The 95,505-nt window shown below is 69.9% G+C and carries 103 protein-coding genes and 1 pseudogene; 73 read left to right on the top strand and 31 right to left on the bottom strand.

Features of this window, described 5'->3' with window-relative positions:
* Positions 1-618, bottom strand: a 618-nt coding sequence (locus tag ACK4HH_RS07750; protein ID WP_409650406.1) for a UbiA family prenyltransferase, incomplete at its 3' end; no start/stop codon positions are given.
* Positions 619-665: 47 nt separating this feature from the next.
* Between ACK4HH_RS07750 and ACK4HH_RS07745 the strand changes: the two genes are divergently transcribed.
* Entirely contained in the window at positions 666-1,922 is a 1,257-nt protein-coding gene (locus ACK4HH_RS07745; RefSeq protein WP_409650404.1) for a glycoside hydrolase family 3 N-terminal domain-containing protein, read from the top strand.
* Here the strand turns inward: ACK4HH_RS07745 and ACK4HH_RS07740 are convergent.
* On the bottom strand, positions 1,919-2,170 hold the full coding sequence (locus ACK4HH_RS07740) for a hypothetical protein (RefSeq protein WP_409650402.1): 252 nt from the start codon (positions 2,168-2,170) through the stop codon (positions 1,919-1,921). The two genes, ACK4HH_RS07745 and ACK4HH_RS07740, sit on opposite strands and share 4 nt — an antisense overlap.
* 257 nt (positions 2,171-2,427) lie before the next feature.
* On the opposite strand from ACK4HH_RS07740, the gene ACK4HH_RS07735 reads away from it, so the two are divergent.
* The 3 genes from ACK4HH_RS07735 to ACK4HH_RS07725 all read left to right on the top strand — a co-directional run bounded on the left by ACK4HH_RS07735 (position 2,428) and on the right by ACK4HH_RS07725 (position 4,677).
* Positions 2,428-3,660: a phosphotransferase family protein gene (locus tag ACK4HH_RS07735; RefSeq protein ID WP_409650400.1), complete on the top strand. Its 1,233-nt coding sequence runs from the start codon at positions 2,428-2,430 to the stop codon at positions 3,658-3,660.
* A gap of 67 nt (positions 3,661-3,727) precedes the next feature.
* A complete protein-coding gene (locus ACK4HH_RS07730) occupies positions 3,728-4,150 on the top strand; it encodes a hypothetical protein (protein ID WP_409650398.1) in 423 nt (140 codons plus the stop codon).
* 143 nt (positions 4,151-4,293) lie between these two features.
* Positions 4,294-4,677, top strand: coding sequence for a hypothetical protein (locus tag ACK4HH_RS07725; protein ID WP_409650396.1), 384 nt, complete (start codon positions 4,294-4,296; stop codon positions 4,675-4,677).
* Between the two features lie 15 nt (positions 4,678-4,692).
* Here ACK4HH_RS07725 and ACK4HH_RS07720 read toward each other — a convergent pair whose 3' ends face one another.
* The 4 genes from ACK4HH_RS07720 to ACK4HH_RS07705 form a co-directional block, all read right to left on the bottom strand.
* The gene (locus tag ACK4HH_RS07720) at positions 4,693-5,355 is read right to left on the bottom strand and encodes a response regulator transcription factor (RefSeq protein WP_409650394.1); all 663 of its coding nucleotides are present in this window, start codon (positions 5,353-5,355) and stop codon (positions 4,693-4,695) included.
* Positions 5,352-6,860 (bottom strand): sensor histidine kinase, encoded by a 1,509-nt coding sequence (locus ACK4HH_RS07715; protein ID WP_409650392.1) that lies wholly within the window; start codon positions 6,858-6,860, stop codon positions 5,352-5,354. The genes ACK4HH_RS07720 and ACK4HH_RS07715 overlap by 4 nt, the downstream gene beginning before the upstream one ends.
* Positions 6,861-6,911: 51 nt before the next feature.
* Positions 6,912-7,352, bottom strand: a complete 441-nt coding sequence (locus ACK4HH_RS07710; protein WP_409650390.1) for a hypothetical protein — start codon at positions 7,350-7,352, stop codon at positions 6,912-6,914.
* A 104-nt stretch (positions 7,353-7,456) separates the two neighbouring features.
* On the bottom strand, positions 7,457-8,536 hold the full coding sequence (locus ACK4HH_RS07705; RefSeq protein WP_409650388.1) for an App1 family protein: 1,080 nt from the start codon (positions 8,534-8,536) through the stop codon (positions 7,457-7,459).
* A gap of 197 nt (positions 8,537-8,733) precedes the next feature.
* On the opposite strand from ACK4HH_RS07705, the gene ACK4HH_RS07700 reads away from it, so the two are divergent.
* The 5 genes and pseudogenes from ACK4HH_RS07700 to ACK4HH_RS07680 all read left to right on the top strand — a co-directional run.
* Positions 8,734-9,375, top strand: a complete 642-nt coding sequence (locus ACK4HH_RS07700) for a TetR family transcriptional regulator (protein ID WP_409650386.1) — start codon at positions 8,734-8,736, stop codon at positions 9,373-9,375.
* Positions 9,376-9,509: 134 nt separating this feature from the next.
* Complete coding sequence (locus ACK4HH_RS07695) at positions 9,510-10,334, top strand: ABC transporter ATP-binding protein (protein WP_409650384.1); 825 nt, start codon at positions 9,510-9,512, stop codon at positions 10,332-10,334.
* Complete coding sequence (locus tag ACK4HH_RS07690) at positions 10,331-11,059, top strand: ABC transporter permease (RefSeq protein ID WP_409650382.1); 729 nt, start codon at positions 10,331-10,333, stop codon at positions 11,057-11,059. The genes ACK4HH_RS07695 and ACK4HH_RS07690 overlap by 4 nt, the downstream gene beginning before the upstream one ends.
* Entirely contained in the window at positions 11,056-11,793 is a 738-nt protein-coding gene (locus tag ACK4HH_RS07685; protein WP_409650380.1) for an ABC transporter permease, read from the top strand. Before ACK4HH_RS07690 ends, ACK4HH_RS07685 begins: the two co-directional genes overlap by 4 nt.
* Positions 11,794-11,810: 17 nt before the next feature.
* A pseudogene (locus tag ACK4HH_RS07680) lies at positions 11,811-12,608 on the top strand (ABC transporter substrate-binding protein); the annotation flags it as partial.
* A 192-nt stretch (positions 12,609-12,800) separates the two neighbouring features.
* On the opposite strand, the gene ACK4HH_RS07675 reads toward ACK4HH_RS07680, so the two are convergent.
* Positions 12,801-13,472 (bottom strand): DedA family protein, encoded by a 672-nt coding sequence (locus ACK4HH_RS07675; protein ID WP_409650416.1) that lies wholly within the window; start codon positions 13,470-13,472, stop codon positions 12,801-12,803.
* A gap of 144 nt (positions 13,473-13,616) precedes the next feature.
* Here ACK4HH_RS07675 and ACK4HH_RS07670 point away from each other — a divergent pair, with 144 nt between their 5' ends.
* The 5 genes from ACK4HH_RS07670 (at position 13,617) to ACK4HH_RS07650 (ending at position 21,000) form a co-directional block, all read left to right on the top strand.
* A complete protein-coding gene (locus ACK4HH_RS07670; protein ID WP_409650414.1) occupies positions 13,617-15,047 on the top strand; it encodes a cytochrome ubiquinol oxidase subunit I in 1,431 nt (476 codons plus the stop codon).
* A gap of 21 nt (positions 15,048-15,068) precedes the next feature.
* Positions 15,069-16,085 (top strand): cytochrome d ubiquinol oxidase subunit II, encoded by a 1,017-nt coding sequence (gene cydB / locus ACK4HH_RS07665; RefSeq protein WP_409650378.1) that lies wholly within the window; start codon positions 15,069-15,071, stop codon positions 16,083-16,085.
* Entirely contained in the window at positions 16,031-17,758 is a 1,728-nt protein-coding gene (gene cydD, locus ACK4HH_RS07660) for a thiol reductant ABC exporter subunit CydD (RefSeq protein ID WP_409650412.1), read from the top strand. The genes cydB and cydD overlap by 55 nt, the downstream gene beginning before the upstream one ends.
* Positions 17,755-19,413, top strand: coding sequence for a thiol reductant ABC exporter subunit CydC (gene cydC, locus ACK4HH_RS07655; RefSeq protein ID WP_409650376.1), 1,659 nt, complete (start codon positions 17,755-17,757; stop codon positions 19,411-19,413). Before cydD ends, cydC begins: the two co-directional genes overlap by 4 nt.
* A 156-nt stretch (positions 19,414-19,569) precedes the next feature.
* Positions 19,570-21,000 (top strand): aspartate ammonia-lyase, encoded by a 1,431-nt coding sequence (locus ACK4HH_RS07650; protein WP_409650410.1) that lies wholly within the window; start codon positions 19,570-19,572, stop codon positions 20,998-21,000.
* A 4-nt stretch (positions 21,001-21,004) separates the two neighbouring features.
* On the opposite strand, the gene ACK4HH_RS07645 is transcribed toward ACK4HH_RS07650, so the two are convergent.
* Positions 21,005-22,561 carry a DNA-3-methyladenine glycosylase 2 family protein gene (locus ACK4HH_RS07645; protein WP_409650374.1) on the bottom strand — a complete coding sequence of 519 codons (1,557 nt, stop codon included), beginning with the start codon at positions 22,559-22,561 and terminating at the stop codon, positions 21,005-21,007.
* A 97-nt stretch (positions 22,562-22,658) separates the two neighbouring features.
* Here ACK4HH_RS07645 and ACK4HH_RS07640 point away from each other — a divergent pair, with 97 nt between their 5' ends.
* Entirely contained in the window at positions 22,659-23,909 is a 1,251-nt protein-coding gene (locus tag ACK4HH_RS07640; protein WP_409650372.1) for a PrsW family intramembrane metalloprotease, read from the top strand.
* A gap of 25 nt (positions 23,910-23,934) precedes the next feature.
* Here ACK4HH_RS07640 and ACK4HH_RS07635 read toward each other — a convergent pair whose 3' ends face one another.
* On the bottom strand, positions 23,935-24,999 hold the full coding sequence (locus tag ACK4HH_RS07635) for a hypothetical protein (protein ID WP_409650370.1): 1,065 nt from the start codon (positions 24,997-24,999) through the stop codon (positions 23,935-23,937).
* A gap of 230 nt (positions 25,000-25,229) precedes the next feature.
* Between ACK4HH_RS07635 and ACK4HH_RS07630 the strand changes: the two genes are divergently transcribed.
* The 5 genes from ACK4HH_RS07630 (at position 25,230) to ACK4HH_RS07610 (ending at position 28,910) form a co-directional block, all read left to right on the top strand.
* Complete coding sequence (locus ACK4HH_RS07630) at positions 25,230-25,847, top strand: zinc-ribbon domain-containing protein (RefSeq protein WP_409650368.1); 618 nt, start codon at positions 25,230-25,232, stop codon at positions 25,845-25,847.
* A gap of 157 nt (positions 25,848-26,004) precedes the next feature.
* Complete coding sequence (locus tag ACK4HH_RS07625; RefSeq protein WP_409650366.1) at positions 26,005-26,847, top strand: DUF4397 domain-containing protein; 843 nt, start codon at positions 26,005-26,007, stop codon at positions 26,845-26,847.
* 26 nt (positions 26,848-26,873) lie between these two features.
* Positions 26,874-27,503, top strand: coding sequence for a class F sortase (locus tag ACK4HH_RS07620; protein ID WP_409650364.1), 630 nt, complete (start codon positions 26,874-26,876; stop codon positions 27,501-27,503).
* Positions 27,504-27,580: 77 nt separating this feature from the next.
* Positions 27,581-28,138, top strand: coding sequence for an RNA polymerase sigma factor (locus ACK4HH_RS07615; protein ID WP_409650362.1), 558 nt, complete (start codon positions 27,581-27,583; stop codon positions 28,136-28,138).
* Positions 28,125-28,910 carry an anti-sigma factor gene (locus ACK4HH_RS07610; protein WP_409650360.1) on the top strand — a complete coding sequence of 262 codons (786 nt, stop codon included), beginning with the start codon at positions 28,125-28,127 and terminating at the stop codon, positions 28,908-28,910. The genes ACK4HH_RS07615 and ACK4HH_RS07610 overlap by 14 nt, the downstream gene beginning before the upstream one ends.
* On the opposite strand, the gene ACK4HH_RS07605 is transcribed toward ACK4HH_RS07610, so the two are convergent.
* Together ACK4HH_RS07605 and ACK4HH_RS07600 are read right to left on the bottom strand one after the other, a co-directional pair.
* Positions 28,911-29,492: an HdeD family acid-resistance protein gene (locus ACK4HH_RS07605; protein WP_409650358.1), complete on the bottom strand. Its 582-nt coding sequence runs from the start codon at positions 29,490-29,492 to the stop codon at positions 28,911-28,913.
* A 60-nt stretch (positions 29,493-29,552) separates the two neighbouring features.
* Complete coding sequence (locus tag ACK4HH_RS07600; protein ID WP_409650356.1) at positions 29,553-29,978, bottom strand: pyridoxamine 5'-phosphate oxidase family protein; 426 nt, start codon at positions 29,976-29,978, stop codon at positions 29,553-29,555.
* Positions 29,979-30,123: 145 nt separating this feature from the next.
* Between ACK4HH_RS07600 and ACK4HH_RS07595 the strand changes: the two genes are divergently transcribed.
* A complete protein-coding gene (locus ACK4HH_RS07595) occupies positions 30,124-30,987 on the top strand; it encodes an NADP-dependent oxidoreductase (protein ID WP_409650353.1) in 864 nt (287 codons plus the stop codon).
* Here the strand turns inward: ACK4HH_RS07595 and ACK4HH_RS07590 are convergent, their stop codons facing one another.
* Positions 30,988-31,416, bottom strand: a complete 429-nt coding sequence (locus tag ACK4HH_RS07590) for an OsmC family protein (protein ID WP_409650351.1) — start codon at positions 31,414-31,416, stop codon at positions 30,988-30,990. It lies immediately after the preceding gene.
* Complete coding sequence (locus tag ACK4HH_RS07585; RefSeq protein ID WP_409650349.1) at positions 31,413-31,805, bottom strand: HsmA family protein; 393 nt, start codon at positions 31,803-31,805, stop codon at positions 31,413-31,415. The genes ACK4HH_RS07590 and ACK4HH_RS07585 overlap by 4 nt, the downstream gene beginning before the upstream one ends.
* Before the next feature lie 92 nt (positions 31,806-31,897).
* Here ACK4HH_RS07585 and ACK4HH_RS07580 point away from each other — a divergent pair, with 92 nt between their 5' ends.
* From ACK4HH_RS07580 to ACK4HH_RS07540, 9 genes are all read left to right on the top strand, one after another.
* Entirely contained in the window at positions 31,898-32,602 is a 705-nt protein-coding gene (locus ACK4HH_RS07580; RefSeq protein WP_409650347.1) for a lysoplasmalogenase, read from the top strand.
* 25 nt (positions 32,603-32,627) lie between these two features.
* On the top strand, positions 32,628-33,437 hold the full coding sequence (locus tag ACK4HH_RS07575) for a nuclease-related domain-containing protein (protein WP_409650345.1): 810 nt from the start codon (positions 32,628-32,630) through the stop codon (positions 33,435-33,437).
* A gap of 78 nt (positions 33,438-33,515) precedes the next feature.
* The gene (locus ACK4HH_RS07570) at positions 33,516-35,027 is read left to right on the top strand and encodes an N-6 DNA methylase (protein WP_409650343.1); all 1,512 of its coding nucleotides are present in this window, start codon (positions 33,516-33,518) and stop codon (positions 35,025-35,027) included.
* Positions 35,024-36,154 (top strand): restriction endonuclease subunit S, encoded by a 1,131-nt coding sequence (locus tag ACK4HH_RS07565; RefSeq protein ID WP_409650341.1) that lies wholly within the window; start codon positions 35,024-35,026, stop codon positions 36,152-36,154. Before ACK4HH_RS07570 ends, ACK4HH_RS07565 begins: the two co-directional genes overlap by 4 nt.
* Complete coding sequence (locus ACK4HH_RS07560; protein ID WP_409650339.1) at positions 36,151-37,083, top strand: restriction endonuclease; 933 nt, start codon at positions 36,151-36,153, stop codon at positions 37,081-37,083. The genes ACK4HH_RS07565 and ACK4HH_RS07560 overlap by 4 nt, the downstream gene beginning before the upstream one ends.
* Positions 37,084-37,289: 206 nt before the next feature.
* A complete protein-coding gene (locus ACK4HH_RS07555) occupies positions 37,290-38,282 on the top strand; it encodes a hypothetical protein (protein WP_409650336.1) in 993 nt (330 codons plus the stop codon).
* Positions 38,283-38,352: 70 nt separating this feature from the next.
* Positions 38,353-38,703: a hypothetical protein gene (locus tag ACK4HH_RS07550; protein WP_409650333.1), complete on the top strand. Its 351-nt coding sequence runs from the start codon at positions 38,353-38,355 to the stop codon at positions 38,701-38,703.
* Positions 38,700-39,194 carry a hypothetical protein gene (locus tag ACK4HH_RS07545; RefSeq protein WP_409650330.1) on the top strand — a complete coding sequence of 165 codons (495 nt, stop codon included), beginning with the start codon at positions 38,700-38,702 and terminating at the stop codon, positions 39,192-39,194. The genes ACK4HH_RS07550 and ACK4HH_RS07545 overlap by 4 nt, the downstream gene beginning before the upstream one ends.
* An 82-nt stretch (positions 39,195-39,276) precedes the next feature.
* Positions 39,277-42,672 (top strand): DEAD/DEAH box helicase family protein, encoded by a 3,396-nt coding sequence (locus tag ACK4HH_RS07540; protein ID WP_409650327.1) that lies wholly within the window; start codon positions 39,277-39,279, stop codon positions 42,670-42,672.
* Positions 42,673-42,729: 57 nt separating this feature from the next.
* On the opposite strand, the gene ACK4HH_RS07535 is transcribed toward ACK4HH_RS07540, so the two are convergent.
* Both ACK4HH_RS07535 and ACK4HH_RS07530 read right to left on the bottom strand, forming a co-directional pair.
* Entirely contained in the window at positions 42,730-43,887 is a 1,158-nt protein-coding gene (locus ACK4HH_RS07535) for an AAA family ATPase (protein ID WP_409650324.1), read from the bottom strand.
* A 47-nt stretch (positions 43,888-43,934) separates the two neighbouring features.
* The gene (locus tag ACK4HH_RS07530; RefSeq protein ID WP_409650321.1) at positions 43,935-44,369 is read right to left on the bottom strand and encodes a hypothetical protein; all 435 of its coding nucleotides are present in this window, start codon (positions 44,367-44,369) and stop codon (positions 43,935-43,937) included.
* Between the two features lie 195 nt (positions 44,370-44,564).
* On the opposite strand from ACK4HH_RS07530, the gene rpsO reads away from it, so the two are divergent.
* The 4 genes from rpsO to ACK4HH_RS07510 all read left to right on the top strand — a co-directional run bounded on the left by rpsO (position 44,565) and on the right by ACK4HH_RS07510 (position 47,180).
* Positions 44,565-44,834, top strand: coding sequence for a 30S ribosomal protein S15 (rpsO, locus tag ACK4HH_RS07525; protein ID WP_409650318.1), 270 nt, complete (start codon positions 44,565-44,567; stop codon positions 44,832-44,834).
* Positions 44,835-45,025: 191 nt separating this feature from the next.
* Entirely contained in the window at positions 45,026-45,490 is a 465-nt protein-coding gene (locus ACK4HH_RS07520) for an SRPBCC domain-containing protein (protein WP_409650315.1), read from the top strand.
* A gap of 27 nt (positions 45,491-45,517) precedes the next feature.
* Complete coding sequence (locus ACK4HH_RS07515; RefSeq protein WP_409650312.1) at positions 45,518-45,874, top strand: YciI family protein; 357 nt, start codon at positions 45,518-45,520, stop codon at positions 45,872-45,874.
* 10 nt (positions 45,875-45,884) lie between these two features.
* Positions 45,885-47,180, top strand: coding sequence for an RNA polymerase sigma factor (locus ACK4HH_RS07510; protein ID WP_409650309.1), 1,296 nt, complete (start codon positions 45,885-45,887; stop codon positions 47,178-47,180).
* Here ACK4HH_RS07510 and ACK4HH_RS07505 read toward each other — a convergent pair.
* The 3 genes from ACK4HH_RS07505 to ACK4HH_RS07495 are packed head-to-tail and all read right to left on the bottom strand — an operon-like array spanning position 47,167 to position 49,885.
* Positions 47,167-47,811, bottom strand: a complete 645-nt coding sequence (locus ACK4HH_RS07505; RefSeq protein WP_409650307.1) for a TetR/AcrR family transcriptional regulator — start codon at positions 47,809-47,811, stop codon at positions 47,167-47,169. The genes ACK4HH_RS07510 and ACK4HH_RS07505 overlap by 14 nt on opposite strands.
* A gap of 29 nt (positions 47,812-47,840) precedes the next feature.
* Positions 47,841-49,148, bottom strand: a complete 1,308-nt coding sequence (locus ACK4HH_RS07500; protein ID WP_409650304.1) for an ABC transporter permease — start codon at positions 49,146-49,148, stop codon at positions 47,841-47,843.
* Positions 49,145-49,885 carry an ABC transporter ATP-binding protein gene (locus ACK4HH_RS07495; protein WP_409650302.1) on the bottom strand — a complete coding sequence of 247 codons (741 nt, stop codon included), beginning with the start codon at positions 49,883-49,885 and terminating at the stop codon, positions 49,145-49,147. The genes ACK4HH_RS07500 and ACK4HH_RS07495 overlap by 4 nt, the downstream gene beginning before the upstream one ends.
* Before the next feature lie 125 nt (positions 49,886-50,010).
* Here ACK4HH_RS07495 and ACK4HH_RS07490 point away from each other — a divergent pair, with 125 nt between their 5' ends.
* The 6 genes from ACK4HH_RS07490 (at position 50,011) to ACK4HH_RS07465 (ending at position 55,831) form a co-directional block, all read left to right on the top strand.
* On the top strand, positions 50,011-50,697 hold the full coding sequence (locus ACK4HH_RS07490; RefSeq protein WP_409650299.1) for a hypothetical protein: 687 nt from the start codon (positions 50,011-50,013) through the stop codon (positions 50,695-50,697).
* On the top strand, positions 50,694-51,371 hold the full coding sequence (locus ACK4HH_RS07485) for a hypothetical protein (RefSeq protein WP_409650296.1): 678 nt from the start codon (positions 50,694-50,696) through the stop codon (positions 51,369-51,371). Before ACK4HH_RS07490 ends, ACK4HH_RS07485 begins: the two co-directional genes overlap by 4 nt.
* Positions 51,368-52,120: a hypothetical protein gene (locus tag ACK4HH_RS07480; RefSeq protein ID WP_409650293.1), complete on the top strand. Its 753-nt coding sequence runs from the start codon at positions 51,368-51,370 to the stop codon at positions 52,118-52,120. Before ACK4HH_RS07485 ends, ACK4HH_RS07480 begins: the two co-directional genes overlap by 4 nt.
* On the top strand, positions 52,117-52,797 hold the full coding sequence (locus ACK4HH_RS07475; protein WP_409650291.1) for a hypothetical protein: 681 nt from the start codon (positions 52,117-52,119) through the stop codon (positions 52,795-52,797). Before ACK4HH_RS07480 ends, ACK4HH_RS07475 begins: the two co-directional genes overlap by 4 nt.
* The gene (locus ACK4HH_RS07470) at positions 52,794-53,279 is read left to right on the top strand and encodes a hypothetical protein (protein WP_409650288.1); all 486 of its coding nucleotides are present in this window, start codon (positions 52,794-52,796) and stop codon (positions 53,277-53,279) included. Before ACK4HH_RS07475 ends, ACK4HH_RS07470 begins: the two co-directional genes overlap by 4 nt.
* 272 nt (positions 53,280-53,551) lie before the next feature.
* Positions 53,552-55,831, top strand: a complete 2,280-nt coding sequence (locus tag ACK4HH_RS07465) for a polyribonucleotide nucleotidyltransferase (protein WP_409650285.1) — start codon at positions 53,552-53,554, stop codon at positions 55,829-55,831.
* 75 nt (positions 55,832-55,906) lie between these two features.
* Here ACK4HH_RS07465 and ACK4HH_RS07460 read toward each other — a convergent pair whose 3' ends face one another.
* The 3 genes from ACK4HH_RS07460 to ACK4HH_RS07450 are packed head-to-tail and all read right to left on the bottom strand — an operon-like array spanning position 55,907 to position 58,413.
* Positions 55,907-56,719 carry an ABC transporter permease subunit gene (locus tag ACK4HH_RS07460; RefSeq protein WP_409650282.1) on the bottom strand — a complete coding sequence of 271 codons (813 nt, stop codon included), beginning with the start codon at positions 56,717-56,719 and terminating at the stop codon, positions 55,907-55,909.
* Complete coding sequence (locus ACK4HH_RS07455) at positions 56,716-57,642, bottom strand: ABC transporter ATP-binding protein (protein WP_409650279.1); 927 nt, start codon at positions 57,640-57,642, stop codon at positions 56,716-56,718. The genes ACK4HH_RS07460 and ACK4HH_RS07455 overlap by 4 nt, the downstream gene beginning before the upstream one ends.
* Before the next feature lie 42 nt (positions 57,643-57,684).
* Positions 57,685-58,413, bottom strand: a complete 729-nt coding sequence (locus tag ACK4HH_RS07450) for a TetR family transcriptional regulator (RefSeq protein WP_409650276.1) — start codon at positions 58,411-58,413, stop codon at positions 57,685-57,687.
* A gap of 275 nt (positions 58,414-58,688) precedes the next feature.
* On the opposite strand from ACK4HH_RS07450, the gene ACK4HH_RS07445 reads away from it, so the two are divergent.
* Together ACK4HH_RS07445 and ACK4HH_RS07440 are read left to right on the top strand one after the other, a co-directional pair.
* On the top strand, positions 58,689-59,396 hold the full coding sequence (locus tag ACK4HH_RS07445; protein WP_409650273.1) for a bacteriorhodopsin: 708 nt from the start codon (positions 58,689-58,691) through the stop codon (positions 59,394-59,396).
* 195 nt (positions 59,397-59,591) lie between these two features.
* Positions 59,592-60,587 (top strand): aldo/keto reductase, encoded by a 996-nt coding sequence (locus ACK4HH_RS07440; RefSeq protein WP_409650270.1) that lies wholly within the window; start codon positions 59,592-59,594, stop codon positions 60,585-60,587.
* 39 nt (positions 60,588-60,626) lie between these two features.
* Here ACK4HH_RS07440 and ACK4HH_RS07435 read toward each other — a convergent pair whose 3' ends face one another.
* Positions 60,627-61,190 (bottom strand): TetR/AcrR family transcriptional regulator, encoded by a 564-nt coding sequence (locus ACK4HH_RS07435; RefSeq protein ID WP_409650267.1) that lies wholly within the window; start codon positions 61,188-61,190, stop codon positions 60,627-60,629.
* 210 nt (positions 61,191-61,400) lie between these two features.
* Here ACK4HH_RS07435 and ACK4HH_RS07430 point away from each other — a divergent pair, with 210 nt between their 5' ends.
* Positions 61,401-62,003, top strand: a complete 603-nt coding sequence (locus tag ACK4HH_RS07430) for a histidine phosphatase family protein (RefSeq protein ID WP_409650264.1) — start codon at positions 61,401-61,403, stop codon at positions 62,001-62,003.
* On the opposite strand, the gene ACK4HH_RS07425 is transcribed toward ACK4HH_RS07430, so the two are convergent.
* Entirely contained in the window at positions 62,000-62,905 is a 906-nt protein-coding gene (locus ACK4HH_RS07425; protein ID WP_409650261.1) for an oxygenase MpaB family protein, read from the bottom strand. The two genes, ACK4HH_RS07430 and ACK4HH_RS07425, sit on opposite strands and share 4 nt — an antisense overlap.
* Before the next feature lie 90 nt (positions 62,906-62,995).
* On the opposite strand from ACK4HH_RS07425, the gene ACK4HH_RS07420 reads away from it, so the two are divergent.
* From ACK4HH_RS07420 to ACK4HH_RS07410, 3 genes are read left to right on the top strand one after another with little or no spacing between them, the layout of a single operon-like run.
* Positions 62,996-64,642: an FAD-dependent oxidoreductase gene (locus ACK4HH_RS07420; protein ID WP_409650258.1), complete on the top strand. Its 1,647-nt coding sequence runs from the start codon at positions 62,996-62,998 to the stop codon at positions 64,640-64,642.
* Positions 64,643-64,677: 35 nt separating this feature from the next.
* The gene (locus ACK4HH_RS07415) at positions 64,678-64,995 is read left to right on the top strand and encodes a rhodanese-like domain-containing protein (RefSeq protein ID WP_409650256.1); all 318 of its coding nucleotides are present in this window, start codon (positions 64,678-64,680) and stop codon (positions 64,993-64,995) included.
* Positions 64,992-65,261: a metal-sensitive transcriptional regulator gene (locus ACK4HH_RS07410; protein WP_409650253.1), complete on the top strand. Its 270-nt coding sequence runs from the start codon at positions 64,992-64,994 to the stop codon at positions 65,259-65,261. The genes ACK4HH_RS07415 and ACK4HH_RS07410 overlap by 4 nt, the downstream gene beginning before the upstream one ends.
* A gap of 12 nt (positions 65,262-65,273) precedes the next feature.
* Here ACK4HH_RS07410 and ACK4HH_RS07405 read toward each other — a convergent pair whose 3' ends face one another.
* Complete coding sequence (locus ACK4HH_RS07405) at positions 65,274-65,759, bottom strand: GNAT family N-acetyltransferase (protein WP_409650251.1); 486 nt, start codon at positions 65,757-65,759, stop codon at positions 65,274-65,276.
* Between the two features lie 43 nt (positions 65,760-65,802).
* Between ACK4HH_RS07405 and dapB the strand changes: the two genes are divergently transcribed.
* Entirely contained in the window at positions 65,803-66,573 is a 771-nt protein-coding gene (gene dapB / locus ACK4HH_RS07400; protein ID WP_409650248.1) for a 4-hydroxy-tetrahydrodipicolinate reductase, read from the top strand.
* Positions 66,570-67,025, top strand: a complete 456-nt coding sequence (locus ACK4HH_RS07395) for a hypothetical protein (RefSeq protein WP_409650245.1) — start codon at positions 66,570-66,572, stop codon at positions 67,023-67,025. The genes dapB and ACK4HH_RS07395 overlap by 4 nt, the downstream gene beginning before the upstream one ends.
* Here ACK4HH_RS07395 and ACK4HH_RS07390 read toward each other — a convergent pair.
* The 4 genes from ACK4HH_RS07390 to ACK4HH_RS07375 are packed head-to-tail and all read right to left on the bottom strand — an operon-like array spanning position 67,022 to position 69,338.
* On the bottom strand, positions 67,022-67,939 hold the full coding sequence (locus ACK4HH_RS07390) for a TIGR01777 family oxidoreductase (protein WP_409650243.1): 918 nt from the start codon (positions 67,937-67,939) through the stop codon (positions 67,022-67,024). The genes ACK4HH_RS07395 and ACK4HH_RS07390 overlap by 4 nt on opposite strands.
* A complete protein-coding gene (locus ACK4HH_RS07385; RefSeq protein ID WP_409650240.1) occupies positions 67,939-68,364 on the bottom strand; it encodes an OsmC family peroxiredoxin in 426 nt (141 codons plus the stop codon). Before ACK4HH_RS07385 ends, ACK4HH_RS07390 begins: the two co-directional genes overlap by 1 nt.
* A 42-nt stretch (positions 68,365-68,406) precedes the next feature.
* Positions 68,407-68,919, bottom strand: a complete 513-nt coding sequence (locus ACK4HH_RS07380) for a DUF4395 domain-containing protein (RefSeq protein ID WP_409650237.1) — start codon at positions 68,917-68,919, stop codon at positions 68,407-68,409.
* Positions 68,916-69,338: a thioredoxin family protein gene (locus tag ACK4HH_RS07375; protein WP_409650234.1), complete on the bottom strand. Its 423-nt coding sequence runs from the start codon at positions 69,336-69,338 to the stop codon at positions 68,916-68,918. Before ACK4HH_RS07375 ends, ACK4HH_RS07380 begins: the two co-directional genes overlap by 4 nt.
* 84 nt (positions 69,339-69,422) lie before the next feature.
* Here ACK4HH_RS07375 and thyX point away from each other — a divergent pair, with 84 nt between their 5' ends.
* From thyX to dapF, 17 genes are all read left to right on the top strand, one after another.
* Positions 69,423-70,157, top strand: coding sequence for an FAD-dependent thymidylate synthase (thyX, locus tag ACK4HH_RS07370; RefSeq protein WP_409650231.1), 735 nt, complete (start codon positions 69,423-69,425; stop codon positions 70,155-70,157).
* A gap of 66 nt (positions 70,158-70,223) precedes the next feature.
* Positions 70,224-70,601, top strand: a complete 378-nt coding sequence (locus ACK4HH_RS07365) for a hypothetical protein (protein ID WP_409650228.1) — start codon at positions 70,224-70,226, stop codon at positions 70,599-70,601.
* Positions 70,602-70,793: 192 nt separating this feature from the next.
* A complete protein-coding gene (locus ACK4HH_RS07360) occupies positions 70,794-71,684 on the top strand; it encodes a DUF559 domain-containing protein (protein ID WP_409650225.1) in 891 nt (296 codons plus the stop codon).
* A 130-nt stretch (positions 71,685-71,814) separates the two neighbouring features.
* Positions 71,815-72,789: a 4-hydroxy-tetrahydrodipicolinate synthase gene (gene dapA / locus ACK4HH_RS07355; RefSeq protein ID WP_409650222.1), complete on the top strand. Its 975-nt coding sequence runs from the start codon at positions 71,815-71,817 to the stop codon at positions 72,787-72,789.
* A gap of 55 nt (positions 72,790-72,844) precedes the next feature.
* Complete coding sequence (locus ACK4HH_RS07350; RefSeq protein ID WP_409650219.1) at positions 72,845-74,521, top strand: ribonuclease J; 1,677 nt, start codon at positions 72,845-72,847, stop codon at positions 74,519-74,521.
* Between the two features lie 155 nt (positions 74,522-74,676).
* Entirely contained in the window at positions 74,677-75,378 is a 702-nt protein-coding gene (locus tag ACK4HH_RS07345; RefSeq protein WP_409650216.1) for a hypothetical protein, read from the top strand.
* Positions 75,379-75,448: 70 nt separating this feature from the next.
* Positions 75,449-78,121, top strand: coding sequence for a DNA translocase FtsK (locus ACK4HH_RS07340; RefSeq protein WP_409650213.1), 2,673 nt, complete (start codon positions 75,449-75,451; stop codon positions 78,119-78,121).
* A gap of 43 nt (positions 78,122-78,164) precedes the next feature.
* On the top strand, positions 78,165-78,800 hold the full coding sequence (gene pgsA / locus ACK4HH_RS07335; protein WP_409650210.1) for a CDP-diacylglycerol--glycerol-3-phosphate 3-phosphatidyltransferase: 636 nt from the start codon (positions 78,165-78,167) through the stop codon (positions 78,798-78,800).
* On the top strand, positions 78,797-79,294 hold the full coding sequence (locus tag ACK4HH_RS07330) for a CinA family protein (protein WP_409650207.1): 498 nt from the start codon (positions 78,797-78,799) through the stop codon (positions 79,292-79,294). Before pgsA ends, ACK4HH_RS07330 begins: the two co-directional genes overlap by 4 nt.
* A gap of 157 nt (positions 79,295-79,451) precedes the next feature.
* Positions 79,452-79,760, top strand: a complete 309-nt coding sequence (locus ACK4HH_RS07325; RefSeq protein ID WP_255159204.1) for a helix-turn-helix domain-containing protein — start codon at positions 79,452-79,454, stop codon at positions 79,758-79,760.
* A gap of 31 nt (positions 79,761-79,791) precedes the next feature.
* On the top strand, positions 79,792-80,019 hold the full coding sequence (locus ACK4HH_RS07320; RefSeq protein WP_409650202.1) for a DUF3046 domain-containing protein: 228 nt from the start codon (positions 79,792-79,794) through the stop codon (positions 80,017-80,019).
* Between the two features lie 107 nt (positions 80,020-80,126).
* Positions 80,127-81,119 (top strand): IS481 family transposase, encoded by a 993-nt coding sequence (locus ACK4HH_RS07315; RefSeq protein ID WP_409650200.1) that lies wholly within the window; start codon positions 80,127-80,129, stop codon positions 81,117-81,119.
* Positions 81,120-81,400: 281 nt separating this feature from the next.
* On the top strand, positions 81,401-82,540 hold the full coding sequence (recA, locus tag ACK4HH_RS07310) for a recombinase RecA (protein WP_409650197.1): 1,140 nt from the start codon (positions 81,401-81,403) through the stop codon (positions 82,538-82,540).
* On the top strand, positions 82,540-83,229 hold the full coding sequence (locus ACK4HH_RS07305; RefSeq protein ID WP_409650194.1) for a regulatory protein RecX: 690 nt from the start codon (positions 82,540-82,542) through the stop codon (positions 83,227-83,229). The genes recA and ACK4HH_RS07305 overlap by 1 nt, the downstream gene beginning before the upstream one ends.
* A 72-nt stretch (positions 83,230-83,301) precedes the next feature.
* A complete protein-coding gene (miaB, locus tag ACK4HH_RS07300) occupies positions 83,302-84,846 on the top strand; it encodes a tRNA (N6-isopentenyl adenosine(37)-C2)-methylthiotransferase MiaB (RefSeq protein WP_409650191.1) in 1,545 nt (514 codons plus the stop codon).
* Positions 84,847-84,880: 34 nt separating this feature from the next.
* Positions 84,881-85,816, top strand: a complete 936-nt coding sequence (gene miaA / locus ACK4HH_RS07295) for a tRNA (adenosine(37)-N6)-dimethylallyltransferase MiaA (RefSeq protein WP_409650188.1) — start codon at positions 84,881-84,883, stop codon at positions 85,814-85,816.
* The gene (gene dapF / locus ACK4HH_RS07290) at positions 85,813-86,688 is read left to right on the top strand and encodes a diaminopimelate epimerase (RefSeq protein ID WP_409650185.1); all 876 of its coding nucleotides are present in this window, start codon (positions 85,813-85,815) and stop codon (positions 86,686-86,688) included. The genes miaA and dapF overlap by 4 nt, the downstream gene beginning before the upstream one ends.
* Here dapF and ACK4HH_RS07285 read toward each other — a convergent pair.
* Complete coding sequence (locus ACK4HH_RS07285) at positions 86,685-87,338, bottom strand: class I SAM-dependent methyltransferase (RefSeq protein WP_409650182.1); 654 nt, start codon at positions 87,336-87,338, stop codon at positions 86,685-86,687. The two genes, dapF and ACK4HH_RS07285, sit on opposite strands and share 4 nt — an antisense overlap.
* 43 nt (positions 87,339-87,381) lie before the next feature.
* Between ACK4HH_RS07285 and hflX the strand changes: the two genes are divergently transcribed.
* Positions 87,382-88,932, top strand: a complete 1,551-nt coding sequence (hflX, locus tag ACK4HH_RS07280) for a GTPase HflX (protein WP_409650179.1) — start codon at positions 87,382-87,384, stop codon at positions 88,930-88,932.
* Here hflX and lexA read toward each other — a convergent pair.
* Entirely contained in the window at positions 88,929-89,675 is a 747-nt protein-coding gene (gene lexA / locus ACK4HH_RS07275; protein ID WP_409650177.1) for a transcriptional repressor LexA, read from the bottom strand. The two genes, hflX and lexA, sit on opposite strands and share 4 nt — an antisense overlap.
* A gap of 295 nt (positions 89,676-89,970) precedes the next feature.
* Here lexA and ACK4HH_RS07270 point away from each other — a divergent pair, with 295 nt between their 5' ends.
* The 6 genes from ACK4HH_RS07270 to ACK4HH_RS07245 all read left to right on the top strand — a co-directional run bounded on the left by ACK4HH_RS07270 (position 89,971) and on the right by ACK4HH_RS07245 (position 94,305).
* Complete coding sequence (locus ACK4HH_RS07270) at positions 89,971-90,324, top strand: LysM peptidoglycan-binding domain-containing protein (protein WP_409650174.1); 354 nt, start codon at positions 89,971-89,973, stop codon at positions 90,322-90,324.
* Positions 90,325-90,365: 41 nt separating this feature from the next.
* Complete coding sequence (locus ACK4HH_RS07265; RefSeq protein ID WP_409650172.1) at positions 90,366-91,451, top strand: histidinol-phosphate transaminase; 1,086 nt, start codon at positions 90,366-90,368, stop codon at positions 91,449-91,451.
* On the top strand, positions 91,448-92,053 hold the full coding sequence (gene hisB / locus ACK4HH_RS07260) for an imidazoleglycerol-phosphate dehydratase HisB (RefSeq protein ID WP_409650169.1): 606 nt from the start codon (positions 91,448-91,450) through the stop codon (positions 92,051-92,053). Before ACK4HH_RS07265 ends, hisB begins: the two co-directional genes overlap by 4 nt.
* A 2-nt stretch (positions 92,054-92,055) precedes the next feature.
* Entirely contained in the window at positions 92,056-92,688 is a 633-nt protein-coding gene (gene hisH / locus ACK4HH_RS07255) for an imidazole glycerol phosphate synthase subunit HisH (RefSeq protein WP_409650165.1), read from the top strand.
* Between the two features lie 101 nt (positions 92,689-92,789).
* Complete coding sequence (gene priA, locus ACK4HH_RS07250; protein WP_255159218.1) at positions 92,790-93,539, top strand: bifunctional 1-(5-phosphoribosyl)-5-((5-phosphoribosylamino)methylideneamino)imidazole-4-carboxamide isomerase/phosphoribosylanthranilate isomerase PriA; 750 nt, start codon at positions 92,790-92,792, stop codon at positions 93,537-93,539.
* Positions 93,523-94,305 carry an SseB family protein gene (locus ACK4HH_RS07245; RefSeq protein ID WP_409650162.1) on the top strand — a complete coding sequence of 261 codons (783 nt, stop codon included), beginning with the start codon at positions 93,523-93,525 and terminating at the stop codon, positions 94,303-94,305. Before priA ends, ACK4HH_RS07245 begins: the two co-directional genes overlap by 17 nt.
* On the opposite strand, the gene ACK4HH_RS07240 is transcribed toward ACK4HH_RS07245, so the two are convergent.
* Positions 94,302-94,643, bottom strand: a complete 342-nt coding sequence (locus ACK4HH_RS07240) for a DUF1844 domain-containing protein (RefSeq protein WP_409650159.1) — start codon at positions 94,641-94,643, stop codon at positions 94,302-94,304. The two genes, ACK4HH_RS07245 and ACK4HH_RS07240, sit on opposite strands and share 4 nt — an antisense overlap.
* 237 nt (positions 94,644-94,880) lie before the next feature.
* On the opposite strand from ACK4HH_RS07240, the gene infC reads away from it, so the two are divergent.
* Positions 94,881-95,505, top strand: a 625-nt coding sequence (gene infC / locus ACK4HH_RS07235) for a translation initiation factor IF-3 (protein WP_409650408.1), incomplete at its 3' end; no start/stop codon positions are given.

Here is a 95,505-nt window from a genome sequence, read left to right as displayed (position 1 = left end):
GGCCACGAGCGCCACGGCGCCGGCGCGGCGGGCCCCGAGGCGATGCGGCAGCGCCCGAATGCCGTGCCGTCGGTCGGCGTCGAGGTCGGGCAGCACGTTCGCGAAGTGCGCCGCGAGCCCCAGCAGCGCGCCCATCGCGATCGCCCACCACGCCGCGGGGCGGGGCTCGGCGCGCGCGAGCGTGACGAGCAGAGGCAGCAGGCCGAAGGCCACGATGTAGCAGGCGCTCGCGAGCAGGGTGCGCTTGAGCCCCGCGTTGTACGCCCAGCCCGCGCCGATCGCCACAAGGTGGGCGAACGCGAGCCACGGTCCCAGCGCGAGCGAGACGAGCACGGCGATGGTCGCGGCGATGAGAGCGAGCGTCATGAGCGTGCGCGCGGCGACCTCGCCCCGCACCACGGGTTTGTCAGCGCGAGCCGCGTCGCGGTCGCGAGCCGCATCGATCGCGTCGTTCGACCATCCGATCGACAGCTGGTTGGCGAGCATCATCGCCCCGACCAGGGCGACGCGCGCCGCGTCGAGCCCGCTCAGCGCCGCGAGCAGCACGGTCACGAGCGTCACGACGACGGTGGGCCCGGCGTGCGCCGCGCTCACGATCGCCCGCAGCCCCCGCACCATGCGCCCATCGTAGGCGCGGGCGATGGGCGGGCGGCTACCATCGGCGTATGCGACGACGCGGTCCGACCCGATTCGGGCGCGTCACTGCTCTCGCTCTCGCCGCCACGATCATCATGACCGGCTGCGCGGCCGAGCCCGCCCCTCTCCAACCGCCGCCCGGCCGCCTCGTCGGCTTCCCCGACCCGCTCGATGTCACCGAGGTCTACCTGCAGCAGCGCATCGCTGCGATGACGCTGCGCGAGAAGCTCGCCGCTCTAGTCATGGTGCACGTTCCTGGTACCGATCCGGCGCGCATCCGGGCGGTGCTTGATCGTCACGACCTGGGCGGGGTCATCATCATGGGCGACAACGTCGGCGGACCAGCGCGCTCGGTCGCGGCCCTCACGGGCGCGCTCAGCACCGAGGCGGGCCTGCCCGTGCTCACGGCGATCGATCAAGAGGGCGGTGTCGTGCGCCGCTTGCGCGACGACGACGCGGCCGCGGCTCGTGAGCTGCGCGGCCTGCCCGCCTCGGCGACCGAGCAGGCGTTCCGCACCCGTTCGGCACTGGTCGCCGAGGCTGGGGTGCTCATCAACTTCGGCATCGTGGCCGACGTGACACCCGACAGCTCGTCGTTCATTCGCAGTCGCACGCTCGGCGAGTCGCCGTCGGCGGCCGCCGATCGGGTCGCTGCTGCCGTACGGGGCGAGCTCGGCACCGTGCTCTCGACGCTCAAGCACTTCCCCGGTCACGGCGCGAGCCCCGACGACTCGCACATCAGCATCCCGCGATCGTCGATCAGCATCGAGGCCTGGCGCGCAACGCACGCGGTGCCGTTCCGCGCGGGAATCGAGGCCGGCGCGCCCCTCGTCATGATGGGCCACCTGCAGTTCGACCGCATCAGCCCGATGCCCGCCTCGTTGTCGCCCACGTGGATCACGATCCTGCGTGACGAGCTGGGTTTCGAGGGCATCATCGTCACAGACGACCTGCTCATGCTGCAGCGGTCGGGCGTGGCCGAGTACGCGAATCCGCGACGGAACGCTATCCGTGCGCTCGCCGCCGGCAACGACATCGTGCTCTTCGTGCTCCCGGCCGACCCCGCAAGCGTCGGAGTCGACCTCAGTGATCTGCTCGATTCGCTCGAGCGCGCCGTCGGTGACGGACGGCTCGTCGAAGAGAACATCACGGCCTCGCTGCGCCGTGTGCTGGGCGTGCGGCGCGAAGCGAGCGGCGAGATCGGGCCCTACGTCGACTGCGGCCCCAAGTGCTGGGGCGAGTCGCCCCGCACGGCCCCGACCGGGGCTGTGCGACCCACGTTCTAGAGCGTCGGAAGCTCGACGTCGGTGACGCGCTCGGGCAGCTGGTTGATCGTGATGCCGCGCGGCACGACCTCGGCCGTCGCGGGGTCGATCGTCGCTACCGTGGCGGTGATGGTTCCGAGCACGATGGCGAGCGTGCCGAGCCCGGTGATGATGGCGGTCAGCGGGGTCAGTCGGCGGTGCCGCTCGAGGCTGATGACAATGGCGCCCACGAGCATCAGGGTTGCTGCAGTGATCACAAGCGCGATCATGGTTCTCACCGTTCCCGTCGGGTATCGAGGAACGCGGATCCGCGGGTGACGGACCGTATTCGGGTAGTGGCCGCTGGGGGAGCGGCGCCTTTCAGGGTACGCCTGCCGTCGCGCCTCTGGCAACCGTTCCTGAGCGTGTCTCGGCCCCCGATCGGGGGTCACGGCGGGGGTCGAAAGTCCTGAACCGGGGGCGGGTCGGCCCGGCGACGCGCCGACCGGCGGCGCCCGCATCCCACGAGAGCCACGAGAATAGAGCCGTGCCTGATTCGAGTGATCGTCTTCTCCACCGCGATGTGCTCGATGCCGTTGCCGCCTCGCTCGACTCGGCGCTCGTCGAGGCGCACGCGCTGCAGGTCGAGCCGACCGGCAACGGGTTCACGCACGGCTACCGCGTGACGCTGCGCGACTCGAGCGGTACGACCGGCGACCACACGGTCTTCGTCGAGACCTCGCCCCCCGAGGCGACGCGCCCCGGGGTGCTCGCGCTCAGCAACCCGACGACGGGCGAGCGCGTCGATGTGTGGGTGTACCCGGCCGACCCCGCGCTGCCCGCGCTGCGCACGGCGGTCTACGCCGAGGCCGCGGGCGTCGTGCTCGCGCGCCTCGGGCTGCCCGTCGACAGCCTGCGCGTGAGCCTGGCGGCCTACCGCCCGGGCAAGCGCGCCGTCGTGCGCGTCGACACGGCGAGCACCGCCTACTTCTTGAAAGTCGTGCGGCCTCCCGCCGCCGAGCCGCTGCAGGCCCGCCACACGCTGTGGCGCGAGGCGGGCATCCCCGTGCCGGCGGTTCTCGGCTGGAGCGAAGAGGGCCTCGTCGCTCTCGAGGCGCTCGACGGCTCAGAACTCATCGCCGTTCTCGATCGCATTTCGGCGCCGGATGCCCTGCTCGACGAGATCGAGGCCATCGTCAACACGATCGCCCGTGTGCCCTCGACCTCGACCGCGCGCGCCTCGCTCGTGCGCCGAGTCGATTGGTACGAGGAGCGCCTCATCGAGCAGCTGCCGGCCCACGACGGCCTCATCGAGCGCACGGCCCGCACGATCTCGCAGCGTTTTCGCGCGGGGGGCGCGCCGCCGCCCTCGCGCACCGTGCACGGCGACCTGCACCTCGCGCAACTGCTCGTCGATCCGTCCGCGCCCACGCGCGTCACCGGACTGCTTGATATCGACACCTCGGGCTGGGGCGACCCCGCCGACGACGCCGCTGCGCTCTACGCCCACCTCATCGCCACGGTCGTGCACGACGGCGGCACCCGGGCCACCGTGCGGGCCCGGCGCTCGTCGGTGCTCGCCGATGGCTGGCGCCGCCGCTGGTTCCACTCGGCCGAGACGGGCTTCGTCGACCGCGCCCACGCGATCGCGGCGACGCAGCTGCTCGGCCACGCCCTGTCGCGCTCGGCGGCCGGCTCGGCCGGCGCCACTGAGCTCATCGAGCGGGCCCACCGCGTCGTCAATGCGGATGAGAGGCCTCTCACCACCTCCTCCTGGTGATCTCATGGCCGCTCACGAGAGTGGTCACATCAACAGCGAGCCGACCGGCCCGCAAGGGAGGATCATCATGGACAGCAAGAACTGGATCGCCGTCGGCGCCGCCTCGGCCCTGAGCCTGGGCGTCATCGCGGGAGGCGCCGCGAGCGTCGCCAACGCGATTCCCCTCATCGAGAACGCCACTGGCCTCTCGGTGCCCGGCATCTCGACCACGACCGACGACAGCACGACCTCGGACGACCTCGACTTCCGCGTCGAGAGCGACAGCATCATGTCGCCCGCGTCGACCTCGTCGCCCACCTCGCCCGTCTCGGCGAACACCGCCGTCTCGCCGGTCTCGGTCGACAGCCCGGTCTCGCCCGCGAGCCCGGCGTCGCCCGCGAGCCCGGCCTCGGTCGACACCCCGCCGAGCCCCGCGTCGCCCGCCAGCCCGGCGTCGCCCGCGAGCCCGGCCTCGGTCGACTCGCCCGCGAGCGTCGACTCGGTCGACTGATCGGCTGAGGCCTCGGCCACAGCCCGCGCGGCGGCCCTCGATGAGAGTTCTCTCATCGAGGGCCGTCGCTTTTCTCATGCGCGCCCGCGAGAATCGATGTATCGCCCTCGCGCGCCACCCGACCCGACGAAGGAGGAACCGCCATGGCTGCTGCCCCGCACTGGGTCACCGTCTCGGCCGCGTCGGTTCTCGGCGTGGGCATGCTCGCGACGAGCGCGATCGGCGTCGCGAGCGCCATGCCGCTCGTCGATACGACCACGAGCGCCGAGGTTCCGCCGATCACGACGGCGGCACTCGACGGCAAGGGCACGATCGGCAGCGACGACGTGACCTTCCCGATCGCCACGAGCTCGCCGGCGCCGGCCTCGAGCTCGGCACCCGCTTCGGCCCCCGCGTCGTCGCCCACGGTCGAGCGGGCTCCCGCCCCGGCCCCGCAGCCCGTCGCCCCGCGCCCGGCGGCTCCCTCGGGCGACTCCGTCGACTCGCCGGATTCGCCCGATGTCGACGACGATGATGACGACGACTGACCGCTACGTCGGCGCTTAGACCAGTCGGTAGCCCATCCCGCGCACGGTCTCGATGCGCTCGGCGCCGATCTTGGCGCGCAGGTAGCGGACGTAAACGTCGACGACATTCGAGCCCGGGTCGAAGTCGAACCCCCACACACGGCTCAGCAACTGCTCGCGCGAGAGCACCTGGTCGGGGTGCCGCAAGAACTGCTCGGCGAGCGCGAACTCGCGCGCCGAGAGGTCCATCGACCGATCGCCCACCGAGACCCGACGGGTCTTGAGGTCGAGCGAGACCTCACCGTGCCGCAGCACCGTCTCGACCACCGTCTGCTGGCCCGATTCGCGCAATCGCAACCGGATGCGGGCCACGAGCTCGTCGAACTTGAAGGGCTTCGGCAGGTAGTCGTTGGCACCGCCGTCGAGGCCCGCGACCGTGTCGTCGAGGCTCGTGCGCGCGGTGAGCATGATGATCGGAACCGACTGGCCGCGCGCCCGCACTCGGGCGAGCACCTCGAATCCGTCGATGCCGGGCAGGCCCACGTCGAGCAGCACGAGGTCGAACGACCCCGTCGCCAGGTAGTCGAGCGCATCCAGGCCGTTCTCGACGACCGTCGGGGTGTACCCGGCGGCCGCGAGACCCTTCTCGACGAACGACGAGATGCGCTTCTCGTCCTCGACGATCAAGATGCTGCTCATGCGGGGCTCCTCGTCGGATCGGCGGTGTCGGGCTCGATGAAGCCGGCCGCGGGTGGGGGCGGAGCCGCACCGCGCTCGACCGTGGGAACGACGATGCCGAACCGCGAGCCTGCTGGCGAGCTGTCGAGGCTCACGTAGCCGCCATGAGCGCGTGCGATCGCGGCGACAATGGGCAGTCCGAGGCCCGAGCCCGCAATGCCGCGGCCCGTATCGGCGCGGCCGAAGCGCTCGAAGATGCGCTTCTCGGCCCCGGCCGGAATGCCCGGGCCGCTGTCGGCCACCCAGAACTCGACTGTGCCCGCGTACGAGGTGCTGCCGACGCGGATCGCGGTGCCCTCGGGCGAGTACTTCGCGGCGTTGTCGGCCAGCTGCACCCAGGCCTGGGTGATGCGCGAGGGCGAGAGCGGTGCCACCACATCGGCCGCCTCGACGAGCTGCCAGTCGTGCCCCGGGATCGCCTGCATCTTGCTGAAGACGAGGGCCGTGAAGTCGGCGACGTCGGTGGGCTCGGCCACCGCGTCGCTGCGCTCGACGCGCGCGAGCGCGTCGATGTCGTTGACGAGCTCGGCCATGCGATCGAGCTCGTCGATCGCGATATCGCGCACGGTGCGCACGTCATCGGGCTTGCTCTCGTCGAGCAGTTCGAGATGCCCGCGCACGATCGTGATGGGGGTCTTGAGCTCGTGCCGCACGTCGTCGAGCAGCTGCCGTTGACTCGTCAGGGCCTCGTCGATGCGGTCGAGCATGGCGTTCACGGTCTCGGTGAGCGCCGAGACGTCGTCGCGCCCGTTGACGGGAATGCGTTCGCTGACATCTGCCGCCGTGATGCGCGACGCGGTCTCGGCGAGCACGCGGATCGGGGCGAGCAGGCGACCGGCCACGAACCAGCCGATGACCCCGATCGCGGCGAGCGAGGCGAGGGCGAGCCCCGCGTAGGTGAGGAAGGCGCCACCGACCTCGTCGACCGCGCGTTGGGCATCCACCGCCGTCACGAACACGCCGATCTGCTCGTCGCCCTCGATGATGACGGGGGCGCTCACGTAGCGCAGCGTGCCGACGCTCGTGATGGCCGTTCCGAGCGTCACCTGTCCGCCCGAGGCCTCTTGCCACGCGCGCTCGATGAACGCCGGATCGTCGGTGAGGTCGAAGGCCGTCTCGACGAAGGGCAGCCAGCGCACCTCGCCGTCGATGATGCCCACGCTGCTCTCGTGGCGCCCGGGCACGAGCCGCTGCAAGATATCGCTCAGCGCGTCGACCGCCGTCGTCGGCACGGCCGCCGCCTCGGGAGTGGTCTCGTCGGCCGCCGCAGTCGAGGTTCCTGTGACGATGCCGCGCGCGGCTTCGACCGAGGCGAGCAGGTCGGTGTCGAGCCCCTCGAGCACGCGATCGCGCTGCACGAGGTAGGCCGTGAAGCCCGAGACCGACATGCCGAGCGCCGTCACGATGAGGATGACCGCGAGGATGCGCGATCGCACCGAGAACCGGGGGAGCGGCGTTCGCGACATTCCCCCATTATCGGCGGCGGATGCTGGCGGAAAGTGCAGATGAGAACACTCTCACGCCCTGCCGCGCCAGTCGCGGGCGAGCTCGCGCAGATCGGCGCACTCGACCGGTTCGATCACGAGAGCCCCCTCGACCGCCCGCACGGCGCCCGAGATGAGCACGAACCGCGCCGTGAGGGCCGAGCGCAGCCCGCGCGACGCCCGCGCGGGGATCACGATCGGCAGCACCGCGGTGCCGTCGTCAAGCAGCGCGTCGCCACCGAGCAGCGCCTCCGCCGCCCGCCGCTCGCCGCCGACGAGCACGGTGCTGCCGATGCGGCGGTCGTCGAGGTCGCTGAGGCGGGCGGTCTCCGCCGCCGCGAGCAGCGCGCGGAAGGGCGCGAGCGCTTCGGCGGCGCGCGGTCGGGGAGGGGTGCGCGGCATCGGGATGTCGTCGGCGTCGACGAAGAGCACGGGATGCTCGGGGCCGGCGCGGCGCGAGAGGCGGCGGGGCATGCTCGACCTCCTGCGCATCCGCTCGATGGAACGGTCGCAGTCTATCGAACAGGTGTTCGAATGTCGCACGCCGTTGCTTCGCGTGGGCCGGTGCGGTGAGGGGGTCAGCCCCGCGGCCCGGCCTCGCCGTCATCGACGGGGCTCAGCAGCCCGACGTCGATGAGCTGCTCGGCGAGCCCGGCGCCGTCCGGAGCCCAGACCCAGGGGATCCCGTCGCGCGGTCGGTCGTCGTCGTCGAGATGGCTGCGCCCTCCGGCGAGCACGGCCTCGGGCGTCGAGAGCTGGCGGATCGCGACCCCCGCGACGTTGTCGGGATGCTCGGCCGCGAACTCGCGATAGATGGCCTCGTCGTGCTGGCCGTCGTCGCCGATGAGCACCCAGCGGATCGCCGGGAACTCGCGCGCGAGCCGCGCGAGGCTCGCGCGCTTGTGCTCGCGCCCGCTGCGGAACAGCCGGTCATGGGTCGGCCCCCAGTCGGTGAGCAGCATCGTGCCGGCCGGATAGAGGTGGCGGCTCATGAAGCGGTCGAGCGTGGGAGCTACGTTCCACGCCCCCGTCGAGAGGTAGATGACCGGTGCTCCCTCGTGCTCGCGCGTCAGCCGCTCGAGCAGCACGGCCATACCGGGCACGGGCCGCCGTGCGTGCTCGTCGAGCACGAAGGTGTTCCACGCGGCGAGGAAGGGGCGGGGCAACGCCGTGACCATGACCGTGTCGTCGATGTCGCTGACGATGCCGAGCCGGGCATCCGGATCGACGACGAAGATGCGCGCGGTGACGGGCTCAGAGCCCTCGACCTGCAGGGTGATCGTGCGCACCCCGGGCTCGAGGTCGATCGTGGCATCGGCGTCGACCACGCCCCCGCGATCGGCCTGCATCGTGAACTCGCGGCCGTCGATCGTCACGGTCACGACGCTGTCGGCGACGGGAATGCTCACGAAGCTGCGCCAGCCCCGGATGCTCGCGGGGGTCGCCCGCCGCGCATCGGTGCGCGTGAGCACGACGCGGCAGAGCACCCGGATCCAGCCCGGGCCCCCGTAGCCGCTGTAGGGGATGACGACGGGCTGCAGTCCGCGCCGTCGACCGTTGCGCTCGCGCATGCGGTGAAAGCGGTCTTCGAGCGCCACCGCTCGCCGAACCCAGGGGGAGCGCGAGGCCGGAGGGGGAGCGTCACTCTCGGCCGGCACGGGCCCAGTCTGTCAGATGTGGGGCGCCGCGCCGGGGTCGAGCGGGCGCCGCAGGCCCTGATCGTGGAGCCAAGGTGTACAGAACGGTCCGCTCCTGCGGGGGTTCGCATCCCGAATGTCCAGCCATAATAAACATCGCGTCAAAGCGGGATTCGCTCACCTCGAGGAGTACGCTGGCGGCGTCGAAAGGGTCGATTGTGAACATCACCGAGTCCAGCACCTCATTGCTGAGCAGCGCCGCTCCCATCCGCAACGAGCCGGTTCAGGCGCGCAGCACGGCCCGTTTGGCCACGTTGCTCGACTCGGCCGCCGCCGTGATCGACGAGATCGGCTACGAGCGGCTCACGACCGCCATGGTCGCCGAGCGCGCCGGCGCGTCGATCGGCACCGTCTACCGCTACTTCCCCGACCGCATCGCCGTGCTGCAGAGCCTGGCCGCCCGCAACTCCGAGCGCCTGCTCGGGCGCATCGCGAGCGAATTGAGCCCCGGTCGCCACGCCTCGGCGACGGATGCCGTGCTCGCGGTGCTCTCGATCACCGCCGACCTGTTCCGCACCGAGCCGGGCTACCGCTCGGTGCGCGTCGGCGACGTGCTCGATCTGCTGCCGCCGATGACGGAGTCGACCGCCAACAGCGCGGTCGCCGACGTCGTGACCGACGCGCTCGTGGCGGGCTACGGCGTGACCGATAGCGCCGAGGTGCGCCGGGCCGTGGGCACCGCTGTCGAGATCGCCGACGCGCTCGTGGCGCGGGCCTTCGCGCGCAGCACGCCGGGCGACACGTCGCTGCTCGCCGAGGCCGAGCGCGCGGTGCGCGCCGTGCTCGCCGACCGGCTCTGACGAGCGGCCGACCGGCCCCTTCTGGAGAACTGCCCAGAATCTGGGCAAACCGCACGACTCTCGACGGCGAATGCTGTTTGACTGAGTGAGCGCTGGGCGCGCGCTCAGCACGACGGCGACGAGAAGAGAGCATCGTGATCGAATTCCGCTCCATCTCCAAGCGCTTCGACGACGGCACACTCGCCGTCGACGACTTCAGCCTCGTCATGCCGAGCCGGCAGACGACTGTGCTCGTGGGTTCGAGCGGCTCGGGCAAGACGACCCTGCTGCGCATGATCAACCGCATGGTCGACGCGACGAGTGGCGAGCTCGAGATCGACGGCGAGAACGTCACGGGTATCGAGCCCGTGCAGCTGCGACGCCGCATCGGCTACGTCATGCAGAACTCGGGGTTGCTGCCGCACCGCCGGGTCATCGACAACATCGCCACGGTGCCGCGCCTCAACGGCGTTCCCAAGAAGCAGGCGCACGCGCGCGCGCTCGAGCTCATGGACACCGTCGGGCTCGACCGCGACATGGCCGAGCGGTACCCCGCGCAGCTCTCGGGCGGCCAGCAGCAGCGCGTCGGGGTGGCGCGCGGACTCGCCGTCGACCCGAACATCTTGCTCATGGACGAGCCCTTCGGCGCCGTCGACCCCATCGTGCGCGCCGACCTGCAGCAAGAGCTGCTGCGCCTGCAGCGCGAGCTCGACAAGACCGTCGTCTTCGTCACGCACGACATCGACGAGGCCTTCCTGCTCGGCGATCAGGTCGTCATTCTCGAGAAGGGCGGCCGCATCGCGCAGAAGGGCACGCCCGCCGAGATTCTCGCCAACCCCGCGAGCGACTTCGTCGCGAGCTTCATCGGCGCTGATCGCGGCAAGCGCGCGCTCAGCATCCAGACCATCGACGGCGCCCGGGTGCTCGTCGACGGCGACGGCAATCTGGCCGGCCGGCTCGTGGAGGCGGGCCCGGCGTGACCTGGGTTCTCAACAACCTCGACCTGATCCTCGAGCTCACGCTCGAGCACATCAGGCTGAGCATCCTGCCGATCGTGCTGGGGTTCGTCATCGCGATCCCGCTCGGCTGGCTGGCGTACCGCTATCGACTGACGCGCGGGCTCATCCTCACGCTCGTCGGCCTGCTCTACACGATCCCTTCGCTCGCGCTCTTCGTCATCCTGCCGCCGCTACTCGGTATCGGGTTTCTCAGCGAGGCGAACGTGCTGATCGCGCTCACGATCTACGCCGTCGCGATCATGGCGCGGTCGGTGGCGGATGCGCTCGCGAGCGTCGACCCCGACATTCGTCAAGCGGCCACGGCCGTGGGCTACTCGTCGTGGAGCCGCTTCTGGACGGTCGACTTTCCGCTCGCGGGCCCCGTGCTGCTCGCCGGGCTGCGCGTCGTCGCGGTCAGCACGGTGAGCCTGCTGACGGTCGGCATCGTCGTCGGCGTGCAGAGCCTCGGCTACCTGTTCACGAACGGCTACCAGCGGGGCATTCTCGCCTCAGTTCTCACGGGCGTCGTCATGACCGTGCTCATCGCGCTGCTCTTCGACCGCCTCCTCGTGCTGCTCGGCCGCGTGCTCATGCCCTGGATGCGCAGCGACCGACCCTCGGCGCGTCGCGCCGCCGAGAACGCCCAGCAGATCGAGACGCCCGTGCTCGCTGTCGGTCGCGGAGTGCAGCAGGGGCGGGTGCCGTGAACCTCTTTCTCGACGCCTTCGCGTGGATCGCCGACCCCGTCAACTGGCAGGGTGCGGGATCGATCCCGCAACGCATCGCCGAGCACCTCGCCTACACGGCGGTCGCCGTGCTCGTCGCCGTGCTCGTCGCCGTGCCGCTCGGCTGGTGGATCGGGCACACCGGTCGGGGCAAGGAGCTCGTTGTGGGGCTGACGGGTGCGGCGCGCGCCCTGCCCTCGTTCGGTCTCATCTTCTTGTTCGTCATGGTCGCGGGCGTCACGCAGCGCGAGCCCGCCGCCGTCGTCGTGCTCATGCTGCTCGCGATCCCGCCGATCCTCGCGGGCGCCTATGCGGGCTTCGAGGTCATCGATCGCCGCGTCATCGACGCCGCCCGGGCGATGGGCATGACCGAGTGGCAGATCGTGTGGAAGGTCGAAGTGCCGCTCGGGCTGCCGCTGCTCTTCGGCGGCCTGCGCAGCGGCGTGCTGCAGGTCGTGGCGACCGCGGTGCTGATCTCGTACATCGGTCTCGGCGGGCTCGGTTTCGACATCGTGCAGGGCATCGCGCTGCGGCGGTTCGACCAGATGCTCGGCAGCGCGATCCTCATCATCGTGCTCGCCCTGCTGCTCGATGCGCTGTTCGCGGTGCTCGAGCGCTACGCGGTACCGCGCGGCGTGCGCGCGGGCCGCGCAACAGATGTTCGCACGACGCCAACCGGGCGTCGCGCGACGGCGGAAGCTTCCGCCACCACCTGAAGAAAAGAGAAGAACTGATGTTCACAGCAAGGAACAAGGGCCGGTTCGCCATGACGGCGGCCGTGGTCGGGGCATCATTGGCCCTGGCAGGGTGTGCATCGGGCGACCCGCTGGCGCCCGAGCCGGATACGGACGCCCCTGCCGAGACGATCGTCATCGGCTCGCAGGCCTACTACTCGAACGAGATCATCGCCGAGCTCTACGCGCAGGCCCTCGAAGAGGGCGGCTTCACCGTCGAGCGCAACTACCAGATCGGGCAGCGCGACGCCTACATTCCGGCCCTCGAGGCCGGCGAGGTCGACCTGTTCCCCGAGTACACGGGCAACCTGCTGCAGTTCTGGAACCCCGACACCACCGCGACGCAGGCCGACGAGGTCTACGCCGAGCTGCTCACCGTGGTGCCCGAGGGCCTGCAGGCTCTCGACCAGTCGCCCGCGACCGATCAAGACAGCTACAACGTGACGGCCGAGTTCGCCGAGGCGAACGGCCTCGCATCGATCGCCGACCTCGCGGGCGTCGAGGGCCTCGTGCTGGGCGGTGCGCCCGAGCTCGAAGAGCGCCCCTACGGCCCCTCCGGCCTCGAGTCGGTCTACGGCGTGACGGTCGCGTTCGAGGCCACGGGCGACACGACGGTCGAGTCGCTCATCGAGGGCCTCGTGAACGTCGCCAATGTGTACAGCGCCGACCCGCGCATCGGACAGAACGGCCTCGTGACGCTCGCCGACCCCGAGGGCCTGTTCCTGGCCTCGAACGTCGTGCCGATCGCCTCGGCCGATCTGCCCCAGGAGGCGGTCGACATCATCAACGAGGTCAGCGCCGCCCTCACGCCCGAGGGCCTCGTCGCCCTCAACGTGCAGAGCACTGTCGACCAGCTGGGCTTCGCCGAGATCGCGCCCCGGGGGCGGCCCGCGACGGGGGCCCGCGGCTACCACCCCGCCGCACCATTTGGCCTGGGGGGGGGGGCGCCGATCGGCGCCCGCCCCGTCCGCGTTCTCGAGGCGCGACGCTCAATCGTCGCGGGTCGCGGCGTCGCCGTCGCCCGGATGGTCGGCGAAGCGCCCCACGTATCGGTCGAGCAGCTTCTTGACGGCGAAGACGAGCAGCCAGAACCCCGCGATGACGCCGACGAAGATGAATGCCGCGTAGTCGAGCTGCTCGGCGATGCTGCGGTAGCCCTCGGCCGCGGCCGAGCCGACCGTGACGTAGGCGAAGGCCCACAGGATGCACGCGGGCGTGAGCCACAGCATGAACGTGCGGTAGCGCAGCGTGCTCATTCCCACGACGAGCGGCGTGAGCGAGTGCAGCACGGGCACGAAGCGCGAGATGAATACGGCGATGCCGCCGCGGTGGTCGAGAAAGTTCTCGGCGCGGCGCCAGTTCTTCTCGCCAATGCGCCGACCGAGGCGGGACGCCCGCAGACGCGGCCCGAAGAACCGCCCGATCGCGAAGCCGAGCGAGGCGCCCGCGAGCGCGCCGATGATGACCGTCATCGTGAGCGCCCAGTACTCGGCGGGCGAGTCGACGGCGGTGCTCGCGACGAGCACGACCGTGTCGCCCGGCACGATGAGACCGAGCAGGATGGTGGTCTCGAGCATGATGAACAGCCCCGCGAGCGCCGTGCGCAGCACCGGGTCGACGCCCTGCACCAGGTCGAGGATCGCGTCGAGCAGCTCGTTCACGCGTCGAGCGTATCGACCGGGGCTGGGGGCGCTCCGATTCAGGACCTTCGGCCCCTGTGCCGCGGGTGCGGGATTCCTAGGCTCGAACCGGCAGCGTCGCCGCGTCCCCCCTCCATCCCCTCTCGCAAGGCAGGTGACCCGCTCGTGGTCGAATGGCTCGATCCCCTTCTTCTGGCCCGGTGGCAGTTCGGTCTCACGACCCTGTACCACTTCCTCTTCGTGCCGCTCACGATCGGCATGGTCGTGCTCGTCGCGATGTTCCAGACCGCCTGGGTGCGCACCGCGAAGCTCAAGTACCTGCACCTCACGCGCCTGTTCGGCAAGATCTTTCTCATCAACTTCGCCATGGGCGTCGTCACGGGCATCGTGCAGGAGTTTCAGTTCGGCATGAACTGGAGCGACTACTCGCGCTTCGTCGGCGACGTCTTCGGCGCGCCGCTGGCCATGGAGGGCCTGCTCGCGTTCTTCCTCGAGGCGAGCATGATCGGCCTCTGGATCTTCGGCTGGGACAAGCTGCCGCAGAAGCTGCACCTGGCCGTCATCTGGATGCTCGCGCTCTCGACGACGCTCTCGGCCTACTTCATCCTCGCCGCGAACGCCTTCATGCAGAACCCCGTTGGATTCGAGATCAACGACGAGCTGGGCCGGGCTGAGCTCACCGACATCGGCGCGGTGCTCACCAACCCCGTCGCGCTCGCCCAGTTTCCGCACACGATCTTCGCCTCGCTCATGTTCGCGGCCGTCGTCGTGGTCGCGGTCGCGGCCTACCACCTCTCGAAGAACCAGTACCTCGACGAGATGCGCACGGCGCTGCGGTTCGGCCTCATCGTCAACATCGTCGCCTTTGTCGGCGTCGCCCTCTCGGGCGACCAGCTGGGCCTCGTCATGGTGGCCACCCAGCCCATGAAGATGGCCGCGGCTGAGGCACTCTACGAGACCACGGCGGGCGCTTCCTTCTCGATCTTCACGTGGGGCACGCCCGATGGCTCGAGCGAGCTGTTCTCGATCCGCATTCCGTACGTGCTCTCGTTCCTCTCGACGCACGACTTCGGCGGCACCGTCGAGGGCATCAACGACCTGCAGGCCCAGTACCAGAGCGAGTTCGGCCCCGGCGACTACACGCCGATCATCTGGATCACCTACTGGAGCTTCCGCTGGATGATCGGGCTCGGCGCGCTCGCCGCCCTCATCTCGGTGGTCGGTCTCTGGCTGACCCGCGGAGGTCGCCTGCCCGAGAAGACCTGGGTCTGGAAGGTAGCGATCTGGTCGGCCCCCGTTCCGCTCGTCGCGAGCCTCGTCGGCTGGATCTTCACCGAGATGGGCCGGCAGCCGTGGATCGTCTTCGGCCTCATGCGCACCGAAGACGGCGTCTCGCCCGGGGTCAGCGGCCTCGAGGTGCTCATCTCGCTCATCGCCTTCACGGTCGTCTACGGCGCGCTCGCCGTCGTCGAATTCGGCCTCATCAAGCGCGCCGCCATCGACGGCCCGAAGGACTGGGCGAAGTACAGCGACGGTGCCGACGGCGACGGCGGCACCGCCAGCGTCGACCCTGCCAAGCTCGCGACCGTCTACTAAGAATCCGGAGAGACACGCATCATGGACCTCGCATACCTCTGGTTCGGAATCGTCGGATTCCTGTTCATCGGCTACTTCGTGCTCGACGGCTTCGACTTCGGCGTTGGCATGGCCCTGCCCTTCCTCGGCAAGGACGACACCGACCGCCGCGTCATGATCAACACGATCGGCCCGGTCTGGGATCTCAATGAGACCTGGCTCATCGTGGCCGGCGCCTCGCTGTTCGCGGCCTTCCCCTACTGGTACGCCACGCTCTTCGACGGCTTCTACCTCGCCCTGCTGCTCATCCTCGTCGCCCTCATCGCGCGCGGCGTCTCGTTCGAGTACCGCCGCCTAGGACGGTCTGACCGCTGGAAGCGCTGGTTCGACGGGATGATCGTGGTCGGCTCGGCCGTGCCCGCCCTGCTGTGGGGCGTCGCCTTCGCGAACATTGTGCAGGGCGTCGCGATCGACGAGTCGGGCACCTACACGGGCACGCTCTTCGACCTGCTCAACCCCTACGGACTGCTCGGCGGGCTCACGACGCTCATGCTGTTCTTCACGCACGGCGTGCAGTTCCTCGCCCTCAAGAGCGACGGCGACCTGCGGCTGAGGGCGCGCGCGCTCGCCGTGCGCTCGGGCATCATCACCATCGTCGCCGCCGCGGCCTTCCTGGTCTGGACGGTGCTGCAGCACCTCGACATCGCTCACCTGCCGGTGCTCGTCGGGCTCGCCGCTGCGGCCGCCGTGGCGCTCATCGGCTCGTGGGTCGCCAACCGGGCGGGGGCCGAGAAGGCCGCCTTCGGCCTCATGGCCGCGACGATCGCGCTCGCCGTCGCGAGCATCCTGGCCGCCCTCTACCCGAACGTCATGCCCTCGACGACCCACCCGGCGTTCAGCCTGACGATCGAGAACGCGTCGAGCTCGGACTACACGCTGCAGGTCATGACGTGGGTCGCCGTCGTCATGATGCCGCTCGTGCTCGCGTACCAGGGGTTCACGTACTGGGTGTTCCGCAAGCGGGTCACGCGCGCGTCGATCCCCGTGGCCGCGCACTGAAACCGCTCGATCCGCGCCTGCTGCGCACCGCGTCGGCCGCCCGCATCCTGCTGGCGGCCGGCTCGGTCGTCGCGGTCGTGCACACCGCGAGCATCGTCGCGTTCTGCTGGTTCGCGGCGCAGTCGATCGCGAGCGTGATCGACGGCGTGCCGGTCGCGCAGCTGGGCGAGCCGATCATCGCGACGGCCGTGAGCATCGTGGCGCGCGCCCTCACGCAGGCGCTGCTCGACGCGCTCGCCGTGCAGGGCGCCGCACGCGTGAAGAGCCAGTTGCGCGCGCGGGTCATCGACGCTCTCGACGCCGGCGGCTCTGCGCTGCTCGGTGGCACCTCGTCGGCGCGCGTCGCGACCCTGCTGGGCCAGGGACTCGACGCTCTCGACGGCTACATCGGGCGGTACCTGCCGCAGCTCGTGCTCACCGCGGTCGCCACCCCGATCATCGTCGGCGTGCTGCTGCTCGCCGACGTCGCCACGGGCATCACGGTGATCCTGACGCTGCCGATCATCCCGCTGTTCATGGTGCTCATCGGGCTCTCGACACAGGCCGTGCAGCGCCGCCAGTGGCAGCAGCTCGGCGCGCTCGCGCAGGGGTTCCTCGAGGTCGTGCAGGGCCTCTCGACGCTCATGGTCTTCGGCCGCCAGCACCGGCAGGTCGACCGCATCGCCGCCGTCACGGAGGAGTACCGGCGGCGCACGATGCGGGTGCTGCGGCTCTCGTTCCTCTCGGGGTTCGCGCTCGAGCTCGCGGCGAGCCTCTCGGTCGCACTCGTCGCGGTGTCGATCGGCATCCGCCTCATCGACGGCGAGATCGCGCTCGCCCTGGGCCTCTTCGTGCTCGTGCTCGTGCCCGAGGCATACCTGCCGCTGCGGCAGGTCGGCGCACAATTCCACGCGGCGAGCGAGGGCATCGCGGCGGCTGATGACGTGCTCGCGCTGATCGAGGGTGCCCCCTCCGCCTCCGCACCTCGCACGCTCGCGGCGCCGCCCTCCATCCTGAGCCACCCCCCGCGCGATCCCGCACCCTCTCGGGCGCCCGCACTCGCGGTGCGCGAGCTGACGGTGCGGCGCGGCGATCGCGTCGTCGTCGACCGACTGACGGGCGAGTGGATGCCCGGCACCGTGCTCGCCGTCACCGGCCCGAGCGGCGCGGGCAAGAGCTCGTTGCTCGGTGCGCTGCTGGGCCTCGTCGAGCACGAGGGCGTGGTCGAGCTCGACGGATCGCCGGTGCCGCCCGCCGCCCGCATCGCGCGACTGGCGTGGGCCGGGCAGCGGCCCGAGCTGACGAGCGGCCCGCTCGACGAGGTCGTCGCGCTCGGCGCGCTCGCGATCGACCCCGAGCGGGTCACGGCGTCGCTGCGCTGGGCGGCGGCCGACGACGTGCCGCGCGGCACGGTGCTCGGCGCGGCGGGCGAGGGACTCTCGGGCGGCCAGGCCCAGCGCGTCGCCCTCGCGCGAGCGCACTACCGTGCCCTCGAGCGCGACTGCCGCGTGGTGCTCGTCGACGAGCCGACGTCGGCGCTCGACGCGGTGAGCGAGCAGCGCATCATCGCAGGGCTGCGCGCGCTCGCCGCGACGGGTCGACTCGTCATCGTCGTCACGCATCGCCGGGCCGTCATGGCCGCCGCCGACAGCGTGCTCGCCATCGCGCCGGCGCACGCGGGGGCTGCCTCGTGAGCGGCACCCGGCGCGCGGTGCTGCGCGCATCGCTGCCCCCGCTGCGGGCCTTCGCGCCCGCGCTCGCCCTCGGCGTGCTCGCGAGCGGCTCGGCCGTCGCGCTGCTCTCGACGAGCGCGTGGCTCATCGCGCGCTCTGCCGAGCAGCCCCCCATCCTGTTCCTCGGTTTTGCGATCGTGGGGGTGCGTGCGTTCGCGCTGGGGCGCGCCGCCTTCCGCTACCTCGAGCGCCTCGTCGCGCACGACGCCGCGTTCCGCGCCCTCAGCACGCTGCGGGTGAGCGTGTTCCGTCGCCTGCTGCCCCTCGCGCCCGACGGCCTGCACGGGGTGCGCCGGGGCGACCTGCTCACGGCGCTCGTGCGCGACGTCGACGCCCTGCAAGACCTGCCGCTGCGCGTGCTGCAGCCGATCGTCACCGCGCTCACCGTGGCGGGGCTCGCTGTCGTCGGCGTCGCGTGGGTCTCGCCGGCCGCGGCGCTCGTGCTGCTCGCCGGCGTCGTCGCCGCGACCGCGGCGGCAGTGCTCATCATGAGCGGCCTCAGCCGCGATGCCGACCAGCGCATCGCCCCCCTGCGTGCGGCTCTCGCCGATGCCGTGCTCGAGTACGTCACCCGGTGGGAGACGCTGCGGGCCTTCAGCGCCGATGCCGCGCTCCGATCCCGTGTGCTCGCGCTCGATGGGCAGTTGCGGCGCGCGCAGTCGCGGCAGTCGGCCGCAGCGGGCAGCGTCGCCGCCCTGTTCACGCTCGCGGGCGGCGTCACCGTGCTCGCGACCCTGCTGGCGACCGAGCCGGCACTCGTCGCGGGGCAGCTCACGGGCCCCCAGCTCGTCATGCTCGTGCTCGTGCCGCTCGCCGTGCTCGAGGTCGTGGCAGCCCTGCCCGCGGCCCTCTCGGCGTGGTGGCGCGTGCGCGCGAGCGCCGACCGCCTCGCCGCCGTCATCCCCGACGCCGTGCCGCTCGCGATTCCGACCCCGCCGACCCCGCCGGCGCCGCCGCTTGTCACAGCGCTGCCGCTGCGGATCCGCGGCCTCAGCGCACGCTGGCCCGGCGCCTCGCCGCCGGCGATCGCGGGCATCGACCTCGACCTCGCCCCGGGCGACCGACTCGTGCTCGAGGGCTCGAGCGGCTCCGGCAAGTCGACGCTCGCGCACGTGCTCGTGCGCTTTCTCGACCACGAGGGCTCGTACTCGCTCGGCGGGGTCGACGTGCGCACGCTGACCGCCGACGAGGTGCGCCGCCACGTCGTGCTGTGCGAGCAGAGCCCGCATCTCTTCGATGCGAGCATCCGCCAGAACCTGCTTTTCGCGCGCGATACGGCGACCGACGCCGAGCTGCTCGCCGTGCTCGATCGCGTCGGGCTGGGGGAGTGGGGCCGGCAGCGCGGGGGGCTGGATGCGCCCGTCGGCGAGCGCGGACGCCTCGTCAGCGGCGGCGAGGCCCAGCGCATCGCCCTCGCCCGCGGCCTGCTCACGGCGGCACCCGTGCTCGTGCTCGACGAGCCGACGGCGAACGTCGACCCCGAGCGGGCCGAGCAGCTGCTCGAGCACCTGCTCGGCGCCGCGGCGAGCCCCGATCGCGCCGTGCTCGTCATCTCGCACACGCCCGTTGCCGATCGGCTCGTGACGGCGCGCCTGCACCTGGGCGCCGGCCGCTAGGCTTGCTGCGCCACCGCAACGCTGTCCGACCCCTCAAGGAAGAGGCATCTGATCATGGTGCGCACCACCGGCCCTGCTCCCAGTTTCACCACGAGTGACGACGGAGTCCCCATCTACCGCCCGGGCCTCGACGAAGACCCGGATGCTCCGCGCGCGATGCGGCTCGAGCGCGACTCGCTCGGCGAGATGCCGATCCCCGCCGACGCCTACTGGGGCATCCACACGGCGCGCGCGCTCGAGAATTTTCCGATCACGCGCCGCGCGCTCTCGAACCACCCGAACCTCGTCATCGCGCTCGCGATGGTCAAGCAGGCCGCGGCGCGCGCGAACAAAGAGATCGGGGTGCTGCGTGCCGTGCGCGCCGACCTTATCGACCAGGTCTGCCAAGAGATCATCGACGGGCAGCTGCACGACGAGTTCGTGCTCGGCGTGCTGCAGGGCGGCGCGGGCACGAGCACGAACATGTGCGCGAACGAGATCATCGCCAACCGCTGCCTCGAGCTCATGGGCCACGAGAAGGGCGACTACGCCAACTTCCACCCCATCGACCACGTCAACCGCAGCCAGTCGACGAACGACGTCTACCCGACCGCCATCAAGCTCGCGATGGTGTTCAGCCTGAAGAGCCTGCTCGACGAGCACCGCTTGCTGATCGACTCGTTCGCGGCGAAGGGCCACGAGTTCGCGCAGATCCTCAAGGTGGGCCGCACGCAGATGCAAGACGCCGTGCCCATGACCCTCGGGCAGGAGTTCCGCGGCTTCGCCACGACGCTGGGGGAGGACCAGGAGCGGCTGAGCGAGATCATCCCGTGGCTCAACGAGATCAACATGGGCGCCACGGCGATCGGTACGGGCATCACCGCCGACCCGCGCTATGCCGAGGCCGTGCGCCGCCACTTGAGCGAGATTTCGGGCTACACGATGGTCACCTCCCCCGACCTCATCGAGGCCACGAGCGACACGGGCATCTTCATGACCGTCTCGGGCACGTTGAAGCGTGCCGCGGTCAAGCTCTCGAAGATCTGCAACGACCTGCGCCTGCTCTCGAGCGGCCCGCAGGCGGGCTTCGGCGAGATCAACCTGCCGCCGCGCCAGGCGGGCAGCTCGATCATGCCCGGCAAGGTCAACCCCGTTATTCCCGAGGTCGTCAACCAGGTGGCGTTCTCGATCATCGGGGCCGATGCCACGGTCACCGCCGCGGTCGAGGGCGGCCAGCTGCAGCTCAACGCCTTCGAGCCGGTCATCGCCACGAGCATCATGCAGTCGCTCGCCTGGATGTCGAACGCGTGCCGCACGCTGCGCCTCAACTGCATCGACGGCATCACCGCCAACGAAGAGCGCCTGCACGAGATGGTCGAGGCGAGCGTCGGCGTCGTCACGGCGCTCACGCCGTACATCGGCTATCAAGAGTCGGCGGCGCTCGCCTACGAGGCGCTCGCCTCGAAGGTGCCCATCCGCCAGCTCGTCATCGAGCGCGGGCTCATGACGGAGGCCGAGATCGCAAAGGTGCTCTCGCCCGAGCGGCTGAGCGGCGTCGTGCCCGCGACCGGCGCGATCCCGCTGCCGATGGTGGCGCCCGAGAACTGAGCGCTCAGGGCGCGCGGCGCTGCGCCGGCGGCGCCGCGCGCCATAGATGCAGGGTCGCGTACGAGCGCCACGGGGCCCAGCGCACGCCGAGCAGCGCGGCCTCACGCGGGGTCGACGCCGCACCGTGCGCGCGCAGGGTGCGCAGCAGCACGAGATCGGTGTCGAGCAGCAGGTCGGGTGACCCCAGCATGCGCAGCGCCACGTAGTCGGCGGTCCACGGGCCGATGCCGGGCATCCGCAGCAGTCGCTCGCGCAGCTCGCTCGTCGTCAGCCCGACGTCGAGAACGAGCTCGCCGCTCGCGAGCGCCTCGGCGGTGTCGATTATCGTGCGCACCCGCCGCGTGGGCCCGCGCAGCACGTTCGCACCGTGCTGAGCGATGAGCGCTGCCGAGGGGAACCGTCGCAGCGGACCCGGCACACTCTCGTCGTCGAGGTCGGCCGCGAGGCGCCCGAGCACCGTGCGCGCCGCGGGCAGCGAGATCTGCTGCCCGACGATCGTGCGCAGCAGGGTCTCGGCCGCGTCGACCGACCCGGGAATGCGCACCCCGGGGTTCGCGGCGACGAGCGGGCCGAGCAGCGGGTCGGCACCGAGGGCTGCGTCGATCGCGGCCGCGTCGGCGTCGAGGTCGAACCAGCGCCGGATGCGCGCGGTCAGCGGGGCCACATCGCCGAGCGCGGCGAGCGCCGCCGAGACGCGAACGCCCGCGCGCTCGTCGTCGAGCTCGACCCGCACGAGCGCGGGACCGCGCGGAAGGTCGATCCACCGCTCGACACCGACCAGGGCCCCTGCCTCATCGGCCAGTATGCGCTCGACGCCCGCGACGGCGTGATCGGCGATGTACCGCAGCACGCCCGCACCGTCGAAGGGCTCGCGCGCGGCGAGCCGCAGCGACACGGGGGTCGTCGCGGCGCCGTCGGCAACGGGCGGGCTCGCGAGCGACGCTGCGGCGGCCGGGGCGGGCGATGCGCCCGGGGCACCGTGACCGTGCCGACCCCGCCGCGCGAGCGCGCGCAACTCGAGAGGCGTCAGGCCGTACACCGCGCGCACGGTGTCGTTGAACTGGCGGATGCTCGCGAAGCCCGCCGCGAACGCCACGTGCGAGACGGGCAGCTCGGTGCCGGCGAGCAGTGCGCGGGCCGTCTCGGAACGGTGCGCCCGCGCGAGGGCGAGCGGCGGGGCTCCGAGCTCGGCGACGAGCACGCGGGCGAGGTGCCGCGCACTGTAGCCGAGCCGGTCGGCGAGGCCCGGCACGCCCTCGCGCTCGACGACGCCGTCGAGGATCAGCCGCATCGCGCGCCCCGCGAGGTCGTCGCGCAGGTTCCACTCGGGGTTGCCGGGCACCGCGTCGGGCTGGCATCGCTTGCAGGCGCGCAGCCCGGCCTCGTGCGCGGCGGCCGCGGTGGCGTAGAAGCGCACGTTCCGCGGTCGCGGGGTCGCGGCGGGGCAGCTCGGCCGGCAGTAGATGCCCGTGCTGTGCACGCCCGCGATGAACTGGCCGTCGAAGCGGGCGTCGCGCGAGGCGAGGGCCCGATAGCAGCGGTCGTGATCGAGGGCGGTCATGACCCCAGCGTTGCAGGTGCGGGATGCGGGCACCAGCGGGAATCGGACATCGCCGGCCACTGCCGCCGCCCCGCCCCGCGCCACTACAGTTGCCCTCATGACCGACCCGAGCGATTCCCGGCCCGAGCGCAGCACCCCCGACTACAGCGCCACGGCGACCGGCCTCGCCCCGGCCGCGGCCCCCGCCGCGGCGCCTGACGATGTGCGGCTCGAGACCACGCAGGTCGCGCAGCCCGGGCTCGCGCTGCCGCCCCGCCGCTCGCGCGCCGGCCTCGTGGTGGCGGCCGTCGTCGGCTTCATCGTGCTCGCCCTCGTCATGCTGTTCGTGCTCGCCTACCTGTTCGTGGGACTCGGCCCCGCGGGCGTCATCATCGGCGGCATCATGGCGCTCGTGCCGCTGACGATCGTGTTCTGGGGCATCCGGTGGATCGATCGGTGGGAGCCGGAACCGCGCGGTGCGCTCGTCTTCGCGTTCTTGTGGGGTGCCGGGGTGAGCGTGCTCATCGCCCTCATCGTCGACGCCGAGATTCAGAACGTCATCGCCGCGGCCGGGCTCGGCGAGTTCGGCGCCGAGTTCTTCGGGGCCGCGATTCAGGCGCCCATCGTCGAAGAGGTCGGCAAGGGGCTCGGCGTGCTGCTGTTGTTCTTCGCCGTGCGGCGCCACTTCGACGGGCCCGTCGACGGAATCGTCTACAGCGCGTGGGTTGCGGGCGGTTTCGCCTTCACCGAGAACATCCTCTACTTCGGCAGCGAGCTCGCGGCCGGAGGCGCCCCCGTCGAGGTGTTCTTCATCCGCGGCATCATGTCGCCGTTCGCGCACGTCATGTTCACGGCCTTCATCGGCGCGGCGATCGGATTCGCCGCGCAGCGCCCCGGCTGGTTCCGCGGCGTCGTCGCCTTCATCATCGGCCTCATCCCCGCCGTGCTGCTGCACGCGTTCTGGAACGGCGTGCTGTTCTTCATCAGCGACTTCTACGGCTACTACCTGCTCGTGCAGGTGCCCATGTTCCTCGTGGCCGTCTGGCTCGTCACGCTGCTGCGCCGCCAAGAGCGCCGCATCACGTTCGAGCGCTTGAGCGAGTACTCCGCTGTCGGCTGGCTGCACCCCGACGAGGTCGCGATGCTCGCGAGCCCGGGGGGTCGCCGAGCGGCCATGGGCTGGGCGCGGTCGCACGGGCTCGCCCCGCTCATGAAGGCCTTCATCCGCGACGCGACGCGGCTCGCCTACGCGCGTCAGCGTGTGCTCGCCGACCGCGACACGATCGGTGCGCAGGCCGACGAGGCCGAGCTGCTGCAGCGCGTGGCCGCCTCGCGGCACGCCCTGCGCGGGTCGGCGCCGACGGCCTGACCGCGATCGCCGACGATCGCGCGGCTCAGCGCAGCACGCTGCTGAGGATGCCCCCGAGCCAGACGGCGACGAAGATCGCGATCACGGCGGCGCTCGCCCACGAGAAGCCGCGGCGCAGCCGCTGGCCCGCGGGTGCGACGATGTTGGCCTCGAACTGCCCGATGCGCTCGTCGACATAGCGATCGGTCTGCGTGAGCGTCTTGGCGCCGACCGTCGTCACGATGCGCAGCAGGCGCTGGTAGGTGGCGGGGTCGCCGAGCGGGAACGGACGGGCGCTGTAGACGAGCATCCACCGGTCGATGATCTCGACGTCGAACGGCGCCGCTTCGTCGATCAGCAGCGCCATGAGGTCGGGGGTGAAGACGTAGAGCGCGTCGCGCTCGTACTCGGCGGGGCAGTAGAGGGTGAAGTGGCGGTCGAAGTCGCCCTCGAGCGAGAGCACCTGTTCGCGCGAGAACACGGCGGGCAGGTTCGTCGAGCCGAGCAGGCCGTTGTTGGCGCGCGAGTCGAGCAGCATGTGCGGCAGAGCGCGATCGAGGTGCAGCGCGAGGAAACCCCAGTGGTGGGTCGAGCGGTTCTTGCCGCTGCCGGTCACGTACCGGTAGTTGCCGAAGTCGATGAAGCGGTCGTCGGTCGTGCGAAAGTGGTCGGTCACCTGCCGCGAGGTTCCGATGCCGAAGATCGCGCCCGGGTACGACGGCCCCTCGCTCTGCGGCGAGTAGAGCAGCCCGTTCGCCTCGGCGAAGCGCGCCATGCGCAGGCGGTTCTGCCAGTCGTGCCGGCGGCCGTGCAGGGCGCGCACGATCAGCAGAATCGCGACGCCGACCAGCACGAGCGGGGGGAGGAGTCCGACGAGGTCGATGAGGTCGGCGTCGCCCGACACGATCGAGGCCGCGCTGACGACGAGGGGGAACAGCAGTGTGATGCCGATGAGCACCGCCATGCCGCCCCCGATCACCCAGCTCACGATGCGCACGATCTGCTGAGCCTGGGCCTCTGGTCGCGCGGCGAGCGTCGCGCGACGATACGCGGCGACCTCGTCGGGGTTCGGCGGCGAGAAGAGCGGCGAGTAGTCGATCGTGCGGTCCACAGCGTCATGGTGGCACGCGCACGGGCCGGGCGATAGCGGGCCCCGACGCAGACTCGCCGCCCAGTGGCGGGGCGAAGCCTCCGGCGCACCTGGGCGGCGAGTTGATCTGCCTCCAGTGTGCTCCGACGCCCGCCGCCCGTCAATGGGGGGAGGCCGTGCCGAGTCGGCCTTGCTAGCCTGGCGAGCACCGAGCCGCGCGCCGCGGACGAGGGTACGAGGAGTGACGCTCGATGCAGAACTGTGCCGTGTGCAGTGCGCCGCTGCGCGCCGGTGCCCGCTTCTGCACGCAGTGCGGAGCCCCGGTGCACGCCGCGCCGACTCCGCTTCTGCCCGTGCCGCCCGCCGCATCTGCGCCGGCGCCTCGTGAGGCCCCCGAGGCGCCGGTGCCTATTGCGGCCCCCGAGGCGCCGACGGCGGCCGCACCGGCCGAACCTGACGAGATCCCCGCGCGCATCCCGCCCCAGGGTCGCGTGACGCCCCCGGCGGCGCGCAGCCGCGCGGCGACCTGGGCGCTCGTCACAGGAGCCGCCCCGCTGCTGGTCTCGGTGCTGGGCAACCTCGTGGCGGCACAACTGAGCCGGGCCGCGGCCGAGCAGATCTCGAGCGGCGACGTGCAGGGGGCTTGGGCGCCCGTGCTCGTGACGCTCGCCCTCATCTTCGTCGCCAACGCCGGCCTGCTGACGATCTGCACGATCATGGGCGGTCGCGCGCTGCGCGAGACGAGCAACGGCATCACGCGCGGTCGGGGGCTCGCCGTCGCGGGTCTCGCCCTCGGCGGCGTCAACCTCGTGCTGTGGGTCGCCGGTCTCATCGTGAGCGTCAGCAGCCTCAACACCGTGCTCGTCTGAGCGGCGCCGCTCGACGTTCGCCGGGCGTTCTCTCAGCCGACTGCCAGGCTGGCGCGCATCCGAACGGGCCCCTGCGCGAGAAGTAGTAGGTGAAGGCACTTCCGCCTGACGCCCCGAGAGGGGATCACCCCCTCGGGGGACCTACCAAGGAGGAACCATGCGCAACCGTATTCTCGCGGGGCTGGGCGTCGCCGCCCTCGCCACCGTCGGCGTCGCCGCCCCGGCGAACGCCGTTTCTGACACCACGGCCGACGTCTGGGTCGTGCACGCTGTTCCCGGTCTGACCGTCGACGTCTACCTCAACGGCGCCCTCACCCTCGAAGATTTCGAGCCCGGAACCTTCGAAGCCATCGTCGACGCCGAGCCGGGCCAGTACATCGTCGACATCGTCGCCGCTGATGCAGCTGCCCCCGCGGCCGGAACGAGCGACATCACGTACACCGCGACGGTCGAGGCCGGTGTGTCGTACACGCTCGTCGCGCAGCCCAGCGAGAGCGCCGACGGCAACCCCGTCACCATCCAGCCCTTCGTCAACGACCTTGACGCTGTCGGCGACGGCGAGGCGAGCGTGACGGTGCGCCACACCGCCAACGCTCCCGAGGTCAACGTCGTCGCTGAGGGTGTGGGCGCCCTGTTCTCGGGCCTCCGCAACGCCCCCGACGCGAACGAGCAGTCGGGCGCAGTGCCGGCCGGAACCTACGACATCGCGGTGCAGGTCGCCGAGGGCGGCGCCACCGCGATCGACCTCTCGGGCACCACGCTCGCCGCGGGCACGCACTACTTCATCCACGCCTTCGGCCCCGCTGGCGGTCCCTACTCGCCGATCGTCTTCACGATCTCCGACACCCCGGCCAACGTGCCGGCGGGCTCGGCGGGTCTCGTGGCCGAGAACGGCACCGACACCACGGCCCTGATCGCCGGTGCCGCCGCGCTGCTGGCGCTGCTCGCTGCCGCGGGTGTCGTCGTGGCGCGTCGCCGCACCGCGTCGGTCGAGCGCTAACACCAGAAAGAACCGGGGGAATCATGATGAGCAGCAGGTCGGCGTCGGCGTTCGGGTTCGCTCTCGTCGGCCTGCTGCTCGTCTCCGGATGCTCCGCTCCCGCCGGCCTCGAGGCCGGTCGGGAGCGGGGCTCTGTCGCCTATGACCCCTACCGCTCGGCGCGCACCGACACCTTCGTATCGAGCTCTGACGTGCTGACGACCGTCAAGTCGCCGCCGGTTCGCGTGGTGATGCCCGATCTCGATCTCGACATGGGCGTCGATCCGGAAGGGATCGAGCCGAACGGCGACATGGGGCTGCCCGTCAGCCCGTTCCGGGCCGGCTGGTACAAGTTCGGTGCCGCGCCCAACAGTCCGACCGGCGCGACGGTGCTCGCCGCGCACGTCGACAACATCGTCGAAGGCGTCGGGCCGTTCTCACGCCTGCGCGAGGCGCGCGACGGCATGGCCGTGGTCGTGAGAGATGCCGACGGCACGCGGCACGAGTACCGCGTCGTCTCCGTGGAGCGCATCGAGAAGGCGGAGGTGCAGATCGATCGCTACTTCTCGAACATCGGCGAGCAGCGCATCGTCCTGATCACGTGCGGCGGCGAGTTCGATCGGCAAGCCGGTTCATACAAAGACAACTACATCGTGACCGCCGAGAAGGTGTCATGACAGGTGCACCGGTTACCATGACGCCGATGGATGCCCCGAGCATCCCGCCATCCACGCGTCGAAGGGGGTCTGCCGTCATGTCGACAGCCCTCGATGGCGCCCACGACGTCGCCCTGCGGTTCGCCCGCGGCGACGAACGGGCGCTCGCCGAGATCTACGGCCAGTGGTCGTCGCTCGTGTACTCGCTCGCGCTGCGCTCGCTGGGCGATGCCGCCGACGCCGAAGACGTGACGCAGAAGGTGTTCGTGGCCGCCTGGCAGGGCCGCGAGCGGTTCGACCCCGAGCGCGCGTCGCTCTCGGCCTGGCTCGTGGGCATCACCCGTCACACCGTGGCCGATACCCACCAGGCCCGCACCCGCGAGCGCTCGATCACCGAGCAGGTGGCCGCCATCACGGGCGACGACACCGCGCCAGCGCCCGAGGCCGACCTGGCCGACCGGCTGCTCATCGCCGACGAGATGGCGCGGCTCGAGCCGCTGCCCCGCGCCGTCGTGCGCCTCGCATTCTTCGACGACCTGACCCACTTGCAGATCGCCGAACGCCTCGGTATCCCGGTGGGAACCGTCAAATCGCACATCAGACGCAGCCTCACGAAGTTGCGCGGACGCCTGGAGGTGAGTCATGGAGCACGCTGATCCTGAAGCGCTGGCGCTTGTCGCGCTCGGCGAGCCCCTCACCGACGCCGCGGTGCTCGAGCACCTCGCCGACTGCGCGTCGTGCCGCCACGAGGTCGACGCGCTGCGATCGACCATCTCAGTCGCGCGTTCGACCGTGGGCGAGTCGGCGCTGCAGGCGCCTCCGGCCCGCGTGTGGCAGGGAGTGCGCGGGCAACTGGGTCTGCCCTCCGACCTCGAGCCCGTGATGCCGACCCTCGTGCCGGGCGCCGCGATCCTCGCGGCCGAGCCCGCCGCGCCGAGCACCGCGCCCGAGGTGGTGCGGCTCGACGCGGTGCGCGAGCGGCGTGCGAGCATCCGGCGCCTGCTCGTGCCCGTGGCGGCCTCGGCCGCCGCTGCCGCGCTCGTCGCGGGCGGCGTTCTCGCGTGGGGCGCGGCCGCGCCGCGCGATGCTGGCCTGCAGATCGCGACGGCGCAGCTGGATGCCCTGCCCGCCTGGTCGGGGGCCTCGGGTCAGGCGACCGTCGCCGAGCTCGCCGACGGTGAGCGGGTGGTGCGCGTGTCGCTCGACGCCGCCGTCGACGAGGGAGTCGCCCGCGAGGTCTGGCTGCTGACCGAGGGAATCGACGGGCTCATCAGCCTCGGCTACCTTACGGGCGCTTCGGGCGAGTTCATCGTGCCGGCCTCGGTAGACCTCGCCGAGTTCTCGGTCGTCGATATCAGCGCCGAGCCGCTCGACGGCGACCCCACGCACTCCGGAGACTCCATCGTGCGCGGGGCCCTCGACAGCTAGCTAGGCGGCGGCCGTCTCGACCGGGGCGGCGGCCTCGGCGCCCTTCTTGGGCGGCAGCGAGAAGAGCGTCGCGATGCCGACCGCGATCAAGATCCATCCGCCCGTGATCAGGAAGACAACGATGCCGAGCCCGGGAAGGAACAGCAGGACGATGCCGCCGATCACTGAAACCACGCCAGAAAGTACGGCGAGCCATCGCGGAAGCGCGGTACGTCCAGTAACTCCGCCTGCGATCGCGGCGACGCCGTCGAAGATCCAGCCGAACGCGATGACATAGGCCATCACGAGCAACGTGCCACCGAGGTTGTTGAGGGCGATGATGCCCGCGATGATGATGAAGACGCCGAGCACGCCGACGAGCCAGCGCACGCCCGTGCTGAGGCTGTCGCTCGTGAATGCGATCACGAGGCGGAAGATGCCGCTCACGACGAGGTAGGCACCGAACAGCAGCGCGACGGTGATGAGCGTGGCGCCGGGCCACACGAGGGCGGCGATGCCGAGCGCGATCGCCGAGATCGCCGAGGCGATGACGAAGCCGCGCTCGAGCACGACGGGGGAGGGGGCTGCAGTGGTCGCGGCCATGGAGGTTCCTGCTTTCGGGATGGCGGTCACGGCAGCGGATACCGCCGTGTCGGTGTCAGCCTAGAGCCGCGCGGGCTCGGGACCGAGAGAAAAAAGCCGCCCGGCGATCTCGCTCGGGCGAATCCGCACCCACCGGTACTTGAGGGTCGGAATCCACGGGCTCAGGCCCAGCTGCTCGGCGGCATCCATCTCGCTCTGCCGCTCGACGCGCTCGGCGCGCCCCTTGACGACGACGCTCCACGCCTCGATCTCGTCGTGGTCGTCGATCTCGAACGCGACGCGGTCGTTGATCGCCAGCTCGAGCAGCTTCGTTCCCGGGGCGGTGCGAAAGTAGATCGCCTCGGTGCTGTCGACCGCGTAGTTGATCGGAAAGATGTCGACCATGCCCGCCGCGCTCGCGGCGATGCGCCCCAGGTCGCGTGAGCGGAGCAGCTGCCAGCACTGGTCTGTTGTCAGCTCGGTGATTCCCCCGAATCCCATGACCATGGCAGCGCTCCTCTCGACCGACCCATTCCAGCGCGACGCGCGGTGCCGGCAGTAGGGCCGAAGGTCCTGATGCCTAGGCTGGGGGCATGACCGCGTCGTCGCTTTCATCCCGTGTCGTTCGCTACCACGAGTTCGGGGGCCGGAGGTGCTGCGCATCGACGAGCTCGACATCGCGCCGCCCGGCCCGGGCGAGGTGCGTGTGCGATTCGCGGCGGGCGGGCTGAATCCGGTCGACTGGAAGATCCGCTCGGGGCGTTCGCGCATCCAGCTGCCCCTGCCGGTCGCGGTCGGCCGGGAGTTCTCCGGCCGTATCGAGGCGGTCGGGTCGGGCGTCGACGATCTGGCGGTGGGGGATGCCGTGTTCGGCTCCATCCCGCAGGGCGCGTTCGCCGATCTGGTCGTCGCCCCCGCATCCGTCGTCGCCCGCGTGCCCGAGGGCGTTCCGCTCGACGTGGCAGCCGGGATCGCCCTGGCCGGCCAGACGGCGTGGGACGCCCTCGAGTCGCAGGGCCTGCACCGTGGCGACGTCATCGTCGTGAGTGCCGCCGCCGGTGGCGTGGGCGGCGTGCTGAGTCAACTGGCGGTCGCCCGCGGCGTGCACGTCATCGGCACGGCGGGCGCTGGCAACCACGCCTGGCTGCGGTCGCGCGGCGTCGAGCCCGTGCTCTACGGCGAGGGTCTGCGCGAGCGGCTCGCCGCCGCAGCCCCCGACGGCATCACGGCCGTCTTCGACCAGTCGGGCACGGAGACCATCGAGACCGCGCTCGCCCTGGGAGTGCCGCCCGAGCGCGTCAACACGATCGCCGCCGACGCGACCCTCTACGGCGTGCGCAACGTCGGGCGCGGGGCCGTGCACCCGCCGACGCTCGACGCCCTCGCGGCGCTCGTCGCCGACGGCACGATCGAGCTGCCCGTCGCCGCGCGCTACCCGCTCAGCGAGGTGCGCGCGGCCTTCGAGCGGCTCGAGACCGGCCACCTGCGCGGCAAGGTCGTGGTCGTCGCCGACTGATCAGCCAGCGGGCGGGGTGGTCGTGACCGTTCCCGAGACCTCGCACACGGCGGCGAGGGTGTTGTAGACCGTTCCGAACTTCTGCAGGTTGCGGTGCAGCAGCTCGATGCGGTGCGCGGGTTCGGTCGTGACGAGGTGCAGGGTGTACTCGATGGCGGTGAACCGCGGGGGAGCATCCTGCCGGTGCATCGTCACCTCGACCCGCACGCTCTCGTAGGCGAAAGGCAGCATGGCGCCCGACCGGGCGACGTTCTTGAGCAGGCAGGCCGCGAAGGCTCCGGCGAGCAGCTCGGCAGGGCCGGGGTGCGTCGAGGGGGCATCCGGCTGCCAGCGGGTCTCGAGGGCGAGATCGTCGCCCGCCGCGAGCAGCATGCCGCCGTCGGCATCGGCGCTCGCCGAGACCGTGTAGGTCAGCGGTGCCGCGGTCACGACAGGCTCGATCCGAGCGCGCCCGTCACGTAGGGCACGAGCCAGATCGCCCACACGACGACCGAGAAGCGGTGGAACCGGTGCAGCTCGGCCTCGCGCCCGCGCACGAGCACGACGACGGCCCACAGCAGGTGCACGGCCATGAGCACGAGGGCGATCACGCCGCTCACGGCCATGATCTGGGTCAGGATGCTCGACTCGACCCCCTCGGCCCGATTCTGCTCGGCGATGAGGCTCATGAGGTACGTGCCGCTCGCGTCGGCGGCGAGCCCGAGCCCGAAGAACGCGGTGTGCCAGGGCTTGAGCACCTTCTGCGCCCGTTCGGCCCAGACGCCGATCGTGTAGAAGACGAGGGCGAGGGTGATGAGAACGATCGCGGGCAGCAGCATGGCGCCAGTCTGGTGGGCGCCGTCGCCACGCGCGAGGGGCGCGCCCCGAGTCAGGACGAAGGTCCTGCGGCGGCGGGCGTAGCCTGAGCCTCGTGCGCCCGACCTTCCGCCCGCTTCCCGCGTTCACCCCGTTCATCGTCGTGACGGTCGTGCATCTCGTGGCAATCGCCGCGGGGTCGCCCGGGCTGGTCGGTGCGACGAAGCCGCTGCTCATGCCGGCGCTGCTCGTCGCCCTCGTGCTGGCGCTGCCCGAGCGGCGCTCGCCGCTGCTGCTGTGGGGCGGGCTCGCGCTCGTCTTCTCATGGCTCGGCGACGTGCTGCTGCAGAATCCGGGCGACATCGGGTTCCTCCTCGGCATGGGGGCCTTCGGGCTCGCGCACCTCGCGTACATCGCCCTCTACCTCGGGCCGATGCGCACGCGCCGGGTGCCGGGCTGGGCGGTCTCCCTGGGGGTCGTCTGGTGGAGCACGATGGTGGCCGTGCTCGCCTTCTGGCTGGGCGGGCTGCTCGTGCCGGTCGCGCTCTACGGCCTCGTTCTCGGAGCCGCTGCCGTCTGCGCGCTCGCCACGCGCCCGCTCGTGGCCGTCGGCGCCGTGGTCTTTCTGGTCAGCGACACGCTGCTCGCCCTCGACCGCTTCCTGCCCGGATTCTCGGTGCTCGACCTCGACCTGGCGATCATGCTCGCGTACTGCCTCGGCCAGGGGCTCATCATCGCGGGTATCGTCACGGTCGCTCGGCGCCGGGCCGGTTTCACCACCGCGGGGCAGCTGGTGCCCTCGAACTCCGCCGACAACTGAGTTGCCCTCGGCTAGGCTCGACGACGTGAACGATCACGTCGACCTTCGCTCTCGACCGCCCGCGATCGGGGTCATGCGAGAGTGTGTCGCGCGTCACGAACGTGACCAACCGCAAGGAGCGCTCGCCCGCATCTTGGGGGTTCACCCGTTACCGCCCGACACCCGCTCTTGGTATCGCGGAGCACTCGGAGAGATCGCAGTGGCGCGCCGACTGGCGTCGCTCGGTACAGAGTGGGTGGTGATCCACGGAGTCCCGATCGGAGTTCGTGGGTCTGACATCGACCACCTGGTCATCGGGCCGTCGGGCGTCTTCACGATCAACGCCAAGCGGCACATCGGTGCGCGCGTGTTCGCAGGTGGCGGGTCAGTCAAGGTCAACGGCCAGCCAACGCAGTACGTGCGCAACGCCCAGTACGAGGCTGAGCGGGTGGGCAAGAAGCTCTCGTCGGTCATGGGTGGACCGGTGAGAGTAACGCCGATGATCGTGGTCGTTGGCGCGAATGAGGTGAAGTACGGCACGAAGAGGCCTACGGTCGCGGTGCTCACTCAAGGCGATCTGCCGCGTTGGATGACTCGTCAACCTCGAGCCCTCAGCGCTGATCAGGTCGCGAGACTGAGCGAAGCGTCGGCTCGGCTGTCGACATGGGGTAGCGCCCTGCCCGAAGGCTTGCCTGATTTCGAGGTCGTTGCGCGCTTCGCGCAGATTGATCGTGATGTGGCTCGGGCGATCGTGCGCAATCGCGTGTGGCTTCTCGGCGCTCTCGTGGTGGGCGCGAGTGTGTCTCTTGTGTTCATCGCCCAGACTCTCTTGGCAATCGTCAGCTCGGCGTTCTGAGGTCGTCACCCGTCTCTGACAGACTCGAAGACGAGCCGCTCTCGCGGCTGACACGTGCGACAAGGAGAGCTCTGCAAGATGGTGACCGGAGCACTGAAGAGCCAAGTCGACGCGGTCTGGAACGCCTTCTGGTCGGGCGGCATCGCCAACCCCATCGAGGTGATCGAGCAGATCACCTACCTACTGTTCATCCGTCGCCTCGATGAGCTGCAGCTGTTGGCCGAGAACCGCGCGCAGGTCACGCGCGAACCCATCACCAAGCCCGTCTTCGGCGAAGGCCAGAGCGAGCCCCCGGGCCGCACGCCGCGCCCGATGCACGACCTGCGCTGGTCGCGCTTCAAGAACCTCGACCCGGCCGCCATGTTCGAGGTCGTCGACGGCCACGTCTTCCCGATGTTGCGCTCCATGGGCGAGCAGGGCTCGAGCTTCGCCGCCAACATGAAAGACGCCAGGTTCACGATTCCGACCCCGGCGCTGCTGGCGAAAGTTGTTGACCTGCTCGAGGCCATCCCCATGGATGACACCGACGCCAAGGGCGACATCTACGAGTACATGCTCAGCAAGCTCGCCACCTCGGGCACAAACGGGCAGTTCCGCACCCCGCGCCACATCATCCGCCTCATGGTCGACATGACGGCGCCGAAGCCGGGCGACCGAATCGTCGACCCCGCTGCGGGCACGGCCGGCTTCTTGACGGTCGCGAGCGAGTACCTGCGCGAACACCACCCCGAGATCTGGGCGGATGCTGCCAGTCGCGATCACTTCAATCGTCACGCCTTCAGCGGCTTCGATTCCGACGCCACCATGAGCCGCATCGGCAGCATGAACCTGCTGCTGCACGGCGTCGAGGCGGCCAAGGTCGAGCGCCGCGACTCGCTCGCCGAAGGCGTCGGAGCCGACGACGGCGAGTTCTCGTTCGTGCTCGCCAACCCGCCGTTCGCGGGCTCGGTCGACGCGGAGTCGATCGCCAACGACCTCACCCGCATGGTGAAGACAACCAAGTCAGAGCTGCTGTTCTTGGCTCTCATGCTGCGCATCATGAAGAACGGCGGGCGTGCCGCGGTGATCGTGCCCGACGGCGTGCTCTTCGGTTCGTCGACCGCACACAAGGCCCTGCGCCGCATGCTCGTCGACGACCACAAGCTCGACGCCGTGGTGAAGTTGCCCAGCGGCGTCTTCAAGCCTTATGCCGGAGTCTCGACCGCCATCTTGTTCTTCACCAAGACCAGCTCGGGCGGCACCGACCACGTGTGGTTCTACGACGTGCAGAGCGACGGCTTCAGCCTCGACGACAAGCGCACCCCGCTCGCGTCGAGCGATCTGCCCGACGTGCTCGCCCGCTGGCAGACGCTGACGGATGCTGGCTCACCCGAGGCGGAACGCCCCCGCACCGCGCAGAGCTTTTTGGTGCCCCGCCAAGAGATCGTCGACGCGGGATACGACCTCAGCCTCAACCGCTACAAAGAGGTCGAGCACGAGGAGGTCGAACACCGCGACCCGCTCGAGATCATCGCCGAGCTCCAGGCCCTCGAGGCCGAGATCGCGGCGGCGACTGCCGCCCTTGCCAACTCATTGAGGACAGGAGCTTGAGCGTCCTGTCGGATCACGTGGACGTGATCATGGGCCAGGCGCCATCTGGAGATCAGTACAACGACCGCGGCGAGGGTTGGCCCCTGATCGCAGGCGCCGGCGACTTCGCTGGTTCAGTTCCGCGACCCAAGAAGTACACGATCACGGCGTCGAAACTGAGCCGACCGGGTGACATCGTGATTGGAATTCGTGCGTCAATCGGTTCGAAAGTCTGGTCAGACGGCGAGTACTGCCTCGGTCGGGGTGTGGCAGCACTTCGACCGCGAGAAACTGTAGACGGGTCGTATGTCTGGCACTGGTTCGAAGCGAACCGAACTCTCCTGGAGTCGAAAGCACGAGGTGCGACGTTCCTCCAGGTGAACCGCGCGGACATCGCAGAGTTGCCGTTCGAACCCCCGCCCCTCCCCGAGCAACGCCGAATCGCCTCCATCCTCGACCTAGCTTCGAGCATCACAGCCAAGTGCGACGCGCAGAAGGACCTCTTCCGTGAGGCGTCATCGGCGATCTTCATGTCGATGTTCGGCGACCCGCTGCTGACCAGTCGTCATGCGTTAGCGGTGCCACTGAGTACTGTGACCGAAGCGATCATTGACTGCCCTCACACCACACCTACCTGGACAGACACAGGCGTGCTCTGCCTGCGAACTTCGAACCTCGGTTTGGGGGAGTGGGACTTCTCGGAGACCCGTTTCGTTTCCGAGGAGACCCACGAAGTCAGAACTCGACGGGCAGTACTCAAGGCGGGTGATCTGATCCTGAGCCGCGAGGGCACGCTCGGCGTGGGTGCCATTGTTGAGCCAGACATGGAGGCATCAATGGGCCAACGCCTGGTTCAGATTCGACCCGACACCGAGCTCGTGCTTCCTGAATTCCTTCTCGCGTACCTTCTCGTGGTGCTTCAACCTTCCCGCCTTACGCAGCTTCTGGTTGGCTCCACGTCGCGGCACTTGAACGTTAGGGACATCAGGGCTCTACCGATCGACGTTCCCTCGATCGATCGGCAACGAGAATTCTCCGAGGCCGTCCGCGCGATTCGCGTACAACGCCGCTCTGTCGACATCCAGACAAAATTGGCAGCGGAGCTATTGCAGGCTGTTCAAGATCGAGCCTTCCGAGGAGAACTGTGAACGAGAACGACAACGCTGTGAGCACCATCCCGACCTGGCACGCATTCCTGAAGCCGGTGCTCGAAGTGATGTCCGACGGGAAGCAGTGGCCTTCGCGCGCACTCAAGGAGGCCGTGTGCGATCACATCGGTCTGACTCCTGAGCAGCGGGCCGAGACGCTCGGCGACGGTGACTCGCGCGCGCTCAACCGGGTCGGCTGGGCCCTCTCGGCCCTCTATCGGGCAAAGGCGGTCGACAAGCCCGCGCGCGGGGTGAACGTGATCACTGATTTCGGCCGCGAGTTCTTGGCCGAGCATCCCGGAATCATCACCGACGCCGACGTGAAGTCTCTACCCGTGTGGAACGAGTACGAACCGACCCGCCGCCCGTCGACCCGCACCGCGACGCTCGTGGCACGCGAGTTCGACGACAGTGACGACCCCACCGAGTTGATCGAGGCGGGCATCCAGAGCTTCGAGGCCGACGCGGCGGCCGAGCTGATTCGGCGGCTGCAAGAGCAGCATCCTGACTTCTTCGAGCAGGTGGTCGTCGACCTTCTCAACGCGATGGGCTACGGCGGTGCGGAGCAGCGCGGCCAGCGCATTGGCCGCTCGGGCGACGGGGGAGTCGACGGCGTCATCGATCAGGATGCCCTGGGCCTCAGCCAGATCTACGTGCAAGCCAAGCGCTACGCAGCCGACAACGCGGTGCAGCGCCCCGAACTGCAGGGCTTCATCGGCGCCCTCGCCGGGCGTGGAGCCAGCCAGGGCGTCTTCGTCACCACCAGCCGCTTCAGCCAGGGCGCGCGCGAGTATGCCGACAGCATCCCCCAGCGCATCGTTCTGATCGACGGCCCACGCCTGGCTGAACTCATGATTCAGTACCGCGTGGGCGTGCAGGTGAAGAAGACGTACGACGTGGTCGAGGTCGACGAGGACTACTTCGACTGAGCCAGTCGAGCGAGGTGTCCTCCAAAGGGCCGACTATTCGAGCTGAATACTTGAGGATATGTTGCTCTCGCAAGCGGGGGATTGATAGGGGAGGGCGGGCCCGATCCAGACGCATTCCGAGCGTACTGGGGGTCGACAGGTTGGGCGTACGCAGACAATGTGCTCCTGCCGATATCCCCAACACACACGAGAAAGCGGGAACCGGGATGAATGTGAACACCTACAGACGAAGTATTTCCGTCTGGACAACCGCTCTACTTGCTGCCACGGCGATCCTCGTGCCGGCAGGAGTGGTGCACGCAAGCGAAACGGACGTCGTCAACGCGAACGAGATCAGCGACGCGGTGGCAGACGCCGCCCCGGTCGCAAACGTTCAGCAGCCCGACGCGAACACGCACACTGGCGATCTTGTCTACACGGCGGGCGAGATCGACATCACCGTGCCAACGGCGCCCGACCAGGGCCTCGTCGTCGACACCCCCGGACCGATGGAGGCTCTGGAACTCGGCCTGCCCAACAACGAGGCGCATGGTGAGCTCACACTTGCTGATGATGGAACCGCCGTCTACGTCGATTCCGATGGCCTGGCAGACATCGCGGTTCAGGTGCTTGATGACGGCTTAAGGGTGAGCACGATCCTGCATTCAGCAGAGTCGCCCGAAGAGTACGTGTACGACCTCCCTGAGGGCACGACCGCGGAACTGTTAAATGATGGGTCTCTCCTTGTGATTTCGGGAGAGGATCTCGCTGGCGCGGTTGCTCCTCCGTGGGCGAAAGACAGCAACGGAGCGAGTGTTCCCACTAGATACGAAGTGACTGCCGAAGGCTTCGTTCAGATTGTGGAGCACCACGGCGCGGGATTCGAGTACCCGATCGTCGCAGACCCCAGTTACAGCTACTGCGCTCTCGGCGGGTGGTATCCCGCAATGTGCGTCAAGTACAACCGATCGGAAGTGGCGTTCATGGCGAGCATCGTCGCAGGGGGCGCTGGCGCCGGCGCAGTGGGAGCTCACCTTTGCACGAGGGCACCGCATCTCGCGATTCGGGCCGCCTGCATCGCTGCCGTCGCGACCTTGACGTGGGCGAACCTCAAGGCCATAACCGACGCGCAGAGTCAGCGGAGATGCTTGTCGTTCGCATTCACCTATCCGCCGGTAGCCCAGTTGCTTTCGGGCGGCTTGCGGGTTGTGAGGTGCTAGTAGTTTTGTAATAAAGCGCAAGGGAGGGGTTGCGTCAACCCCTCCCTTGCGCTTTGATAGCGTTGTGTCGATGCCCCAGTTTCGCGAACTGTTGAGTGCCTATCGGGCGCCGCATGAGGTCGACTTCTACGCACAACGAATGGTCCGCTTGTCAGTCGCTCCGGAAGTCATGGAAGCTGCGCTCAAGCAAGGCGCAGAGTTCTCGCTTGATCCGGAACAAGACCAACTCGCGAACGCGCTTCTCGCTGAGGAAGTTGCGCGCTACCTGCTGGTGCAGGCAACGCGCGTCACCCACTTGCGCAGAGAGTCACTTGAGGCCGCATCGGCTGCGCGACCTGTTGCCGAGATAGCCCGGGAGCTCGGCGTTTCGCGACAGGCGATTTCGCGCCTGCTCAACCAGCCCATAAGGAGCAGCAAATGACGACGCACCCACTGAATTCGGGTTCGGGCAAGCCGAGATTCGTTCTTGGCGTCGCACTTCAAGTAGTCGGGTCGATCATCTTTGCCGCCGGGCTTGTCGCATTGACTATCGCCTACCCGCTTGCAGCCGCGGCGCTCGGAGCGACGGGCGTTGGCGTCTCGATACTCGGTCGATGGTTCGTCCAAGATTCGTGGAGTTTCGTGATCGTGGCCTCAGGCGACGCTACTCATTCAGTCGTGGCAACTTGGCTGATGTGGCCTGCAATCTGGTTGAGTTTGGGGGCAGCGGCTGTCTTCTCACTCACCGGAGACTTGGCAACGAGGGCGGTGATTTTGGTTCTGGCAGTGGCTTTCGCGTCCACTGCGGCGTCGGCAGTTCGACAACACAAGTTCGACAAGCGCGCGCTCGAAACATTGGGTGTGTGCGTAGCGACGATCGCCTTGGCGTCTGCTTTCGCTGGTGCTGCGATGTGGAGCCTCGCAGGCGCCTAAACGCAGGTCCTGCGCCGAATAGTCGACCCGATGTCACGTCTCGCCTCTAGAGTTGCGGCAGACGAATGAAGGGCACGGCCGGGTGAGCAACTTCGACTTCTTGCAGGGGCGCTTCGTGCCGCTCGCGAGCGAAGCGCGCCGTGCCGAGGGGTACGCCGTCGGAGACCCGCGCACGTCGTCGTTCTACGCGCGCCGTGCGCTTGAGCTCGCCGTTGAGTGGATGTACGAGTACGACACCGCACTTCGCCAGCCCTACCAACGCGACCTCAACGCTCGCCTGCACGAGCCCACGTTCGCTCGACTGGTTCCCCCTGTCGTGATCGCAAAAATGCAGATCATTCGGCGCCGCGGCAATGACGCCGTGCATCGCGCTGGTGCATTTGGCGAGACGCAGAGTGTGCCCGTTGTTCGTGAGCTGTTTCACGTGCTGTTCTGGCTTGCCACCCACTACGCACCGTCAGCCGACGCTCGCCCCGAGGCGGGCCGAGTTTTCGATCTGACCCGCATCCCGCGCCCCCAGCCGGGTGCGGCCGCGAAGTCGCGGGCCGAACTACAAGCCCTCACCGAACAGGTTGCGGCTGCGGATGCTGCGCTCACCGCTGCCCGTGCCGATAACGCCACCCTCGCCGCCGAGCTCGAGGCTGCGCGTGCTGAGATTGCCGCCGCGAAACAGACTGCGGCCGCCCTCGTCGACACGCACGACTACGACGAAGCCGCAACGCGCGACACGTTCATCGACCTACTGCTAGCTGAAGCAGGCTGGCCGCTCGACCAGGCACGAGACCGCGAATTCGAGGTCTCGGGCATGCCCAATAACTCGCCTGGCGGTGTCGGTTTCGTCGACTACGTGTTGTGGGGTGCCGACGGCTTGCCGCTCGCAGTGGTCGAAGCCAAGCGCACCCGCAAAGACCCACACGCGGGTCAGCAACAGGCAGAGCTCTACGCCGACGCGCTCGAGCGACAGTTCGGCCAGCGCCCGCTGATCTACTACACCAACGGTTACGAACACTGGTTGTGGGACGACACCTTCTACCCGCCGCGCGCCGTGCAGGGGTTTGCCACGCGCGACGAGCTAGCCCTTGCGGTGCAGAGGCGCACGTCGCGTGTGCCGCTCGCGAGCATCCCGATCAACGAGGTCGTTGTTGAGCGGCCCTACCAGCACCGCGCGATTCGGCGTGTGGGTGAGGTGTTCGAGCAGCAGCAGCGCCGTGCCCTGCTCGTCATGGCTACGGGGTCAGGCAAGACGCGCACCGTCATCGCCCTCGCCGACCAGCTCATGCGCGCGGGGTGGGTCAAGCGCGTGCTCTTCTTGGCTGACCGGGTGGCTCTCGTCAACCAGGCCACTGCGGCGTTCAAAGAGCACCTGCCCGCCTCCAGCCCGGTAAACCTGGTGACCGAAAAGGGCGTCGACGGCCGCGTGATGATCTCGACCTACCCGACGATGATGGGGCTGATCAACGAGGTGGATGGCGGCGTTCGCCGCTTCGGCCCCAACCACTTCGATCTGATCGTGATCGATGAGGCGCACCGCTCGGTGTATCAGAAGTACGGAGCAATCTTTCAGTACTTCGACGCCCACATCGTGGGCCTCACGGCGACGCCGAAAGACGAGGTCGATCACAACACCTACAGCCTCTTCGGGCTCGAAGACGGCGTGCCGACCGACTCGTACGACCTCACCGACGCCATCGCCGATGGCTACCTCGTGCCCCCGGTGGGCAAGGCTGTGGCCACGTCGTTCGTGCGGCAGGGCATCCGCTATGACGACCTCTCGGAAGACGAGAAGGAGCAGTGGGATCTTCTCGAGTGGGCCGACGGCGAGGTGCCCGACGAGGTCGACGCCGCCGCGGTCAACCAGTGGCTGTTCAACGCCGACACGGTCGACAAGGTGCTTCAGGCGCTCATGACCGAGGGGCGGCGGGTCAACGGCGGCGACCTTCTCGGAAAGACGATTGTGTTCGCCAAGAGCCAGCGGCACGCGCAGTTCATCGTCGAGCGCTTCGACGCTAACTACCCGCATTACGCCGGTCACTTCGCGCGCATCATCACGCATCAGGTGAACTACGCGCAGAGCCTCATCGACGACTTCTCGACGCCGGCGAAGTTTCCGCAGATCGCCGTCTCAGTCGACATGCTCGACACCGGCATCGACGTGCCCGACGTGGTCAACCTCGTGTTCTTCAAAGAGGTGCACTCGAAGACGAAGTACTGGCAGATGGTCGGCCGGGGAACCCGCTTGCGCCCTGACCTCTATGGGCCGGGTGACGACAAGAAAGACTTCGTGATTCTCGACGTCTGCCAGAACATCGAGTACTTCAATCAGCAGTTGCCCCCCGACCGTTCGACGCGCACGGCTTCGCTGACCGAGCGGCTCGTCACGGCACGCGTCGAGCTCGTTCGCACGATCGATCAGAGCTCGGGCGCCGGGGCACATGCTGACCCCGAGCTGGCGGGGCTGCGCGAACTGCTCGTCGCTCGCCTCCAGGGGCGCGTGGCCGGCATGAGCCTCGACAACGTGCTCGTGCGGCCGCAGCGGCGACAGGTCGAGAGGTTCGCGGCGGGGGAGACCTGGCTGTCGCTCGGCGAAGCAGATTACGAGGTGGCTACGGCGCTGGGTTCTCTTCCCTCAGCAGCCGACGCCAGCGACACCGACGAGGCCGCGAAGCGCTTCGACCTTCTGGCCCTGCGCGGCCAGTTGGCGGTGCTGGCGACAGACGCGCTCGCGCTCACCGCTGTCGGCAATGCCGTGCGCGGAATCGCCGATGCGCTCGCGCACCAGAAGGCGATTCCGGCTATCGCCTCGCAACTGGAGTTCATCGATCGCGTGGCCTCGGTCGACTGGTGGGTCGACGTGACCGTGCCGATGCTCGAGCAGATGCGCGTGCGGTTGCGCGACCTCGTGCGCCTGCTCGACCCGCGCGAGCGGCCGCTCGTGTACACCGACTTCGAAGACACCCTGGGGCCGGTGACCGACATCGATCTGGTCCCTGGTTCGCCGGGAGTCGACCGTGAGCGGTTCCGCGCGAAGGCTCTCGCCTTCCTGCGCGCCCGTGCTGATGACGCCGTGCTGTTCAAGGTGCGGCACGGTAAGCAGCTCACCGCTCTCGACCTCGAATCGCTCGAGGCGATCATGCGCGAGAGCGGGGAGTTCACGCCGAGCGAGCTCGAATTCGCCGCGAACGACAGCGACGGGCTCGGCCTCTTCGTGCGATCTCTGCTCGGCCTCGACCGTTCCGCCGCTCAGGATGCCCTGGCCGACTTCATCGCCGGCCAGACCTTCACTGCCAACCAGCTGGCGTTCCTCGACCTGCTGGTCTCGCAGCTCACCATGCGGGGCATCGTCGAGCCCGGCCTGCTCTTCGAAGACCCGTTCACCGGCCTCGCGCCGACGGGCCCGCAAGCCCTGTTCACCGAGGCCCAGGTCGCTGACCTGATAGTGGTGTTGAAGCGTGTGCGCAAGACCGCCGAGGTCGCGTGAGTACTCACCGTCGCATCCTTCTTGGACCTGAGTGCTTCCAGGCGTGAGCTGAGCGCTTCAACGCCAGTTAGTGAAGCCCTTTAGGCCGGCCGGCATCGTCTTGGGCATCATGACTTCGCCAATCTTTTGGCCTTCGGCTATCGCCTTCAGCTCCGCTTCATCCACGCTTCTGCCGGTTGTTCCGGACTCGCCCACTTCCAGAAGGACGACGTCACGTGCGTCAATCAGGTCGCTGTTGAGCAACGCCTCACTGTGCGTTGTGACGATCACCTGGCGGAGCTTTTTGGTGGTCTTTCTGACACCCTTGAGGAGCGCGGGTATTTGACGAACGATGGCGTCATTCAAAGAGAGTTCAGGTTCCTCCATGAGCAGGATTGACTCCCCGTCTTGAAGTGACCACAGAAGCGCGATTAGTCTCAGGGTCCCGTCCGAGAAGCTTTCCTCGCGTTGCCAACCTGCGTTCGGCCTGTAGTGTGCGTACCGGGCCTCCAAATGTGGCCGGCCAGTTGCCTCATCCTTCACGAATCGCAAGTCAGTGAATTGAGGGACTGCGACCTTAAGAGCACCCTCGATACGCTTCAGCCTGGCACTCCGGCTTCTTTCTGTGGACCGGGCCACTCGTTCCAGGAACCCTTGTCCGAACGGATCGCTCTCTACGCGGTTCCCACCGATGATGTCGGAATACTTCAGTAGCTGTGGCACGAGATGAATGAAGGAGATGTCGGCAAGGAATTTGGTCAGATCTCGGAACTTCACGTTGGCCTGGATCTGCTCCAAGCTTGTTTGAGTCAATCGCTCGGTGTCTGCTAGGTCGGCCTTCTCCGGTCTTCTTAGGATTGTCGTGCCGTTGTGCGTGACCACTTCGGACGTGACAAGCGTTCGCTGCGCGCCTTTGCCTTCGCGTTTGATGCCAATCTCGTAGGTCCACGTAACTTGCGGCTGATCAAGTTCCGTTGAGATCCATACTTCGATCTTCATCTCGGAGTCGCCCCTAGCATGGAGGCACCGAACTTTCGAGACGCCTCCACGGCTCGAAAGCGCAGTCTGCAGCCCTCCCCCTTCACTTCGAGCGATATCCCGGAGGAATCTCAGGGCGTCGAGCAGGTTCGATTTGCCTGCTGCGTTCGGGCCGATGATGTAGGCGTAGTCCCGAAGGTTGACATCGAGCGTTTGGAAGTTTCGCCAGTTCTTCAGACGAATTCTGGTGATGTACATCTAATGACCTCTTCGATTAGTCCAGGCGAGAATCACGAACGGTGGCTTCATTCGGATAGCGAAACGGCTTTTTGTGCAGCCTGAACGAAGGACGCGCGAGCAATTTCGATGTCCTTCTTGTCTTCGTCAGAAACCTGGGAATCTTCCAGCACTCTTTTCATGACTTCCCTGAGTTGCTGAGAGGCTGTCTTTACTTGCTTAGGGCCCAGCAGGGTAACCACGGCTGCAACGCTGGGGAGTTCTTGTGCGAAGGCCTGGTGATCGAAGTACCGGCCTTGTGTTTCACTCGCCGTGTCCATCATGGCGGCGGTTGTGTACTTGTCGACCGCTGAAAGCAACCCCAGGTAGGCAGATAGCCGTTGTTCTCGGATCCATCGTTTGTGCTCTCTTCGAGACGCAAGCCACGCGCCTCCGAGACCGACCAGCGATGCCCCAAAGGCTCCACCGATAAAGGTGAGGAACGGATCGAGCTCCTGCAGCATCAGATCTGGAACCAACTTTCGTGAAGGTTGTTGACCAAATGATACTTCCTCTCTATACGCGCGCGAACCGGCAGACTGGCGCGCGCTCGCACCCCTGGTAGTCTCTGAAGGTTGCCGTCCAACGGCCGCGGATCAAGAGAGCTCGAGCATCCTGCTACGGGCGCCGCGCAACGAGCAGAGAAGGGGGTCCCCTCTATGGCACTGGAATCAGACGTCAAGAAGGCGATCATCGACGAGTACGCAACCCATCCCGGTGACACTGGGTCTCCCGAGGTCCAGGTGGCGATGCTCACGCGTCGCATCAAAGACCTCACGGAGCACCTGAAGGAGCACAAGCACGACCACCACTCGCGTCGTGGTCTGCTGCTGCTCGTCGGCCAGCGCCGCCGTCTGCTGGGTTACCTGCAAGACATCGACATCGAGCGCTACCGCTCGCTGATCGAGCGCCTGGGTCTGCGCCGCTAACTCGATCCCGAGTCAGCGCGTCGTCGAGAGACACCGCGAACTTCTTCTGCGAAGGCCGCCCCCGAGAGATCGGGAGGCGGCCTTCGTGGTTCGTGCGAGATTTCTGGGCGCGAATGTCGAAATGTCCGGATGCCGTGCGTCTTCTTCTTGACACCGCACGTCGCGGTCGTCTCGAGAAGAAGGAGCGCACTATGACCACCAGCACCGCGTTCGCGCCCGTCATCAGCCTCGCGATCCGCGCCGAGGCCGACGCCGTGTGGCACGCCCTCACCGATGGCGCCATCACGCCTGCCTACTACTACGGCTTCAGCGCCGAGTTCCCGGCGACCGCGGGCGAGCAGTACCGGTACACCGCGGGCGGGGCCGACATGATCACGGGCACCGTGCTCGGGATCGAGCCCGGGCGCAGCATCCACATGTCGTTCGCAGGGCACTGGCAGCCCGACGTTGCCGCGCTGCCCGAGAGCACGGTGACGATCGAGCTCGCGCCGCCGAGCATGCCGCTGCCCGGGGTCACCGTGCTGACGCTGACCCACCGCGGTCTGCCCGAGAGCCCCAGCGCTCGCAATCTGGGGCACGGATGGGTGATGATCCTCTCGGGGCTCAAGTCCCTGCTCGAGACCGGGTCGCCGCTCGCGGCTCGCGCCGGGCACTGAGGCGCGGCGCGGAAGGGATCGATCACGATGCAGTTCGCCATCCTGGCCATGGAGTCGCCCGACGACTACGCGGCGCGCACCGACCCGCAGCAGGCCGAGGGCTACTGGGCCTCGTGGGCCGGCTACGTCGCCGCCCTGCGCGAGAGCGGCGTGATGTCGGCCGCCGCAGGGCTGCAGCCCCCCGATATCGCGACGACCCTGCGCCTGCGAGGCGGATCGGTCGAGGTGCAAGACGGCCCGTTCGCCGACGTCAAAGAGCACCTCGGCGGGGTCTTCGTGATCGAGGTCGACGACCTCGACGCGGCGCTGGTGTGGGCGAGCCGGTGCCCCGCCGCCGAGCGCGGCAGCGTCGAGGTGCGCCCGGTGCTGCCCCCGATGAGCTGACCTGCTGACCGTGACCAGCACGACGGCGGTGCGCGACGCTCTCGAGCGCGCGCATCGCCGCTCGTGGGGGCGGCTCGTCGGCGCGATCTTCCGCCGGTTCGGCGACCTGCACGGGGCGGAGGACGCGGTCGCGGCGGCCTTCGAGTCGGCCGCGACGGCCTGGACGGCGGGGCTTCCCGATGAACCCGAGGCCTGGCTGCGCGTGACCGCGCGCAACCACCTGGTGAGCGCCCTGCGCCGCTCGGCCCACGAGTCGCCGACAGGCGACGACGCCGTGCTCGACCGGGCGTCAGAGCGCGATGACGAGCGCACGGACGCGATCAGCGACGACGAGCTCGACCCGCGCGTTGGCCTGCTGCTCGTGTGCGCGCACCCCGCGATCGACGCGCGCCTGCACGCGCCGCTCATGATGCAGGTCGTGCTCGGCATCGATGCCGCCCGCATCGCGCCGATGTTTCTCACCTCGCCGGCCACGCTCGGGCAGCGGCTCGCCCGCGGCAAGGCGAAGATCCGCGATGCGGGCATCCGATTCGCGCATCCCTCGGCCGATCAGCGCGCCGGCCGCGTCGGCGCCGCGCTCGCCGCGATCTACGCCGCGTACGGGGTCGGCGATGGTGCGGAGGGAGAGGTGCGCGATCGCGCCCATGACCTGCGCACCGAGGCGATCCGCCTCGCCCACGAGGTCGCGGCGAGCTTTCCCGCGAACGCCGAGGCCCACGGCCTGCTCGCCCTGCTCTGCTACAGCGAGGGTCGTCGCGGGGGCCGTGACGTCGACCGCTTCGTTCCCCTCGACCAGCACGACACGACGCGGTGGAGCGCCGCGTGGCGGGCACGCGGCGACGAGGCGCTCGATCGGGCGAGCGCGCTCATCGCGACGGGCGTCGACCGGCCCGGCCGCTACCAGCTCGAGGCCGCGATCAGCGCGGTGCACTCCGCGCGCGCAGACACGGGCGCAACCGACTGGGGCGCGATCCGCGAGCTCTACACCGTGCTCATCGCGACCGCGCCGAGCGCGGGTGCGGTGGTCGCGGCGGCGGGAGCAGCCCTGCACGACGGCGACACGGGCGCAGCGCGGTCCCTGCTCGACGCCCTGCCCGCCGATGTCGTGCGCGACTACCAGCCCTACTGGGTGTGCCGAGCGGCCGTGCTGCGCTCCGAGCGCGCGGACGACGGATCGCGGGTCGTAGCTGAACGGGAGGCGGCCGCCCGGCAGCGGGCGATCGGTCTCACGACTGATCCTGCCGTGCGCGCCTACCTGCTGCAGCAGCAGCAGCCCCTGCGCGCCGATGCGGTTAGCCGCCGCTGAGCTTCGGCAGCAGCGTGATGAGTCGCCGCCGGGTCTGCTCGAGCAACTCGGCCGGAGAAGCCGCGCCCTCGTGCATGAGCGCGCTCGCGGTGTACCGCAGCACCCCGGCGAGCAGATGCGCGGTCAGGCGCGCCTGCTCGGTGATTTCGGCGGGCGACTCGTCGGGCCCCGAGACGCGGGCGATGCGGTACTCGAGCACGTCGGCGAGCTCGGCCTCGATCTCGGCGAACCGCTCGAGCTGTCGCTGCATGAGCGATGAGCTCGAGGTGATGGCGCGCATTCGCTGCCGCATGAAGTCGGTATCAGGTGCGCCCGGGATGGAGGGGAGCGAGATGAGCGCGGCCGCGTCGGCCAGGATGCTCGGCTCGTTGCTCGCGATGAAGGCGCGCACCCGCGACTCGTCAAGGCGCGGCATGTCGAGCCCGATGACGGCGACGTCTTTCGTGGGGAAGTGGTTGAAGAACGTGCGTTGCGAGACCCCAGCGTCGGCGCAGATCATGTCGACGGTCGTCGCCTCGTAGCCGTGCCGCAGCACGAGGGCGACCGCGCTGCGCTCGATGCGGCGTGCGGTCGCCGTGCCGCGAGAGGAGGGCGCGATCGACCGAGCGTGCGGGGCGGTCGAGTCGCTCATGGTCCTATCCTCTCGCGGCACGGCGTGCATCACTCGTAGCGCAGTGACTCGATCGGGCGCTGGCGCGCCGCGCGGCTGGCCGGCAGCGCTCCTGAGAGGAACGCGATCGCGCTGATCAGCACGACGACGCCGAGCAGGCTCGCGGGTTCGAACAGAAACAGCGACAAGCCTTCGAGGTCGGCGAGCGGCCCGGTGGCGAGCACGCCGCCCAGGCCGGAGCCGACGAGCATCGCCGCGCCGACCCCGATGACGCTGCCGATGACGCCGATCGTCACGGCTTCGAGGCTGAACAGCGTGAAGATGCGACCGCTGCCCATGCCCATGGCCTTCATGAGGCCGATCTCGCGCGTGCGCTCCTGCACGCTCATGAGCAGCGTGTTGACGATGCCGAAGGCGGCGGCGATGAGGGCGACGATCGCGAAGGCGTTGAGCACGCCCGTGATGCCCGCGATGATCGTCGTCACGATGCCGAGCTGGTCCTCGATCGTCTGCGCGCTGAAGCCCGCGTCGTCGAGATCGGCCGTGACGGCCTCGATCTGCTCGGCCGTCAGCCCCGATTCGAGATAGGCGATCGCGATCGTCGAGTTCTCGTCGGCGCCGTCGATGCCCGCGGTGCGCAGGGTCGACAGCTCGGTGACGAGCGCGTTGTTGGCGCCCGCCCCGCTCGCGAACAGGCTCGAGCGGCTGACGCCCACGACCTCGGCGACGATCTCGTGGGTGTCGCCCGTGATGTCGGTCATCCCGATCGTGATCTCGGTGCCCACGGCATCGTCGGCACTCGCGAGCCCGAGCGCGTCGAGGTAGTCGTTCGGCAGCACGACCTCGAAGTCGCGCCCCGACTGGTCGAGCTGCTCGCCCGCCTCGAGGTCGGCCACAGTGACGGCCGACTGGGGGTTGACGCTGAACTCGAAGCGGTCGCTCGTCGCTGTACTGACCCAGTCGGTCGAGACGGCGCGAACCGGGTCGATGCCCGTGATCCCCTCGATCGCGGCGACCGTGTCGAGGTCGTCGTCGCTGAGGGGCTCGGACTGTGCTCCGGCGAGGGGCGGCCCCCCGGGTTGCGAGTTCGACGAGGTCGAGCTGTCGGGATCCCACTCGGCCGGGCCCTCGTCGGCCGCGGCCGCGGTCGGATCGGTCTGCGCCTGCACGAGCAGCACGTCGTCGGCGGCAAACGCGTTCACCTGGGTCTCGATATAGGTCGACACGCCCGCCCCGAGCGCGGTCGTGATCGTGAGCGTGAACGCGCCGACGAACAGCGCAAGCACGGTGAGCGTGGTGCGCAGCTTCGAGCGGAACGTGTTGGCCACCGCGGTGGCGGCGAGGTCGACGGCCTTCATCGGGTCGCCTCCTCGAGCACGGCAGCGGCGCTGTCGCTGATAATGCGGCCGTCGCGCAGCACGACCTGGCGGTCGCAGCGGGCGGCGAGCTCGTCGTCGTGCGTGACGATGACGAGCGTGATGCCCTTCTCGCGATTGAGCGCGAACAGCATCTCCTCGACGATCGCGCCGGTCTGCGAGTCGAGGTTGCCTGTCGGCTCGTCGGCGAAGATCACCGAGGGGTCGCCCGCGAGTGCGCGGGCGATCACGGAGCGCTGCTTCTGGCCGCCCGAGAGCGTCACCGCTTTCGCCGTGGCCTTCTCGGCGAGGTCGAGCGAGCCGAGCACCTCGAGCGCGCGCGCCCGGCGGGCTGCGCGGCGCACGCCCGCGATCGTGAGCGGCAGGGTCACGTTCTCGAGCACCGACTGCTGGGCGTTGAGGAAGAACTGCTGAAAGACGAACCCGAACTCGCGGTTGCGCACACGGTTGAGGGCGCGGGCCGACAGCGAGCGCGCATCCGTGCCATGGATGCGCACCTGACCCTGCGAGGGCTCGTCGAGCACGGCGAGCAGGTGCATGAGTGTGCTCTTGCCCGAGCCGCTCTTGCCGACGATCGCGACGCATTCGCCGGCCTGGATGCTGAGGCTCACGTCGCTGAGGGCGTCGAAGCGCCCCGCGCCCGAGCCGTAGTGCTTCGAGAGGCCGATGGCCTCGAGGGCGGGCGGGGGAGGCCCGTCGTGGGGGGTGTCGCGGGTCATGGTGCTCCTTCGTCGTGGGGGATGCGAACGCAAGTACAGTAACTGTACTTATTCATGCAGTGACTGCAGAATGCCTATGAGCCGGCTGTCAGCCGACACGGCGGCAGACGTGGCACCCTGTCGGCATGCGAGAACGCGACGCCGCGCACCCGGGCCGGGTCGTGGTCGCGCTCGCCCTCGCGATCTCGTTCGCTGCGCTGCTCGGCGCCTGCTCCACCGCGCCGTCCCCGACGACCCCGGCGCTCGCGCAGACGCTCGCCGAGCGCGATGCCGCCGCGGCCGCGGCGCACGCGCAGACGCTCGAGCGCTCGGCGGTGTTCCTGCGCGAGAAGTGGGGGCCCGTCGCCCTGCCCGACGAGGCCATCGAGCGCTGGGTGGTCGCGAGCTCGTGGGGCCCGACGATGGTGCGCTGCTTGAGCGACGAAGGCTTCCCGGGCGTGCAGCCCGCCGACGGCGGCGAGCGCATCGACTTCAGCGGCGTTCGGGTCTCGGGGCCCCGCGAGCTGTTCGAGATCGACGTCGCCGTCTACCGCTGCCAGTCGCTCTACCCCGTGCGGGCGTGGTTCGATGATTCAGTGCGCGACATCGAGGCGCCGTGGGCGCTCGACTACACGCGGTCGGTCGTCGTGCCGTGCCTGCTCGCGAGCGGACACGAGGTGCCGCCCGTGCCGACCGGCGAAGGGTTCCGTGCCGGGTGGCGCACCGAGGCGGCCTACGACCCCTTCGCCCTCGTCGGCGAAGGCCCGGGTGCCCGCACGCGCGCCGAGGCACTCTGCCCGGCGGCCGAGACCGTGCTCGACGGTGCGCCGTGAGGCCGGGCATCTTGACCGCCGCGATGATTGCGGTCGCCCTCGCCCTCACCGGCTGCGCCCCCGCCGGCACGCTCGGTCTCGATGCGGTCGCCGACGAGCGCGCGGCGCGCGCCGAGGCCCGCGTCGATGCACTGCTGGCCTCGTACGCCGAGTACCTCGCTGATCGCTGGCCCGGAATCCTGCTGCCCGAGACTTCGATCGAGGCCTGGCTCGGCCCCGGCGTGTGGACGACCGCCTTCCAGAACTGCGCGAGCGAGGCCGCGGGGCGCGAGGTGGTCGTCGACGTCGACGCGGGCATCACGACGAGCCCGCCGCCGCGCACCGCGGGCGAGCTGCGTGATGTCGAGACGGCCATCTACCTCTGCCAGGGCCGCCTGCCTCCGCCGGGTCTCGGCGTGAGCGACCCCGGACCGATCGAGATCGCGTGGGTGACGGCCTACGCGCGGGATGCGCTGCCGACCTGCCTGCGTCGCGAAGGCGTCGCGGCCGAGCCCCTGCCCGACGATCCCTTCGCCATCCTCTCGGGCGGCGCGACCCCGGGGTGGGATCCGTACCGGGCCGTGCGCGGCGACGCTCCCGCCCTGCGCCGCCTGCAGGCGCTGTGCCCGCACCCCTCGGTTCTGCTTTCGTCGATCTCACCCGTCGGCGAGCCTCGGCCGCAGGGGGGCTCGTGAGGCGTGCGCTCGCGGCCGTCGCCGCGCTCACCGTGCTCGCGCTCGGCGGCTGCGCCGAGCCGCCCGCGGTGCCGAGCCTCGACGCGGTGCGCGACGAGCGCTCGATGACCGTGACCTCGGCCTGGCTGCGCGCCGCGGCGGCGACCGAGCAGTACATCGAGCGCGACTGGCCCGAGGCCGCGTACCCGCCGCTGCAGTTCGAGCGCTGGGTCGAGCAAGACCGCGCGCTCGCCGAGGTGGCGACGTGCATCGACGGCATCCTCGGCCGCACCGCGGGCGCGATCTCCGAGAGCGGCATCTACACGCTCTTCCCGCGGCCGACGAAAGAGCCCACGTGGGCCCTGCCCGTGGCGCAGCTGCGCTGCTCGGTGCAGCTCGTCCCGTGGACGGGCTTGTACCCCTTCGGCGGGCCGGTCGAGCAGGAGTGGGTGCGGCACCAGCTCACCGTCGCGCTGCCGCAGTGCGCGCGCCGGTGGGGCGCCGAGGTGGTCATCGCCGACCTCGACGCCGCCGTCGACGCCTCGATCTTCCCCACCTCGACAGGGCGTTCGCTCACCCCGACCCAGAGCGTCTGGCTCGCAGCCGAGCTGCGCCACGTCGATCCGGCGACCGCGCGGCAGATTCGACTCGCTTGCCCCGATCCCGGGCGCACGCTCGTCGGCCTCGGCCCCGCCGAGATCCGCCCGATCGAGTTCGGCCCCTCGGGCGGCGGCCTGACCGGCGCCGACGAGACGGCGGGGCGTCCGTGAGGCGCGGCGCGGGCATCCCGAGCCTGCTGCTGGCGCTCGGCGCGCTCGCCGGATGCGCGACCGCCCCCGCCGCGCCGCTCACCGTCGACGATGTCGTGGCCGAGCGGCTCGCCGCCATCGAGGCCGCCGAGCGCGAGCGGTTCGATGCGTTCGTCGCGGGATCGAGCGCCCGTCTCGACGAGCTCGGGCTGCCGCTGCCCGAGTTCGAGGGGCTCGTCGCCCTCGACGACTGGGACTCGGCCGTGACGGGCTGCATCGAGCGGCTCGACCCGCAGGTCGACGTCACGCGGCTCGAGGGCGGCTTCTCGGTCAACTACTTCGGCGTGGTCGGCGAATCGTACGAGCGAATCCGGTGGACCATCGAGAGCTGCAACGCCCGGTACGGCATCGCCGATCTGCGCGCGCAGAGCGCGGCGGGCGTCGTCGAAGCGGCGTGGCGGTATCAGGATGCGACGCAGCGGGTGCTGCCGTGCCTGCGGTCGCTGGGCGCCACCGTGCCGAGCCCGCCGAGCCGCGTGGCCTACATCGAGCACCTCGGCACGGGCCGTGAGTGGAGCCCATACGCGATGCTCGGCCTCGACCCCGCGGGCCTCGTGCAGGCAGCCGCCCTGTGCCCGCCCAGTTCGACGCTCATCGACGAGCGCATCGCGCGTGCGATCGACGGGGCTGCGCCGTGAGTGCCGAGCAGGGCGCGGGCACCTGGCCCGTCGCGGTCGTGCGGGCGCGGGCGGGTCGGTGGATGCGGCGCCTCGTGCTCGCGAGCGCGGCCGTCGTCGCGGGGTCGTGGAGCCTGCTCGCCGACATCGTGGCCGAGGGCATCCCGCGCATCGTCGTCAGCCTGCTCGTGCTCGCGGCATTCGGCGTCGTCGCGACGAGCGTGTCGGCGATCACGATGCGATGGCGCACCTCGCTGCGGTCGGACGGCGAGGCGATCGTCGTGCGCGACCCGCTCGGCGCGCGCGTGGTTCCGCGGCGCGAGGGCCTCGGGCTCGGGCGATGGCTCGACAGCCGTGATCGCCCTGTGCACTGGCTGCTCGACGGCGACCGGCCCGCCGTGCCGGTGAGCCCCGACCTCAACCCGGTCGACCTCGAGGCCTTCGCGCACCGGGTCGGGCTGCCGGTGGTTGACCTCGACGACGCGCCGCGCGCCCGCCGCTAGGCCGCGACACGCCAGGCTGATACTCTCGAGTCGGCGCGTTTCCTCGCGCCACTCACGTTAATACCGCACGGAGCAGGCCGGCTCGAAGCTGGTCACCGGTGGTGATCTCCCGAATCGATGCCCGAGGGCGCGGATGCGGTGGATGTCTACTGTTGGCCAGAGCAGACCCGGCGGCACATCGCCGACGTCCCTTCCTGCCCGCTCCCGCTCCGCGTGCACGCGCGCGCTCCCATACGGGGAGCCCGCGCACAGACGCAAAGGAGACAGACCTCGTGGAAGGTCCTGAAATCAAGTTCGCCGAGACGGTTCTCGACAACGGCAAGTACGGAAAGCGCACCATCCGATTCGAGACCGGCCGTCTCGCGCAGCAGGCGCAGGGCGCCGTCGCTGCCTACCTCGACGACGAGACGATGCTGCTGAGCGCCACGAGCGCCGGCAAGCACCCCCGTGAGGGCTTCGACTTCTTCCCGCTCACGGTTGACGTCGAAGAGCGCGCGTACGCCGCGGGCAAGATCCCCGGCTCGTTCTTCCGTCGCGAGGGCCGCCCCTCGACCGAGGCGATCCTCGTGTGCCGCCTCATCGACCGCCCGCTGCGCCCGACCTTCATCGAGGGCCTGCGCAACGAGGTGCAGATCGTCATCACGGTGCTCAGCATCGCGCCCGACGAGTTCTACGACGCCCTCGCCATCAACGCCGCGAGCGCCTCGACCCAGATCTCGGGCCTGCCCTTCAGCGGCCCGATCGCGTCGGTGCGCCTCGCGCTCATGCCCGACAACAACGGCGGTGGCCAGTGGGTCGCCTTCCCGAAGCACAGCCAGCTCGCCGAGGCGGTCTTCGACATCATCGTCGCCGGCCGCGTCGTGACGAATGCGGATGGCGCTGAAGACGTGGCCATCACCATGGTCGAGGCCGAGGCCACCGAGGGCAGCTGGAACCTCATCCAGGGCGGCGCCGTCAAGCCCAGCGAAGAGATCGTGGCCCAGGGCCTCGAGGCCTCGAAGCCGTTCATCATGCAGCTCGCCAAGGCGCAGCTCGAGCTCGCCGCGCAGTCGGCGAAAGAGATCCAGGACTACCCGGTCTTCCTCTCGTACAGCCCCGAGCTCTACAGCGCGGTCGACGAGATCGCGCACGCCGAACTCGCGGGGGTCTACCAGATCGCCGACAAGGTCGAGCGCCAGACGGCCGACGACGCCCTCAAGGCCCGCACGAAGGCCGCCATCGAGGCGAAGGTCGCCGACGGCTCGCTGCCCGAGGAGGCGCTGAAAGACTTCGGCGCCGCCTACAAGTCGGTCTCGAAGAAGATCATGCGCACGCGCGTGCTCACCGAGGGAATCCGCATCGACGGCCGCGGGCTCGCCGACATCCGCGCGCTCGACGCCGAGGTACAGGTCATCCCGCGCGTGCACGGCTCGGCCATCTTCCAGCGCGGCGAGACGCAGATCCTCGGCGTCACGACCCTCAACATGCTCAAGATGGAGCAGCAGATCGACTCGCTGAACCCCGTCACGAGCAAGCGCTACCTGCACCACTACAACTTCCCGCCCTACTCGACCGGTGAGACCGGCCGTGTCGGCAGCCCCAAGCGTCGCGAGATCGGGCACGGCTTCCTCGCCGAGCGCGCCCTCGTGCCGGTGCTGCCGAGCCGCGAGGAGTTCCCCTACGCGATCCGCCAGGTCAGCGAGGCCATGAGCTCGAACGGCTCGACCTCGATGGGCTCGGTCTGCGCCTCGACCCTCTCGCTGCTCAACGCCGGTGTGCCCCTCAAGGCCCCCGTCGCGGGCATCGCGATGGGCCTCATCAGCGACCAGGTGGATGGTGAGACCCGCTACGCGGCCCTCACCGACATCCTCGGCGCCGAGGACGCTCTCGGCGACATGGACTTCAAGGTCGCCGGCACGAGCGAGTTCGTCACGGCCATCCAGCTCGACACCAAGCTCGACGGCATCCCGTCGTCGGTGCTGCAGCAGGCGCTCGGCCAGGCGAAGGACGCCCGCATGGCGATCCTCGCGGTCATGAACCAGGCGATCGACGCTCCCGACGAGATGGCGCCCACCGCGCCGCGCGTCATCAGCGTGCAGATCCCCGTCGACAAGATCGGCGAGCTGATCGGCCCGAAGGGCAAGACGATCAACGCGATCCAGGACGAGACCGGCGCGCAGATCTCGATCGAGGAGGACGGCACGGTCTACATCGGCGCCGTCGACGGTGCCTCGGCCGAAGCCGCCCGCCTGCAGGTCAACGCCATCGCCAACCCGATCAACCCCGAGGTCGGCGAGCAGTACCTGGGCACGGTCGTGAAGCTGGCCGCGTTCGGCGCCTTCGTCTCGCTCATGCCGGGCAAAGACGGGCTGCTGCACATCAGCGAGGTGCGCAAGCTCGCCGGCGGCAAGCGCGTCGACAACGTCGAAGACGTGCTCTCGGTGGGTCAGAAGATCCTCGTCGAGATCACCAAGACCGACGACCGCGGCAAGCTCTCGCTTGCCCCGGTGCTCGCCGAGGGCGAGGGCGGCGACGCTCCCTCCGAGGTCACCGCGGAGGGCGAGGACGGCTAAGCGCCCGACTCGGCTCTGAGATACGGATGCCCGCCCTCCCGCTGGAGGGCGGGCATCCGTCGTTCGTGCCGGTGGTCAGACGCCCACGTCGCGCCGACGGAAGGCCAGCACGGCGACCACCACGGCGACAGCGGAGACCGCGTAGAGCAGCCCCATGAGCGCATCGAACCCGTTCGCGAGCGGCTCGGCACCGTATGCCCAGAAGTAGGGCGAGAGGGCGTGCAGCCACTCGAGGTCGGCGTTCTGGTTGCCGAGCGCGTTGAGCGCGTAGCCGAGCACAGCGACGCCGGCGGCCGTGCCGACCGCGAGGCTGCGACGACCCACGATCGCCCCCGTCATCGTGCCGGCGGCGGCGGTCAGCAGCCCGAGGCCGAGCAGCGCCACCGAGCCCGCGATGATGCCCTCGAGCGAGAGCTCGAGCGCGGCGGGCTCGTTGAGCGCGAGCACCATGAGCGCGAGCAGCGTCGCGAGCACGAGCAGTTTGAGGGCGATCGCCCCGAAGCGCTCGAGCACGAGCTGCGTGCGGTCGACACCGTGCGCGAGCGTGAGCTCGAGCGTGCCGCGCTCTTCATCGCCCGCGATGATCGACGAGCCCCAGCCCACCGCCGCGATCGTGACGAGCACGAAGCCGATGAGGCCGTGCACGGTGCCCTGCGTGTAGCCGGCACCCGTCGTGATCTGGTCGTAGCTGAGCGCCGCGACGAGCTCGGGCGGCAGGCTCTCGATGATGGCGAGAAATTCGGGGTTGCCGCCGATCGTCGAGTACAGGGGCAGGTACATGCCCACGACCCCGGCGAGGCCGAGGCTCCAGCCGATGAGGCCCCGCCAGCTGTCGGCGAGCACGCGGCGCAGGAGGGGGAGCGGTCGGCGGGCGGTCATCGCGGTCATCGGTCGCCCTCCTCGGCCAGGGCGCCGTAGAAGCCGAGCACGGCGCTCTCGAGGTCGGGTTCCTGCACCACGAGGTCGAGCGGCTCGCTCTCCGCGACGGCCGCCACGAAGGCCGCGACGCCGTCGCCGAGCTCGCCGTGGATCGTGACGACGCCGTCGAGCTGCTCGTGCCGCAGCCCCTCGAGGTGGGGCAGGGCGCCGAGGCGGGCGAGCAGCGCGTCACGGGCATCCGGGCGCACGGTGACGCGCACCGAGCGGCGGGCGGCGGCCCGCAGGCGGTCGACCGTGCTGACGTCGACGATACGGCCGGCGCGCAGCACGGCCACATCATCGGCCGCCTGCTGGATCTCGCTGATGACGTGCGAGCTCAAGACGACCGAGCGACCGGCGTCGCGGGCCTCGCGCACCATCGTCAAGAACTCCTGCTGCACGAGCGGGTCGAGACCGCTCGTCGGCTCGTCGAGCACGAGCAGCTCGGGGTCGTGCATGAACGCCTGCACCAGGCCGACCTTCTGCTTGTTGCCCTTGCTGAGCGATCGCACGGGGCGGGTCAGGTCGAGGCCGAGTCGCTCGGAGAGCTGCTCGATGCGCCCGACGGCGACGGGGCCGCTGAGCTCGGCGTAGTGCCGCAGCAGCCCGTGGGCGGTCGCGCGGCCCTCGAGCGCGAGCTCGCCCGGCAGGTAGCCGATGCGCCGACGCAGCTCGGGGCCGCCCGTGCGCGGGTCGGCGCCGAGCACGCGCACCTCGCCGCTCGTCGCGCGGATGATGTCGAGCAGCACCCGCATGGTCGTGGTCTTGCCGGCCCCGTTGGGGCCGATGACGCCGAAGACGCGGCCGGACTCGATCGTGAGGTCGATGCCGTGCAGCGCCGTGCGGCGTCCGTAGCGCTTCGTGAGCGCGTGTGTCTGAATAACGGGGGTCATCCCCGGGTCCTTTCGTTCGAGGGGGCGCCGTGCGGCGCCGAATCAGAGGGTGGATGCCGGGGTCGCCGGCGGATCCGGATCCTGATTCGGGTCTCCCGCCCCCTTGTCCGAGCGCGGGCCCCGGCTCGTGTCGAGCGTGCCGGACAGGGCGGCCTCGGCCGCCTCGAGGATCACCGTCGAACGGTAGAGGCCGTGGGTGTAGAGCTCGAGCGTCGGCAGGGTCATGCGTCGCACGAGCGCGGCGCTGAGCCCCGGCTCGCCGACGGCGCGGCCGAGGTGGCGCTCGAGCAGCAGCGGCACGAGGCCGTGAGCGGCGACGATGAGGGCGGTCATCCGCGGGTCGAGGCTCTCGCGCATCATCCCGCTGGCGACACCTTGTTCGAGCATGGCCTCCGTGCGCTGCACGAGGTCGTCGAAGAGTCGGTCTCCGGCGGGGGAGTCGTCGGTGATCATGCGGGCGAGGTAGTCGAGGCTCGCCCGGTGCGCCTCGACGTCGGCGAGCCACCGCTGCATGGTCGAGGCGAGGTCGCCGGCCTCGGCACCGTGCAGGCTCTCTTTGCGCCCGAGCACCTCGTCGACGATGAGGGCGTCGCACTCGGCGCGCAGCGCCTCTTTCGATCCGAAGTGGTGGATGACGAGCGCGGGGCTGACACCGGCGCGCGCGGCGATGTCGCGCACCGAGGTGCCGTCGTAGCCGGCGGCTCCGAAGAGCGCGAGCGCGGCATCCCGAATGCGCTGCCGCGTCGTTCCTTCGCCCGCGATGGTGGTCACGAGCACAACACTAAACGCTTGTTCAGCGCTTCGTCAACGGACGGCGCGGTCGCGCTGCCGAGCGACCCTCGCGTTCCCGGCGTTTCGTCAGCCAGCACTCAGCGAATTTTGGCCCTATCGACGGCTGGTACCGGGCGAGCGGCGTACAGTCGGGCTTAATTCGTGAACGGCGGGTCCCGATCCCCTTCGCGATCGAAGATCAGAAGCAACAACTTCACTCACCCCCACGTCGAGAGCCCACCGGCATCCGACCTCTCGCGATTCGAAGGAGAATTGTGGACTTCCAGATCGTCCAAGCGTTTTTCATGCTCGGTTTCGTCGCCATGGCGGCCGGCACCCTGTGGTTCTACCTCGAGCGCAATGACCTGAAGCCCGAGCTGCGCTCGGTGGCGACCTACGCCGCGGTCATCACGTTCATCGCCGCGATCATGTACTACGTCATGAAAGACGTCGTCAAGTTCCCCGGCGGCGAGATCACGGCGGCCGACGTCGACGCGACCCTGCCGCTGCGGTACATCGACTGGCTGCTCACCACGCCGCTGCTGCTCGTCGAGTTCGCGCTCATCGTGGCGATCGCCGGCGCGCTCAAGAAGGGCCTCCTGACCAAGCTCATCATCGCCGACATCGTCATGATCGTCACCGGCTACCTCGGCGAGATCGGCGTTCCGGGCTCGATCGGCAACATCGTCTTCTTCGTGATCTCGTCGGCCGCGTGGCTCTACATCGTCTACGTCGTGTACACGCTCAAGCTCGGCGCTGACGCTCCCGCGCACGTGCAGCGCGCCGTCTCGACGATGAAGTGGTTCGTCATCGCCGGCTGGGCGATCTACCCGATCGGCACCGCGACGCAGGAGTTCCTCGAGCTCAGCGGCAGCGACGCGGCCCTGGCCATCGGTGTCGCGGCGATCATCTACGTCATCGCCGACGTGCTCAACAAGGTGGGCTTCGGCCTCATCGCGGTGCGGGCCGCCAAGCAGAGCTAGCGCTCACCGCATCGATCCGGCGCGGTCGCACCCTCGAGGGTGCGGCCGCGCCGTCGTCGTTGGCCGGTGCCGTGCCGCGACACGGCCCGATAACGATCGCGCGGCGCAGCCGCGCTGAGCCCCGCTCACGCAGTACTCTCGCCCCAACCACCACGACCGCCCCGCGGTCATCAACCGAAAGCGACTCCCGCGCCCGTGAACGACCCCGCACCCCGAGCCGACGGCGGCGCATCGCCGGCCGCCGGGAGCGCGCTCGCGACCGCGCCGGTCGCCGTGCCGCGCCGCATCGGGCCGAGCGACCTTCGGGTGTTCCCGGTCGCCCTCAGCGGCACGGTCTTCGGCTGGACGGCCGATGGGCCGACGACGACGGCGATCCTCGATCGCTTCGTCGAGCTCGACGGCACGTTCATCGACACGGCCGACTCCTATGCGGGCGGGCGCAGTGAGATCATGATCGGCAACTGGATGCGCGAGAAGCGCAACCGCGACCGCCTCACGATCGCCACCAAGGTCGGCAAGAGCCCCGATCATCCGGGGCTCTCCGCTCCTGCCGTGCGCGCCGCGGTCGAGGCCTCGATGCGTCGCTTGCGGGTCGATCACATCGACCTGCTCTTCTTGCACATCGACGACGCGTCGGTCTCGTTCGACGAGACCCTGCTCGCGGTCGACGAGCTGATCCGCGCGGGCCATGTGCGCTACTTCGGTGGCAGCGATCACACCGGCGATCGGCTGCTCGAGGCACGCATCGCCTCGGGCCAGCTCGGGGTCGCCCATATGGTGGCGCTGCAGAAGCACTACAACCTCGTGCATCGCGACGAGTACGAGGGCGATCTGGCGCGCGTCGCGGGGCAGCTCGACCTCGGGGTCATGCCGCGGTTCGCCCTCGCCGCCGGGTTTCTCACCGGAAAGTACCGCTCACGCGCCGATCTCGAGCGCGAGCGCCGCGGGGCCGAGGCCTCGCGGTACCTCAACCGCCGCGGTCTGCGCATCGTGGGCGCGCTCGATCGCGTCGCCGACGAGACCGGTACGAGCGTCGCCACGGCCGCGCTGGCCTGGCTGCTGAGCCGGCCGCGAGTGGTCGCCCCCGTCGTCTCGGTGAGCGCGCCCGAGCAGCTCGATGCGGTCATGGCAGCGCCGCGCACCTCGCTCACTCGCCACCAGTTGACCGAGCTCGACCGCGTCAGCGAGTGACGGGCCGCTGAGGCGCAGCGCGCGCTGCGACGTCGGGGTTCAGGCGGCGAGGGGCAGTTCGGCGAGCACGCGCTCTACGGTGCGCCGAAACGCCACCGAGGCGCCGATCGGGTCGCCCACGTGCCCCCACGAGAGGGCCCCGACGTAGGCGACCATGAGCTGGTCGGCCGCTTCTCCGGCCAACGGGTGCCCCACGCGGTTCAGCAGGTCGGTGATGCGGCTCGCGATCGCCTCGTGGTGCTCGGCGATGATGGCGCGCGCGGCGTCGCGCTGGTCGGGGAACTCGGCGGCGGCCTTGATGAAGAGCGAGCCGTGGAACTTCTCGTCGTGCAGTGCGGAGTGCACGGCCTCGACGATCGCGCGCAATGAGGCTTGCGGCGAATCCTGCGCGTGGATCAGCTGGTCGAGCTGGGCCAGCTCGCGCTCGGAGGCGATCGTGAGGTAGTCGCGGATGAGCCGCTCTTTCGAGCCGAAGTGCTTGTAGAAGGTGGCCTTCGTCACCGAGGAGTGCTGGATGAGCCGATCGACGCCGACCGCGCGTATGCCGTCGTTGGAGAAGAGCTCGGTCGCTGCCTCGATGATGCGCAGCTTCGCGGGCGGCATGCGACGAGGTGATTCGACGGGGGGCACGACCGGCACTGCTGCTCCTGCTCTTCGCGGTGCCCGATGGCCGTCGGGCGACGGGCTGGGCAACCGGTGCTGTCACTGTAGCAGGGGACAGACAGGACTGTCTGTCCTTCGTCGTGTCCCCCATCCGGGGCGTGTCATCGGCATGGCCTAGGCTCGTGCGGGTCGAGCAAGGGGAGTGGTGTCGTGTCGCGGTACGTCTATCTCGTCCGTCATGGCGAGCAGCAGGATGCGGAGCACGGTCTTCCCGACGGCCCCCTCAGCGGCCGCGGTCAGCGGCAGGCCCGTGCGATCGCCGAGCGCTTGAGCGGGGTGCCCTTCGCGAGCGTGCACACCTCTCCGCTGCAGCGCGCGGTCGAGACCGCCCGGCTCATGACCGAGCGCATGCCGGCGGTCGAGCCCGAGCTCTCGGCCCTGCTCATGGACTGCATCCCTGCGGGCCCGTCGCCCGAGATGCCGCACGCGTTCGAGCCCTTCTTCGGCGGCATCACGCCCGAAGAGATCGCCGCGGGCGAGGCGCAGATGGCCGATGCGACGGCCGAGTGGCTGTCGCCGTCTCGGGATGACCGGCACGACCTGCTCATCACGCACAACTTCGTCATCGCCTGGTTCGTGCGCGAGGTCTTCGGTGCTCCTGCCTGGCGGTGGATGGGCGTGAACCAGGCCAACTGCGGACTCACGATCATCCGTGTGCGTACGGCGAAGCCGCCGGTGCTCGTGACGCACAACGACCTCGGCCACCTGCCAGCCGAGCTGCGCACCGGGTTGCCGGTCGATCAGCCCTTCTAGGCTGCGGTCGACGCGGCGGCGAGCCGCTCGAGGCGTCGGCGCGTGAAACGCAGGCTCGATGACTCCCGACCCAGCAGTAGCCGCATCGAGCGCAGGGCGAGCCCCGTGAGCGCGATCGCGGGCCAGCGCGGGCGCCGCAGGCCCAGAAGCTCGCGGTACTGATCGGGCAGCGACGCCACGGCGCCGGCGAACAGGATGCGGTACGCCGGGCCGACCCCGCGTCCCAGGGGCGGGCGCCGCAGCCAGCGCACGGCCTCGTCGACCCGCTCGTCGCGCCGCAGCACGGGCAGGTATGCAGCGATCGCCGCATCGAGCTCGGCGCGGGTGCGCGGAGGGTCGGCCATGCCCATGAGCTCGCCCGCGGTCGCCCACTCGCGCACGTACTGGTCAGAACCGCCCGGCACCGATCCGCCCCACGTCTCGTGGCTGCCGATGAAGGCGTCGGCGAAGACGCAGTGCACCCAGCCGACCAGGTCGGCGTCACCGGCCGAGTAGGGCAGCACGGTGCCGTCGGCGCCCGCGTACTCGCCCCGCACGCGCTCGTGCAGGCGCGCCACCCAGGCGCATCCCGCCGCCGCTTGCGCGCGATCGGCGAAGGTCGTCGTGAGCACCCAGCGCACGGTGCCCGAGAGTCGGCCGAGGGGGTCTTCCCGGTAGCGCGAGTGGTCGTGCACACCCGCCATGGCGCCCGGATGCAGCGTCTGCATGAGCAGGGCCCGGATTCCCGCCACGACGGTCGGAATTCCGCTGTGCACCGCCCACACCGCCGAGCCGGGGCCGAAATAGCCCTCGTCGTCGCCGGTCTCGAGCGCGCGCACCCACTCGGGCGTGCCCTCCGGGTCTCCCGAGAACATCACGAGGATCCGCCCGCGTGCGCGGGTGAGGATGGCCGGCCGCTGCATGCTTCAGAGCGTCGCACACTGCCCTGAGCGCGATTCGGGAGGTCGCTGAGAGCGATGGCCAAAATACCCCGGGGGGTATAGTATCGAGGCATGACCTCCCCTCGTACCTTCGTCATCATCGGCGGCGTCGCTGGCGGCATGTCGGCCGCGACCCGGCTGCGCCGCCTCGATGAGCACGCCCGCATCATCGTCATCGAGCGGGGCGAGCACGTCTCGTTCGCCAACTGCGGCCTGCCCTACCACGTCGGCGGCGTCATCGCCGATCGCGAGGCGCTCATCCTGCAGACGCCGGCCTCACTCGGCGCGCGCTTCGCCCTCGAGGTGCGTGTGCGCACCGAGGCGATCGCGATCGATCGGCATGCCCGCACGGTGCTCGTGCGCGACCTCGCGACCGGCGCCGAGCAGTCGATCGGTTACGACGCGCTCGTCCTCAGCCCCGGCGCGGCGCCCGTGCGCCCGTCGATCGACGGCGCCGAGCGCGGCCTGACGCTGCGCGACATCGCCGACATGGACCGCATCATCGCGGCGGCGCAGCATTCCCGTCGCGCGGTCATCGTCGGCGCGGGCTTCATCGGCCTCGAGCTCGCCGAGAACCTGCGCCACCGCGGCCTCGACGTCGCCGTCGTGCAGTCGATGCCGCACGTGCTGCGCCCCTTCGACATCGAGATGGCGCACATCGTCGCGCAGCGACTGCGTGCGAACGGCGTCGAGCTGCACCTCGGCACGACGGTCACGGCGATCGCCGACGACCACGTCACGCTCGCCGATGGACGCACCCTGCCCGCCGACCTGGTCGTGTTCTCGGTCGGGGTGCGTGCCGACAGCGCGATCGCGCGCGACGCCGGCCTCGCCCTCGATACGGGCGGGCACATCGTGGTCGACGCGGTGCAGCGCACCTCCGACCCGGCCATCTACGCGGTGGGCGACGCGGTCATCAAGCAGCGCTTCGATGGCGACCCCGCGCCGGTCTGGCTCGCCGGCCTCGCGAACCGCCACGGTCGCCTCGCGGCCGATGCCATCGCGGGCCGCCCGCACGCCGCCGTGCCGGCCCTCGGCACCGCGGTCATCGGAATCTTCGGCCTCACGGCCGCGGCCGTCGGCCGCACCGAGCGCGAGCTGCGCGAGGAAGGGCGCGCGATCCGCGTCATCCACACGCACCCCACGAACCACGCCGGCTACTACCCGGGTGCCGAACTGCTCGCCCTCAAGCTCGTCGTCGACGCCGAGACCGACGCCATCCTCGGCGCGCAGGCGGTCGGAGGGGGCGCCGATAAGCGCATCGACGTGATCGCCACCGCCATGGCGGGCGGCATCCCCGCGCGCGGCCTCGCCGACCTCGAGCTCGCCTACGCGCCGCAGTTCGCCTCCGCGAAAGATCCGGTCAACATGCTCGGCTACGTCGACGACAACCTCATCGACGGCGAGCTCAGCGTGCAGTGGCACGAGCTCGCCGAGCGGCAGGCCGAGGGCTGGCGGCTCATCGACGTGCGCACCGCGGGCGAGAATGCGCTCGGTGCGATCCCGGGCAGCGAGCTCATCCCGCTCGACGAGCTGCGCGCGCACGCCGAGCGGCTGCGCGGCGAGCGCGTCATCGTCAGCTGCAAGGTCGGCCAGCGCGGCCACACCGCCGCCGCGCTGCTGCGGCAGTACGGTGTGATCGTGGCCAACCTCGACGGCGGCTACACCACGTGGCGCGCCGGCACGGCGGCCCTCGCCCCGGCGCTCGTCGCCGCCTGACCCCGCCCCCGCACCCCCGACCCGAAGGAGCCCCCATGGCCGACGAGATCTCGGTCGACGAGCTCGTGCTCGCCCGCGAGCGCGGCGCGACCGTCATCGACGTGCGCGAGGTCGACGAGTACATCGACGCGCACGTGCCCGGCGTGCAGCTCGTGCCGCTCGGCACGGTGCCCGATGCACTGGATGCGCTGCCGCGCGATGAGACCGTCTACGTCATCTGCCACTCCGGGGCGCGCAGCCTGCGCGCCGCCGACTTCCTCATCGCTCAGGGTCTCGATGCCGTCTCGGTGGCGGGCGGCACGATGGCCTGGGTGCAGCGAGGGCTCGACTACGCGACAGGAGACGACCGATGACCACGATCCCCGCCGACGAGGCCAAGAAGATCACCAACCGGCTGCGCCGCGCGCAGGGGCAGCTCGGCGCGGTGCTCGCGATGATCGACGACGGGCGCGATTGCCGTGACATCGTGACGCAGTTGAGCGCCGCATCCAGTGCCATCGATCGCGCCGGGTTCGCCATCATCGCCTCGGCGCTCAAAGAGTGCCTGCGCGACGGCGAGAACGGCGGCGACCCCGTCGAGGTCGCCGATCTCGAGAAGCTCTTCCTCAGCCTCGCCTGAACCGCCGCGCTCTCAGAGCGTGCGGCCCAGCCAGGTCGTCGCGTTCGGGTTGTCGTTGTAGGGCGCGATCGGCGCGAAGCCGAGCGAGCGGTAGAGCGCTGATGCGGCCTCGAGACTCTCGTTGGTGTCGAGCACGAGCTCGGCGGCGCCGAGGTCGCGGGCCCGATGGGTGAGCTCGTCCATGAGCGCGCGCCCGTATCCCAGCCGCCGCGTGTGCGGCTGCACCCAGAGGTGCTTGACCTCGAAGCGCGGCCCGGCGGGCCCGTCGGCGATGCGCCGCACCCCGCCGCAGCCGACGTCGGCCGGTTCGCCCGAGAGGTTCTCGCCCTCGACGAGCACGAAGACGCCCGCGGGCGGCGTGAACTCGGCGTCGTCGGGCACCGTGCGGCGGTAGGCGTCGGGGCCCGCAGGGAAGCCGTGCGCCCGCGCGGTGAAGTACTGGTCGAGCAAGAGGCGAGCGGGCTCATCGCTCGGCAGGGCGGTGCGCCAGGTGACCATGCGCTCAGCCTAGGCGAGGGGCTGCCCGCCGTAGACTGGGCACATGGTCACTCGAGTCGCCGTCGTCGGTGCGAGCGGACGACTCGGGTCGCTCGCGTGCACGCTCATCGAGCAGCAGACCGATCTCGCGCTCGTCGCGCGGCTCGACTCGCGCTCGGATCTCGGCGAGATGCTCGGGGCCGACGTCGTGCTCGACGTCACCGCGCCCGGAGTCTCGCCCACGGTGGTCGACCACGCCGTGCGGTCGGGGCTGAAGGTGCTCGTCGGCACGAGCGGCTGGAGCGAAGACCGCCTTCGTACCCTGCGCACCCTGCTGCACGCGCATCCGGATGCGGGGGTCGTCGTCATCCCGAACTTCTCGCTCGGCAGCGTGCTCGCGACGCACTTCGCCACCATCGCCGCACGCTACTTCGAGTCGATCGAGATCGTCGAGACCCATCACGCCGCGAAGGTCGACTCGCCCTCGGGCACGGCCGTGCGCACCGCCGAGCTCATCGGCCACGCGCGCGCCGAGCTGGGCCCGGTCGTCGCGCCGCACACCGACCAGCGGGCGCGCGGGCAGCAGGTCGCGAGCGTGCCCATCCACTCGCTGCGCCTGCAGGGTGCGGTCGCCCGGCAAGACGTGCACTTCGGCGGCACGGGCGAGGTGCTCACGCTCACCCACGAGACCCTCTCGCCGAGCTCGTACGAAGCCGGAATCCTGCTCGGCCTGCGCGCCGCGCTCGAGACGACGGGCCTCGTGGTCGGGCTCGATGCGCTCATCGGTCTGACCACGACCCCGGCGTCCGCCGACGCCGAGGCCGACCCGGCATGAGCCGCGCCCGCTGGGCCGTCTTCGGCATGGCCGCCCTGCTCGGGCTCTACCTCGTGGTCGTGCTCGGCTACGCGCTGCGGCTCATCGGCGATCCGCTGCCGATCGTGCAGGGCATGGGCTGGGCGCTCGTCGTCTTTCCGCTGCTCGGCTTCTGGGCGCTCATCGTCGAGCTGCGCTTCGGGTTCCGCGCCGAGTCGCTCGCGCGGCGACTCGAGGCCGAGGGCGGCCTGCCCGACGACGAGCTTCCGGCGCGCGTGAGCGGCCGGGTCGAGCGCGAAGCCGCCGACGCGATCTTCGCGCGGTACGCGCTCGAGGTGCAGCAGCATCCCGAATCGTGGCAGCACTGGTTCCGCCTGGCGCTCGCCTACGACGGCAGCCGGGATCGGCGTCGGGCGCGGTGGGCAATGCGCGAGGCGATGCGGCTCGAGCGCGCCGCGGCGCCCTCCGCCTAGTCGCGCGGGGTCGGGCGTACGAGCTCGTCGATCGCCTGCTCGACCGTCTCGTGCCGAAAGCGGAATCCGTCGGCGAGCAGCTTGGCGGGCACCTGCTTCTGGCTCGCGAGCAGCAGCTCGCGGCCCGCCTCGCCCATCATGAGGCCGATGAGGCCCTCGGGCAGGGTCAGCAGGTGCCAGCGGCGCATCGCGGCGGCGAGCGCGCGCGTGATGCGGTCGCTCGTCGCGGGGGTCGGGCCGGCGAGGTTGACGGGGCCGCGCAGGCTCGAGGTCAGCAGGTGGCGCATCGCGGCGGCCTCGTCGTAGAGGCTGATCCACGGCCAGTGCTGGCCGCCCGAGCCGATGCGGGCGGCGGCACCCAGCGCGGTGAGCAGCCGAAGCGGGGTCATGGCTCCGCCGCGGCCGATGACGAGGCCCGTGCGCAGCAGCACCGTGCGCGTCGCCTCGGGCGCGAGCCCGGCGGCCTCCTCCCAGGCGGCGACGACGTCGCTCAGAAAGCCCTCGCCCTTGCCCGCATCCTCGGTGAGGCGAACGGCGGGGCGGTCGCCGTAGTACCCGACGGCCGACCCGCTGAGAAAGACGCGCGGGGGAGCGCTCGCCATCGCCATGCCCTCGGCGAGCGCGCGCGTCGCTCGCACGCGCGACTCGAGGATCTGCTTCTGGTACCCGCGGGTCCAGGGGATGCGCGAGATCGAGGCGCCCGAGAGGTTGACGACGGCGTCGGCCTGCTCGAAGACGCGAAAGTCGAGCACGCGGGCATCGGGCGCCCACGCGAACTCGGTCTCGCTGCGCGGGGCGCGACGCACGAGCGTCAGCACGGTGTGGCCGTCGGCCCGCAACTGCCGCTGCAGCTCGGTGCCGATCATGCCGGAGGCACCGGCGATCAGCACGCGCATCGGTTCGGGGGCGCCCACTAGGCGAGCGAGGCTTCGAGCGTGATCGCGATGCCGGTGAGCGCGGCCGAGACCGGGCATCCGGTCTTCGCCTGCTCGGCGAAGGCCTGGAACTCGTCGGCGCCGAGGCCGGGGATCTTCGCGCTCACGAGCAGGTGGCTGCCCGTGATGCCCTCACCCGGCACGAACGTGACGGCGGCCGTGACCTGCAGGCTCTCGGGCGCGTGCCCGGCCTTGCTGAGGGCATTCGAGAGCGCCATCGAGTAGCAGGCCGAGTGCGCGGCGCCCAGCAGTTCTTCGGGGTTGGTGCGTCCCGCGACGCCCTCGGAGCGCGCGGCCCACGTGACGGGGAACTCGCCCGCATCAGACGAGTCGAGCGAGGTCGTGCCCGAGCCTTCGAGCAAGGATCCGAACCACAGGGTGGTTGCTTCGCTGGTGACGGCCATGGCAGTGCTCCTGACGACTCGTGCGGACTGCGGGCCTTCAGCCTACGCGGGCGATGCCGAGCGGCGGATGATTCCGGCGCGCACGAGCAGCACGTACAGCTGGCAGCCGAGGCAGTAGGCGAAGACCGCGTTGAGGAACGCCGCGAGGAACGCCGCGCTCGCCGCGACCACGAGCGCGCCCGGAACGCCGAGCAGGTGCAGCACGAGCCCCGTCGCCGTCACGAGCAGCCCGACGAGCTGAGCGAAGGTCGGCGGCGCGGGGTGCTCGCGCTCGGTCGGCGCAGCGAGACGCGGCGCGATCAGGCTGCGGAACAGCAGGCCGTAGGGGTGCTTCTGGATGCCCGCGAAAGCTCCCCACGCGAACAGCCCCACGAGCACGGTCAGCAGCAGCGCGGCCGGCTGCAGCGCGCGCGAGACGAGGTCGGCCCCGATCGGGGCGGTGAGCCCGAGCAGCACGACGACGAGCAGCAGCACCGAGGTGATGGCGGCGCCGAAGCGGGGGCCGCGCGGGTCGATGCCGAAGGGGCGCTCGGGGCCGGGCGCGCTCGCGGTCACGCGGTCACCAGCTCGCTGCGCGCCGCGTCGACCGCCGCGCGCACGTCGGCAGGGCGCACGGCGCCGATGAGGCGCGTGCGCACGTGCCCGTCGCGATCGAGCACGAGCGTCGTCGGCGTCGAGAACACCGAGTGCCGACGGGCGATCTCGGGGTCGTCGAGCACATCGACCTCGCGGTGCGCGACGGTCGCGTCGCTGTCGACGAGCTCGGTCGCGACCCGGCGCATGGCCTCGCAGGCCGAGCACACCGGGCTCGACAGCTGCACGAGGGTCACCTCGGCGCCCGGTACGACGAGCTCGTGCTCGTCTCCGCCGCAGCCCTCGGCCACGCGCACGCTGCGGGCTCGCAGCACGAGCCCGAGCACCGTCGCGAGGGCGACGAGCGCCACGATCACGAGGAGGGCGGGGAGAGCATCCATGATGACCACAATACGAAACCTGCTTCATGCATTCCCGTGTGTGACGCCGCGAGACGGCGGCGGGCCCCCGGTAGGGTGACGAGCGTGACCGAGGCGACCGAGATCCAGTTCCGCTCCGACGTGACCGTCGAGCTCGTGCGGGCCAGTGCCCACGACAGCGACGTGCTGTTCGCCGCCCGCGTGTCGACGCAGGGCGAGCAGACGCTCGAGGCCGCTGCGGCGGGCGACGAGGCGACGGCGCGCGACCGCGGACTCATCAACTACCTCATGCGCGACCGCCACGGCTCGCCCTTCGAGCACAACTCGATGACGTTCTACGTGCAGGCGCCGATCTTCGTCTTCCGCGAGTTCATGCGGCACCGCATCGCCTCATATAACGAAGAATCGGGCCGCTACCGCGAGCTCAACGCGGTGTTCTACGTGCCCGGCCCCGAGCGCAACCTCGTGCAGGTCGGCAAGCCCGGCGCCTACGAGTTCTTGCCCGGCACCCCCGCGCAGACGGCTCTGGTCGACACCGAGGTGCGTGGCGTGTGCGAGGCGGCCTACGCCTCCTACCAGCGGATGCTCGCCGCGGGCATCGCGCGCGAAGTGGCCCGCGCGGTCCTCCCCGTGACGATCTACAGCTCGATGTACGTCACGATGAACGCTCGCTCGCTTATGAACTTCCTCTCGCTGCGCACCAAGCGCGAGGGCACGCACTTCCCGTCGTTCCCGCAGCGCGAGATCGAGATGGTGGCCGAACTCATGGAGCACCACTTCGCCGAGCTGATGCCCCTCACGTTCGAGGCCTTCAACGCCAACGGCCGCGTCGCGCCCTAGCCCATGGGTCGGCGGTCAGCTCCAACGGGTTCGTCTGACGGCCTGCATTGGCGTGAGCGTCAGCGATTGCAGCAAGAGCGGCGACGGGCCGTCCACGCCGAGCTGCGGGCGATCCTGGATGAGCAGTTAGGGCCCCAACCGTTGCCGGGTTTGATCTACCGGCAGGGCAACGACATGAAAGATGAGATCTTCGCGCTGAGCCCGCCCGTCGAAATTATCGGCAGTTCATTGGCGCTGGTGCTTTCGATTCCGTTCGCCCTCGCGGAGTTCACAGGTCGCCAAGAGCTGATCCTGCTCGTCCTGGCGTCGATCATGGTGGTTGTTCCGATGGCGTTTCTCGTGCGTGGGCTGATTCGCATCCGCTGGTGGTTGCGCGCTCGACGCATCGCGCTGAAGTGGTGCGCCGAGAACAACCACGTCATGCCACATGACCTGCGCTGGTGATGCGCCGCTAACAGTGACTACCAGCCCGACAGATGCGGGGGCATCCTCGGCGAGTTGCACGACTCGCCGAGTCGCGTCTCATGAGTGTCGGTCTGACCGACGCTTCTCCTTCAGACCGCAATCTCGTTGCGAGTTGTCAACGCTCTCGACCTGCGCTGAGTCCCGTGAACTCGCACCAGGCATCTTCCTGCCGTGGACACTCTCGACAAGTGGCTTCGCGCCCGCGGAGGTATCGCCTCCGTTCGTGAACTGGGTGCGACGCCGAGCCAACAGCGCGCGCTCGCCCGAGCTGCGACGAGGGGCGACCTTCTCCGAGTGCGAACAGGCGTCTATGCGCTTCCGGATGCTCACGCCGACGTTCTCCGCGCGGCGCAGGTTGGCGGCCGACTGACCGGGGTGTCTGCGCTCGAGCATCACGCGCTATGGGTTCCTCCCTCGCCTAGTGACGCCGAGCTGCACGTGGAGGCGAGGGTCGCTGTCACCGTGCGCCGCGAGTGTGCAAGGGGCGCACGAGTTCGCATCCACTGGACGAGAGAGCAGACCAACCCGCAGTTCGGCGTGGCACCGCTGTCGAATGTGTTGGGGCGAGCCGCTGCTGACCTTCCTCGACCGTTCGCGGTGGCGATGCTCGACTCAGCTCTGCGGTCAACTCCGCTCACACCGGTCGGGCTGCTGCTCGACGCGGCGGTCTGGCGGTACCGAGCACGTGCCGCGGCTGCGCTCGCGGACGAGCGCTCCGAGTCGGGTACGGAAAGCGTGCTTCGGGTGCTGTTGCACGAGGCGGGCATCCACGCGACGCCGCAGGCTCCTCTTCCGCTCGGAGGCAACAAACGCGCCGATCTGCTCATCGGCGACCGCCTTATCGTCGAGTGCGACAGCGAAGCGCACCACGCCGAGCCGGCGAGCCGGCGGGCAGATCTGCGACGCGACGAGTCGCTCGTGGCGCTCGGCTACATCGTGGTGCGCCTCGACTATCGGCAGGTGTTCGATGAACCCGCCGGAGTTGTGGCGACGATCGCAGCGATCGTCGCGCGTGGCGACCATTTGTCTGCGAGACCGACAAGGTCGGGCGACACACCGTGAACACGCTTGCTTCTGGGCCTGTCTGGGCAAAGAGTCGGTGTCGCAGACAAACGCCGCCCACGCGCGGGTGACTCACGCACACGAGCAGTGGCCGCGCGTCTGCGACCACGGGCGCGATACCCTGAAGCACGTGTCTGTGAACAACCCCTTCGGCCAAGTGCTCGTTGCGCTCGTCACGCCCATGCTGGCTGACGGCGAAGTCGACTGGGCCGGGGTCGAGAAGCACATCGACGACGTCATCGGCGCGGGCGCCGACGGCATCGTCGTCACGGGCACGACGGGCGAGACGAGCACGCTCACCGATGCCGAGAAGATCCGGCTGGTCGAGGTCGGCAAGTCGGTGAGCGCGGGCCGCGCATCCATCATCACGGGCGGCGGCTCGAACGAGACCGCGCACGCCATCGAGCTCTACAAGGCGAGCGCGAAAGCGGGCGCCGACGGCGTCATGATCGTCACGCCGTACTACAACAAGCCGACGCAGGCCGGGGTGCTGACGCACTTCCGCATGGTCGCCGATGCGACCGACCTGCCCGTGATCCTCTACGACATCCCGGGCCGCGCGGGTATCCCGATCATGTACGAGACGATCCTGCGCGCCGCGAAGCACCCGAACATCCTCGCGGTCAAAGATGCCAAGGGCGACCTCAGCGAGGTCAGCCGCGTGCTCAACCAGACCGACCTCATGTACTTCGCGGGCGACGACGCCAACGTGCTGCCGACGCTCGCGATCGGCGGCACGGGGCTCATCGGCGTCACGGCCAATATCGCCCCTGGCTCGTACCGCACGATCGTCGACGCCGTGAACGCCAACGACCTGGCGACGGCGACGGCCGAGCACCAGCACCTCGAACCGCTCGTGCGCGCCATCATGACGCACGTTCCCGGCACCGTCGCCACGAAGTACGTGCTGCACGGCCTCGGCCGCATCGGAACCCCGCGCGTGCGCCTGCCGCTCGTCGGGCCCGAAGAGCACGAGGCGGCCGTCATCGAAGACGAGCTCGATCTCGTCAAGAACGTGGCCGGCGTCGATTTCAGCAACTTCCGCCCCGACCGCAACGCCGCGGCCGGCGGTGCCCTGCCCAAGGTGGCCGGCACCACCCGATAGACCGAATCAGGGGGCCACGGGGCCCCACCGAGCACCACGAGCAGTCAGGCGACCAATGCCCACCGAACTCTTCGACCCGCCCGCTCTCGACCCGTCGACCCTGCGGCTCATCCCGCTCGGCGGCGTGGGCGAGATCGGCCGCAACATGACCGTGTACGAGATCGCCGGCAAGCTGCTCATCATCGATGCGGGCGTGCTCTTCCCCGAAGAGACCCAGCCGGGCGTCGACCTGATCCTGCCCGACTTCGGGCCCATCCGCGATCGCCTCGACGACGTGCTCGCTGTCGTGCTCACGCACGGGCATGAAGACCACATCGGTGCCGTGCCGTACCTGCTGCGCCAGCGGCACGACATCCCCATCCTCGGGTCGACCCTCACGCTCGCGTTCGTCGAGGCGAAGCTCAAAGAGCATCGCATCCAGCCCTACACGCACACCGTGAAAGAAGGCCAGGTCGAGCAGCTCGGCCCGTTCACGCTCGAGTTCATCGCCGTCAACCACTCGATTCCGGATGCCCTCGCCATTGTCGTGCAGACGGCCGCCGGCACCGTGCTGCACACGGGCGACTTCAAGATGGACCAGCTTCCCCTCGACGACCGCATCACCGACCTGCGCGCGGTGGCCCGGTGGGGCGAGAAGGGCGTCGACCTCGTGCTGAGCGATTCGACGAACGCCGATGTTCCGGGCTTCACCGCGCTCGAGCGCGACATCGGGCCGGTGCTCGAGAGCGTCATCGCGCGCGCGCCGAGGCGCGTCATCGTCGCGAGCTTCTCGAGCCACGTGCACCGCGTGCAGCAGGTGCTCGACGCCGCCCACGCGAACGGTCGCAAGGTCGCGCTCATGGGCCGCAGCATGGTGCGCAACATGACGATCGCGGCCGACCTCGGCTTTCTCAAGGTGCCCGACGACATCCTCATCGACCACAAGAAGGCCGCCACCCTGCCTGACGACCGGATCGTCTACATGTCCACGGGCAGCCAGGGCGAGCCCATGGCCGTGCTCGCGCGCATGGCCAACCTCGAGCACCAGATCGAGATCGGCTCGGGCGACACCGTCATCCTCGCCTCGAGCCTCATCCCCGGTAACGAGAACGCGGTCTACCGCGTCATCAACGGCCTCATGAAGCTCGGCGCGAAGGTCGTGCACAAGGGCACGGCACGCGTGCACGTCTCGGGCCACGCCTCGGCGGGCGAGCTGCTCTACTTCTACAACGTGCTCAAGCCCAAGAATGTCATGCCCGTGCACGGCGAGCAGCGTCACCTCGTGGCCAACGCCGAGCTCGCGATCGCGACCGGTGTGCCCGAGCAGCGGGTGCTCGTGGGCGACAACGGCACGGTCGTCGACCTGCGTGACGGCGTCGCGCGTGTCGTCGGCCAGCTCGACATCGGCTTCGTCTACGTCGACGGCTCGACGGTCGGCGAGATCACCGACGCCGATCTGAAAGACCGCCGCATCCTGGCCGAAGAAGGGTTCATCTCCATCTTCGTGGCGATGGATGCTCAGACCGGCAAGGTCGTCGTCGGCCCCGAGATCCACGCGCGCGGGTTCGCGCCCGACGAGGCGATCTTCGACGACGTCAAGCCGCAGATCATCAAGGCGCTGGTGGATGCCGCCTCCAACGGCACCCGCGACACCCACGCGTTCAGCCAGGTCGTGCGCCGCACGGTCGGCCGCTGGGTCAACACGCAGCACCGTCGACGCCCGATGATCGTGCCCGTAGTGATCGAGGCATAGCCTCGATCACCTAGCAGTGCTGGATTGCCGCGCCGCTCAGCGGCGCGGGCCGAGGCCTAACGGCCTCGATCACCGAACGGTGCTGGATTGCCGCGCCGCTCGGCGGCGCGGGCCGAGGCGTAGCCTCGAGGCCCTCGCCTCCCTAGGCTGTGCCCATGAAGGCCTTCCTCGCCGTCCCTTCGGCCGGGCTGCTGCTCGCTCTCGCGGCGTGCGCTCCCGAGTTCCCCGCTGCCGAGCCCACCCCGAGCGAAAGCTCGAGTGCGAGCGCTCCGGCGGAGCCGAGCCCTGATCCGACACGTCCCTCGGCCGACGAGCTCGCGCTCGCCCCCGGCTCGCTCAACCTGCTCGTGGTCGGGCAGCCGGCTCCGGCTCCCGACGACCCGACGGCGATGATCGCGTTCGACCCCGAGGCCTGCGTCGACGCCGACTTCGGCATCGCGCCCGGCGATCCGGGTGCGGGCCTGTGGCGCGCGGTGCCCGACTACGTGGACTCCGATGGTGCCGCCCTGTTCGGCGTCGCGGTGGGCGAGTCGGGTGAGGTCGGCGCGATCCAGGTGATCGGCCCCTCGACCGTGCCGACGACCGAGGGCATCGCGATCGGTTCGACGGTCACCGAGCTACTCGCCGCCTACCCGACCGTCAGCGGCCCGTTCGACGCGGTCGTCAGCCGGCTCTACGTGGTCGATGACGCCGCAGGGCGCCTCGTCTTCGAGGTCTCGTGGAACGACCCGGGCTTCGAGCCGTACTGGCAGCCCGCCGAGCTCGATCGCGTCGTGGTCATGACGACGCACCCCACCTCGGTCGCGCCGTTCGCCGTGTGGGCCACCGACGGCGGCGTGGGCTACTGCAGCGTCTGACCACCCGCGTCCGCATCCTCGGCGCGTGTCGCCCCCGGCGGGCGTCGCATCGCGCGGGTACCGTGGGCGCATGCCATCGAGCACTCGATCGTCGTCGCGCCCGCGCGCCGCATCGTCGCGCTCGGGCGGCGGCTCGAGCCGCTCGCGCACCCAGCCGACGAAGAAGCTGCCCGCCGCGGTCGAGCCCGAGGCGGGCATCCTGACCCGTCTGTGGATGGGCCTCGCCCACATGACCGGCGCGACCTTCCGCGTGCTCGGGCGCGAGACCCTCGCGAGAGACGAGCGACGCGACGGCGTGCCCTTCTTCATCGTCGTGCTCGCGATCGCGGGTGCCGTCGTCGAATGGTTCTTCGCCACCGACCCCGTCGCCGTCGCGCTCAACGCCTGGACCTTCGGCGGGCTCGTCGGCCGGGTGTCGTTCGCGCTTCCCGTCATCATGCTCGTGTTCGCCGGCTGGCTCTTCCGGCACCCGGCGAGCGTGCACGACAACACGCGCATCGGCATCGGGCTCGGCCTGCTCATCGCGAGCGTGAGCGCCCTGTGCCACATCGCGCTCGGGGCCCCGCAGCCCGCGCTGCCTCCGCTCGCGCTCGCCCAGGCCGGTGGCATCGTGGGCTGGATCCTCGGCGGGGTGCTGCTGCTCGCGACCGCCTACGTTGCCGTGCCGGCGCTCGTGGTGCTCGCCGGGCTCTCGGTGCTCATCATGACGAAGACGCCGCCGAACCGCATCGGCGATCGCCTGCGCGAGCTCTACAGCTACCTGTTCGGCGCCGAGCTCGTCCCGCGCGAGCCGAAGGCGAAGGCTGAGACCGAGAGCGTCGAGTTCGGCTCGCTCACCGACCTCGGCCTCGACATGGACGACACGAGTTCGATGCCTTGGTGGCGCAAGGGCAAGTCGACGCGCGAGTCTGCAGCCTTCGACAGCCCCGTCGAGCGCGAGCAGGCCACCGAGGTCATCGACGCCGCGCAGCGCGCGGCCGTCACCGAGAACCTCGACGACGTTCTGACGGCGGCCGAGCGCGCGGTGCGCCGGTTCACCGGCGAGGTGGATGCCGCGCCCGCCTCGCGCGAGCAGGTCGCGCCCGCCGTCCTGCCGGGCTTCGCCACGACGGCGAGTGAGATGGGTGCGGCGGGCGAGTTCACCCCGCCGTCGCGCTCGCGCACCGGCACCCCGTACCGACTGCCGGCGGCCTCGCTGCTCGCGCCGGGTGATCCGCCCAAGTCGAAGTCGGCGGCGAACGACTCGGTAGTGGCGGCGATCACCGAGGTTCTTGCGCAGTTCCAGGTCGACGCGCGCGTCACGGGCTTCAGCCGCGGTCCGAGCGTTACGCGCTACGAGGTCGAGCTGGGCCCGGGCGTCAAGGTCGAGCGGTTCACAGCGCTCACGAAGAACATCTCGTACGCCGTCGCGAGCAATGAGGTGAACATCCTCTCGCCCATCCCGGGCAAGAGCGCGATCGGCGTCGAGATCCCCAACGTCGACCGCGAGATCGTGAGCCTCGGCGACGTGCTGCGGTCGAGTGCGGCCTCGAAGGCCCTGCACCCGATGACGATCGGCGTCGGAAAAGACGTCGAGGGCGGCTACGTCGTGGCCAACCTCGCCAAGATGCCGCACCTGCTCGTGGCCGGCTCGACCGGCTCGGGCAAGTCGAGCTTCGTGAACTCGATGATCACGAGCGTGCTCATGCGGGCCAAGCCCGCCGAGGTGCGCATGGTGCTCGTCGACCCCAAGCGCGTCGAGCTCGCGGCCTACCAGGGCGTGCCGCACCTCATCACGCCCATCATCACGAACCCCAAGAAGGCGGCCGAGGCGCTGCAGTGGGTCGTCAAAGAGATGGACATGCGGTACGACGACCTCGCGTCGTTCGGCTTCCGTCACATCGACGACTTCAACCGCGCGGTGCTCGCGAACGAGATCGAGCTGCCCGAGGGCAGCAAGCGCCAGCTGCAGCCGTACCCCTATCTGCTCGTCGTCGTCGACGAGCTCGCCGACCTCATGATGGTCGCCCCGCGCGATGTCGAGGATTCGATCGTGCGCATCACGCAGCTTGCGCGGGCATCCGGCATCCACCTCGTGCTGGCCACCCAGCGGCCGAGCGTCGACGTCGTGACGGGCCTCATCAAGGCGAACGTGCCGAGCCGTCTCGCCTTCGCGGTGTCGAGCATGACCGACAGCCGCGTCATCCTCGACCAGCCGGGCGCCGACAAGCTCATCGGGCAGGGCGATGCGCTGTTCCTGCCGATGGGCGCCTCGAAGGCCGTGCGCGTGCAGGGCGCCTGGGTCACCGAGCACGAGATCGCGGCCGTCGTCGAGCACGTCAAGAAGCAGGCGCTGCCCGAGTACCGCGACGACGTCGCCGCCGAGGCGACGAAGCGCGAGATCGACGCCGACATCGGCGACGACCTCGAGGTGCTGCTCGCGGCCGCCGAGCTCGTGATCAGCACCCAGTTCGGCTCGACCTCGATGCTGCAGCGCAAGCTGCGAGTCGGCTTCGCCAAGGCCGGCCGGCTCATGGACCTGCTCGAGTCGCGCGAGATCGTCGGTCCCTCCGAGGGCTCGAAGGCGCGCGACGTGCTCGTGAGCCCCGACCAGCTTCCCGACGTGCTCGCGCGACTGCGGGGAGAGGATGCGGCGCCCGCGCCGCGCGTCGCCGACGACCCCGTCGCGCGCATGACCGAGGGGTATCCTGAGGTCGAGGGCGGCTCTGACGAGGACGCCTGGCAGTTGACCGACCGCGAGTGACGCCGCTCAGGCCCGCACCGCGACCCACAGCCGGGAGGCCCGCGTGACCGAGTCCGAGGCGAGCGCCCGGTCGTACTCCCTCCGTGGGCGGGTCGTGCGTGCGGGGGAGTCGCCGGCGAGCAGCGGCAACCTCGCCAACATCATCACCGTGGTGCGCATCCTGCTCGCCCCCGTCTTCGTCGTGCTGCTCGTGCTCGACGGCGGCGCCGACGGCCCGCTGCGGATCGCCGCAGCGCTGCTCTTCATCGTGGCGATCGCGACCGACGGGGTCGACGGCATGCTCGCCCGCCGCCGCAACCTCGTGACCGACCTCGGCATCTTGCTCGACCCCATCGCCGACAAGCTGCTGACGGGCGCGGCGCTCGTCATGCTCGCCGTGCTCGCCGAGCTGCCCGTGTGGGTCGTCGTCGTGATCCTGGTGCGCGAGTGGGGCATCACACTGTTCCGCTTCCTCATGCTGCGCGATCGGGTCATCCCCGCCTCGCGCGGGGGCAAGCTCAAGACGGTCGTGCAGTCGGTGGCGATCTCGTCGGCTCTGCTGCCGCTCTGGAACCTGTTCGGCGAGTGGGTGCACGTCGTCAATACCGTTCTCATGTCGGCGGCCCTCGTGCTCACGGTGGTCACGGGCATCGACTACCTCGTGCAGGCGTGGCGCCAGAACCGGGCCGCCGCGTCGTGACCGCGCCCGACCGGCCGGCCGGCCTCGTCGCGCGGTTGACGACCGCCGGTCGATCGGTGGCGGTCGCCGAGTCGCTCACGGGCGGTGCCGTCGTGGCGCGGCTCGTCGGCGTTCCCGGAGCCTCGGCAGTGGTGCGGGGCGGCATCGTCGCGTATGACACGGCCCTCAAGGCGAGCCTGCTCGGCGTGCGGCCCGCGCTGCTCGCGACGCACGGTGCCGTGCACCCCGAGGTCGCCGCGGCGATGGCCGAGGGAGTGCGCCGTGCCGCGGCGGTCGACGGGCATCCCGCCGATCTGGGCGTCGCCACGACGGGCGTCGCCGGTCCTGACCCGCAGGGATCAGCCCCCGTGGGCCTCGTCTACGTCGCGGTGGCGGGTGCCGCGGGCACGACGGTGCGCGAGCACCGGTTCGAGGGCGATCGCGCCGCCATTCGCGAGCAGGCGGCGGATGCGGCGCTCGCGCTGCTCGACGACGTGCTCGGCGGGGCGCGCTGAGGCGCTGTCGGGAATGCCTGGGGTGACGGTCGTGTTACAGACAGCAGACTGACAACCCCTGCTCAGGTGGCGGCGGTTACAGTGAAGCAATCCGGTTCCGGTAGTGTTACCGGCCCGGCGTGATGCTGGCCGTGAGGCGAGTGAAAAGGAGGTCCCCATGGTTCTGGTTCGACAGGAAATCGGTGAGGTCCTCCGCGACGTGCGTCTGCAGAAGGGCCGCACGCTGCGTCAGGTGGCGAGCCGCGCGAGCGTTGCGCTCGGCTATCTGAGCGAGGTCGAGCGCGGGCAGAAAGAGGCGTCGAGCGAGATCCTCGCCTCGGTCGCTGAAGCCCTCGATACCCCGATCTCGGTCATCATGCGCGAGGTGGGTGACCGCCTCGCCGTGATCGAAGGCCTCAGCACTGTTCCCGACACGCTGCCCGACGAGCTCGTCGCGCAGTTCGACGCCGACCTGGCGATGCGCTGACGCCTGCGCGTCGCCTGATCGGGCTGTCTCGGTGACTCGCAGCGAGTTCCTGCGCGCGATTGCCGACGAGTTCGGCGAGGCCTACGGCCGCAGCCTCGTGCGCGATCTCGTGCTGTCGCCGCTCGGCGAGCGCACCGCCGATGAGGCGCTCGCGGCGGGCGCGGCGCCGCGCGAGGTCTGGCTCGCCCTGTGCGCGGCGATGGATGTTCCGCGCGAGCGCTGGTACGGCGCAGGCCGCCCAGAGCCGAAGCGCGTCTAGTTGTAGTGCCCAGGGACGTTGTTTGATCTGGACGTCCTGACATGGCGAGAACCTCCGAGGCAGAGTGGAGCTGCTTAGTGCTTCCGCTCTGAACCAAGGAGGTTCTCGTGTCCCACGGTAATGCCGCTCTGACGCCGCGCCAACGACTGCGCTTGGCCCGGCAGGTCGTTGATGACGGCTGGTCGATCTCGGCCGCGGCTGACTACTTCCACGTGTCTTACCCGACTGCGGCGAAGTGGGCCCGCCGGTATCTCGAGCTCGGTGCTGAGGGCATGGTCGATCGCTCCAGCCGACCCCACACGCATCCCAACCGCACCCCGCAATCGGTGGTGAAGAAGATCGTGCACGTGCGGATCAAGAAACGCCTCGGGCCAGTTCAGATCGCTGGCCGGCTGGGCCTGCCAGCCTCGACCGTGCACGCCGTTCTGGTGCGCTGCAAACTCAACCGGCTTTCCCACGTCGACGTGAAGACCGGTGAACCTGCTCGTCGCTACGAGCACGAGAAGCCGGGAGCGATGATCCACGTCGACGTGAAGAAGCTGGGCAACATTCCCAACGGCGGAGGTTGGCGGTTCGTGGGACGCGAGCAGGGTGGGCAGAACCGCCGCGCAACGCCCGGCTTGGCCCGCAGCAGGAGCCGTCACGAGTTGATGCGTCACGCTTTCGTCCACACGGTCATCGATGATCATTCCCGCGTTGCTTACGCCGAGATCCACGACGACGAAACCTCTGCCACCGCGGTCGGGGTGCTCAGGCGAGCAACGTCCTGGTTCGCCGACCGCGGCGTCACCGTCGAACGCGTGCTTTCCGACAACGGCCCTGCCTACAAATCCCACGCCTGGCGAGAGGCCTGCGTCGAGCTCGGCATCACACCGAAGCGGACCCGCCCCTACCGGCCGCAGACCAACGGCAAGATCGAACGGTTCCACCGCACGATGGCCGACGGATGGGCGTTCACGAAGCACTACAACTCCGAGTCAGCTCGACGAGCCGCCTTGCCTGCGTGGTTGCATCACTACAATCACCACCGGCTACACACGGCCATCGGCAAGGTTCCACCGATCAGCAGATTGAACAACCTGCCTGGGCGCTACATCTAGTCGCTCGACCTGCTGATCGATTCGCTCCTCAGCGACACGCCGCGCGTTCGGTCGTTCGAACATCTGTTCGCTTCTCGCATAGACTCCTCCCCAGCGGCACTCGAACACGAGTCACTGCACGTGCTGCGCGTCGAACCCGGCGATGTCGGGCCAGGCGCGTACCGTCGGTCTCGTCGGCGACAGCCGTCACGCCTTGTCGTGATCCGTCCGGCCCTGCTCCATCGGCCGGACGAGGAGCGACAGAAGACAGGCACACCGCACACGAGATTGAAGGAGTCGCAATGCCCTCTGCAGCAGACCGCGAGAAAGCCCTCGAGACGGCCCTCGCCCAGATCGACCGACAGTTCGGCAAGGGCAGCGTCATGCGCCTGGGCTCCGACGACCGCGCTCCCGTGGCGGTGATCCCCACCGGCTCGATCGCCCTCGACGTCGCGCTCGGCATCGGCGGCCTGCCCCGTGGCCGCATCATCGAGATCTACGGTCCCGAGTCCTCGGGCAAGACCACGCTCACGCTGCACGCGATCGCGAACGTGCAGAAGGCCGGCGGCATCGCGGCGTTCATCGACGCCGAGCACGCCCTCGACCCCGACTACGCGCAGAAGCTCGGTGTCGACATCGACCAGCTCCTCGTCTCCCAGCCCGACACGGGCGAGCAGGCGCTCGAGATTGCCGACATGCTCGTGCGCTCGGGCTCGATCGACCTCGTCGTCATCGACTCGGTGGCGGCGCTCGTGCCGCGCGCCGAGATCGAGGGCGAGATGGGCGACAGCCACGTCGGTCTGCAGGCGCGTCTCATGTCGCAGGCTCTGCGCAAGCTCACGGGTGGGCTCAACAGCACGCAGACCTCGATGATCTTCATCAACCAGCTGCGCGAGAAGATCGGCGTGTTCTTCGGCAGCCCCGAGACCACCGCGGGGGGCAAGGCGCTCAAGTTCTACGCCTCGGTGCGCCTCGACATCCGCCGCATCGAGACCCTGAAAGACGGCACCGAGGCGGTCGGTAACCGCACGCGCGTGAAGGTCGTCAAGAACAAGATGGCCCCGCCCTTCAAGCAGGCCGAGTTCGACATCCTCTACGGCGTCGGCATCTCGCGCGAAGGCAGCCTCATCGACTTCGGCGTCGAGCACGAGATCGTGCGCAAGTCGGGCGCCTGGTACACATACGAGGGCGACCAGCTCGGCCAGGGCAAAGAGAACGCGCGCAATTTCCTGCTCGAGAACCCGGCCATGGCCGCCGAGATCGAGGCGAAGATCCTCGCCAAGCTCGGCATCGGTGCCAAGCTCGCCGCGGTCGAGCCGGTCGCTCCGGTCGAGAAGGCACCCGGCAAGGCCACGGCCAAGTCCGCCGCGGTGGCTCCCGCGGCCGCTGCGGCCGTACCGAGCGACGAGCAGCCCGAGCTGCGCGCGGTGGCGGGCGCCTGATGCCCGCCTCGCGCGGCCCCGGGCAGGGTTCTGACGGCGCCGACGAGCCGCAGGGCGGTGTCATCGCGCCGGTCACGTTCCTGCCCGGGGCGCGCGAGGCCCAGGCCGAGCGCGAAGCGGAAGAAGCCGCGCAGTCGGTCGCCAATCACGAGGCCGACGCCCGTCGCGCCGAGAACGTCACGATGCACGCGCTCACGCGGCGCGGCCAGTCTCGCGCCGAGGTGGCCGAGCTGCTGCGTCGTCGCGAGATCGATCCGATCGTGGCCGAGGCCGAGCTCGACCGGCTCGAGTCCGTCGGCCTGATCGACGACCGGGCGCTCGCGGCCGATCTCGTCGATCGCCTGCGCACCCGCAAGAAGCTCGGCGATTCCGCCCTGCGGTCCGAGCTCATGCGGCGCAAGCTCGAGCGCTCGGCCATCGATGAGGCTCTCGCGGAGGGCGCCGATGACGACGCGCACGACGATCTCGTGCTCGAGCTCGCTCGTGATCGCGCGCGCCGGCTGGGCGGTCTCGACCGCTCCACCGCCGAGCGGCGCCTCGTCGACTTCCTCGCCCGCAAGGGCCACTCGGGCAGCGCCGTGCGCGAGGCTGCGCGGCGCGCACTCGACGCTCGCGACGACGAGCTCGCGGGCGACGCGAGCGGTCCACCCGCTCGACTGGCGACCGTGCACCGCGTCGAGTTCCGCTGACAGCGCTGATCGCCGCGACGGCGATCTCGGCCCCAGAACGACTCCTCGCGTGCGCCGTAGACTGGTAACACTATGAGTTCCGCCGTCAGCCCGTCTCTCGTCACTGAGGCACCCGACCGCCTGCGTACCTACGAGGTGCGCACGTTCGGGTGCCAGATGAACGTGCACGACTCCGAGCGCCTCAGCGGCTCGCTCGAGGCCGCCGGGTACGTGCGGGCCCAGGGTGAGCAGGCCGACGTCGTCGTCATCAACACATGCGCGGTGCGCGAGAACGCCGACAACAAGTTGTACGGCACGCTCGGTCATCTCGCGAGCATCAAGCGCGAGCGCGGTGGCGACCTGCAGATCGCGGTCGGCGGCTGCCTCGCCCAGAAAGACACCACGACCATCCTCGAGCGGGCGCCCTACGTCGACGTCGTCTTCGGCACCCACAACATGGGATCCCTCCCCGTGCTGCTCGAGCGGGCCCGCCACAACGGCGAAGCCCAGCTCGAGATCCTCGAGTCGCTCGAGGTGTTCCCCTCCACCCTGCCGACGCGGCGCGAGTCGACCTCGAGCGGCTGGGTGAGCATCTCGGTCGGCTGCAACAACACGTGCACCTTCTGCATCGTGCCCGCCCTGCGCGGCAAAGAGAAAGACCGCCGGCCGGGCGACATCCTCGCCGAGATCCAGGCGCTCGTCGACGACGGTGCCATCGAGGTCACGCTGCTCGGGCAGAACGTCAACTCCTACGGCGTCGAGTTCGGCGACCGTCTCGCCTTCGGCAAGCTGCTGCGTGCCGCGGGGCGCATCGAGGGGCTCGAGCGCCTGCGATTCACGAGCCCGCATCCCGCAGCCTTCACCGACGACGTCATCGACGCGATGGCCGAGACTCCGGCCGTCATGCCGCAGTTGCACATGCCTCTGCAATCAGGGTCCGACCGCATCCTCAAGGCGATGCGGCGCTCCTACCGCAGCGAGCGGTTCCTGGGCATCCTCGATCGCGTGCGCGACCGTATCCCTCACGCCGCGATCTCGACCGACATCATCGTCGGCTTCCCCGGCGAGACCGAAGAGGATTTCGCCGACACCCTCCGCGTTGTCGAGCAGGCGCGCTTCGCGAGCGCCTTCACCTTCCAGTACTCGATCCGCCCCGGCACCCCCGCAGCGACCATGGCTGACCAGGTGCCCAAGGCTGTGGTGCAAGAGCGGTACGAGCGACTGACGGCGCTGCAAGACGCCATCAGCGCATCCGAGAACCAACGGCAGGTGGGCCGCGAGGTCGAGGTGCTCATCTCTGCCGGCGAAGGCAAGAAAGATGCAGAGACCGACCGCATCTCGGGCCGCGCGGCCGACAGCCGGCTCGTGCATCTGGCCGTGCCCGAGGGCGGCGAGCGCCCGCGCCCGGGCGACATCGTGACGACGACGATCACTCACGCCGCCGCCTTCCACCTCATCGCCGACCACGACGAGCCGATACGCATCCGGCGCACCCGCGCCGGGGATGCCTGGGATCGCGCGCAGGCTGAGAGCTGCGGCGTGCCGGCCGCGCCCGCGGGCGACGGGCCCCGCGCTGTCTCGCTCGGGCTGCCGACCCTGCGCATCCCGGTGGCGGGACGAGCGCCGGCGGCAGGGTGACGCGCCGCATCCCGACCATGATCGTGCTCAGCCGATGATCATCGCCATCGTTGGAGCGACCGGCACCGGCAAGAGCGACCTCTCCGTCTCGCTTGCACGGCGGTGGGGCGAGCGGGGCCTTCGGTGCGAGGTCGTCAACGCCGACGCCATGCAGCTGTACCGCGGCATGACCATCGGCACGGCCAAGCTCTCGATCGCGCAGCGGCAAGGGGTGCCGCACCACCTCGTCGACGTTCTCGACGTCGTCGATGAGGCGAGCGTCGCGCGCTTCCAGGCCGACGCCCGAGCCGCGATCGACGGCATCATCGAGCGCGGGGCCGTCCCGATGCTCGTCGGCGGGTCGGGCCTCTATCTGGCCGCTGTGCTCACCGACTTCCGATTTCCGGGCACCGACCCCGAACTGCGGGCGCACTGGGAGGCCGAGCTTCAGCGCCTCGGCCCCGCTGACCTGCACGCTGTGCTCGCCGACCGCGACCCGGCTGCGGCGGCCGCGATCGGGCCGCACAACGGGCGCCGCATCGTTCGAGCGCTCGAGGTCGGCGACCTCACGGGCGAACCCTTCAGCGCGGGGCTCGCCGCGCGCGAGACGCCCTGGCGCCCCTACCGCCAGTTCAGCCTCGAGCTCGACCGGCCGCGCCTCGTGGCGCGCCTCGACGAGAGGGTGCGCGGCATGTGGCGCGACGGGCTGCTCGACGAGGTGCGCGCGCTGCTGCCCCTCGGTCTCGAGCGCGGCGTCACGGCGAGCCGGGCTATCGGCTACGCGCAGGCCATCGCGCAGCTGCGCGGCGAACTCGACGAGTCCGAGGCGATCGCCCAGACCCAGGCCCTCACGCGTCGCTACGCGCGGCGCCAGGTGAGCTGGTTCCGCCGCGACCCCTCGATCGAGGCGATGGATGCCGCTGCGGACGATCTCGCTGCACAGGTCGACCGCCGAGTGGCCGCCGAGCTCGTCGATACCATGGGCGGGTGACGACGCTGCGATTCACCAAGGGCCACGGCACCGGCAACGACTTCGTGCTGGTCTCCGACCCCGAGGGTGCGCTCGAGCTCTCACCGGCGCAGCGGGCGGCCCTCGCCGACCGTCGCTTCGGGGTCGGCGCCGACGGCGTCATCCGCGCCGTGCGCTCGGCGAGCATCCCCGAGGGGCGCGCTCTTCTCGCTTCGGATCCGGATGCCGAGTGGTTCATGGACTATACGAACGCCGACGGCAGCGTTTCTGAGATGTGCGGCAATGGCATCCGGGTGTTCGTGCGGTATCTCATCGATCAGAGGTTCATCGAGCTGCCGCCGGGCGCCTCGGTCGCGATCGGCACGCGTGCTGGCGTCATTGATGTGCATCGCATCGCGGAAGGGTTCGCGGCCGACCTGGGGCGCTGGCGCCTCGATGGCGGCGAGCCGCTCGTGCGCGCACGCGAGCTCGCGGTCGCACGGCCCGGGCTGGGCATCAACGTCGGCAATCCGCATGTCGTCGTCGCCCTCGCGAGCGACGACGAGCTCGCGGCGCTTGACCTCTCGACGGCCCCGGTGCTCGATCCTGCCCCGGCGGCCGGCGCCAACGTCGAGTTCGTGGTTCCCGCCGACCCGCTCGTGGTCGACGGCGTGGGGCGCATCCGCATGCGCGTGCACGAGCGGGGCAGCGGCGAGACGCTCTCGTGCGGCACCGGTGCCGTCGCCGCGGCCCTCGCCGTGCGGTACTGGGCGGGTGCTGCGGCGCCGAACGAGTGGCGCGTGACCGTGCCGGGCGGCGTGCTCGGCGTGCGCATGTTCGCGGCAGAAGACGGCGAGCACGTCGCGCTGTCGGGGCCGGCCGCGCTCGTCTTCGAGGGCGAGCTCGAGCTCTAGGCCAGCGGCATGCCGATCGTGGAGATCGGCCCCGTGAGCCCCGAGCGGTTGCGCACGCGCAGCACCCTGAACCCCTTGTTGGTCGCCGCGCGCGAGACCGCGAGCTCTCCCTGGTAGCGCGCCTCCATCCAGCGCTGCAGCGAGTCGCTGCCGAGGTTGCGCGCCACGACCAGCCACGCGTCGGCGCTCTCACGAAGGCGCGGCAGCCAGCGATCGAGCATGCCGTGCAGCTCGTTCTTGCCGACCCTGATGGGCGGATTCGACCAGATCGTCATGAAGCGCACGTCGTCGGGTACCTCGTCGGGCGTCGCCGTTCGCACGTTGTCGAGGCCGAGGGCCGCCGCGTTGCGCCGGGTCAGCTCGAGGGCGCGCTCGTTGACGTCGACGGCCCACACGGTGGCGTGCGGCGACTCGAGCGCGAGCGTGAGAGCGATCGGCCCCCAGCCGCACCCCAGGTCGAGCAGGTCGCCGCTGGGCGGGGGAGGGGGCACATGGTCGAGCAGCACCTGTGTGCCGACGTCGAGGCCCCCGGGGCTGAACACACCGCCCGCCGTCTGCAGTTCGACCGTTCGGCCCGCGAGCGTGACCGTCAGGGGCTTGGCCACGAACTCGCCGCTCGGCTGGGCGGAGAAGTAGTGGTCGGGGGCCATGCGCAGAATCTACCGAAGTCGGGCGGAGTACAGTGAACCTCCTATGACCGACCATGATCCTCTCGACCCGATCGACGCTGCAGGCGAGGGCTCCAGCCCCGATGCGGGGGCGGATGCGGTGGCGCGCGTCTTGGCGAACGCCGAGTCGCGCGCGCGCTCGGTGACGCTGCACGGGGCGGCGGCCCTGCAAGACGATGCGAGCTACTCGACCGATCGCGACGGGGATCAGTTCGATCGCGAAGACCGCGCCGCGCTGCGGCGCGTGCGCGGCCTCTCGACCGAGCTCGACGATGTCACCGAGGTCGAGTACCGGCAGCTGCGCCTCGAGAACGTCGTGCTCATCGGCATCTACGCGCAAGGCGATCTCGACGACGCCGAGAACTCGCTCCGCGAGCTCGCGGCCCTCGCCGAGACGGCGGGAGCCGTCGTGCTCGACGGACTGCTGCAGCGGCGCCCGCATCCCGACCCCAGCACCTTCCTCGGCAAGGGCAAGGCGGCCGAGCTCGCCCTCGTGGTGAAAGAGCTCGGGGCCGACACCGTCATCGCCGACACCGAGCTGGCGCCGAGCCAGCGTCGAGCGCTCGAAGACGTCGTCAAGGTCAAGGTCATCGACCGCACCGCCGTCATTCTCGACATCTTCAGCCAGCACGCCAAGAGCCGTGAGGGCAAGGCGCAGGTCGAGCTCGCCCAACTCGAGTACCTGCTGCCGAGATTGCGCGGCTGGGGCGAGTCGATGTCGCGGCAGGCCGGTGGCCAGGTCGGTGCGGGCGGGGCCGGAATGGGCAGCCGCGGACCGGGTGAGACCAAGATCGAGCTCGACCGGCGCCGCATCAATACCCGCATGGCCAAGCTGCGCCGTCAGATCAAGGGTTTCGCGCCCGCGCGCGCCGCCAAGCGCGCCAACCGCGACCGGTATGCCGTGCCGAGCGTCGCGATCGCCGGCTACACGAACGCGGGCAAGTCGAGCCTGCTGAACCGCATCACGCGCGCGGGCGTGCTCGTCGAGAACGCCCTGTTCGCCACGCTCGACCCGACGGTGCGCAAGTCGACGACACCCGATGGCCGGCCCTACACGATCGCCGACACGGTGGGCTTCGTGCGCAATCTGCCGCACCAGCTGGTCGAGGCCTTCCGGTCGACGCTCGAAGAGGTGGCCGAGTCCGACGTGATCCTGCACGTCGTCGACGGCGCGCACCCCGACCCCGCGGCGCAGTTGGCGACCGTGCGCGACGTCATCGGCGAGGTCGGCGCGCGAGAGCTGCCCGAGCTCGTCGCCGTCAACAAGGCCGACCTGCTCGACGACGACGCGCGCCTGCTGCTGCGCGGCCTCGTGCCTGATGCCGTCTTCGTCTCGGCGAAGACCGGCGAGGGGATCGATGAGCTGCAGCGTCGCATCGCTGAGTTGCTGCCGAACCCCGAGGTCGAGCTCACGGTCGTCGTGCCATACGACCGCGGCGACCTCGTGTCGCTGCTGCACGAGCGCGGGCGCATCATCGAGACGAGCTACGTCGAGGCGGGCACGCGTGTGCACGCCTTCGCGACGCCCGAGGTCGCGACCCTCGTCGAGCCCTTCGCGGTCGCCGAAGCGGTCTAGACCGAGCGCAGCACGGCGACGACCTTGCCGAGCACGGTCGCGTGGTCGCCCAGGATCGGCTCGTACGCCGAGTTCTGCGGCAGCAGCCAGGTGTGGCCGTCGCGCTGCTTGAAGACCTTCACGGTCGCCTCGTTGTCGAGCATCGCAGCGACGATCTCGCCGTTCTCCGCCGTGTTCTGCTGTCGCACGACGACCCAGTCGCCGTCGCAGATGGCGGCGTCGATCATCGAGTCGCCCACGACCGTGAGCATGAAGAGCTCGCCCTTGCCCACGAGCTGACGGGGGAGGGGCACGACCTCTTCGACCATCTGGTCGGCGGTGATCGGGATTCCCGCGGCGATGCGCCCGACGAGCGGCACCATCGCGGCATCGCCCACCGAGGGGCCGGGTAGCGCGTCGGAGTCGACCGCGTGCGAGGGGTCGGGCTCGAGGTCGATGAGCACCTCGAGGGCGCGAGGCCGATTGGGATCCCGGCGCAGGTAGCCGCTGAGCTCGAGCTGGCCCAGCTGGTGCGAGACGCTCGAGAGCGAGGCGAGGCCGACGGCCTCGGCGATCTCGCGCATGCTCGGCGGGTACCCGCGTCGTGCGACCGAGGCCTGGATCACGCCGAGGATCTCGCGCTGCTTATCGCTCAGCGTCGTGCGACGGCGGGTGCCCGCCGACTCGCGCGCGCCGTCTGCAGACTCGGTGACGTCACCGCGCTCGGTGTCACCGCGCTCGATGTCATTGTGCTCGCCGGCCATCTCGGGCTCCGTTCGTGATCAGCAGGTGCTGACGAATGTCGGTGGTCGGGTGTGGAGTACTCCCGAACCCTCGAAACTCTATCCACGAGCGGGGCACATTTCAAACATCTGTTCGAGTGTGTCTCGGCTGTGGAGACCAAAAGAGGCCGAGGGCTTGAAACTGTGTTCGATCGAAGGTATGTTCGGAACACAGGTTCGTATCCGGTCCTCCCGGCCGAGAACCGGATGCATCCCCCCGGCGGCCCCCCGGCGCCGGGGGGACCTGTGCCACACGAGAACGAGAGAGGTCCCGATCATGAGCGCCATCACCTACGGCCCCGCCGTCATCACCGCTCCCCTTGTCGTGACCCGCCTGCGGCTCACGCGGCGAGGGCGGGCGGTCATCGCGCTGCTCGTCTCGCTGCCGCTCGTCGTCGCCCTCGTGTCGATGGCGCTCAATGGCGGCGGTGCCACGGCGACTCCACCGCCGACGGCGATCGAAACGATCACGGTCGAGGCCGGCGAGTCGCTCTGGTCGGTCGCCGCGCTCATCGCGCCCGAGGCGTCGACGGCCGATGTCGTGGCCGATCTGATCGCGGTCAATGATCTGTCGAGCGCCGAGCTCGTGCCCGGCCAGGTGCTGGTCGTTCCGAGCCGCTACGCCGGCTGAGGCCCCACAGAACCCACGGGGGCCGCGGCTACGATGGCTAGGTGACGAGCCTCGCCGACCTGCCGATCCGAGACGACCTGCGCGGCAAGACCCCGTACGGCGCCCCGCAGAAGGCCGTGCGCATCGCGCTCAACGTCAACGAGAACACCCACCCGGTGCCCGACGAGGTCGTCGTGCATGTCGCAGCGGCCATCGAGCGCGAGCTGCGCACGATCAACCGCTACCCCGATCGTGAGTTCACCGCTCTGCGCGAGCACCTTGCCGGCTACCTGAGCAGGGGAGCGACCCCGATCGCGCCCGAGCAGATCTGGGCCGCGAACGGGTCGAACGAGGTCATCCAGCACATCCTGCAGGCGTTCGGCGGCCCCGGCCGCCGCGTGCTCGGGTTCCCGCCCACCTACTCGATGCACTCGATCATCGCGGCGGGCACCGGCACCGAGTGGGTCGCCGGCGAGCGCGACGACGATTTCGCGCTGAGCCCCGAGACCGCGGTCGCCGCCGTGCGCCGCGCCGATCCCGACGTCGTGTTCCTCTGCGCCCCGAACAACCCGACGGGTACCCCGCTCGGTCTCGACACGATCACGGCGGTCTACGAGGCGAGCCGGGGCATCGTCATGGTCGACGAGGCCTACGCCGAGTTCATGCCCGAGGGCCAGCCCGACGCGCTGAGCCTGCTACCGGGCCGCGAGCGGCTCGTCGTGTCGCGCACGATGAGCAAGGCCTTCGCCTTCGCGGGCGCGCGCCTCGGCTACCTCGCCGCCGACCCCGCCGTCATCGACGCGCTGCGGCTCGTGCGGCTTCCGTACCACCTCTCGGGGCTCACGCAGGCGGCCGCGGTCGCGGCGCTCGAGCACGCGCCGACGATGCTGCGCACGGTGGGCGAGATCCGCGAGCAGCGCGATCGCCTGCTCGTCGAGCTCGCGCGGCTCGGATACGCGCCGCACGACAGCTGGGCCAACTTCGTGCTCTTCGGCGGCGTCGCCGACCCGCAGGCGGCCTTCGAGCACCTTCTCGCCCACGACATCCTGATCCGTGACGTCGGCCTGCCGAACCACCTGCGCGTCACGGCGGGCACCCCCGCCGAGACCACGGAGTTCCTCGAGGTGCTGGCTAGGATGAACCGGTGAGCACCCCCCGAATCGCCGAACTGCGGCGCGAGACCAGCGAGTCGTCGATCGAGCTGCGCCTCGACCTCGACGGCACCGGCCGCTCGTCGATATCGACGACCGTGCCCTTCTTCGACCACATGCTCACGGCGTTCGCCAAGCACGCCCTCGTCGACCTCGACATCTCGGCGAGCGGCGATACCGAGATCGACGTGCACCACACGGTCGAAGACACCGGCATCGTGCTCGGCACCGCGATCGCCCGCGCGCTCGGCGACAAGGCCGGTATCGCCCGCTTCGGCGACGCCCTCGTGCCGCTCGACGAGGCGCTCGCCCAGGCCGTCGTCGACGTGAGCGGCCGACCCTACCTCGTGCACTCGGGCGAGCCGGTCGGCTTCGAGCACCACCTCATCGGCGGGCACTTCACGGGCTCGATGGTGCGCCACGTCTTCGAGGCGATCACGATGCACGCGGGCCTCACGGTGCACCTCACGGTGCTCGCCGGTCGCGACCCGCACCACATCGCCGAGGCCGAGTTCAAGGCCTTCGCGCGCGCGTTCCGCACGGCCGTGCAGCCGGATCCCCGCGTGCACGGCGTGCCCTCGACGAAGGGCGCGCTCTGAGCATGAGCGCTCCCCTCGTGGTCGTGCTCGACTACGGTTCGGGCAATGTGCACTCGGCGGCGAAAGCCGTCGAGGCGGCCGGTGCCCGCGTCGAGCTCACGGCCGATCGCGATCGCGTCATGGCGGCCGACGGCCTGCTGGTGCCCGGCGTGGGCGCATTCAGCGCGGTGATGGATGCCCTGCGCACCGTTCGCGGCGACGAACTGATCGATCGGCGGCTCGCGGGCGGCCGGCCGGTGCTCGGCATCTGCGTGGGCCAGCAAGTGCTGTTCGAGCGCGGAGACGAGCGCGGAGTGGTGACGCAGGGGCTCGCGCAGTGGCCCGGCACGGTGAGCGCACTACGGGCGCCGACGGTGCCGCACATGGGCTGGAACACCGTCGATGCCCCCGAGGGCTCGCGGCTCTTCGCGGGCCTGCACGACGAGCGCTTCTACTTCGTGCACTCCTACGCCGCGCACGAGTGGAGCCTCGACCCGCACCCCGCGATCCCCGCCCCGATGGTGACGTGGGCCGAGCACGGCGAGCGCTTCATCGCGGCCGTCGAGAACGGCCCCCTGTCGGCCACGCAGTTCCACCCCGAGAAGTCGGGGCAGGCCGGCCTTCGGCTGCTCGCCAATTGGCTTCGCACTCTCTAAGAACCGGCTGAGGGCAAGGGCGCTCTCAGATAAGGAGTACGATTCTGTGTTTGGCCGCGCCGCGTGCGCGCCCGCCCCGTGACCCGATCAGAAAGCCTTCGATGAGCGAGTTCTCGACAATCCCCGCCCTCACGCTGCTGCCGGCGGTGGATGTCGCCGGAGGCAAGGCCGTGCGCCTGACGCAGGGTGAGGCCGGCACCGAGACGAGCTACGGCGACCCGATCGACGCCGCCCACGAGTGGGCCGACCAGGGCGCCGAGTGGATCCACCTGGTCGACCTCGACGCCGCCTTCGGTCGCGGCAGCAACCGCTCGATCATCAAGAAGGTCGTCAAGACCACCCCGCGCAACGTCAACATCGAGCTCTCGGGCGGTATTCGCGACGACGCCACGCTCGAGGCCGCGCTCGCGACGGGCGCCAAGCGCATCAACCTCGGCACCGCGGCGCTCGAGAACCCCGAGTGGGCGGCGCACGTCATCGCCGAGTACGGCGAGGCGATCGCCGTGGGCCTCGACGTGCGGGGCACGACCCTCGCGGCACGGGGCTGGACTGAGGAGGGCGGCGACCTGTGGGCCGTGCTCGAGCGGCTCGAGGCAGCGGGCTGCGCGCGCTACGTCGTGACCGACGTCACGAAAGACGGCACGCTCAAGGGCCCCAACCTCGACCTGCTGCGCTCGGTCATGGAGCGCACGCACCGCCCCGTCATCGCGTCGGGCGGTGTCTCGAGCCTCGACGACATCGCCGCGCTGCGCGAGCTCGTGCCGCTCGGCCTCGAGGGCGCGATCGTCGGCAAAGCGCTGTACGCGGGGGCCTTCACCCTGCCCGAAGCACTGGATGTCGCGGGTCGCTGACTCGGCGGGCCAGCCCTGGGAGGGCCGGCACTTCGAGCCGAACCCGAACGCGGCCGACGACGGCTCGGCGCCCGTCGCCTATCTCGCGGCGATCGCGCGGCTGCGCGCGGGGGAGTGCTCGCTCGTCGACGTGGTCGAGGTCGTGCGCGGCTGCCGCTTCCTCATCCCACTCGTCGCCGTCGCGGGTGAGACGGGCTTGACCGACACGGGGCAGCTGGTCGATAAGACGCAAGAGCTGTCGATCATCACGGTCTCCGGTCCTGACGGCCGCCCCGTGCTCCCCGTCTTCTCGTCGGTCGACGCCATGCGCCGGTGGCGGCCGGATGCTCGTCCCGTTCCCGCAGACGCCGTGCGCGTCGCCCTCGCCGCAGCCTCCGAGCGCACCGATCGTGTCGTGATCGATCCGCGTTCGGCCGAGACGCTGCTCGTGCTGCCGCGGCCCGCCGTGTGGGCGATCGCGCAGGGGATGCCGTGGGTGCCCGCGGTCGACGACCCCGCGGTGCTCGAGGCGGTCGCGCGGCCGGCGGCACCGCATCCTGAGATCTGGGCGGTCTCGATCGTGGCGGGAGACCCGCAGGGGCGAGGCGAGAGCGCCGAGGTCGTCGTGCGCCTAGGCGTCGAACCCTGGGTCGCGCCCGAGCGGTTGCGCGAGATGATCGCCGAACTCAGCGCGCGCTGGGCCGAGGATGCGGTGGTCGCAGAGCGCATCGATTCGCTCGCGGTGCAGCTCGTCGCGGGGCCGCGCCCGAGCGCCGAGCCCGTTTAGTTCACCGGCCCGGTGAGCTTCTCGCCGGGACCCTGACCGGGAGCGTCGGGAAACGGCGAGGCCTCGCGGAAGGCGAGCTGCACCGAGCGCAGCCCGTCGCGCAGTACGCGGGCGTGGTGGTCACCGAGCTCGGGTGCCGAGGCCGTGATGAGGCCCGCGAGTGCCGTGATGAGCTTGCGCGCCTCGGCGAGGTCGATCTCCTCCTCGCCATGCTCCGAGAGCCCGCACTTGACCGCAGCAGCACTCAGCAGGTGAACGGCGACGGTGTTGATGATCTCGACGGCCGGAACCTCGGCGATATCGCGCGAGGGCTCGGTGTCGGTGGGAATCTCGCTCATGAGACCTTTCACCTGCTATCGTTGTGCGGGCTCCGGGGCCAGATCCCCGGTACGAAAGTGGAGAATCCTCCCACCCGCGCTTGACCGACTACCAGGTTACCGGGTCGAATCACCCCGTTCGACGGCTGCAGAGCCGCGCGAAGTCCGTGGGTGGTGCTGGCCGTGCGCCAGGGATGCTTTCTCCTCTTCCGTGAAGAATCACACTGATCCGCTCGGATCACGACAGAGGAGAATCGCATCAGCGAACCGAGAACGAACGACCGTATCCGCGTCCCCGAGGTCCGTCTTGTGGGCCCCGCCGGTGAGCAGGTCGGAGTCGTCAAGATCGAGGTTGCCCTGCGCCTGGCGCAGGAGGCCGACCTCGATCTCGTCGAGGTCGCCCCCAACTCGAAGCCGCCCGTGGTGAAGATCATGGACTACGGCAAGTTCAAGTACGAGGCGGCGCAGAAGGCCAAAGAGGCCCGCCGCAACCAGGCGAACACCATCCTCAAAGAGGTGCGCTTCCGCCTGAAGATCGACAAGCACGACTACGAGACCAAGCGCAAGCGCGCCGAAGGCTTCCTGCAGGCCGGCGACAAGGTCAAGGCCATGATCCTGTTCCGTGGTCGCGAGCAGTCGCGCCCCGAGCAGGGCGTGCGCCTGCTGCAGCGATTCGCCGAAGACGTTGCCGAGTTCGGCACGGTCGAGTCGACGCCCATGATCGACGGCCGCAACATGGTCATGATCATCGGCCCGCTGCGCAACAAGGCCGACGCGAAGGCCGAGCAGATGGCGCAGCGCGCGGCCTCGAAGGCGGCGCGCAAGGAGGGTGAGGCGGCTCCCAAGGCCGACGCGCCAGCCGAGCGTGAGCCCGTCGCGGCCC

The organism is Microcella sp. (genome assembly GCF_046296455.1).
GTDB lineage: Bacteria > Actinomycetota > Actinomycetes > Actinomycetales > Microbacteriaceae > Microcella.
This window is presented reverse-complemented; position numbering and strand designations above follow the sequence as displayed.

What these genes read in the sequence shown, in the direction of transcription:
- ACK4HH_RS07745 (WP_409650404.1), top strand. Translation starts at nt 666, where the DNA reads ATGCGACGACGCGGTCCGACCCGATTCGGGCGCGTCACTGCTCTCGCT.
- ACK4HH_RS07740 (WP_409650402.1), bottom strand. Translation starts at nt 2,170, where the DNA reads ATGATCGCGCTTGTGATCACTGCAGCAACCCTGATGCTCGTGGGCGCC.
- ACK4HH_RS07730 (WP_409650398.1), top strand. Translation starts at nt 3,728, where the DNA reads ATGGACAGCAAGAACTGGATCGCCGTCGGCGCCGCCTCGGCCCTGAGC.
- ACK4HH_RS07725 (WP_409650396.1), top strand. Translation starts at nt 4,294, where the DNA reads ATGGCTGCTGCCCCGCACTGGGTCACCGTCTCGGCCGCGTCGGTTCTC.
- ACK4HH_RS07720 (WP_409650394.1), bottom strand. Translation starts at nt 5,355, where the DNA reads ATGAGCAGCATCTTGATCGTCGAGGACGAGAAGCGCATCTCGTCGTTC.
- ACK4HH_RS07715 (WP_409650392.1), bottom strand. Translation starts at nt 6,860, where the DNA reads ATGTCGCGAACGCCGCTCCCCCGGTTCTCGGTGCGATCGCGCATCCTC.
- ACK4HH_RS07710 (WP_409650390.1), bottom strand. Translation starts at nt 7,352, where the DNA reads ATGCCCCGCCGCCTCTCGCGCCGCGCCGGCCCCGAGCATCCCGTGCTC.
- cydB (WP_409650378.1), top strand. Translation starts at nt 15,069, where the DNA reads ATGGACCTCGCATACCTCTGGTTCGGAATCGTCGGATTCCTGTTCATC.
- ACK4HH_RS07650 (WP_409650410.1), top strand. Translation starts at nt 19,570, where the DNA reads ATGCGGCTCGAGCGCGACTCGCTCGGCGAGATGCCGATCCCCGCCGAC.
- ACK4HH_RS07645 (WP_409650374.1), bottom strand. Translation starts at nt 22,561, where the DNA reads ATGACCGCCCTCGATCACGACCGCTGCTATCGGGCCCTCGCCTCGCGC.
- ACK4HH_RS07640 (WP_409650372.1), top strand. Translation starts at nt 22,659, where the DNA reads ATGACCGACCCGAGCGATTCCCGGCCCGAGCGCAGCACCCCCGACTAC.
- ACK4HH_RS07630 (WP_409650368.1), top strand. Translation starts at nt 25,230, where the DNA reads ATGCAGAACTGTGCCGTGTGCAGTGCGCCGCTGCGCGCCGGTGCCCGC.
- ACK4HH_RS07625 (WP_409650366.1), top strand. Translation starts at nt 26,005, where the DNA reads ATGCGCAACCGTATTCTCGCGGGGCTGGGCGTCGCCGCCCTCGCCACC.
- ACK4HH_RS07620 (WP_409650364.1), top strand. Translation starts at nt 26,874, where the DNA reads ATGAGCAGCAGGTCGGCGTCGGCGTTCGGGTTCGCTCTCGTCGGCCTG.
- ACK4HH_RS07615 (WP_409650362.1), top strand. Translation starts at nt 27,581, where the DNA reads ATGTCGACAGCCCTCGATGGCGCCCACGACGTCGCCCTGCGGTTCGCC.
- ACK4HH_RS07610 (WP_409650360.1), top strand. Translation starts at nt 28,125, where the DNA reads ATGGAGCACGCTGATCCTGAAGCGCTGGCGCTTGTCGCGCTCGGCGAG.
- ACK4HH_RS07605 (WP_409650358.1), bottom strand. Translation starts at nt 29,492, where the DNA reads ATGGCCGCGACCACTGCAGCCCCCTCCCCCGTCGTGCTCGAGCGCGGC.
- ACK4HH_RS07600 (WP_409650356.1), bottom strand. Translation starts at nt 29,978, where the DNA reads ATGGTCATGGGATTCGGGGGAATCACCGAGCTGACAACAGACCAGTGC.
- ACK4HH_RS07585 (WP_409650349.1), bottom strand. Translation starts at nt 31,805, where the DNA reads ATGCTGCTGCCCGCGATCGTTCTCATCACCCTCGCCCTCGTCTTCTAC.
- ACK4HH_RS07570 (WP_409650343.1), top strand. Translation starts at nt 33,516, where the DNA reads ATGGTGACCGGAGCACTGAAGAGCCAAGTCGACGCGGTCTGGAACGCC.
- ACK4HH_RS07555 (WP_409650336.1), top strand. Translation starts at nt 37,290, where the DNA reads ATGAATGTGAACACCTACAGACGAAGTATTTCCGTCTGGACAACCGCT.
- ACK4HH_RS07550 (WP_409650333.1), top strand. Translation starts at nt 38,353, where the DNA reads ATGCCCCAGTTTCGCGAACTGTTGAGTGCCTATCGGGCGCCGCATGAG.
- ACK4HH_RS07545 (WP_409650330.1), top strand. Translation starts at nt 38,700, where the DNA reads ATGACGACGCACCCACTGAATTCGGGTTCGGGCAAGCCGAGATTCGTT.
- ACK4HH_RS07535 (WP_409650324.1), bottom strand. Translation starts at nt 43,887, where the DNA reads ATGTACATCACCAGAATTCGTCTGAAGAACTGGCGAAACTTCCAAACG.
- ACK4HH_RS07530 (WP_409650321.1), bottom strand. Translation starts at nt 44,369, where the DNA reads ATGCTGCAGGAGCTCGATCCGTTCCTCACCTTTATCGGTGGAGCCTTT.
- rpsO (WP_409650318.1), top strand. Translation starts at nt 44,565, where the DNA reads ATGGCACTGGAATCAGACGTCAAGAAGGCGATCATCGACGAGTACGCA.
- ACK4HH_RS07520 (WP_409650315.1), top strand. Translation starts at nt 45,026, where the DNA reads ATGACCACCAGCACCGCGTTCGCGCCCGTCATCAGCCTCGCGATCCGC.
- ACK4HH_RS07515 (WP_409650312.1), top strand. Translation starts at nt 45,518, where the DNA reads ATGCAGTTCGCCATCCTGGCCATGGAGTCGCCCGACGACTACGCGGCG.
- ACK4HH_RS07505 (WP_409650307.1), bottom strand. Translation starts at nt 47,811, where the DNA reads ATGAGCGACTCGACCGCCCCGCACGCTCGGTCGATCGCGCCCTCCTCT.
- ACK4HH_RS07500 (WP_409650304.1), bottom strand. Translation starts at nt 49,148, where the DNA reads ATGAAGGCCGTCGACCTCGCCGCCACCGCGGTGGCCAACACGTTCCGC.
- ACK4HH_RS07495 (WP_409650302.1), bottom strand. Translation starts at nt 49,885, where the DNA reads ATGACCCGCGACACCCCCCACGACGGGCCTCCCCCGCCCGCCCTCGAG.
- ACK4HH_RS07490 (WP_409650299.1), top strand. Translation starts at nt 50,011, where the DNA reads ATGCGAGAACGCGACGCCGCGCACCCGGGCCGGGTCGTGGTCGCGCTC.
- ACK4HH_RS07460 (WP_409650282.1), bottom strand. Translation starts at nt 56,719, where the DNA reads ATGACCGCGATGACCGCCCGCCGACCGCTCCCCCTCCTGCGCCGCGTG.
- ACK4HH_RS07455 (WP_409650279.1), bottom strand. Translation starts at nt 57,642, where the DNA reads ATGACCCCCGTTATTCAGACACACGCGCTCACGAAGCGCTACGGACGC.
- ACK4HH_RS07435 (WP_409650267.1), bottom strand. Translation starts at nt 61,190, where the DNA reads ATGCCGCCCGCGAAGCTGCGCATCATCGAGGCAGCGACCGAGCTCTTC.
- ACK4HH_RS07425 (WP_409650261.1), bottom strand. Translation starts at nt 62,905, where the DNA reads ATGCAGCGGCCGGCCATCCTCACCCGCGCACGCGGGCGGATCCTCGTG.
- ACK4HH_RS07420 (WP_409650258.1), top strand. Translation starts at nt 62,996, where the DNA reads ATGACCTCCCCTCGTACCTTCGTCATCATCGGCGGCGTCGCTGGCGGC.
- ACK4HH_RS07415 (WP_409650256.1), top strand. Translation starts at nt 64,678, where the DNA reads ATGGCCGACGAGATCTCGGTCGACGAGCTCGTGCTCGCCCGCGAGCGC.
- ACK4HH_RS07410 (WP_409650253.1), top strand. Translation starts at nt 64,992, where the DNA reads ATGACCACGATCCCCGCCGACGAGGCCAAGAAGATCACCAACCGGCTG.
- ACK4HH_RS07405 (WP_409650251.1), bottom strand. Translation starts at nt 65,759, where the DNA reads ATGGTCACCTGGCGCACCGCCCTGCCGAGCGATGAGCCCGCTCGCCTC.
- dapB (WP_409650248.1), top strand. Translation starts at nt 65,803, where the DNA reads ATGGTCACTCGAGTCGCCGTCGTCGGTGCGAGCGGACGACTCGGGTCG.
- ACK4HH_RS07395 (WP_409650245.1), top strand. Translation starts at nt 66,570, where the DNA reads ATGAGCCGCGCCCGCTGGGCCGTCTTCGGCATGGCCGCCCTGCTCGGG.
- ACK4HH_RS07385 (WP_409650240.1), bottom strand. Translation starts at nt 68,364, where the DNA reads ATGGCCGTCACCAGCGAAGCAACCACCCTGTGGTTCGGATCCTTGCTC.
- ACK4HH_RS07375 (WP_409650234.1), bottom strand. Translation starts at nt 69,338, where the DNA reads ATGGATGCTCTCCCCGCCCTCCTCGTGATCGTGGCGCTCGTCGCCCTC.
- ACK4HH_RS07350 (WP_409650219.1), top strand. Translation starts at nt 72,845, where the DNA reads ATGCCCACCGAACTCTTCGACCCGCCCGCTCTCGACCCGTCGACCCTG.
- ACK4HH_RS07345 (WP_409650216.1), top strand. Translation starts at nt 74,677, where the DNA reads ATGAAGGCCTTCCTCGCCGTCCCTTCGGCCGGGCTGCTGCTCGCTCTC.
- ACK4HH_RS07340 (WP_409650213.1), top strand. Translation starts at nt 75,449, where the DNA reads ATGCCATCGAGCACTCGATCGTCGTCGCGCCCGCGCGCCGCATCGTCG.
- ACK4HH_RS07325 (WP_255159204.1), top strand. Translation starts at nt 79,452, where the DNA reads ATGGTTCTGGTTCGACAGGAAATCGGTGAGGTCCTCCGCGACGTGCGT.
- recA (WP_409650197.1), top strand. Translation starts at nt 81,401, where the DNA reads ATGCCCTCTGCAGCAGACCGCGAGAAAGCCCTCGAGACGGCCCTCGCC.
- ACK4HH_RS07305 (WP_409650194.1), top strand. Translation starts at nt 82,540, where the DNA reads ATGCCCGCCTCGCGCGGCCCCGGGCAGGGTTCTGACGGCGCCGACGAG.
- miaB (WP_409650191.1), top strand. Translation starts at nt 83,302, where the DNA reads ATGAGTTCCGCCGTCAGCCCGTCTCTCGTCACTGAGGCACCCGACCGC.
- miaA (WP_409650188.1), top strand. Translation starts at nt 84,881, where the DNA reads ATGATCATCGCCATCGTTGGAGCGACCGGCACCGGCAAGAGCGACCTC.
- ACK4HH_RS07285 (WP_409650182.1), bottom strand. Translation starts at nt 87,338, where the DNA reads ATGGCCCCCGACCACTACTTCTCCGCCCAGCCGAGCGGCGAGTTCGTG.
- hflX (WP_409650179.1), top strand. Translation starts at nt 87,382, where the DNA reads ATGACCGACCATGATCCTCTCGACCCGATCGACGCTGCAGGCGAGGGC.
- lexA (WP_409650177.1), bottom strand. Translation starts at nt 89,675, where the DNA reads ATGGCCGGCGAGCACAATGACATCGAGCGCGGTGACACCGAGCGCGGT.
- ACK4HH_RS07270 (WP_409650174.1), top strand. Translation starts at nt 89,971, where the DNA reads ATGAGCGCCATCACCTACGGCCCCGCCGTCATCACCGCTCCCCTTGTC.
- hisH (WP_409650165.1), top strand. Translation starts at nt 92,056, where the DNA reads ATGAGCGCTCCCCTCGTGGTCGTGCTCGACTACGGTTCGGGCAATGTG.
- priA (WP_255159218.1), top strand. Translation starts at nt 92,790, where the DNA reads ATGAGCGAGTTCTCGACAATCCCCGCCCTCACGCTGCTGCCGGCGGTG.
- ACK4HH_RS07245 (WP_409650162.1), top strand. Translation starts at nt 93,523, where the DNA reads ATGTCGCGGGTCGCTGACTCGGCGGGCCAGCCCTGGGAGGGCCGGCAC.
- ACK4HH_RS07240 (WP_409650159.1), bottom strand. Translation starts at nt 94,643, where the DNA reads ATGAGCGAGATTCCCACCGACACCGAGCCCTCGCGCGATATCGCCGAG.